Source organism: Arthrobacter sp. JUb119 (genome assembly GCF_024807995.1).
In the GTDB taxonomy this organism is placed as follows: Bacteria; Actinomycetota; Actinomycetes; order Actinomycetales; family Micrococcaceae; genus Glutamicibacter.
In genome coordinates this window covers 114,235-227,128 of the sequence record NZ_JANUFE010000003.1, presented here as the reverse complement: position 1 = coordinate 227,128, position 112,894 = coordinate 114,235, and the positions used below count along the sequence as shown (strand labels likewise).

The window sequence follows — 112,894 nt, the reverse complement described above, 5'->3', positions numbered from 1 at the left end:
GATATGGGCCGGCGCATTCGCGCGAAGAGCTGCGCAAAAAGGTCGCCGAAACCCGCCAGCTGGGCTATTCGGTCAACCCCGGCTTGATCGTCGAGGGCAGCTGGGGCATGGGTGCTGCGGTTTTCGACAACTCGGGACAGCCTGCCTGGGCACTGAGCCTGACCGGGATCCACACGCGTTTTGAAGCGGACCGCCGCGAAGAGCTGGGCAATCTGCTGCTGCACCACGCGCATGAGTTGTCCACCAAGCTGTCGGCCCGGTCAAGCACGCTGCCACGCTAGTTTTTTCCTTCCCCTGTACAAAGCTTCCTGCGGTAATCTTTCAGATCGGCGGGAATGCCTATTTCCAGGATTCCCCGTGACGCAGCCAAGTGCAGAAGGACGGAAAATTTGGGCACTATCCCGGCCGGAATCAACACCCCGCAGGTCATCGTTGACGTAGCGAAGCTCCAGCAGAACATTGACCGGGTGGCCCACCGGGTGGCGAGCCAGGGCCTGAAACTGCGCCCGCATGCCAAGACGCACAAGATGCATGAAATCGCCGAACGCCAGATGGACGCCGGTGCCGCCGGACTCACCGTGGCAACTGTCGGCGAAGCCCTCGCGTTTGCGCTGCACGGGGTCGCGAAGATCTTCATCGCCTACCCTTTGTGGGTCAATGAATCCCAGGCGGCACGCATCCTGGAGCTGATGCGCCGTGCCAAGCTGAGCATCGGCACGGACTCTGTCCAGGCCGTGCAGCAGATGGCCAGGATGCTGGGGGAGAAGGCCTCCAAGATCAAGCTCGTCATCGAGATCGACAGCGGCCATCATCGGAGCGGCACCAGCCCGCAAGGCGCGGTGGAAATAGCCGATGCCGCCCGTGCGGCAGGCATGCGCGTGCATGGGATCTTCACCTTCCCCGGCCACAGCTACTCGCCGGACGGCATCGACGCGGCACTCAACGATGAGCACAAGGCCCTGGCCGAAGCGGCGTGCCTGCTGCGCGAGGCCGGGCATGCCATCAAGCGCATCAGCGGGGGCTCCACCCCGACCGCCGAACTGAGCGACAACTCGGTGCTGACCGAGGTGCGTCCAGGGGTATACGTCTTCGGCGATGCGCAGCAGTTCGAGCTGGGGCGCGTGCGCTGGGAGGATATTTCCCTGACCGTCGCCTCCACCGTGATCAGCCGCCATGAAGGCGATGGGCAGATTCCCCGGCGCATCGTGCTGGACGCCGGCAGCAAGGTGCTCGGAAGCGACCGCCCGGCCTGGGCCACCGGATACGGGCGCATCGCCCAGTGCCCTGAAGCCCGCATCAGCGCACTATCGGAGCATCACGCCACCGTGCTGTGGCCCGAGCACTTGGACCTGCCGGCCCACGGCGAGCAGCTCCACGTCATCCCGAACCATGTCTGCGTCGCGGTGAACCTGGTCGACAACGTGCTGGCAGTGCATGAGGACGGCACCAGCGAGGTATGGGATGTAGCGGCCCGCGGACTGAACTTCTAGATTCTGAACCTAGCTGGCCCTTTCAAGGAACCGCAGCAGGCAGCGCGAAGCCGGATCCAAATGGTTCTTGGTCCCCAGCTGCCGTTTGGAACGGCGCAGCGCCGCCAATTTTTCCGGATCGTCCGCCAGCTCCAGCACACGGGGATCGATATAGGAGCCGGCCGCGATTTCGGGAGTATTGCCCAGTTTTCCGGCGGCCTGCTCGATGGCCAGCTTGCGCAGATTCCTGGCATCATCGGCAGCCATAGCCGAGGCGGGAGCCTCGATCAGTGCCCTGAAAGCCGCTAAGCTGCCGCCCCAGGTCCTGAAGTCCTTGGCGGTGAATCCGCTACCCAGATGCTCCTCGAGGTACCGGTTGATTTGCGCAGGCTGGAGCAGGTGCGAGTGCCCATCGTCATCCAGGTAGCGGAAAAGCTCGTAGCCCGGCTGATCGCGCAATTGGACCAGTACTCGTGCCAGTCGCCGGCTCCTGATTTTCACATGCTGCTGCTGGCCGCTCTTGCCGGGAAACTCGAGGGTGGCGCAATGCCCTTGGACCTCCAGATGCTTGGCTCGCAGCGAAGCGGCCCCGAACGATTGGTTGGAACGCGAGTAGGCGTGCGTGCCGATGCGCAGCAGATGCAGATCCAGCAGCAGGACCACGGCCGCAGTGACCCTGTCCTTGTCGTTTCTTCCCCGGCGCAGATCCCGCAGCAGCTGGCGGCGGAGATTGGGCAGTGCGCGGCCGAACGCCGGCAACCGGTCGAATTTGGCGGCATCCTGCCGCTCGCGGAAATCGGGGTGGTAGATCATCTGGGTGCGTCCTGCCGCATCGATTCCGCGAGCTTGGACCTTGGCCCGCGCACTGGCAGCGATCTGGACCTGTTTCCATGCCGGCGGGATCGACAATTGCCTGATCCGATCCAGCAGGTGCTGGTCCTTCACCGTGCGTGCCCCTTCCAGGTAGAAGAAGCCGGTTCCCGCGCGCCGGCGCGTGATGGGAAGCCGTTTGCTTCGGCGTGCTGGCATGGATGCCTCCCGGTAGTTGCGTAGCCGTGCAATCACGCACACGCTATCGCCGATCGCTGCCCTGCTCCGGGTGTTCGCAGGAAAATCCCAGCTGTGCGGTGCCGGGGCATTGACGCCAGCGGGCGGATCCGCCACCTGCAGCGCGTCGTTTGCACCCGGGAAGACCTGGAATCGCGCCATGTCCCGTAACAGGGCATGATTGGAGGTATGGAAAATAGTGCTGCGCCCGCATGGGTGGCAAATTACCAGCCGGGAGTCCCGGCCGAAATCGAGCTGCCCACCGAACCGCTCAGCCGCATGTTCGAGCGCTCCGTGCGTGAAGCCGGCGATAGCCCGGCGACCGAATTCTTCGGCCGCCGCACCAGCTACGCCGATCTGGGCGCGCAGGTAGCCAAGGCCGCCGAGGGCCTGCGCAAGCTCGGCGTGCGCGCCGGCGACCGCGTTGCGCTGATCCTGCCCAACTGCCCGCAGCACGTGATCGCCTTCTACGCGATCCTGCGCCTTGGCGCCGTCGTGGTGGAGCACAACCCGCTGTACACCTCGCGGGAACTGCGCCACCAGTTCGAGGACCACCAGGCGCGCATCGCGATTGCCTGGGACAAGGTCGTGGCCAACGTCCAGGAATTCCCCAAGGACGTGCAGCTGGACTCGATCGTCTCGGTCAACCTGCTCGAAGCCTTCCCCGCGGTCAAGCGCCTGGCGCTGAACCTGCCGGTCAAGAAGCTGCGCGAGACCAAGGCGTCGCTCACGGCCCGCACCTCGGGCACCGTGGCATGGAAGGACCTGCTCTCCGGTGCGCAATTGGATGCCAACCACCCGCATCCGGATGTCGATGACCTGGCGGTCATCCAGTACACCTCGGGGACCACCGGCCACCCCAAGGGCGCCATGCTCACCCACTTCAACCTCTATTCCAACGCCTTGCAGGGCGAGGCCTGGATGCTCGGGGCGCAGGAGCGCGAGGAAATCCTCTACGCGATCCTGCCGATGTTCCATGCCTTCGGCATGACCCTGTACCTGACCTTCGGCGTGAAGAAGCAGAGCCTGCTGGTGCTCTTCCCGAAGTTCGATCCGCAGATGATCCTGGATGCCTGGAAGAAGTCCCCGGCCACCGTGTACTGCGCGGTGCCGCCGATCTACGAGCGCACCGCCCTGGCGGCCAAGGAGCGCGGTGTCTCGCTGAAGAGCGCCAAGTACTGCATCTCCGGGGCGATGAACCTGCCCGACCATGTGGTGGAGCTGTGGGAATCGATGTCCGGCGGCCTGCTGGTAGAAGGCTACGGCATGACCGAGTCCTCGCCGGTGGCCTTGGGCAACCCGTTCCACCCCAGCCGCCGCACCGGCACCATCGGCGTGCCCTTCCCCTCGACACTGATGACGGTCGTGGACGTGGAGGACCCGAGCCGGGAAGTGGCCCAGGGAGAACCGGGCGAATTGCTGATCAAGGGCCCGCAGGTGTTCCAGGGCTACTGGAACAACCCGGAGGAAACGGCCAAGGCCAAGACCGAGGACGGCTGGCTGCGTTCGGGCGATGTGGTCACCGTTGACGAGGACGGCTTCGCCCAGGTGGTGGACCGCGCCAAGGAGCTGATCATCACCGGCGGCTTCAACGTTTCACCGACCGAGGTCGAGATCGCCCTGCGCCAGCACGCTGACGTGGCCGATGCCGCGGTCTTCGGAAAGCCGTTGGCCCGCGGCGGCGAAATGGTAGTTGCCGCGGTGCAGCTCGAAGAGGGCTGCGGGCTGAACGAGGACGCGCTGCGCGCCCACTGCCGCGAGCTGCTGGCCGCCTACAAGGTGCCTAAGCGCATCGTGCAGATCGATGAGATGCCGCGCTCGCTGCTGGGCAAGATCCTGCGCAAGCAGGTCAAGGACCAGATGGTCGATCTGGTCTAGCGCAACCGCGGCATCGCCGAGAGCAGCAGTTTCGTGTAATCGTGCTGCGGGGCGCCGAAGACTTGGTCAGTAGAGCCCTGCTCGATGATTTTGCCTTCATGCATCACCGCAACGGAGTCGCTCATGTGCTCGATCACCGACAGGTCATGGCTGATGAACAGGTAGCTGGTTCCGGTGTCCAGCTGGATCCGATCCAGCAGGTCCAGCACCGTGGCTTGGATTGATACATCCAAGGCCGAGACCGGCTCGTCAAGGACCAGCACCTGCGGCTTGGGCGCTAGCGCACGGGCAATCGCCAAGCGCTGGCGCTGCCCGCCGGAAAGCTCGCGCGGGTTGCGGCCCAGCAATTCGGTGGACAGCTCCACTTGTTCGAGCAGTTCAGCCACCGGCTTGCGGTACTCGGCTGCGCGCTTGGACTTGCCGCGGCTCAGCGCATCGGCCAGCAGCTGCCCCACCGAATAGCGCGGATCGAAAGACCCCAACGGGTTCTGGTAGATCGCGCCCATTTGTTCGCGCAGCTTTCGGCGCTGGGATTCGAGGGCCGGGGCAAAGTGCTCGCCGAGCAGCTTGATGTTGCCTGCATCAGGCTTCTGCAAGCCCAGCACCATGCGCGCGGTGGTGGTCTTCCCGGACCCGGATTCGCCGACAACGCCCAGGGTCTTGCCCCGGGGCAGTTCGAAACTGATCGCATCCACGGCCTGGTGCTTGCCGAACGTTTTGGACAGCTGCGTGACTGATAACGCGGGGACAGTAGTGGCGGGTGCTTCTGGCGGTGGTGCCGTCAACGGCTTGCTGGCTGCCGACAACGGGGCGAAGCGCGGTATCCCCGAAGGCACGGCCCGCAGCAATTGGCGGGTGTACTCGTGCTGCGGGTCGCCCAGGATCTGCCCGGTGCTGCCGGCCTCAACGATTGCACCGTTGCGCATCACCGCGATGTCGTCGGCCAAATGCGCTACCTGGGCCAGATCGTGGCTGATCATCAGCACGCCGCGGCCCTGCTCCTTGAGCTCGCGCAGCTGCGAAAGGACCAGTGCTGTCAGCGCAGAGTCCAAGGCGGTGGTTGCCTCATCGGCGATGACCACCTGCGGGTTGCCGGCCAGGGCCTGGGCAATCAGGGCACGCTGGCGCATGCCGCCAGAGAGCTCGGTGGAACGCTGCTTGGCACGGCGCCCGGGCTCGGGCATGCGCACGGATTCCAGCACCTGGAGCACTCGCTGCTGGCGCTCGGATTTGGACATCTTGCCGTGCGCCTTGAGCGCATCACCGATTTCCCGGCCCACCGGGCGCAGCGGATCGAGCGCCATCAGCGCATCCTGCAAGATCATGGACACCGAATTCCCGCGGATCTGCTGCCAGCCGCGGTCGGAAAGCTCCAAGGCGTCCTGCCCGCAGACAGTCAGCTCGTCGGCTTTCGCGATGCCTCCGGACAGTCCCAGCAGGCTGCGGGCGGTGACGGATTTGCCCGACCCGGATTCGCCGACCAATGCGAGGCAACGTCCGGCCTGGACGGTGAAGGAAATGTTCTTCACCGCCACGGCGGAACCGAAACGGACCGAAAGGTCCTTGACCGTAATCAGTGCTTGCTCGTTCATGCTGTCCTTGCCCTTCCGCCCAGCGCGCGGCCAATCAGCGTGGCGCCTGCGGCCACGACAACTATCGCCAAGCCGGGGAACAAGCTCATCCACCACGCGAAGTGCAGGTAGGTGCGCCCGGCCGAAAGCATGGCACCCCATTCGGGAGCTGGCGGGGGAGTGCCCAAGCCCAGGAAGGACAGGGCAGCAGCCCAGATCACGGCTTGGCCGATCCCCAAGGTCACCAGAGCCAGCAGGGGCTTGAGGGCGTTGGGAACCAAATGGTTGCGGACCAGCAGCCACGAGCCGCGGCCCAGCACGGTGGCTGCCTCCAGCATTTCCGAACTCTTCAGCGTGCGGATCTGGCTGCGCACCAGCCGGGCATATCCCGGTGCGGTGGACAGGCCCACCGCGACGATGGCCGGACCGACACCGGGGCCGGTGAAGGCAATGATCAGCAGTGCCATCAGCAAGGACGGAATCGCGTAGAGCGCTTCGAGCACGCGCAGGATGATCTCGTCGAGCCAGCGCGGGGACAATGCCGCAGCTGTGCCCAAGACGATGGCCAATCCCATGCCCAATCCCGTGGCCGCCAGGCCGATAGCCAACGAGTCGCGGGCACCATGGATGACACGGGTATAGATGTCGCGGCCCGATTCGTCGGTGCCGAAGAAATGCGCGGCGCCGGGTTTGCTGAATGCCTCGGCCGGGTTGATAGCCAATGGATCGCCCGGGGCCAGCACCGAAGGAACCAGCGCGATGAGCACCCACAAGGCGATGAATGCGGCGGCGAAGATTCTTGCGGTGCGGCTCATGAGCTCGCCCCTGCCGGATTGATGGCTCGCTCGATGCCTTCGGTGATCGCCATGACCACGATGTAGACCAGCGCGGAGAAGAGCGCGATGCCGGTGACCATCGGGATGTCGCGGGCCAGCACCGCAGAAAGCAGCGAGCGCCCCAGGCCCGGACGGGCGAAGATCGCCTCGACCACCACCGCGCCGGAAAGCAGCGAGGAGAAAGCCCAGCCGGTCAGGCCCAGGGCAGGCAAGGCGGCGTGGCGCAAGCCATGGCGCCAGAAGACCGCCAGCCGGCTTTCGCCACGGGCACGCGCGGCCAGCGCGAACTGGCTGCCCAGGGCTGCGCTCAGCGAATCGCGCATCAGCTGGGTGAGGAACCCGGCCAGCGGCAATGCCAAGGTCAGCACGGGAAGTACCAAACCCTGGGCGGTGCCGTTATCCACGGCCGGCAGCCAGCCGAGCATCGAGGAGAAGAGCATGATCAGCACCGCGCCGAGCCAGAAGTGCGGCACGGCGGCGGCAATGATCTCCACGATATTTCCCAGCCATGCGCCAAAGCGGTTGGCCCGCATGGCCGATGCCGCGAAGCCCAGGGCCAGCACCCAGGCGGCCGCCAGGGCCAGCAGCGCAAGCCAGAGGGTATTGGGCAGGAGATCGCCCATGATGCCGGCGACCGGCTGCTTGAGCGAATAGGAGGTGCCGAAGTCCAAGGTGGCCAGCTTGCCCAGGTACATCAGGTACTGGGAGATGAGCGGCAGGTCCAGTCCGTACTCGGCGCGGGCCGCGGCCAGCGCTTCGGCCGAGGCCTGGGAACCGGGGCCGCCCATGATTGCTTCGGCCGGGTCGCCGGGGATCAGCCGGATGGCGATGAAGATGGCGGTGGCCACCAGCCACAGCACCACCAGCGCGCCGCCGATCTTGCGCCCGGCCCAAGCAATCGTGCCCATGGGGTGCTACTTGGTGATGAAGGTGTCGTAGTAGACCGGCGAAGACACCGCGGTGGTGGCGCCGATGCCGTGCACGTTCTTGCCGTAGAGGAAGTGGTTCTGCTGGTCGTAGAGCGGCAGCACGTAGTAGCCCTCCAGGACCAGCTTCTGGGCCTGCTCGTACAGCGCAGCGCGCTGGGCTTCATCATTGGCCTCTTCGGCCTGGGCCAGGATCCCATCGAGCTTCTCGTTCTTCACCTGCGCATTGTTGGCGAAGTAGCCCGATGGCGCAGGGACGGTCGAGTCGGAGTGGTACAAGATGCGCAGCACCGACGGGCCGACCTTGGTGTAGGGAGCCGAGACCAAGTTGTAATCGTGCTTGGCCAGGGCGCCGTACCAGCTGGACAGGTCCAGCAGCTGGATCTTCACCTCGAAGCCCACGGCCTTGGCCTGGGCCTGGAACTGCTCGAACAGGGACTGCTCGGCAGGAACCGACTGGTTGGTGGAGACCGGGAAGTCCAGCGATAGGCGCTTGCCGTCCTTCACGCGGTAGCCCTCGGCGTCGCGTTCGCTCCAGCCTGCTTCATCGAGCAGCGCGTTGGCCTTGGCAACGTCGGTGGTGAACAGCGATTCATCGGAGTAGCCCAGCGGTTCGGCTGAAGACAGCAGCGAGTAGCTGCGCTCGGTGGTGCCGAAATAGAGGGCCTTGACGCCGGCGTTGGCATCCACGGAGCGGATGAACGCCTCGCGAACGCGCTGGTCATCGAATGGCGCCTTGGAGCTGTTCAGCTCCAGGCGGTTGGAAGCACCCGGGCGCGGGGCGTCCAGATGGCCCAGCGAGCCGTCCTGCTTTGCCGTGGCGATGGTGTCCGGCTGCGTGTTGTCGATGACATCGACTTCGCCCGAGACCAGGGCTGCATAGCGGGTGGCGGCCTCAGGGATGAAGCGCCAGGTGATGGCCTCCAGATAGGCCTTGGAATCGGAGCGCTCCGCGTTCTTGACCGGCGGCACGTAGTCTTCGTTGCGGACCAGGTTCACGGCCTTCTGGTGCTCCCAGGATTCGACCTTGAACGGGCCGGTGCCTACCGGTGAGGCGCAGTTGGTAGCCTGGTCGCGTTCCAGCGCCTTGGGGGATTCGATGGCGGTCCATGGCATGGACAGCGATTCCAGCAGCGCGTTATCCGGGGCGGAGAGCGTCAGCTTGGCGGTGAGCTCATCGGCGATCTCGATATCCACGACCTTGCCCACGGCCAGGTAGCCGGTGGAGGACGCGGTATTCGGATCCTTCAGGTGCTCGATGTTGGCTTCGATGGCTTTGGCGGTGAGCTTCGTGCCGTCGGTGAAGGAAATCCCATCGCGCAGGGTGATGGTGCGAGTCAGGCCGTCCTCGGAAACTTCGGTGCTTTCGGCCAGCCACGGGATGATCTTCCCGTCCGCATCCTTGGTGAACAGGGATTCGAGGTACTGGCTTGCGACCAGGGCTTGCGGGTAGTTGCCGCCCACATGCGGATCCAGGCAGGCCGGCTCGGCGTCGCCCGAAGCATAGACCAGGGTGCCGCCGGCAACCGGCTTCGCCTCCTCTGCGGGGGCATCGGGTCCTGCACCTGCCGAGCAGCTGGCTAGAAGGGATCCAAGGAGCGGGAGCGCGATAGCGCAGCCAAGGATCTTGGACGCGCGCGAGTTTCGTTGCATGGGGAAGGGCTTACCTCGATGAACTAGTGGTGATGACCAAACCAACTCTAGCCATCTGGAACGCATTCGTCAGATCGGAGCGAATCGCTCCGATCCGACGAAACCTGGCTAGCGGAGATCCTCGAGGGGATCTACTTTTCGCTGGCCACGGTCATGCGGCGGTTCTGGTGGACCGGGCTTTCGATTTCATCGAGGATGGCCACGGCGAAGTCCTGGGAGGAAACGAAGTCGCCTGCTGGCGAATCGGTGCCCAGGATGTAGCTGCCGGTGCGGCGTGCAGGCATGATCACCGGGGCTGGAGCCGCGACGGTCCAGGTGATGCCGGAAACCGAGGTGAACATGTCGTAGACCTCGGCGCAGGTGGTGGCTTCGGCCTTGTATTCCTCCGGGAAGCCCGGGGTGTCGACCAGGCGGACGCCGTCTACCTCGGTAGCGCCGGCGCCGCCGACAACCAGCAGGCGGGCTGGGACCAGGGTTTCGGTGATCTGCTCGAAGGCATCCAGGTATTCCTGGTGGTCGCCACCGGTGCGCGATGGCGGTACGGCAATGACGAGCACGTCGTTGTTCTTTCCCAGGTCGCGGTAGGTTGCCCCGTCGCCCAGCTCGGCGGCCACGGTGGTGGTTCCGTCGATTCCCTTGCCCGAACGGGAGACCGAGGTGACCTCATGGCCGCGTGAAATGGCTTCGGCAACGACTTCCGAGCCGACCATGCCGGTAGCTCCGTAAACTGCAATCTTCATGGTGTTCTCTTTCCTTGGGAAATTGGGTCCGGCACAATGGTATCTTTTAGATACCGCTCACTACAACGAAACTAGGTTTCCTCATGGATAGCCATGGCTCTTTTGACGTGTTCGTGCAGCAATGCCCTTCACGTGAAATCATGCAGCGCCTAGGCGATAAATGGACTCCGCTGGTCCTCTTGTCCCTGGCTGGCGGCCCGCAACGTTTCTCCGCATTACGCCAGCGCATCGGCGCGGTCACCCCGAAAGTGCTCACCAATACCCTGCGCAACCTGGAGCGCGACGGGCTGGTGCAGCGCACCGTATATGCCCAGGTGCCGGTGCGGGTCGACTACGAGCTGACTGATTTGGGACGCGGGATCCTGGAACCCATGGAAATCCTGCGCCTGTGGTCCGAGGAGCATGTGCCCAAAGTGCTCGCTGCCCGTGAGCGGTTCGACGCGCGCGGCTAATGGCCAGGTGGAGCAGCAGGACGCAGCGGCAGGAACATGAAGTGCTGGCCCACCAGCCCCTTGGTCGGATGGTTGAAGGCGCCCGGAATGGTGCCCAGGATCTTGAAGCCCAGCGATTGCCATAGACGCACTGCAGCCTCATTGGTCTCGACGACCGCATTGAACTGGATGCCGTGATAATTTTCCTGCCGGGCCCAGTCGATCACGTATTCGCCCAGTGCTCGTCCCACGCCGCGATTGCGGCATTCCGGATCGACCAGGAAGGACGCGGTGGCGATGTGGGCTCCCCGTCCGGGCTTGTTTGGCCCCATCTTGGCCGAGCCGATGATCCTGCCATCTGCCACGGCAACGACCGTTTGCCCTGGTAGCGTCTCCATCCACCAGGGGCGGGCTTCTTCAAGGGTTTGGCCTTGGGGGAAGGCGTAGGTCTGTCCCTCATCCATGATTTTGCGGTAGAAGCCGAAGATCCCAGGCCAATCCCCGGCGGTGCTTGTCCGGATTTGCATGCGGTTAGCCCAACTCTTTCGAAATGAATGCTTCGGAACTCATCCTATTGGCTCTCATTGTATCTTGCGTCACATAGACTGAGGTCAAAGACGCAAGGTGCAGGCAAAGGAGCCGGTGTTGTTTGAAGTAAGCGAAGACCAGAAGTCGTTGATCGAGATGGTCCATGATTTCGCCGAGACCAGGATTGCTCCCAATGCCCTGAAGTGGGACCAGGAACAGCACTTCCCGGTGGATGTGCTGGCCGAAGCCGGACAGCTGGGCATGGGCGGAATCTATGTTTCTGAAGATCATGGCGGATCCGGTCTGAGCCGCAGCGATGCGGTGCTGGTCTTCGAGGAACTCGCCAAGGCCGACCCGACCTTGGCCGCCTACATTTCCATCCACAACATGGTCGTGTGGATGGTCGACACCTTCGGCAACGACGCGCAGCGCGCCAAATGGCTGCCATCGATGACCGCCATGGACGACCTGGGCTCCTACTGCCTGACCGAGCCCGGAGTCGGCTCCGATGCGGCGGCCCTGTCAACCCGTGCCCGCAAGGACGGTGACGAGTATGTGCTCAGCGGCGTCAAGCAATTCATCTCGGGAGCTGGAAGCTCGGCGCTCTACATCGTCATGGCCCGTACCGCTGATACCGGTTCGCGCGGCATCAGCGCCTTCCTTGTTCCCGGGGATGCCGAGGGCCTGAGCTTCGGGCCGAACGAAAAGAAGATGGGCTGGAAGGCGCAGCCCACTCGCCAGGTGATCATGGAAGGCGTGCGCATTCCCGCCGCCAACCTGCTGGGCGAGGAAGGCCAGGGATTCTCCATGGCCATGCAGGCACTCAATGGCGGCCGCCTGAACATCGGGGCCTGCTCGCTGGGTGGCGGGCAGAGCGCGCTGGAGAAGTCGGCGCTGTATTTGAAGGAGCGCCAGGCCTTCGGCGGACCGCTGACCAGACAGGAAGCGCTGGTCTTCAAGCTGGCCGAAATGGACATGGAGCTGGAAGCCGCCCGCTCCTTGCTGCGCCGTGCCGCCGCCGCACTGGACGCGAAGAGCCCGGACCGCGTCCGCCTCTGCGCGATGGCCAAGAAGATGGCCACGGACGCCGGGTTCAACGCCGCCAACAGCGCTATCCAGCTGCACGGCGGCTACGGCTACCTCGCGGACTACGGGATGGAGAAGATCACGCGGGATCTGCGCGTGCACCAGATCCTGGAAGGCACCAACGAGATCATGTCGCTCATCGTTGGACGCACGCTGCTGGAATCCTGACCGGCGGCAATCAGGCGTTGAACTGCTTTTCCGAATTCCGCACAGCGTTTCCCGAGAGGGAATCGCGGGGATCCGGATGAACCGATGAGATGGCCGGCTCGCTGGAAATGATCTGCTCGATGCCGCCCTGCTCCATCGCATCCCGCAAGGTGCGCTGGGTGGGGCGCATCATTTTAATCTCGCCGCGTTCCAGGGAAGCGAAGAGCTCCTGGGGGCTGATCCATGTGGAGATCACCGCTTCGGTGGTCTGGTGGACTGGTTCCTGGCCGGGGCGCAAGGCCGCGACAAAGAAGTACGTATCGAACCGCCGCGGGAAACCGGCTGGGGTGACCCAATTGGCCCAGGGGCGCAGTTGGCCAGGATCCAGCAGCAGCCCTGTCTCCTCGAAGACTTCACGACGTGCTGCGGCCAGGATCTCCCCGGCCAGATGCTCCGCGCGATCTGGTCCTTCCCCAAGGATCGAGGTGCGCGCCCATTGCCGGGCGTGCTCGCTGAGCAAGGCGGGATCCAGCTCTCCTGCCGCCACCGCTTGGCCGTCTTGGGCATCAACGCGGCCGCCGGGATAAACCACCATGCCGGCTGCGAAGTCCATGGTGTTCACGCGATGCTGGACGAAAACCTCAAACCCGCCAGCTGCCTCGCGCAGCAGCAAAACACTGGCCGCTTTGCGGATCGGGACCTCGGCGGGAGTCGCAGGTATCGGGGAAGTCGTCATTGCCTACCATGTCCTTGGCTCTTGGAAGTGAAAATAGCCTTCGAGAGCCAGCTTAGCTTCCAGCGCACAGCAAACGGGCAACCGGCAGAAGCCGCTGTGCATGCTTGCACATTGACCTGCGGAATCTGCACAGCAAATGCCGTTGACCGGATTCCTGACGGAGCCTAGTTTGAATCACAGAGACCTGCGCGAAGCTGCGGGCATCGCAACTGGAAGCCGCAGGGGAGCCGAGCAGAGGATGAGCGCAATGGCGGAACAAATTGGCCCATGGCCCCAGGGGTTAAAGGGGCGCCGCGCCTTGGTTACCGGTGGCGCCTCCGGCATAGGCCTGGCCAGTGCCCGGGCATTGGCCGACGCCGGTGCCACCGTGACGATTGCCGACCTCAATGAACAGGCCGCTGAAGAAGCGGCCCGCGAGCTCGGCGGAAAAGCATGGGCTGTGGATCTTTCGGATACCGCGTCGCTGGAAGATCTCAGCGTGGATACCGACATCCTGATTAACAACGCCGGCGTGCAAAGGGTGGCTCCAATCCATGAGTACGACCCCGAAGCCTGGAGGCTGATCCATCGGCTCATGCTGGAGTCGCCGTTCCTGCTGATCCGGGCAGCACTGCCCGGCATGCGCGAGCGCGGCTTCGGCCGCATCATCAATATTTCTTCGATCCACGGACTCCGGGCCAGCGCATTCAAGAGCGCCTACGTTGCGGCCAAGCACGGGTTGGAGGGACTGTCGAAGGTCACTGCATTGGAAGGTGCCGACTATGGGATCACCAGCAACTGCATCAACCCGGGCTATGTGCGTACCCCATTGGTGGAGCGGCAGATTGCCGATCAAGCGAATTCGCATGGCATTGACGAGTCGGATGTCATCCAGAAGATCATGCTTGCCGAATCGGCCATCAAGCGCCTGGTTGAACCAGAGGAAGTCGCTTCGCTGGCGGCCTGGCTCAGTGCGGATGCCGCGGGCATGGTGACCGGAGCGTCCTACACCATGGATGGCGGCTGGAGCGCGAAATAGGTGCGGCGGGCCCGCATGGCTGCCATGCCTAGGCCGGCGGGAACAGCAGGGTTCCGCCGATCGACACGGCGATGATCACCAAGGTGGACAGCAACCCCAGCAGCAATGAACGTCCGCCGGTTTTTACGATGCTGCGCAGGTGGACCCCGAGCCCCAAGGCGAACATGGCCGCGGCAAGCAGGAGCGTCTGCGCGCTGGCCGCAGCTGCAAGCCACGCCTCGGGAACCAGCCCGGTGGTGCGCAGCAGCATTGCCACCAGGAACCCGAGCACGAACAGCGGCACCAGTGGCGGGTTCTTGCCGCCTTGCACCGATTGGCGCCGCCGCATGAAGACGCCGACGCCGGCAATGATTGGAGCCAGCAGGACCACCCGGGCCAGCTTGACGGTCACCGCCACGGCCAAGGCGCCGGCACCTACCGAACCGCCGGCGGCGACGACTTGTGCGACCTCATGGGTGGACGCGCCGATGAGCATGCCGATGCTGCGTTCATCCAGCCCGAGCAGCAAGCCCACCGCGGGCATGAGCGGAATCATCAATGTCCCGAAGAGCACTACCAGCCCGATCGCGGTGGCGACCTGATCCTGCTTGGCCTTGACGACATTCTCGGCACCTGCGACCGCGGCGGCACCGCAGATGGAGAAGCCGGTGGCGATGAGCAGGCGCTGCGGCAGATCCATGCCGAGCTTCTTGCCGATCCACAAGGTGGCCAAGAACGTGATGCCAACCGAGAGAGCCACCACCAGCAGTACCCCGGGGCCCAGGCCGAGGATGGTGCCCAGCGAGAGCTGCAAGCCCAGCAGCACAATGCCCAGGCGCAGCAGCTTCTTGCCGGCAATTGCCGTGCCGGGGGCAAAAGCCTGCGGGACCGGGGCAAGATTGCGCCACAGCGCACCGAGCAGGATAGCTAGCAGCAGGGCGCTCAGGCCATGGATGTAGCGGCTGGCGAACATGCACAAGATGCCGGCGGCAAGGCAGAGGAGCAGTCCCGGAAGAGCCGGAGCGAAACGCGAAGCAGGTTTTCGATGTCCGGACTGGTCACGTTTGGAGGTGGCAGATTCTTTGACGGGACTTGTGGAGTCGTGCATGGAAATAATTGTTCTCCGGTTTGGAGAATTGCGGTATGCCACTTCTTGCTATCGCGGACATATGATCATGATATGGAAAGCAGCTCGTCATCTCTCGAAGACATTGCCCGCTGGATTCAACCCTCCTCATTGGAGTTGCTGGTCGGCATCGCCGATCACGGGAGCCTGAGCGCCGGTGCCCGTGCGGCCGGGATGGCGCAGCCAAATGCCACCCGCGCATTGAAAACGTTGGAGCGCCGGCTGGGATACCAGCTTGTGGCACGCAAGACCACCGGATCGCGCTTGACCGCAGAGGGAGTGCTGACCGTCCAATGGGCTCGTGAAGTCCTGGACAGCCTGGAAACCTTCGCCGCTGGCGCGCGCTCGCTGGCTGAAACCGGAGAGGGAGAGCTGGAATTCGGAGCCAGCATGACGGTGGCTGAATTCTTGGCGCCAAATTGGATCGGACTACTGCATCGTGCCCTGCCACGAGTCATCCCTCGAATGAAGATCATGAATTCCCAAGATGTTATTCGTGCAGTGCAGCAGGAGGAATTGGGACTAGGATTCGTGGAAACCCCGCACATTCCTCTGGGCCTGAAAAGCCGGCAGGTACTTCACGATGAAATGCTCGTGGTCACGTCGCCTTCACATGCTTGGGCACAACGGAAGGAACCGCTGAGCCTGCACGAATTGCAAAGCACGGCGCTGATAGAACGCGAGGAAGGCTCCGGCACCCGGGCATTCTTGGATTACATTGCCCATGCCGAACGCCCGAATCCGGTCGCTGTCTTCAACTCGAACGCAACGATTTGCCAGTGCGTGGCGCGCGGAATGGGGCCCGCTGTGCTCAGCCATTTGGCGGTAGAGAGCCAGTTGGAGCAGGGGCTGCTCGTCGAGATCCCGTTTGATGGGCCGGCGCTGTTGCGCGAGCTGCGGGCGATATGGCCTGCGCACCGTGTCTTGAAAGCGACCGAGCAGAAGCTGCTTGAGATTTCCGTGGAATCACGGATTGCGCAGGGCTAGCCGGAGATCCAGGCCCCGGCTTGGAACTGTGCGGACTTGGCCAGGAGGCGGACAGCAAGCTTCCCATCAAGGATGCAAGGGCGGCCATTTGTACCGGGCCGTGAGCTCCCGGTACAAGCCTCCGGACTTAGAGTTTGAAGATCTCGTTGCTGAGCAGGCCCGACAGTCGCTGGACGCCTTCGTCGATGGTCTTCTCGTCAACGGAGCAGAAAGCCAATCGCAGCTTGTTGTCGGCTTGGCCGCTCGGGCTGAATGCCGCGCCTGGGATGAAGATGACCCCGGCCTTCACGCCCTGCTGCAGCAACGCGTAGGTGTCAATGCCTTCAGGCAAGGTCAACCAAACGAAGAAGCCGCCTTCGGGACGAGTATGGGTGACGCCTGCCGGCAGGTACTTGGCCAATGCTTCGAGCATCGCGTCGCGGCGGGAACGGTACAGGTCGTTGTACTTGGTGATCTGCCCCTTCCAATCATGCTCGTTGAGGTAGGCGCTGATGATCATCTGGTTCAAGGTCGGTGGGCACAGGGCTACCGCCTCGCCGGCCAGGTAGAAGCGGCGGAAAAGGTGGGTCGGGACCGCTGCCCAGCCGATGCGCAGGCCGGGCGCGAAGATCTTGGAGAAGGAACCCATGTAGATGACGTTTTCCGGGTCCAGGCTCCGCAGGGTAGGCGCAGGGGTTCCCTCGTAGCGCAGCATTCCGTACGGGTTGTCTTCCAGGATCAGGATGCCGGCTTCGCGGCAGATGTCCACGATTTCCTGGCGGCGTTCGGCCGCCAGAGTGATCCCTGATGGGTTGTTGAAGTTCGGGATGGTGTAGAGGAATTTGATGCGCTCGCCGGCGGCGCGCAATTCGGCGATGCGCGCACGCAAGGCGTCAGGAATCAAGCCATTTGCATCGGTGCCCACGGGGCGGGCGGACACCTGGTAGGCCTCGAAGGTATTCAGGGCCCCGACATAGGTCGGATCTTCGCAGAGCACAGTGTCTCCGGGATTGCAGAAGACCTTGCAGGCCATGTCCTGTGCTGACTGGGAGCCGTTGGTGACCACGACATCTTCGACCCCCACGTTCGTGATGCCTTCAGCTGCCATGACATCGATAATTTGTGCACGCAGTTCAGGAGTGCCAAGTCCGGAGCCGTATTGCAATGCTTCGGGACCCTGCTCGACGATGATGCGCCGGGCCATTTCACCGACCTTTTCCAGCGGGAGCAGCTGCAGGTAGGGGTTGCCTCCGGCCAGGGATACCAGGGAAGGGTCCAAGGAGAGCTCGAATACGTCGCGCACCGCGGACTGCTTGATTCCGGCCGCGCGCTCGGATAGCAAGGATTCGTGCGAAGTGGTCAGCGATTCTGATGCGGTGGTCATGGTTCTCCTCGGCAAGGCTCCCGGGGCGGGGGAGCGGGGTTCCTGCGCTGGGTGCGGCACAAGAATTGTTTTCAAATAGAATACTTTGGTATTCCAGCAGGAAATTCAAGGCTTGGCAAGACCTGCGCTTTCAGCAACGTGATTCTCTGCTCCAGCGCGAGGCGTTGCGTTCCTCGATACTCAGCTGGCCCAGTGCCGCATTGACGCGGCTATGAAGTGTCTCGGCTAGAATTCGGGGCTTGCTGCCGGGCAGCCAGCACTGCCCGGCCAGGAGGACCAGCAAATCGACGCAGTCCGCCGAGGCCCGGAATTTTCCGGACCGGAACTGGGCAATGGCAGCATCGATGATCATCAGGGACGAATCCAGCGCACTGTCGGCAGCTTGCGTGCTGCGTTGCCCGCTGGAAACCTGGCGCTCCCGCACCACCAGGTTGCGAACCTCGGCGATCTTCCTGGGAATAGAAACCACTGCTCGGTACGCCCGGTTCTGGACGCCCATGAGTTGCAACGGACGCAGGGCAACCACAAGCAAGCCGATAACGACGAACGTCGACAGGCCGGCAAGGCCAAGCTTCGCCAGCAAGATTCCCGCAGTGATGGCTATCCCGGCGATCCCGAGGATCATTGCGAAAAGTGCAAGGCCGCCGAAACGTGGCTTCTTCGGTTCCGGGCCATGAGCCCGGATGCTGATAATCCGGTCGAGCTTCGCGCGGATTTCGGCCACGTTGGGAACACCCAAACTGCCTTGGGAGATCCGCTGGGCGTTTCGCCATAACTGGATGCGCCGGCGGCTGCGCAGGACCTGGAAGATCTGCCAACCGGCCAGCAAGGGAAGGGCGAGGGCGAAAAAGAGCAGCGCTGCGGTACCCAAGGTAATGTCCCCGGCTTGGTACATGCCGTAAGCGCCCAGCCATGCGAACAGGGAATAGCCCGGGACCCGGATGAGCAGGCGATCCCACCAAACGACCTCCTGCGGGGCGCTGGCGGATTCGCTGACTGGTTGGCTCATTTCTCGGTTTCGGTGCGGGAATCCAGCCACTGCTGGATGGCGCTTGGGCGAATGCGGCGATGGGTGCCGCGGTATTCCACTGGAATGATCCCGGCGTCGGCCAGCTTGCGCAGGTAGCTGTTGGAGATTCCGGCCATTTGGGCTGCTTGGGAAGTATTAAGGAGCAGCTCGGGTGTGCCGATGCTGACGGACTCGCCATCTGCAAACCGTGAAAGCACCTCGATCAGCGCCTGGTGCGCTTCTTTGGGCAACTTCAACGCGGTGCCGTTGACGAACACGGTCGTGTCATCCGACTCGTCCAGCGCGCGGCGTAGCCGCGCGGTGGTCTTCTCATCTAACGCCTCGAAGGTGCGGACCCTGCCCAGTGCTGAAGTCGGTGATGCCATGGCCCTTATTTTGCCTGAGATGTCCTTCGGGTGCACCTCATGACGCTGCAAATGGACTGCCTGTCGCAACTCCTTTATGACACAGATGCGACGAATGGGGGTTGTACAGCGCCAAGCGGTTCCCGTATGGTGGAAAACGTAGGTCTAAAGAAAGTACTGACCAGCCATCTTCCGGCACACCATGACGGATCCTTCAGCCTCACCCGGCGGAGCCCCTCTGGGAATTGTGTACATGGAAGCCTGACGCCCTCCTTAATTGCCTGTGGGTCACGCTCCATTGCGGTCGGATGAATGGTCATGCGCGTTCCTACGCTCTGCCACCAATTTCGTGGGTACTGCGTTTTCGTCAATCAGAACTTTCTTGAAAGAAGAGCTATTCAATGTCTGTTGAATCCACTAAAGACCTGTCCGCCATCACCGACGAAGAGATTTTCGACGCCCATCTTGGCGGCAAGCTTTCCGTCTCATCGCAAATGCCGCTGAACACCAAGCGCGACCTGTCCATCGCCTACACTCCGGGTGTCGCCAAGGTATCCCAGGCCATCGCAGATGATCCAGCCAAGCACGCCACCCACACCTGGGCCTCCCGTCTGGTCGCTGTCGTTTCGGACGGCACCGCTGTGCTGGGCCTGGGCAACATCGGTGCGGCTGCCTCGCTTCCGGTCATGGAAGGCAAAAGCGCCCTGTTCAAGGAATTCGGCGGTCTGGATTCGATCCCGTTGGTATTGGACACCACCGACGTCGATGAAATCGTCGAAACCGTCATTCGCCTGCGTCCGAGCTTCGGCGCCGTGAACCTGGAAGACATCTCCGCCCCGCGCTGCTTCGAAATCGAAAAGCGCCTGATCGAGGCGCTGGATATCCCTGTTATGCACGATGACCAGCACGGCACCGCGGTGGTGGTGCTGGCAGCTCTGATCGGCGCGGCCCGCCAGACCAAGCGCGACATCAGCTCGTTGAAGGTCGTCATCTCCGGTGCCGGTTCGGCTGGCGTCGCCGTCACCAACCTGCTGCTTTCGGCCGGCGTGGATGACGTCATCGTGCTCGACTCGCGTGGCACCATCCACCGCGATCGAGACGACCTTAATCCGGTCAAGGCCGACCTGGCCAGCCGCACCAACCGTGAAGATGTCATGGGTGGCCTGGCCGAGGCACTGGACGGCGCGGATGTCGTAGTAGGACTTTCCTCGTCGACCTTCGAAGAAGCTGCCGTGGCGAAGATGAACAAGGACGCCATCATCTTCGCGCTGTCCAACCCGACCCCGGAAATCATGCCGGATGCTGCCGCGAAGTATGCGGCCGTGGTGGCCACTGGCCGCAGCGACTTCCCGAACCAGATCAATAACGTGCTGGCCTTCCCGGGCATCTTCCGCGGCGCCCTGGACTCGGGCGCCAAGAAGATCACCGAGGGCATGAAAGTCGCCGCGGCCCATGCCATTGCCAACCTGGTTGGCGATGATCTGGCAGCAGATTACATCATTCCTTCGGCAACTGATGACCGCGTGATGCCTGCTGTTGCCGCGGCTGTGGCTGCGGAAGCAGAAAAAGCCAAGTAGAAGAAGCTGGCGAAAAAGCACTGCCTGCAACGACTCGTTGCGGGCAGTGCTTTTTTCATGCGCCGGCCTATTCTGAGGCCGTTGTCTCGGGATATCCACAATCGTAGAAAGTTCCTGCCGGGGCGATGAATTCGCGCCACACTTGCTGGCATCAGATCAACCAAGGAGGAATGCGATGAGTAATCCTGAAGGCGTCCATCTCAGTGTCCGCAGCTCGTTGCCCGAAATGCAGCTACTTGGCGTTGTTGCGCTGCGCGAAATATCAGAGAAGGGGTATGCCGTAGTGCTCAGCACTATGGCAAGGCAGCAACAGGTCCTGGGGTACACACTGGGATTGGCGAAACGAGGGCATCCTGAAATCGTCAGTATCGGTGGAGACGAAGATGATGTTTTTGGGCTTCTCACGCATCTGGCATCACAAGTCGTCGAGCATGGACAAGTCTTTTCCGAAGGTACCCACAACACATCGCTATTTAGCGAGCTCATTTTCTCGGAGCCAGAGGCGGAACTGAACACTCTTCCCCTCACCAGTCTGATCCTTGGCGACATCCCGATAAGAACTCTGCATTGCACGGAACCCAGGGACTTCGCCGTGATCCAGCAACAGTCGGCTCACTAGGAACTGCGCCGCATCGTCAAAAGATGAGCAGGCAGAGGAAAGGAACTTGACCATGTGCGATATGTGCAATGGCATGACACGCAAGCAACTGGAAGCCCTGATCGACCAGCGGATCCGCGACTACGGACATGAAGTGATTTTTGTTGAGTCGGACCGGATCAGCCCATCGCTTGCCTACACCGTTGGCCTGAGTCGCATCGGGCACCCAGAATTCCTTGTTCGAGGGCTGGACATGGATGACAGCATTCAGATGCTCAACGGATTTTCTGCGTCCGTGCTGGAATGGAATGAGGTTTTCGCCCACGGGCACACCGGCCGCTGGAAGGACGGAACACTGTTGTACTTCTCCAAGATCAGTACCGGAATCCGCAAGCAGGTGCCATTGGCTTATCAGAGGTACGGAGAAAGCCTGGGGTTGCTAGAAGTCTTACTCGTCGGCCGGGATATCCCTTACGAATATGTAGTTGCCCGGCACAATTAGGCCTTGGCATCCTTTGCAAAGGGCCTAGCTTCGCCGATGGATTGCAGCGGCCTCGTTCTCCGCGCGGACTTTTGCCCGATGTGCTGCGCGCAGGGCCTGATGGCCATCGGATTTGCGCACCTTCAGGTAGAACATTCCAACTACAAGGAACCACAGGGGCGTAGCCAGCAACGCAGCACGCGTATCGGCCTGCGTGGTCAATGCCCACAGGACGAATACGAAGAAGGCTAGGACCATGTAGGGGGCTCCCATGCCGCCGGGGACCTTGAACTTGGAGGCATCATGCAGCTGCGGGCGGCGCTTGCGGAAGGCCAAATAGCTGATAAGGATCATTGACCAGACGAACATGAAGCACAGGGCAGACACCGTGGTCACCAACGTGAAGGCCTGGGCTACGGAGTCACCCGCGTACAACAGCACGACGGCAGCAAGAAGGAAGATGCAGGAGAATAGCAACGCATTGCGTGGCACCTGCGTGGCAGAAAGCTTGCTGAACTTCTGCGGAGCATCTCCATCCTGCGACAGGGCGTACAGCATGCGCGATGTCGAATAGATTCCGGAATTTGCACTTGAAGCGGCGGCCGTCAGCACGACGAAGTTGACCAGACCTGCAGCTGCGGCCAAGCCAGCCATCGAGAACATGCCAACGAATGGCGATGCATCAGCGGAGAACTTGTACCAGGGGGTGACGGCCATCAGGACGGTCAAGGCACCGACGTAGAACAGGATCACGCGCAGCGGAATGGAATTGATGGCCTTCGGGAGATTCTTTTCAGGATCCTTGGTTTCAGCCGCAGTCGTACCTACCAATTCAATGCCGACGAAGGCGAAAACGGCGATCTGGAAGCCTGCGACGAAGCCCATGAAACCAGTGGGGAACATGCCACCGTGCGCCCACAAGTGGGCGAAAGAGGCGGTGTCTCCCTCGGGAGAACTGAATCCGGTGGCAATCATTGCCAAGCCGCAAACGATCAATGCCAGGATTGCAACGATTTTCACCAATGAGAACCAGAACTCGGTTTCACCAAAAGCCTTGACGGTGGGCAGGTTCAGCCCGACCAATAGCAGGATGCAGCATAGCGCCGGGAGCCATAGCGGGATCTCGGACCACCAGTAGGCGACATACTGGGCGATCGCGACTACGTCCGCAATGCCGGTGACGACCCAGCAGAACCAATAGGTCCAGCCGGTGAAGAAGGCAGCCCAAGGTCCCAAGAGATCGCCGGCAAAATCTGCGAAGGTCTTGTAGTTCAAGTTGCTGAGCAGGATCTCGCCCATGGCACGCATGACGAAAAAGAGCATGAAGCCGATGATCATGTATACGAAGATGACCGACGGGCCAGCAGCGGAAATGGTCTTGCCGGAGCCCATGAACAATCCGGTGCCGACCGCTCCGGAGATCGCCATGAGCTGGATGTGCCTGCTGGACAGTCCGCGCTCAAGATTCGTTCCATCGGAAACGGTTTTCAGTTGCGCGGAATCGTTCGCCACGGCTGCACCTTTCATGAGCAGATCCCTTCGGTTTTTCGAAGGAGACGGCCTGCTTCGAAGGAGAACGAGACCGCTGAAAGAGGTTATCGCAGATATATTGACCAGCTATATTTGTTCGTCACCCTGGACTGCGAGCAAGCTTAACAGTTGTGAAGTTGGTTATACGCCACTGGATTCGGGTAGGTAGTCCGCTGCTTCGCGCAGTGGCCAGATGGGCAGAACCTGCACTTGAATGGGACATTTGGTTGCTGCTGGACCTCCGGGTGGCAGCCTGTGTCCGAGAATGAAGCCGCGGGAAACTATGCGAAGGAAATCCTCCGGTTCCGGCGAATGGAGTTAGCGGGAGGCAGTTGATCTGCAGAATCAGAACCACCGATGATCAATTCCCGCGTTTCCAGCCTGCGGTAGGACTTCGGAAATGGCAGAACGCGGGAGCCCGTGGAGCGCCGCAGGCAACACTGCATCCATGCTCAGCTCCACTGCGCAGAAGGCTACCCGGTTCAGGTTGGTGCCGTGCATCCGGACTGCTCCAGTGCTGCATTCCGCGCCTTTCGGTTCACTTGAAGCAAATACTGTACATGGCCAGTGGAAGCTTGGAGGGCCGAGTGAGTAGTGTAGGACGTATGGCATTCCGAAATCGTCGAGCTGCGGCTCTTCCTGCAAAATTGTCCCGTTCCTGGCTCTTGGTCAATGCGGCCAAGGAGGAAACTTTCGCTCCTTCACTGGCTTGTGAAGCGGACTCGGTGATTTTTGACATGGAAGCTGCCGTTCCTGACGACCAGAAGATCCAGGCTCGCGACAACGTAGTGCGAGCACTCTCCAATGGCATGACTGCGTGGGTGCGCGTCAACGGCATTGACACTGATTTCTGGGCCGATGACCTTGCCGCGCTGTCGGGAACTCCCGGCCTGCGTGGAATCATGCTGGCCATGACCGAGCAGCCTGAACAGGTTACCTACAGCGCGATGAGGCTGCGCGCGGGCACTCCGGTCCTGGCCTTGATCGAAACCGCTTTGGGTATCGAGAACGCCACGCAGATCGCTTCGGCCCCGGGTACCTTCCGCCTGGCGTTCGGCATCAACGACTTCCGCAAGGACACGGGCGTCTCCGACGACCCGATGGCACTGGCCTACGCACGCGGCCGGCTCGTGATCGCTTCGCGTGTAGGCAAGCTGCCTGGCGCTATCGACGGACCTCCACCAGCAGGCGCCGATGCCGCCAAGGTGACCGAAGAAACCCGCATCACCGCCTCCATGGGCATGACCGGCAAGCTGTCGTTGTCCACCGATCATGTAGATGGCATTAACGCCGCGTTGGCACCCAGCGAAGACGAGCTGTCTTGGGCCATGGAACTGCTCGAAGCGCACGCCGCCGGCGCTTCGGTGGGCGATGGCTCATACCTGCCGCGTCTGGCCCGTGCCCAGAAGATCGCCGACCTGGCCGACTCCTACGGCCTGTGGAACGCCTAAGCCTTTAGCTGTCTTCCAACAGCAAAGAACCCGTTCAGCATCTGGAATCAATCAGATGCTGAACGGGTTCTTTTAGCTTGCGGTGCCTATGCCTCGTGGGCACCGCGGTTGCGAGAGGAACCGACGACGTCGCCAGCCTTCCATTCAGCCCAACCCGGACGATCATTCATGAAGTCCTCGATCTGCGCCTTGTTGGCTTCCAGCTTCGGGTCATGCTTGAGGTACCAGTGGGTTTCGCGAGCCACCATGCCCGAGAGGATCAGTAGGCCGATCAGGTTCGGCAGCGCCATCAGGCCGTTCATCATGTCCGAGAAGTTCCAAACGGCGGTCAGCTCGGTGGTGCAGCCTACGTAGACGACCAGCGAGAAGACGATGCGGAATGGCATCACGAGCTTGCGGCCGAAGAGGCGCTCGATGTTGCGCTCGCCGTAGTAGCTCCAGCCCAAGATAGTGGAGAAGGCGAACATGACCAGTCCGATGGTCACGATCCAGTGGCCCCATTCACCAGGCAGGCCGTGGGTGAATGCCTGGCCGGTCATCAGCGCAGCGGAGATCTGCTCGCCGGTGGATTCATCGATCACCTTCCAGGTGCCGGTGGTGATGATGACCAGGCCGGTGCAGGTAACAACGATGATGGTGTCGATGAAGGTCTGGGTCATGGAGACCAGGCCCTGGCGAACCGGGTGGGTGGTCTGTGCCGACGCGGCAGCGATAGCAGCCGAACCCATGCCGGATTCGTTGGAGAAGATGCCGCGGGCAACACCGTACTGGACAGCGATGATGATGGCCGAGCCGACGAAGCCGCCAACAGCGGAAGTGCCGGTGAAGGCGTCGGTGAAGATCTCGCCGAAAGCTGCAGGAATGCCGCCGACGTTAGCGATCAGGATGTAGATCGATGCGGCCACGTAGAAGACGATCATGACCGGAACGAATCCAGCGGTGACACGGCCGATGGACTTGATGCCGCCGACCAGGACAGCGATCGACAGCACGGTCAGCACGACACCGGTAACCCATGGGGTGACGTGGAACGAATTCTCCAAGTTCAGGGCGATGGAGTTGCCCTGGGTCATGTTGCCGATGCCGAAGCAGGCCAGGGTGGCGGCGATGGCGAAGAACAGGGCCAGGAACTTGCCCAGCGGACCCTTAATGCCGCGTTCCAGGTAGTACTGCGGACCGCCGGACTTTTCGCCTGCGGCGTCGGTGCCGCGGTAACGCACGCCGAGATAGGCCTCGGTGTACTTCGATGCCATGCCCAGCAGGCCGGTGACCCACATCCAGAACAGGGCACCTGGGCCGCCGATGCCGATGGCGGTTGCGACACCGACGATGTTACCGGTTCCGACAGTGGCCGCCAGCGCTGTGGTCAGTGCCTGGAATTGCGAGATGTCGCCTTCTGCCTCGGCATCCTTGCGCTTGAGCAGGCCCAGGCGCAATGCGGCAGCGAGCTTGAAGAATTGCAGGCCACCCAAGCGGATGGTCAGGTACAGGCCAGTACCCAAAAGTAGCGGGATGAGGACAAACGGTCCCCAAATGACGGAGGAGATGTCCCCGAAGAGATCGCCCAAAGCGTCCATGGACTCAATATCCTTATGTGCGAGTGACTGATGATGAAGAGTTTCAGGCGAGAAGCCGATCCCCTTATGTGAGTGCCATCATATGGCAAGGGGAGAACTGTGTCACAAAGCGCGCTGGCGGATGCCATGTCCGGTTTGTTAACTTTATTTCACGATCAGGCCCGGGGCTCGGGCTGGCTGCCGCATTGCCGGCATCCACCGAAGTGGACGCCGGCAATTTCCGGGCTTCAGCCTTGCCGCGCTTTCATGCGCGGATTTTGCTTGTTGATCACGAAGACGCGACCTCGTCGTCTGACCACCTGGGAGCCGGGCGCCTTCTTCAATGCGCGGATGGAATTCCTAACTTTCATGCCATTCACCTCCTTCATGATGTGCGGAGCTGAACAGGTCCTTGAGTTCTTCTTCGGTGACCTGGCATTGCTCGAAGACCGTCTCGATCTGCGAAGCTTCGTGTTCGGATCCGTAGAGCAGCAATTCCGAGACGGCGATATTCGAATTCCACGCTCCGGTGTTTTCCATCCAGATGCGCGGACCGGCTCCGCCGATGGCGACGCGCTCGCTGAGGGCACTAGCCACCCAGAGGATTCCGCGGATGCAGGTGCAGGATTCAGCCAGGGACGGCAGGGCTTTGCGGAAGCGCTCGGGATGAAGCGGACGTTCGGCATGCAGGTGGATCGGCGCAGTGCGGGCATTGGTTGCTGTTCGCGGCAGGTGCCCGGCGCTGGTGCGTTGGCGCGCTGCTCCGGGGTGGAAGGAGCCGAGTCCTTCTTCGTGCACGCAGATATGCGCATGCGGTGCCATCTGCCGAGCTAATTCTAGGCCGGCTTCATAGTCGGCGCCGCCAGCGCGTCGTGGACCGGTGGCGCTTTCGAGCAGCTGGGTTTCCAGGCCTTCGACCGGAATGAGGGTATCTGCCTGCATCAATTCGGTGAAGAAGAACTCTCCCGACGTCCTCGCATCGCGTTCCATGGCGTTGAATCCCGATTCCCAGAGGGTGTGCCGGTCCCACATCTGGTTTTCCAATTCGGCGGGATCCAGGGACAAGACGATGCTGCTGATCCGGATTTCCAGTGGTTCGAGCTTTGTCCCGAGCATGTCCAGCACTGTTCCGCTATGCCATGTGGCGGGCAACGCCAGGATCATTGTGGCCTCGGAATCTTCGGGGGCCAGGCGTTGGATCGTCGGCAGGATCTCGAACTTCGTGGCACAGCCGATGCAGGGGTGCCCAAGAACGGTTTCGGCATGTTCTGCGGCTGCAGATCCGGAGACGTGGCGCACCAGCCGATTGCCGTCGACGAAGTCATAGCGCAAGATGACGGCGTCAGGATGGTGGTGTCCCAGGTGGCTGAGGCCGGAGTCGCGGCTGGAAGTATCAAGTGCGGAGAGAACGATGAGATTCACGCGTTCAAGCTTATATGAGAATGAGTCTCAATAGCAAAATTGGGAACGGGGCTTAACGCCTCGGGGGCCCGCCCGCCAATGCGGACAGGCCCCCGGAAGCGACAAGGAATATCAGTTCTGCGGCGCGTTGAAAACTACCGCAGAGGTACCCAGGCCTTCGATCGAAGTTTCAAGTGAATCGCCGTGCTTGAGCCACGGGTGACGCCCATTCTCGTCGCGGCGGCCTAACGCAACACCAGAGGGCGTACCCGTCAGGATGACGTCGCCTGGCTGCAATTCATTGAATGTCGAGAGGTAGGAAACCAAGGCGTCAGCCGAGAAAATCAGATCATCGATCTGTTCGTCCTGCACCACGGTGCCATTGACCGTGCTGGTAATGCGGGCGGCGGGATCCAGCTCATCCGGGGTCACGAGCCACGGGCCCAGGGGAGTGGAACGATCCCAGATCTTGCCCTGCAGCCACTCTTGGGTGCGGCCCTGGTAGCCGCGCATCGACACATCGCTGGCCACGGCGTAGCCGGCAATATGCGCGGCAGCATCCTCCTGGCTGATGCGGCGACCCGGCTTGCCGATAATGATAGCCAGCTCTGCTTCGTAGTCCACCCGGTGGTCTTCCACTGGAATTTCGATGGTGTCCTTGGCGCCGCATAGGGTGGAAGCGAACTTCGCGAACACCGTCGGATACTTCGGCAGGTCTTCGCCGACCTCGGCCGCATGCGTCTTGTAGTTCAAACCGATGCAGTAGATTTTCTCCGGCTTGGGGATCAGCGGAGCGTAGTCGGCTTCGCCCTCGGCGATGGAATCACCCACCAAAGCGCGAGCAACTACTTCTTGCTGAGTTGCGTCATCAAGACGCAGGAAACGCTGCACTGAATCGAGGTTGTCCAAGTAGTAGGCGCGGCCATCTTCAATGACAGCAGCGGTGGTATGGCCTGGTTCGCTGGCGAGGCGGAGCGTTGCAAGTTTCATGAATCTATCTCACTACACTTTTCGCTGAAAGTGCACCATATTTCGTGATCGGCAATTGATAGCAATTGGCCTTAAATACGGCCGAGCCAGAGCTTTGATCTGGAAAACGTGGCTTGGCCATGCTCCGCTGACCCGGCTAAACTCATGGCAAGCTACGGTCCCAGAGACCAGTCTTGAAATAACGATCTAGATACGAAACTAAAGTGAAGCAGGTTTTAATGTGGGTGACTTTTTTGGCGAGCGATCTCGCCATATCCTCTTCGCCTCGTGGCAGCACTTCTCGCTAGTCGCGCAGTGCTTGATCCTGGCGACAATTATTGCTGTGCTGATTGCCGTATTGGTATACCGCAACAAGCCCCTATCAGGCTTGGCTAACGGCATTAGCGCCATCGGCCTGACTATTCCGTCCTTTGCCCTGATCGGTTTGCTTATTGTCCCCGTGGGCTTCGGGGTTACTCCGGCAGTCATCGTGGTGACGTTCTTCGCCGCCCTGCCAATTCTGCGCAACGCGATCGTTGGGCTGAACAACATCGAACCAACCATTATCGAGTCAGCGCGCGGCATCGGCATGAGCCGGCTGAAGACTCTGATATCAGTAGAAATTCCCATAGCTTGGCCGGTGATCCTGACTGGCGTACGAATTTCAGCCCAGATGGTGATGGGCGTCGCCGCAGTGGTCTCCTACGCCCTGGGTCCTGGCCTCGGCGGGTTCATCTTCCAAGGACTCTCGCGTCTGGGCGGCGCGAACTCCCTGGAATCCGTGATCACCGGCGTAGTTGGCGTCGTGATCCTGGCGCTCATCCTTGATTTGATTTTGCTCGGCATTGGCCGACTGACTACCCCGCGAGGTATCCGTGTCTGAACATAAGATCCCTGAAAATGCCGTGGCCCAGAATGTCACTGGCGCTTCGATCATGCTTGAAGAAGTAACCAAGACCTACCCGGGACAAAAGAAATCGGCCGTAGGCGGCCTGACCCTGGAGATCCCTGCCGGGTCCATCGTGATGTTCGTGGGGCCATCCGGCTGCGGCAAGACGACCACCCTGAAGATGATTAATCGCCTGATCGAGCCGACCAGCGGCAAGATCGTCATTGACGGCGAAGATGTCACCGGCATGAACGGTGATGAACTGCGCCGCCGCATTGGCTATGTGATCCAGGCTGGCGGCCTGTTCCCGCATATGACCGTGGCGACCAATATCGCCATGGTTCCAAAGATGCTGGGTTGGCCCAAGGAGAAGATCGCTGCCCGCGTCGACGAGCTGCTGGAACTCGTCTCGCTGGATCCGGAACTTTACCGGGACCGTTTCCCCAAGGAGCTCTCCGGCGGCCAGCAGCAGCGTGTGGGCGTCGCCCGTGCATTGGCAGCGGATCCACCGGTCTTGCTGATGGATGAGCCATTCGGTGCAGTTGACCCAATTACCCGCCAGCGTCTGCAGGATGAGCTGCTGAACATCCAGTCTGAAGTCCAGAAGACGATCGTGTGCGTGACCCACGACTTCGACGAAGCGGTGAAGCTCGGCGACTGGATTGCGATCTTCAACGAAGGCGCGCAGCTGGAGCAGTACGACTCCCCAGAAAGGATCCTGGCCAATCCGGCCAGCGAGTTCGTGGAGAACTTCATCGGTTCGGGTGCCGGCTTGAAGCAGCTGACCCTGACGCGGGTGAACGAAGTGGAACTGGGAGAAGCCATCACCACCACACCGGGCAAGAATGCTTCGGAGGTGCTCTCGCAGCTGCAGGGCGCCGGACGCAAATACGCGGTAGTGCTTGATTCGCGGGGACGTCCGCTGCGCCGCATGGACCGCCGGCAACTGTCGCGTGCCCAGATCATCGAGGGTACCTACGATGAATCCATGCCGGTCGTCGGTGAGCAGGCCACCTTGAACGACGCATTGGACACCATGCTGGTGGCCAGTTCCGAGTCGGCCCTGGTAACGGGACGCCGTGATGTGCTCACGGGTGTCATCACGGTGCAGACCGTCATGGAGGCGATCGCGGCCGCGAACAACACCACGGATGCTAATCACGAGGCGCCGGTTGGCCTGAACTCGGGTGCCATCAACGTCGTGAATATCGATAGTGCGGCCACCGGGCAGGATGGTGAATCGGCATGAGATCCGAAACCCGCAGCTTGATTTGGCAGATCGCCGGAATCGCAGCTGCTTTCGCCATCTTGGTGGGTTGGCTGGTAACAGCCGACCTGACCGAGACCGAACAGCAAACGCTGGATCCGGCAACGATTTGGGGCTACACCCTCGACCACCTGAACATCACGGTCATCTCGGCGCTCATCGTGCTGCTGATCGCGATTCCGCTCGGCGTGCTGCTCACTCGCCCCGGACTGCGCAAGGCAGCCCCGGCGGTGCGCGCCATTGCCAACTTCGGCCAAGCCGCACCCGCCATTGGCGTCATCGTGCTCTTGGCCTTCTGGTTGGGGTTCGGCCCGAAAACTGCCATTGTCTCACTGGTGATCTATGCGATTCTTCCGGTGCTCTCCAACACCATTGTTGGCCTGCAGCAGGTTGATGAACGCCTGGTGGAGGCCGGGCGGGGAATCGGCATGAGCCAGATGTCCGTGCTGTTGAAGGTCGAGCTGCCGTTGGCCGTCCCGGTGATGCTATCGGGCATCCGCACAGCCCTGGTGCTGCTGGTAGGCACCGCCACGTTGGCGACCTTTATCAACGGCGGCGGGCTGGGCATCTTGATCACTACGGGTGTGAACTTGAACCTGAATGTGGTGCTGATTGCCGGCTCGTTGCTAGTGGCCTTGCTGGCTTTGACGATTGACTGGCTTGGCCGTGTCGTCGAACAGGTGGCACGACCGAGAGGACTTTCGTGAACCGCAAACTGAATTTAGCTGTCTTGTCCATGGCCGCCCTGATCGGAATGACCGGGTGCGGACTAAGCCCATCGACCGGGACGGTGCCCAATGCCGGCCCCGCCGAGATCAAGCCGCTGGTCGAAAACGCTGAAGACACCACCGTGACCGTCACGTCCAAGTCCTTTACCGAGCAGCTGCTGCTGGGGAAGATCACCGTGATCGCGCTCAAGGCCGCCGGCTACGACGTCACCGACCTGACCAATGTTCCTGGCTCCCAGCCGGCACGTCAGTTGCTGCTTTCCGGCGACGCGAGCGTGCTCTGGGAGTACACCGGTACCGCGTGGCTGACCTACTTGGGCCACGAATCACCTGTTGTGGGTGAAGAAGAGCAGTGGCAGTCGGTGCACGATGAGGATGTTGCCAATGGAATTATCTGGGGAAATCCGGCACCGTTGAACAACACCTACGCATTGGCGATGAACGAAGAAACGACCAAGCGGCTGGGTATCGCCAAGCTTTCCGAACTGCAGACGCTGGACCCCGAAGATCTGACGTTCTGCGTCGACCCGGAATTCAATTCCCGTCGAGACGGTCTGACTCCAATGCTGGAACACTACGATATCGACCGTGGTTCAGAAGTGGCTGAGGACAATATCGGTCTGTACGACGTGGGTGCCATTTACCAGGCAACCGCTAATGGCGCGTGCAACTTCGGTGAAGTCTTCACCACTGACGGGCGCATCAAGGCGCTTAACTTGACCGTGCTGGAAGATGACCGGAAGTATTTCCCAAGCTACAACGCCGCCCCGGCTTTCAACGGAGAATTCCTTGAAAAGCACCCGGAAATCCAGCAGATCATGGACAAGATCGCTCCGTTGCTGACTGATCAGGTCTTGATGGACCTGAATTACCAGGTGGACGTGGTTGGCCGTGAACCGGCGGATGTTGCCTTCGAATGGATGGTTGGCCAAGGCTTGGTCTCCAATCCCTAACCGAGGCAACGAAAACTGCATGGATTAAGCAATGGATCCCCGGCATCGCGATGCCGGGGATCCATTTCAATGTCGCCGAGGATTCACTGGGGATTGGTTTCTCTCGGATGGATTTGCTTGCAGGATAGAAATAGGTGGAGGCCATCTACCTATTGCTGGTTCCGGGTGCCTAGCTCGCCGTCGACTTCATCGGCGATTTCGGTCGTGGCAGCGGTAGTGATGGATTCTTCCTGCCAAATTTCCTCTAGCTCTGCGGATAACTCGGCTTCTTCTTGGGCATGATCGGGAACTGGGTCATTTGCGTTCATGGCCTCAGTCTAGCCATGTACGCGTCTGAGTAAAGGGGTGCATGAAAAATGACTTCAGTAGAAACTTTCCTAGTCAGTATCAAAATACGGATCTCTTGAATAGCCAGATGAAACTTTTTTAGGGAAAGTGGTTGACGCTTCAACTTCATTAGTGTCATACTGGTATCAGCAAAACAAATTGAGGCGTCAACTACTTGATGGCCCGACGAAAGGACTTAGACATGACTGCATCTGCACTGACCACCGGAACCTGGAACCTCGACGCATCGCACTCCGAGATCGGCTTCTCGGTTCGCCACGCAGGCATCTCCAAGGTTCGCGGCAGCTTCACTGAATTCGACGCAACCCTGACCACCGGCGCAACCTTGGCGGACTCCTCGGTCGAGGCAACCGTCCAGATCGCATCGGTCAACACCAAGGACGCTAACCGCGACGGCCACCTGAAGGGCGAGGACTTCTTCAACGCCGAGCAGTTCCCAACCATGACCTTCAAGTCCACTGCGGTCAAGGGCGAGGCTGGCGAGTTCATTCTCGTTGGCGATCTGACCATCCGCGGCGTGAGCAAGGAAGTTGAATTCGAAGCAGAGCTCGGCGGCGAAGCTGTAGACGCTTTCGGTGCAACCCGCGTTGGCTTCTTCGCATCCACGACCATCTCCCGCAAGGAATTCGGCATCACCTGGAACGCAGCACTGGAAGCCGGTGGCGTTCTGGTCAGCGACAAGGTCAAGATCGAAATCGACGCTTCGTTCGTACTGCCAACCGCAGAGTAAAAGTTTCCCGAAGGCCGTCATGGGGATGACGGGACAAGGGCCGATACCGGCAAAGCCTCCGGCTCACGAAAGTGAGCCGGAGGCTTTGTCGTTAAAGTGGAGGGAAGAAGTGCCTAGGACCCGCTGAATGACGGGTCCACGGAAAATGCGATAGCACCGATGACAAGGAATGCGACATACACGATCCAGAGCACGCCCAAAATGGTGCCGATCCAACCGGTCACTTTGCCGACCGTGGATACCGTATTGAATTCCCTTTCGGCTTTATTGGCCTTGAAAATAGCAATCGGGCCAAGGATCACGCCTGCAACGAAGATGGACACAATGCCAAGAATCATCGAGGTCTGTGCCAGCTGGGTGCCTTGAAATTGGGATGCTGTCGGATAGCCGAAGTTGCCCTGGGGGTACTGGCCCGGTTGGCCATGTGCCTGTTGATTGTAGTAAGGCTGTTGCGGGACGCCGTTGAGATCGTAGGAACCAGGCTGCTGGTACTGCCGGTTCTGACCCTGGTGCCCTGAAGAATAGGGGTTTCGTGGTTCTTCGCCTGGACTGGTCATGGCAACCTGCTTTCCGCTTGTGAGGCTCGTTCGCTTAATTCAAGATTCTCACATGCAACCGGCAATAACATCTAATCTCTAGAAGAACTCTCTGCAATGCCAGAATGCCCCCTACCTGCCAGTGAAGTCAGCTGGCTGGATGCATTCTGCGCCACAGCGCATGAGTGCCAGTCGCCACCGCCACAAGTAATAGGCTCAGTGCCAAGCCGATTCCGAAGATCTGGCCGTAGTGGCCATTCTGCGCTAGATCTGCAGTTAGGTAGGTCGCCGCAGATGCCCCCGCGAACAGGGCAAAAACGAACAGTGAAACGGTGGTGGCCCGCGCGTCAGGCGAGATATCGGTCGCCCACCCCTGCATTGATGAGTGCATGATCGCGTTCGTGGCACCCAGGAAGAACGCGGTGAAGGTGTAGGAGGCAGGGGAGGGAGCGAACGCCGAGGGGAGGAAAGCTGCGCAAAGCACCAGGCCGCCACCCCCAATAAGCCACGTTCGGCCAATGCGTGCCACCAATCGGCGCATCAAGCGTGCACCCAGAATGACTCCCAGGGCAAAAGCGCAACCTAGCGCTCCTGCCAAGCCAATAGCGACACCGGATTCTTGCAAGGCGGGAACGATATAGGTCAGCAATCCCATGAGCAGCCCGCCTTCGAGGAAGACGATGGCATAAAGGGCCAAATTCATGGGACGCAAAGCTGCACGGAATTTGAATCCGGAACGCGAATGCTCGGGCTCTGCCGCCTTCCGCAAGCTATACAGGGCCGCTACGCAACCCAGTGCAGGCAACAGGAACACCAGCCGCCAGTTCGCGTATGTTGCCAATGCTCCTGAAGCTAATGTCGCCAGGGTGGTGCCCAGCGAGGAATAGATCTGCAAATCAGATAAGCCGCGAGCGCGTTCCACCCCGGTACGGGTATCGCCCAGGAGCGTCATCAGGGTTGGATACAGTGCGCCGAACATGAACCCGGTGACGGAGCGGGCAATGAGTAGCGGCAAATAGTCGGTGAACATGATGCTGGCGACCGCGCCGAGGCAAGCGCCGATGAGCGCCGCGCGCAATACCGCAAGACGCCCGAAACGATCGCTAAGCACGCCCCAGATCGGCTGGCCTATGGCATAGAACAAGGCATAGGAAGCTACCAGTTGGACGGCTTGGGCGAAACTGAGCGATGTACCCAGCGAAAGTGCGACCAGCATGGGAGGGGTGCCATAGCGGTCGAAGAAGGAGAGGAAGCCGACGAAGCGCAAAGCCGAATCGGGAATGGTGCGTACCGAAATCCGAAGGTCCTGTTGTTTCTCCATCCCGGCCCTTCAAGTGAGAATCTTCCGCCTGCCTATCCATGTAATCAGAATCTGCCCGCTGATGCTGTTTTGGATGACAGCTGCCACGGGCAGATGACGCATCGGCAGCTAGGCAGTTACTGGTGATTCAGTCATGAATTGAGCGAAGAATTCGCCCAACTCACCGGTCGCGTCCAGCGGCAGCGCCATGGACACGTCCAAGCCTGGACAGGATTGGCGGGCTGGGTGCGCCAGATATCTCCGGTGATGAAAATCCGAGGCAAGGGAAGTATAACGGATTGCCGTCACGATGGAGCCAGGGAAGTCATCGCGGGCTTGAGCGTTTCCATGCCACCGGTGCGCTTCCGCGAAATGTTCGAAGCTGGACTGCCGGCTTCGCTTTTTTGCCGCGCGCGATCGAATAGAGGCGGACCTGAAGGGTTTTATTGCCGGCGGCTAGGGCAAGAAGCCGACAGCACACTTAAATGCACTCGCGGCCGGTTCCCCTGGAGGTTTAGGAGGGGGGAACCGGCCGCGAAAGCTTATTGCGCCAGCCTTACAGGCCGCGAACCATCAGGACGTCCAAGGTACGCGGGCCGTGCACGCCTTCAACGCGCTCCAGCTCGATATCACTGGTGGCCGACGGGCCGGAGATCCAGGTCTGCGGACGGGTGATGGCCAGTCGCGGCATGGCTTCTGGCAGCAGGCGCACGATCGAGGAGATCGGCACGATGCACACATGGTGGTCGGGTACCAGCGAAATCGCGCGGCGGCCCTGGTTTGGCTCGCCATCAAGGATGATGGTGCCGGACTCGGCGACCGAAACGGCCGACGAGGTGACCACGGCGCTGGTTTCATCCAGTTCGGCGATGCTCAGCCGTGCGCCCGGGGCATCGATGCGCTGCTCGACCTTCTCGCCCAGCCCTGAGAGCCAGTCGGTGTCCAAGCCATGCGGGTAGACAACGCTGGAGGCTCCCGCCAGCTTGGCCGCTACGTATTCCGGGATCTGCGCGGCGTCAATGACGTCCACCCCGGCCTTGTAATCCACCAAGCGGTCCACCAGCAGGTCGATGAGCTCAGCTTCACCCATATCCGAGGTCTTGCGGTATTCGCGGGGTACCTCTTGGGCGACGGGAGCATCGGCTAGTGCCGAGCGGATCCGTCCCAGGATTTCGTCTTTTGCGCTCACTTGGACTCCTTCTCGTCGCTCCACCAGTCGCGGAAGGACTTGTTTGGCGGGGCGGGAATGTCACGGCTGGCGGTCCACCCTGCGGCGATGCCCGGAAGCTTCTTGATCTTCTTTTCCTTGCCGGACATCAGCCGGCCCAGCGGCAAGGCCTTTTCGAGCAGGCCGAGGTTCTTGCCCTTGCCCAACGCCCAGGAGCCGCCCTTCATCAGCAGATCCATCTGGGTCGGGAGCTTGTGCTTGTCGCGGTTGGCATCCACATCCTCGCCGCGCAGGTGCACGAGGATTTCCGGGATGTTGATCTTCACCGGGCAAGCGTCGTAGCAGGCGCCGCACAGCGAGGAAGCATATGGCAGGGAGCCGTTTTCCTCGACCTCGATGCCGGTCAGCAGCGGGGAGAGGATTGCGCCGATCGGGCCCGGGTAGGTCGAACCGTAGGCGTGGCCGCCGGTGCGCTCGTACACTGGGCACACGTTCATGCAGGCCGAGCAGCGGATGCAGTTCAGCGCGGTGCGGCCGAAGCGGTCGGCCAGGGCGCGGGTGCGGCCGTTATCCAGCAGCACGATGTGCACGTTCTGCGGGCCATCGTCTTCGCTCACGCCGGTCCACAGCGAGGTGTAGGGATTCATGCGCTCGCCGGTGGAAGACCGCGGCAGCAGCTGCATGAAGACTTCGAGGTCCTCCCAGTGGGGGAGGACCTTCTCGATGCCCATGACGGTGATCAGGGTTTCGGGCAGGGTCAGGCACATGCGGCCGTTGCCCTCGGATTCCACTACACCCAGGGTGCCGGTATCGGCCAGCGCGAAGTTCGCGCCCGAGATCGCGACCTTGGCGGAAAGGAACTTCTTGCGCAGGTGCTTGCGGGCAGCTTCGGCCAGCTTGGCTGGCTCATCGGTCAGGTTCGGATCCACTACCGGCATTTCCTTGAGGAAGATGTCGCGCACCTCGGTGCGGTTCTTGTGGATCGCCGGAACCAGGATGTGGCTTGGCTTGTCGTTGCCCAGCTGGACGATCAGCTCGGCAAGGTCGGTTTCGAAGGCTTCGATGCCCTCGGTCTCCAGGTGCTCGTTCAGGCCGATTTCCTGGGTGGCCATGGACTTGACCTTGACGACCTCTTTCGAGCCGGTCGCCTTGACCAGCTCGGTAACGATCTTGTTGGCTTCGTCCGCGTCACGGGCCCAGTGGACAATGCCGCCCCGGGCGGTGAAGTTCTTCTCGAACTCTTCCAAACGCTCTTCGAGGTTGGCCATCGTCAGGTTCTTGATGGCGCTGCCGGCGTCGCGCAGCTCTTCCCAGTCCGGAAGCTCGCCGACGACGTTCAGCCGCTTGTCGCGAATGGTGTGGGTGGCGTGGCGCAGGTTCTTGCGCATCTGGGTGTTGCCCAGTTCGCGGTGCGCGGCCTTGGGGAATGGCTCGGTCTCGAACAGGTTGCCCTGCCCGCCGGCAGGCATGCCGAGGAATACCTGAGTCACAGTGACACCGTCTCTTCCATGGTGCTGGCCAGGATATCTGCCAGGTGCAGGGTCTTTGGCTTGGCTCCGGTGCGCGAAAGTCCGCCGCCGATGTGCATCAGGCAGGAGGCGTCGCCGCCCGCGCAGGCCGAGGCGCCGGTGGAGCAGATGTTCTTCATCTTGTCTTCGAGCATTGCCGTGGAGACATCGGAGTTCTTGATCGAGAAGGTACCGCCGAAGCCGCAGCACTGGTCAGCTTCCGGAAGCTCGTTGACGGTGATGCCGCCGACGGTCTTGAGCAGATCAAGTTGCCGATCGCCGAGTTTCAGCGAACGCATGCCGTGGCAGGAAGGGTGGTAGGTGATGGTCTGCGGGAAGTAGCTGCCCAGCTGCTCGGCGGCGTTGGTGATCCCCAGGACATCCACCAGCAGTTGGCTCAGTTCATAGGTGCGCTTGCCCACGGCAACTGCGCGTTCCTTGAGCTCCGGCTTGCCCAGGCGCTCTGCCAGGAAAGGGTGCTGGTGCTTGACCGAAGCAACGCAGGAGCCCGAGGGGGCCACCGCGACGTCATAGTCTTCGGTGTCGAAGGCATTGATGTGGTTTTCGACCACGGGCAGGGCTTCAGGCATATAACCGGAATTCATGTGCATTTGCCCACAGCAGGCTTGCGCCTTGGGGAAAATGACTTCATGGCCCAAGCGTTCCAGGATTTTCACTGTCGACTTGGCGGTTTCCGGATACATAGCATCCACAATGCACGTGGCAAAGAGAGCAATTCGCATAATAAATGACTCTTTCAGGGTGTGGTCAGACCATACTATGCCACGTACTTCGTAATAGTCAAGACTTGTTGTGATAGCTCTCACCTTGTACTCTAGGTGGTCGGACCACATATGGTCAGACCATCTCGAGTAAGGACGCCCACACCGTGTTTACACCCTCCACGGATCCGATCGCGGGGAGCATAGCTGTTTCAGCGCTCATCGCACTGATCCCGCTTGTAGCCTTCTTCGTACTTCTGGCGGTAGTCAAGGTCAAGGCCCACTGGGCCGGCCTCGGCTCGCTCGCTGTTGCCATCCTCGTGGCGATCTTCGGCTGGAACATGCCGGTTGGATTGGCATTGAACTCCGGACTGATGGGCATGGTCTTCGGTGCCTTCCCTATTGTCTGGATCGTTGTCATGGCGATCTTCCTCTACCAGGTCACCGTCAAGTCGGGCCGCTTCGAAGACCTGCGCCGCGTCTTCGACGTCATCGGCGGCGGCGACGTGCGCATTCAGGCCGTGCTGATTGCTTTCTGCTTCGGCGGCCTGCTTGAAGCGCTGGCAGGCTTCGGCGCACCGGTAGCGATTACCGCCACCATGCTGCTGGCATTGGGCCTGTCGCCGCTGCGCGCAGCCTGCGCCGTGCTGATCGCCAACACCGCCCCGGTGGCCTTCGGCGCCGTGGCGATCCCGATCACCACCGCCGGTGCCCTGACCGGCATCCCGGCTGCCGACATCGGCGCCATCGTTGGCCATCAGTCCCCGCTGCTGGCGCTGTTCGTCCCATCGATCCTGGTCCTGATCCTCGACGGCTGGCGCGGCATGCGCCAGACCCTGCCGGCAACGCTGACCATCGGCATTTCCTTCGGTGTCGCCCAGTGGCTGTGCTCGACCTACTTCTCCTATGAGCTGACCGATATCGTTGCTGCGCTGGTTGGTCTGGCCGCCGCAGTGATCCTGCTGCGCTTCTGGACTCCAAAGGGTGCCGACGAGGCACGCCAGCGCGTGCTGACTGCTGAAGCCGCCGCAATTCCATACGAGGCCAATGCCAAGCTGCACCCGGTCAACACCTGGATGGCTTTGTTCCCGTACCTGCTGGTTATCGTCATCTTCGGCGTGGCCAAGCTGTGGAAGCTGGGCGTGGACATTCCTGCATGGCTGGCAACCACGGACATCAAGTTCGGCTGGCCAGGACTGGACGGCAAGATCCTGAATGCTGATGGCGAAGCGGTATCTTCGACCATCTACAACTTCCAGTGGCTATCCTCCCCGGGCACCTTGCTGCTGATCACCGGCCTGATCGTGGCCCTGGTCTACGCGAAGAACGACGGCAACGGCAAGTACAAGATGACCTTCGCCGAGGGTGCTGCCGAAATCGGCAAGACCGTCTACAACATGCGCTACGCCGCGCTGACCATCCTGTCGGTCCTCGGCCTGGCTTACGTAATGAACCTTTCGGGCCAGACCATCACCATTGGCACCTGGCTGGCAGGCACCGGCGCATTCTTCGCCTTCCTGTCGCCAATCCTGGGCTGGATCGGCACCGCGGTGACCGGCTCGGACACCTCGGCCAACGCGCTGTTCGCCAAGCTGCAGCAGACCGCTGGCATCAATGCCGGCATCGATCCGAACCTGCTGGTTGCCGCCAACACCTCCGGCGGCGTGGTCGGCAAGCTGATCTCCCCGCAGAACCTGGCCATCGCCGCTACCTCGGTGAAGATGGAAGGCCAGGAGTCGGTGATCCTCAAGAAGGTTGCCGGTTGGTCCGTAGGCATGCTGCTGGTGCTGTGCTGCTTGGTTTACCTGCAGTCCACCCCGGTTCTGTCCTGGATGCTGCCTTAGCCGTGAACGGCTAAAATAGATCCGATGCCAGTAAACCCAGCTCCGCGTGCGTACCAGGTTGTTCTCCAAGCAATTGAAGAGGATCTGCGCAAGGAGAAGCTCTCCGTTGGAGACCAGCTTCCCGGCGAGCGTGCGCTCGCGGAGCAGCATGGGATCTCGCGGGCCTCGGTCCGCGATGCCATCCGCATCCTTGATGTGATGGGCATTATCAAGACTTCAACCGGCTCCGGGCCCAACTCCGGAGCGGTGATCATCTCCAACCCCTCGGCTGGCATTTCGCAGGCATTGCGCCTGCATCTGGCGGCCAAGGGGATCAACGTCCGCGAGATCGTCGAATCTCGCATCTTGCTGGAAACCTGGGCAGCGCAAATGACGCCGCGCGATCCAATCCATGCCCAGCAGGTCATTGACCGCACCGCGGTGCTGATCATGCGCATGGACGACGCGCAGCTCTCGCGCGAGGCCTTCCACCGTATTGATGCCGAGTTCCATGTGCTCCTGGCCTCCATGGCCGGCAACGCGGTAGTGGAATCGATGATGGAATCGCTGCGCAACTCGATCAGCGACTATGTTTCCGAATCGGTGCCCAGCGATGAGGCCTGGCAGCCGGTGGTGCGCATCCTGCGCCGCCAGCACAAGGCCATCCACCACGCGTTCGCGACGAACCAGCGCGAACGGGCGGCCCAGCTGCTCGAAGAGCACATCAACTGGTTCTACTCGCAGACCCGCTAGATCCGGCAGGATAGTTTTCAAATAAATAAGTCGGACTTTATGGCCCCTCGCACCTCTTATATCTGATATGTTTTTTGGGGAAGCGACGGGGCTACTTTTTCGGATACAGCAGCCGGTACATACCGCTGGTGAGTTCCCGTCGATGAACCATCGACACTTCATGCGAGGGAACTCATGAGCCAACTTTTTGACCTGACCGGACGACTGGCCCTGGTGACCGGGTCCTCCCGCGGTATTGGCCGCGAACTTGCCCGTGCCCTGGCCGATGCCGGAGCCACCATCATCCTGCACGGCCGCGATGCGCAACGCTTGGCCGAAACTGTCGCCGAATTCGGCACCCGCTATGGCGCCGAAAGAATCCATAGCGTCTGCTTCGATGTCACCGATGATGCCGCCGTGCGCGAGAACATTGCCGCCATTGAAAAGACCATCGGCCCCATCCGCATATTGGTGAACAACGCCGGTATCCAACACCGCGTTCCGATGCTGGAATTGGAAGTATCCGACTGGCAGCGTGTGATTGACACGAACCTCACCAGCGCATTCCTGGTAGGCCGAGAGGTCGCACGCTCCATGGTGCAGCGTGGCGAAGGCAAGATCATCAACATCTGCTCGGTGCAAACCGACTTGGCCCGCCCCACCATCTCCGCCTATAGTGCGGCCAAGGGAGGCCTGCGCAATCTCACCCGCGCCATGACCGCCGAATGGGCTGGTTCGGGACTGCAAATCAACGGCATCGCACCGGGCTACATCCACACCGAGATGACGCAGAATCTGGTGGATGACGAGAAATTCAATTCCTGGATTCTGGGCCGCACCCCGGCTGCCCGTTGGGGAACTGTCGAGGATCTGGCCGGACCAGCAGTCTGGTTGGCCTCGGATGGATCGAACTACGTGAACGGGCAGACCATTTTCATCGACGGAGGCATGAGCGTTGTCGTCTAATTCCCTCGCCACCAGCACGTTGGCCGTCGTGGCCCATGCAGCCGATGATTTGCGTATTGAACAAATCGAGCTGGCAGCGCCGCGAGCAGATGAAGCACGCGTTGCCATCGCTTACGGCGGTATCTGCGGATCAGACTTGCATTACTGGAGCCACGGCGCCGCCGGGGAATCGATCCTCAAGGCTCCAATGGTTCTCGGGCATGAAATCGTCGGGACCGTCATGCAGGCCGCCGCTGACGGCAGCGGGCCGGCAGCCGGAACCAAAGTCGCCGTGCACCCGGCAACACCAGGCGAGACCGGGGAACCCTACCCGGCCGACCGCCCGAATCTTTCCCCGGGGTGCACCTATCTGGGCTCGGCCGCCCGCTACCCGCACACCGAGGGCGCATTCGCCCGCGAAGTGAACCTGCCATCACGCATGCTGCGTGAGCTGCCTGCTGGCTTAGCACTGCGTGATGCGGCACTGGCAGAACCGGCTGCGGTTGCTTGGCATGCGGTGTCGCGCGCCGGTGAAGTCGCCGGCAAGAAGGCGCTGGTTATTGGTGCTGGGCCGATCGGAGCTCTCGCTGTAGCAGTGCTCAAGCGTGCCGGAGCCAAAGAAATCATCGCAGTGGACATGCACGAGAAGCCGTTGGAAATCGCCGGGAAACTCGGTGCCACTTCAACTTTGCGCGCCGATGACCAGGAAGCTCTTGCCCAGGTGGGCGCGGACGTGGTGATCGAGGCCAGCGGCAACTTCCGCGGGTTGGCCTCCGCCGTGCGCGGTGCCGTGCGCGGCGGTCGAGTGGTCATGGTCGGGTTGCTGCCCTCAGGAGAACAACCCGCACTCATTTCGCTGGCTATTACCCGCGAGCTGGAACTGGTTGGTTCCTTCCGCTTCAACGACGAAATCGACCATGTGCTTGCTGCCCTGGCCGACGGTTCACTGCAGGTTTCCGAGGCGGTAACCCACGAGTTCCCGGTCGCCGATGCGCTTGAAGCCTTCGAAACGGCCAAGGATTCGGCTCGCTCCGGCAAAGTCCTGCTGAACTTCCTGGGGCAATAGTTGGCTTCAGCTAGAAGTGCACCGCGGCGGCCCCTGAAGTCGGGGGCCGCCGCGGTGCTTTTTAGTTCAGCGAACTCTAGTTGGTCTCTGCGATGCTTACCGCGGTTGTCACGGGCACCGGATTGGCGAAGAGGTCCAGCACCGGGCAGTGTGCATCCACTGCGCGGCGCAGTTCTTCATAGCGTTCAGCTGATTCCGGTCCGGCAATCCGGATGTCCAGATCCACCGACGAGAAGCCGGGGCGGATGGTCTGGTCGATGCCGAAGAGTCCGCGGACATCGAGGTGGCCATTGGCCTGGATCTTCACGTCGTCCACCTGGATGCCGAGGTTCTGCGCGTACAAGCGGTAGACCACAACCTGGCAGGAGATGAGCGCTCCGAGCGCGTATTCCACGGGGCTTGCGGCCAGGTCGCTGCCGCCCAGGGCAGCTGGCTCGTCGACCTGGAAGGTGTGCTTGCCGGAGACAATGTTGCTGGCTACCGAATCGAAGCCTTCGCCCTCGACGGTGAAAGTCAATTGGGCACTTTGCGGGGCAGCCGAAATTCGTTCGCCCCAGCCCTTGCCTGCTTCCTGCAGGCGCTGTGCGCGGTCTTCGGATACGGTTGGGGCAGATGCTGCATTAGTCATGGGGAATTGATCCCCTTTCTGGCGCAAGGGGCGCCATCGCTTACGCATCTTGGCGTTCAAGATGCGTCGAATCTTCACCTGGGGCACCCCGCACAATGACGCAGGAGGGTTGCCGTCCACTCAGCCAGGGCTCAAAGAGTGGAACTCGTGATTCAGTGATTAATTTCTATCGGTTGCAGGGCCCGCGGGTAAAGGGCAGAAGTAACTTTTCGTCACCGGGCATCTTGCTTTCCGGCTCGCTAAGATGGAATCTAGCTCTCGGGCGCCCACTGCACGAACAATGAACGGCGAGTATGGAATTCCAGCTGACACTTTCTGCGGCCCAGACCTTGGTGACCGAATCCGAATACAACCTGGGCCAATTCCTGTGTGATTCCGGAAAAGTGCAGATCGCCAACCGGGTAATGCAACCGGGATCTACCCGCATCTCCGGTGTGGTGCTGCGTGAATCGGTGATGGCCCAATTGGAAATCACCGAGGGCAATATCAGCTTCACCAGCTTCTGCGGCAAGCATCCGGGGGTTCAGTCCTGTGAAGATGTCGCCGCCTTGCTCATTGAGGTCACCACCGAAGAAGACCAGGGCTTTTTCGTCTCCGACTCCGGGGTGGATCCCCACGCTTGGAAACGCAATAGCAAGCCGCAGTGGGAACGTACCCTTGACCGTCTGCTTCCAGTCATTTCCGATGAGCCGCTGGTTGCCGAAGAACCGCTGGGATTGATCCTGAAAGTGGTAAGCGAACCGCGTTATGGCGGCGAGGACGCGCTGACCTTGCAGGCACGCCCGGCCCGCCAGGGCACCAAGAGCCCCTGGATCCAAACCGGGATCAGCTGGCGCAATGTTGCTTTTGATACGCGGTTCTCCAAGAAGCAGCGTCGTGCGGTCGTTGAACTGGACCGGTTGCGTGAACACGTTGAACAAGATACTTATCGCCATTCGTGGGATCCCAAGGAGTGGATCTCCTTGATGGATCTTCCAGGCCAGGACCTGCTGGATGCGTTCGAAGCCCTGCGTGAAGCTGGAGTGCAGATCGTCAACGGCGGTTCTACGGCCAAGGCCCCGGTGGAGTTCAGCGAGCAACCAGCCATGGCACACGTGGATGTGCGTCGCGGTGAACATGGCCTGAGCATGGAAGGGAAGCTGCGCGGGCCGAGCGAAGAGCACGTCTACCTCTTGCCCATAGGCACGCCGCCGACCTTGTTGGCTTACGCGTCCAGCCCCTTGCCGAAGGCCAGGGAAATCGGTTTGGCCCGGTTCGCTGAACCGGTCACGAAGGAACTGGCCACATTTATTGAATCCGGTGCGCAATCCATCCCGCAGGAAGGCGTTGAGCTTTTCGAGCGCCAGCACCTGGACCGATTGCGCCTGATGGCACCGTTGAAGAGCGAGGATGACAGCTACAGCATCCCTGTTCCAGCACGCCCCAGCCTCAAGCTGTCCCTGGAGAGCATCCGAACTCCGCTGACCGTGAGCTATTCCTGGGAGTACGCCTCCGCGGGCCCCCGCCAGTATGCCGTGGAAAAGGAAATTGCTGCTTCGGTGCAGGACAAGCTCGGCGCGCAGGCTTCCTTGGGGCAACTGACCTCTTCAGGAATCTTCCCGCCGAAGGAATTCAGCACCTCCGAATCCATCGATTTCTTGGTCTACGCATTGCCGCTATTGGCAGAGCATCCCGATGTGGTCGTTGAAGAGCAGAACAGGCTGCCGAAGTACCGGATCAGCCACGCCCCGGCCGCTGTCAGTGTCGAAGCCGGCGAAAGCACGGGGGACTGGTTCGACTTGTCTGTGGAAGTGCTCCTGGACGAGACCAAGGTCCCGTTCCCACTGCTGCTGGAGGCCTTGACCAAGCAAGATGAGTATCTCGTCCTCGATGACCTTACGGTGATCCCGATTGATGGTGCAGATTTCACGCAGCTGCGCCAGCTGATATCAGAGGCCGGGGAGCTGGGCACGGTGCAGGGCGATACGATCCGCATCCATAAGTTGAGCATCGACTGGTGGCAAGAACTGGTGGATCTGGGCATTATCGAAGCCCAGCACAACCAGTGGCTGCAGACCATGAAGGCGCTGCAAAGCGGTGAAGAAATGCAGCCGGTCCAGCTAGCGGAAACGTTCAACGCTGAACTGCGCCCGTATCAGGGCCACGGCCTATCCTGGCTCAACTTCTTGCGTACCCATGATCTCGGTGGCGTCCTTGCCGACGATATGGGTCTGGGCAAGACCGTCCAGTTGCTGGCTTGCCTTGAACAAGCGCGCGTCGAGGATCCTGCCCAGAAATTCCTGGTGCTGGCTCCTACCTCGGTGGTGGGCAACTGGATCAATGAGGCGCAGCGATTTGCGCCGCAGATGAGAGTCACCGGCATCACTTCAACAGCTAGAAAGAGCGGCCAAAGCATGGCGTCGCAGATCGGTGACGCCCAATTGGTAGTTACCAGCTACACGATCTTCCGCCTGGCCTATGAGGATTTTGAAGCCGCCGGATTCAACGTCATGATCATGGACGAGGCCCAGCAACTGAAGAACCATGCCTCCAAAGGCTACAAGCAGGCCCGGCAGCTGCCAGTGCCGTGCAAATTCGTGGTCACTGGCACTCCCATGGAAAACAACCTGCTGGAACTGTGGGCGTTGGTCTCACTGGCTGCACCAGGCCTGCTGGGCGGTGCGAAGTCCTTTAAGGACAACTACCAGAAGCCCATTGCCGACGGAGACCAGGAGCGCCTGGAGCGCCTGAAGAGCCGACTGCGTCCGTTCGTGCTGCGCCGTACCAAGGAACAGGTCGTTCCAGAGTTGCCGGCGAAGACCGAGCAGGTGCTGGAAGTCGAACTGGAGCCGGGGCACCGCAAAGCTTATGACCGCCGCTTCCAGCGTGTGCGGCAAGAAGTTCTGGGGCTGGTTGACGACGTTGATTCGAATCGCTTCCAGATTCTCCAATCGCTGACCTTGCTGCGCCAGCTGGCCTTGGATCCGTCCTTGGTAGGCGAGGGCGATGCTCCGAGCGCGAAGCTGGAAATGCTGCGCGAACTCATGGGGGACGCGGTTTCTGAAGGGCATAAGATTCTGGTCTTCAGCCAATTCACCAGTTTCTTGGCCAAGGCACGCGACGTCGCTGAAGAGCTGGGCATTGAGCACGGATACCTTGATGGGTCCACCACTGGCCCAAAGCGCAAGGAACTGATTGACGGTTTCAGCGAGGGAGATTTCCCGGTCTTCTTCATCTCGCTGAAGTCCGGCGGCTTCGGCATTAATCTCACTTCCGCCGACTACTGCATCTTGCTGGACCCATGGTGGAACCCGCAGGCCGAAGCCCAGGCTATTGACCGGGCCCACCGCATTGGGCAAACTCGTCCGGTCTATGTGTATCGCTTGGTGGCAAAGGACACCATCGAATCCAAGGTGCTCGCGCTGCAGGCCAAGAAGACGCAGCTGTTCAATGATGTCCTGGGAGAGACTGCCCAAGCCGCGCAGAGTGCTGCGTTAAGCGCCGATGATTTCCTGGCGCTGATGGAGTGAGCCTAAAAAGCTGAAGCCTTGGAAACCAGAAGGTCTCCAAGGCTTCAGCTGATGATCGGGGACTAGAGAATCTGTTCAAAACTGTCGTTGAGGCGGTGCAGGAGATCTCCAAAATTCTTCAGTTCGGAGGCTTCCCATTCCTTGAGCTGGCGGCGCAGTTCCTCACGCAGCGTGTTACCGCTGGAGCGCCATTTTTCCTTGGCGTTTTCTGTTGCCGAGACCAGCTGGGCTCGGCCATCGGAAGGATCCTGGGTGCGGGTGACAAGTTCCAGAGACTCGAGGTGCTGCACGAGGCGGGAAATAGTCGCCTTGTCCAGACGCAGTTTTTCTGCGAGTGCTCCCTGTTGCTGGGCTTCATCACGGATGACCACTGCAAGCAAGCGGTACCCCGGATCCTGCAGGTCCGGGTGGATGATCTTGGCGCGACGGATCAGCATCTGGCGGGCGCGCAATAAGATGGCGGTGAATTCTTCTTCGACCGTCTGCATCAGTTCTTCTTCTTGCATACAAACCATTCTAAAGATTAATGGTCAATAAGTCTGATATTGGAGACCGCAGCCGTTCGAAGCCGAAGTGTTGAACGTACTGCGAATCCCCAGCTGAGCGTAATTAATGGCTTGGAAAAGACTGGCCAGGCAACGCCTGATGCCTGCAAAGCCGTACAGTTCCACTGCTCCGGCGCAGCTTAGGACCGACTTGCCAATTGCATTCGTGATTAGAGAAGCAATAGATTCCCGCCGCCGCTCAGAAGCAGAGCAAGAAAGCCATGGCCTCCGTTGCCGCTGGCGTTGGACCCAACGTGGTGCGGCGAAGCTGTCCGCACTGTCCACGGCCCTCTTGGAGAGCATTGAGGGTCTTGCATGAATTGGATATCGGGATTCATGAAAATAAAGCTTGACGCTTCAACTAATGGTTGGTAGTTTTTAATCATGAATCAGCTATCCGATACCCCTCCCGTCTTGTTCCTTAGCCATGGTGCACCGCCACTGGCCGACGACCAGCGCTGGACCCAGGAGCTGGCTAGCTGGTCCGGCACTTTCGAGAAGCCGAAAGATATTCTGATGATCTCCGCGCACTGGGAAAATGCGCCGGTGACGCTGAGTGCTACCCAGCAGAAGAACGAATTGGTCTACGACTTCTGGGGCTTCGACCAGAAGTACTACGACGTTCGCTACGATGCGCCAATGGCGCCCGAGCTGGCCAATGAAGTCGAACGGCTGACCTCGGCTTATGGCCATCACGTGGAGCGCGACGAGACGCGTGGGCTGGACCATGGCGCCTACGTGCCGCTGAAGGAAATGTTCCCGGATGCGGATGTACCTGTGGTGCAGATGTCCATGCCAACACTGGATCCTGCAGGACTCTTTGATCTGGGCAAGAGCTTGGCGCCCTTGCGCGAGCGGGGAACCTTGATCGTTGGTTCCGGATTCACCACCCACAACTTGCGCTGGTTCAACCCAGCCGGCGGGCCGGATTCGGCGCCGCCATCGGCCTCCAGCGAGTTCGACCATTGGGCCGAGGAGGCAATGGCCCGCGGGGATGTGGACTCCATCCTCGACTTCCTGCACAAGGCCCCGGCGGCCCGCGAAGCGCACCCGCGCTCGGAGCATTGGGCTCCGCTGTACGTTGCGCTGGGTGCGGCATACGCCTCGGGTGGAATTGATGCCAAGACGGCAATTGACGGTTTCTGGTACGGCCTGTCCAAGCGCTCCTGGACCTTGAGCTAGGCGATATCCCTATCTTTCCCGCAGCAAGCGCGGCACCGATTGGTGCCGCGCTTGCGCAGGTAATAGTGGACTTTTCTGGTCGATCCTCTAGCTGGCGGCTACCGATGCATCATCAATGCGGAACAAGGTAGCCTGCGAGCTGTCTTCCACGCCCTTGAAACGCAAAGTAACGGTCTTACCGCGGAAGTTGTTCAGGTCAACAGCCTGCAGTTCGTACGACGAGCCGGCATCCAAGTTCGACCAGGTGCCCATGTTGTAGGTTCCGTAGCCGTCCAGAACCTGTACGGTCAGCTTGTCGTACTGGCTATAGGCAGTAGTTTCATTGGTCAGCACATGCAGGTAGAACTCCAGCTGCGCATTGGTGGCATCTGCCGGGATGGCGACCTTCTGGTCCAGGGTGTAGGTGTTGGAATTGCCCCAACCATTCAGCCCAGCTAATCCGCTGCCGGAGCGGGCTGCCGAGCCGGACTCGAAGGTGTCGGCGCGGTTGGCGGTCCAGTAATCCGCCCCGTTCTCGAAGCCAGCATTCTTCAGCAGGTTGCCGCTTGGCTCCGGATCCGGAGTTGGCTCCGGGGTTGGTGTTGGGTTGCTGCCGTCCAGGGCATTCATGATCTTGGCGGCATCCACCAGTCCGGCGCCGCAACCGATGCTGCAACCGCCTGGCATCGCGCGGGTGCCCTGCTTCAACGCAGTTTCCACGGAGGCGGGGGACATCCCAGGGTCTGCCGACTTCATCAGTGCGACCATGCCCGCTACGTGCGGGGTGGCCATGGAAGTGCCCTGGTAGAAGGCATAGCCCTGGCTGGATGGAGTAGTGGTGCCGGTATTGATGGTGGACAGCACGCCTTGGCCGGCGTAGCGGGTGTCGCCACCAGGTGCGGTGACGTCAACGGCCGAGCCGTAGTTCGTGTAGTACGACGGAGCGCCCGAAGGGTTGCTTGCCGCTACGGTAATGACGTTTTCGCAGTTGGCCGGGCGGGAATTCGAAGCGTTCTGGCTTTCGTTGCCGGCGGCAACTACCACCGAGGTGCCGCGCAGAACCGCGGCGTTGATGGCCGCCTGGTAGGTAGTTCCGCAAGCGCCGCCACCGCCCAGGGACATGTTGATGGTGTCTGCCGGGGTTGGGTTATTGGCAATTCCCGGGACCGAACCGCCCGAAGCCCAAATGATGGCATCGGCGATATCGGACAGGCTGCCGCCGCACTTGGCCAGGACGCGGACCGGCTGGATCTTGGCATCCGGGGCAACTCCGGCCACGCCGCTGGAGTTGTTGGTGACTGCGGCTACGGTGCCGGCCACGTGGGTGCCGTGCCAAGAGGAATTGCCCGAGTAGCTGCCGCCGCATTCGCCGGCGGCGTACCAGTCGCCCTCATCCTGGGGGTTCGCGTCGCGGCCGTTGCCGTCGCGGGCCGAGGTAGAGCTGGAGACGAAGTCGTAGCCGGAAACGATGTTGGCGTTCAGGTCCGAGTGCGAGGTGATGCCGGTATCCAGGACAGCGACGATGCTGCCCTCGCCGGTGGCGATGTCCCAGGCCGAAGGCAAGCGCATCCCGTTGGTGCCGCTGTAGTGCCACTGCTCGCCGTACCGGGTGTCGTTAGGCGTCATGGAAATCTTCATAATGGCATCGGGTTCCACCGATTCCACGAGACCAGACTGCGCAATATCGGCCATGAACTCCTTGGCGCCTTTGCCCTTGAGTTTCTTGTCGGCCTTCACCACGAAGCTGCCGGTGGCCATGGCTCGCATTTCCTTGACGGTAACGCCTGCTGCCTTGGCTGCTTTGCCCCAGGCCTTGGCGCGGGAGGACTTGCCCGTCTGCGTGGCTGAAGCCTTGTAGGTGACGATGAACTGGTCGTAGGCCTCGCCTGATTGAACCGAACCGATCTTGACCTTGTCTTCGCCATTTGCCTTGGGGAGGGACTTTTCAGCGGGAGCCGATACGGGGGAGGCGGTAGCTGGCAAGGCGCCAGCGCCGAAGCCGCTCATGCCGATCACTACGGCCGCGGAGACGGCCAGGGTTCTCCGAAGAGGGGTAGAAAAACGTGCCATTGATGTTCTCCTTGTAGGGTTTTTGGGCGCACAAAGGTCGGTGATCAATCGATGTGGTGTGTGCCGGTAGGAGCGTAACTGCTCGGCAACTCCTAAAGGAAGTACTTCTCAAATAAATCTTTTATATTCGCTCATGTACTAAAAAGGTGTTTCACATATTTCTGTGGAACTATCCCGGCGGACTCGCAGATTCGAAAAATGAATGATGGTTATCTGCATGTTTGGGGAGTTCGAAATTTTCAGATCCGCACTGACCATGGAAAACACATAATTATTTGCATAGCGAACGCTATCTTTCCAAAGTTGTTTCACGCTAGAAGTACATTCCGGGATCCAGCTCTCCTGGCGTCGAAGCCTTGGTCCAAGCGTGCTAGGTATCTTGGCTAATTCATTGAATAAATGGCGTCCCTCCGGATTCGGCACCGTGCGATGGCTGATAGCGCCTTGGTTGCCAGCTCATCGGCTGGACGCTTGGCCAGCCCATCAGTTCCGCCGAGTTACCGTTCGGGAGACAGCTGGCAACGGATTGCTTCGGCAGGCCCAAGATGCCCACCGGCGCGAATACCGGTGCTGCACGTATCTAGCCCAGCAAGAAGGCAATGACCAGCACACTGGGAAAGGTCAGCAGGGTGCTTGCCAGCACCACTTCGCGCGGCACGGCGACGGGCAACTTGAATTGCTGGGCAAACAGCAAGACGTTTTGCGCGGTTGGAAGCGCCGCCATGATCACTACTCCGAGAAGTTCGATTCCGGATAGGCCGAAAACGAAGCGGGCAACGAGCCAGGCGAGCAAAGGCATGAAGAACACCTTGAACGCGGTCGCCAGATAGATTTCGCCGCGCAGGTTCTTATCTGACAATGGACGCTGGCCGTATAGCGCCATTCCAAAGGACATCAGCAACAGGGGGATGGATGCGTCGCCAATCATTTGCACTGGCGCATGAATGACTTCGGGCAGTGCCAGGCCAAAGAAGGAGAACACCGCACCGAGGAAGGTCGCAATAGTGACAGGGTTGGCGATGGGCTTGAGGATCATTTTCGCACCGGGCAGGCTATCCGCGCCACCGGACTTGGCGCGGGAGAGCACCGCGAACATGCACAGGTAGACGGGAGCGATGATCAGCAACTGCGCGATGAGCACCGACACTACGGGACTGGTGCTGCCCACCGCATAAAGGGCCAGCGGCACACCGATATTTCCAGCATTCACATAACTCGTGGACATGGCCGCAACGGGCAGCCGATGAGCTGGAGTCTTGAAGGTCAGCCGCGCGACCAAGGCATAAGCGGAGCCGGTCAGCACGGCAACCATCAAGGCTATCGGGGTGAATACACCAACCACCGCATGCAGATCGGTGCTGGCAAGCAGAGTGAACATCAGGGCGGGGTTGGTGATGTAGAAGATGAGCGGGGTCAGCCCCTGGGCAATGGCCGCGCGTTGTCGCGGCAGCGCGACCGACGTCAGCAGGCCGATGCCGATGAGGATCAAGACAACGGAGAATCCCTGTAGAACTCCTTGCATATTGCCTTTCCCGCCCGGTACTGGTGTTCCCAGCTCCGGGGCTTCTCGAAGCCGTGGACGGCGAGGGTGCGAATGCTCCCTCTACCGTCCACGGTGCATTATTCAGATTCCCTGGCAGCCCATCAGCGAACCAGCGCGGGACTCTTCGAATCGAAGGTCCAGCCGGGAATCAGGTATTGCATGGACACCGAGTCGTCACGCGAGCCCAACCCATGTTCCAGGTACAGTTCGTGGGCTTGGGCGACCCGATCCATGTCCAGGCTGACACCCAAGCCGGACCGCTGCGGAACCTTGATCTCTCCGTCCCGAATCACCAATGGTTCCTCGGTCAGGCCCTGTCCATCCTGCCAGATCCAGTGGGTATCGAGTGCCGTGATCTCGCCCGGAGCAGCGGCGCCGACCTGGGTGAACATCGCCAGCGAAATGTCGAAGTGGTTGTTCGAGTGCGACCCCCAAGTCAGTCCGAACTCGTTGCACAGCTGGGCAACGCGCACTGAACCGGACATGGTCCAGAAATGCGGATCTGCCAGGGGGATGTCTACCGCATTGGTGCGCACCGCGTGCGCCATTTCTCGCCAGTCAGTCGCAATCATGTTCGTGGCGGTCTGCAGACCGGTCGCCCTGCGGAATTCGCTTATGACCTCGCGGCCCGAGAAGCGGCCCTCAGGGCCGCACGGATCCTCGGCATAGGCCACCACTCCACGCATGCGCTTGCCAAGCCGGATAGCATCTTCGAGCAGCCAGCCGCCATTGGGGTCAAGCGTGATCCGGGCTTCGGGGAAGCGTTCCTTCAAAGCGATGACAGCATCGACCTCGGAGTCCCCGTCCTGGACGCCGCCCTTCAGCTTGAAATCCTTGAACCCGTAACGTGCCTGCGCCGCCTCGGCCAGGCGCACCACGGCTTCTGGCGTCATGGCTTCCTCGCGGCGCAAGCGCTCCCAATCGTCGTTGCCCTGCGGTTCGCGCAGATACGGCAGATCCGTCGTATCCGGGTTGCCCACGTAGAACAGGTAACCGAGCATCGGAACCGCGTCGCGCTGCTGCCCATCGCCGAGCAGTTCGGCCGCCGGCACTCCGAGGAACTGGCCGTGCAAATCCAGCAGTGCAGACTCAAGTGCGGTGACTGCGTGCACGGTGGTGCGCAAATCGAAGGTCTGTGCACCGCGTCCGCCGGAATCGAGGTCTGCGAAGCGGGCTGCCACCTGGCGCAGCAGCGAACGGTAAGTCGCCACAGGGGCGCCGGTAATCAGTGTGCCGGCCTCCTCTATGGTCGAACGGATCGCTTCGCCGCCAGGTACCTCGCCGAGGCCAGTGCGGCCTTCGGAGTCAGTGATGATAGCGATATTGCGCGTGAAGAACGGCCCGTGCGCCCCGGAGAGGTTCAGCAGCATGGAGTCATGCCCGGCGACCGGGATGACCTTCACCGAGGCAATGGTGGGCTGGGAAGTCATGGATTATTCGCCTTTCGCCTGCAGGACGCCGTCAATCCGGCGGGTCAACTTCCACGGATTGTCTTCCGCGATGGGCTTGGGCAAAAGCGCGTCCGGGAAGTTCTGGTAGGCGACCGGGCGCAGGAAGCGCTCGATGGCCAGGGTGCCCACCGAGGTGGTCCGCGGGTCGGACGTTGCCGGGAACGGACCTCCGTGCACCATCGCGTGGCCCACTTCCACACCGGTTGGCCATCCGTTGACCAGGATGCGCCCGACCTTGGTTTCCAGCGTCCCGATGATCTGCCCTGCGGCTTCGTGATCCGAATCGTCCAGCTGCAAGGTGGCGGTGAGCTGGCCTTCCAGCCGGCCCAGCGCGGTTTGCAGCTGTGCGGCATCGGCGTAGCGAATCACCAGCGAGGCGGCTCCGAAGATTTCGTCTTGCAGCACCGGGTTGGCCAGCAGCTGCTCCACTCCAGCGGTGTAGATGGCCGGTGCCGGAGCGTTCTCGGTTGCCCCTTCGGTGCCACGGCCCAGCAGTTCGACACCGTCCTGGCTGCCGAGCGCTTGGACACCAGCGGTCCAGGAATTGTAGATTCCCTCGGTGAGCATCGTCTGCCCGGAAGTTTCCGGTGCCTGGCCGCTGACGGCGCGGGCGAATGCGTCGCCGGCAGCTCCAGTGGGAACAAAGACGAGACCCGGTGCGGTGCACAGCTGCCCGGAAGAACCGACAACAGAAGCCAAGTAGGCCTTGGCCTGCGCAACGGGATCCTGCGCCAAAGCTCCTTCGAAGAAAATCACCGGGTTGATGGAGCTCATCTCGGCATACACCGGGACAGGTTCCGGTCGCGCGGCCGCGGCGGCCATCAGGGCGGTGCCGCCGGCCCGCGAACCGGTGAAGCCCACGGCCTTGATGGCCGGATCCTTCACCAGCGCCTGGCCGATCGACGCGCCGGGGCCATAAACCAGGGAGAAGACTCCCGGGTGCAGCCCGAAGTCGGCGACGGCCTTGCTGATGGCATGGCCAACAATCTCGCTGGTTCCGGGGTGCGCATTGTGGGCCTTGAAGACCACCGGGCAGCCGGCAGCCAGCGCGCTGGCGGTGTCGCCGCCGGCGGTGGAGAACGCCAGCGGGAAGTTCGACGCGCCGAACACCGCGACCGGGCCCACCGGGATCTTGCGCTGCCGGATGTCCACGCGCGGGGCCGGGGTGCGCTCTGGCAGGGCCGGGTCCACGCGCACGCCGTGCTGGTCGCCCTGGCGTACCACCTGCGCGAACAGCCGCAGCTGTCCGGTGGTGCGCCCGCGCTCGCCGGTCAGGCGCGCCTCGGGCAAGCCGGTTTCGGCCATGGCGCGAGCGACCAGTTCGGCGCCCACTGCCTCGATGTTCTCCGCGATGGCTTCCAGGAACTCTGCGTGCTTCGACGGTTCCAAGGACCGGAAGGACTCGAAGGCCTCGGCCGCCGCAGCGGTGGCCAGCTTCAGCTGCTGCTCATCGATGAGGCTGTAGGCAGGTTCCAGGCGCTCGTTGGTCGCCGGGTTATAGCCGTTGACCTTGCGCCCGTTGCCTTCGGTGCTGGCGCCGGCGAGGATGGACTGGCCGGTGAGGTTCTGCGTGGTTGTGCTCATGAATTGCTCCTGAGTCGACTGATTGGTGTGTCGTAAAGTGCCAGTGCTGGTCAGAGGCTCGCGCCGGCGGGAACGATCCCTGCCTGCTGGATCAGCGCGGACAGGTCCGCCAGGTCCTGCTCGGTCAGATCCTGCAGCGGCGGGCGCACCGAGCCGGAGTCGCGGCCGATGGCCTTCAGCCCGCCCTTGACGATGGATACGCCGTAACCCTTGACGCGGTCGCGGATTTCCAGGTACGGCAGCACGAAGCGGTTCAGCTTCTCGTTGACCGCCTTCAGGTCCTGGGCGCGCACATCCTTGTAGAAGTCCAGCGCGAATTCCGGAACGAAGTTGTACATGGCCGAGGAGTAGGTGCTCATGCCCAGCTGCAGCAGCGGCAGCGCGAAGGTCTCCGCGGTAGGCAGCCCGCCCAGGTAGAACAGGCGGTCGCCGTTCTTGGCGTACACCTTGGTCAGGTGCTCGATGTCGCCCAGCGCGTCCTTGAAGCCGATGAAGTTCTCGTGGTTATCGGCCAGCCGGGCCACGGTGTCCGCCGAATAGATCGCGTTGGCGCGGTTGTAGACGATTACGCCGGTCGTCGTCGATGCGCAGATGGCCGACGCGTGCTGGTAGAGCCCTTCCTGGTCGCATTCGGTCAGGTACGGCGGCAGCAGCAGCAGGCCTTCGGCCCCTGCGGCCTCGGCGTCTTGCGCGTTCTGGATGGCCTGCTTGGTCGAACCGCCGGCCGAGGCCAGCACCGGAACCTTGGAGCCGGCTTCTTCCACTGCCATGCGGACCACACGCGAGGCCTCTGCCGGGGTCAGCGTGAAGCCTTCGCCGGTGCCTCCGGCGGCGAACAGTCCCGCGACGTCGAAGCTGGACTGCCAGGCCAGGTGGTTGCGGTAAGCGGCCTCGTCGATTTCCAGGTTCGCGTCGAATGCGGTGACCGGGAAGGAGAGCAACCCGTCCTTGAGCTTGGAGGCAAGTTCGGCGGGGGTGTACTGGGCCATGGTTTGTTCCTTTGACTGGTTCCCACCTCAGGCGAGGCGGGAAAGCTGGGGGGCGGTGCATTGGTATTACCCTCAGCCTAGGAACCCTCTATGATGCCTGTCCAAGCCCATATTTGTATTGTTTGATACCTACTGTGCATCATTCAGCGTGCAGTGCGTGGCGCACGATCGAGACCACCCGTTCCAGCGCCGGATTGCGCGAGGACTTGCTCCAGATGGCGTGCAGCTGCACCGGATCGTCGGTAACCTCGCCCAGCCGCAGGTAGCTGACCCCGCCCACGCCCAGCAGCTTGGCACTCTCTGGGACGAAAGCAATACCGCGCCCGGCGGAGACCAGCGCGAGCATGGTCAGCACCTGGCTGACGGTATGGCGCACGTTCTTGTGCTCGATGTCGACGCGGCGCACCACCAGGTCGTAGAAGTAGCGGGCCTTGGTGGGGGAGTGCATGATCAGCGGTTCGTTGCGCAGGTCATCGAACAATACCTCCCGCTGCAGCCGGGCCAGCCGGTGGCCGGAGGGCACTGCCACGTAGAGCCCCTCGGTTAATAGCAGTGCGGATTCGAAGAGCTTCTCGTCGAAGGGCGGGCGGGCTAAGCCCAGGTCGATGTCGCCGTCCAGCAGGGCGTCGACCTGCTCGCCGGTCACCATTTCCGACAGCTCCAGATGCACCTGCGGCATCTGCGCCGAGATTTCTCCCAGCAGCGGGCCGAGCAGGCTGAAGCCCGAGGCCGCGGTGAAGCCGATGCGCAGCTCGCCCAGCTGGCCGGCGGCGATGCGGCGGGCATTGTCCGGGGCACGCTCGGCGGCCACGACCAGCCGGCGGGCATCCTGGAGGAAAGCATGGCCCGCCGCGGTGAGGGCCACGCGGCGGTTGTCGCGCTCGAGCAGTTCCACGCCGACCGTGCGCTCGAGTTTCTGGATCTGCCGGCTCAGCGGCGGCTGAGTCATGTTCAGCCGCTCGGCGGCACGGCCGAAGTGCAATTCCTCGGCAACGGCAACGAAACTGCGTGCTTGGTCCAGAGTAAACATTTGATACCTTTCTGGAATCATTCTATGCACATTCAACCTTGGACATGCATCACTTCAAGTTTCTACGCTTGACTCCAAGACCAGCAAGGTGAGCTGTCTCACTCGAGGCCTCGGCCGGGGTCCCACACTCGACACCACAGGAGAACTTCCCATGAAAAATCGCTTGACTCGCCGCTCGCTGCTCGCCCTCTCGGCCACTGGCGCGGTACTAGCGCTTTCCGCCTGCGGCGGCAACGTCGGCGGGGGCTCGGCCTCCGCCGAATTCCCCAGCGGCCCCATCACCCTGACCGTCGGCCAGGCGCCTGGCGGCTCCACCGACCTGATCGCGCGCGCCGCGGCGGACGGCATGGCGGATTCCCTGGGCGTGGCCCTGCCCGTGGTGAACAAGCCGGGCGCCAACGGCGCGCTGGCCACCGAAGAAGTGGCGGCCATGGCCCCGGACGGGCAGAACCTCGTGCTGCTCAACGCCTCGTTGATCACCATTACCCCGCTGGCGGTATCCGCGGACGAGGCGGTTTCGCTCGATGACCTCGATGTCCTCATGGGACTGAGCCAGGATGACTACGTCATGGTAGCCAGCACCAAGTCGGGTATGGAGAACTTCGATGACATCAAGAACAGCGGCAAGAAGCTGTCCTTCGGCACTACCGGCGTGGGCACCGGCTCGCAGCTGGCCCAGGAACTGATCCTGGCCCAGGCGGGCATCGAAGGCACCACAGTACCATTCGACTCGGGTTCCCCGGCACTGACCGCCGTCATGGGCGACCAGGTACAGGTCTCCACAGTGCAGCTGGGCGAAGCCAAGCCGCAGATCGACGCCGGCACCGTCACCCCGATCGTGGTCTTCTCCTCCGAGCGCAATGAGTTCCTTCCCGATGTGCCCACCGCCATCGAGGCAGGCTATGAAGTCCCGGTCTCCCAGTACCGCGCCATCGCAGCCCCGAAGGGCCTGAGCGATGACGCCAAGCAGAAGCTGGTGGCCTCCATCAAGGACGCGGTAGCCACGGACACCTACACCTCGTTCAACGAGAAGAACATGCTGACTCCGAACGAGATTTCCGGCGAGGAAGTCACCGCCGAATGGAATGAGCTGGCCGCGAAGTACAAGGAACTGACCGATGAGTACGACATCTCGCTGGCCGGCAAGTAGCCTCCCGGCAGCCAGCTGATCCGGAACACTTCAAGCACAGGAGGACATCATGCAAGCCAAACACGTTGAACGCCCGCCGGTGCCCGCCGCGCCCCGCGCGGAATCCGGCCCGGTGCAGCCCGAGGACGATTCGTCGCCCGAGGCGCTGACCCCGGAGGAACTCGCCGCCCAGTGGGAAGCCGAGGCCCCGGAACCGGCCGGACCGGTGGCGAACCTTGCCTCCAGCCTGGTGGTGCTCGCGCTGGGCTGCGCCGGCATGGCGCTGTCCGTTGGCCTGGGGCTGGGCACCCCCGCGGCTCCCAGCGCCGGGATGTGGCCCTTCATCGTCACGCTGATTGCCGCCGTCATGGCCGTGGTGCAGCTCATCGTGGGCAGGCGCGGCGGGCAGGACGGGGAGAAGTTCAGTGCCATGAGCTGGTACACCGTCATTGGTTTCGCCACCCTGATCCTGATGGTGGTGCTCATGCCACTGATCGGCTTCGAGATTCCCGCGCTGCTGCTGTGCTTCGTGTGGATGCGCTGGCTGGGCGGTGAGCGCTGGCGCTCTGCCGCCTTGTATTCGGTGCTGGTGGTCGTGGCCTTCTACGCCATCTTCATTGCCGCGCTCGGCACCACGATTCCCCGACTGTTCTAAGTCGCAATTAAAGGTTGACTCCCATGGACTTCTTCGGACCAGTCCTGGACGGCTTCGGCACCGTCCTGGACCCCACAAACCTCTTGTATTGCCTGCTCGGCGTTGTCATTGGCATGCTGATCGGCGTGCTGCCGGGCCTGGGCCCGGCGGCCACGATCGCGATCCTGCTGCCGTTGACCTACGGTGTCGAGCCGGTGACCGCCATCATCATGCTGGCCGGCATCTTCTACGGTGCCCAGTACGGCGGCACGATCACCTCGGTGCTGCTGCGCCTTCCCGGCGAGGCCAGCTCGGTGGTGACGGTCTTCGACGGCTATGTCATGGCCAAGCAGGGCCGGGCCGGCACCGCACTGGGCATTGCCGCCATCGGCTCGTTTATTGGCGGCACGATCGCCATTGTGGGCCTGACCTTCCTGGCTCCGCTGGTGGCCAGTTTCGCGCTGGACTTCGGCCCGCCGGAGTACACGGCGCTGGCGCTGCTGGGCATCTTGCTGGTGGCCACCATCTCCGGAGGCTCCAAGATCAAGGCGATCATCGCCGCGGCGTTGGGCCTGTTCCTGGCCACGGTGGGTCGCGATGGCTTCACCGGGGCCGAGCGCTTCACCTTCGGCAACCTGTCGCTGGCCGACGGGATCGACTTCGTGCCGATCGCCATGGGCCTGTTCGGCGTGGGCGAGATCCTCTACAACCTGGAGGAGCGGCACCGGGCCGTGTCCGCCCCGCTGAAGGTGGCCAACGTGTGGCCGCGGCGCCAGGACCTGAAGCAGGCCTCCGGGGCGATCGGCCGCGGGTCGGTGCTCGGCTTCTTCCTGGGCATCTTGCCTGGCGGCGGCGCGACGATCTCCTCGCTGGCCTCCTACGCGCTGGAGAAGAAGACCGCCAAGGACCCTACGCGCTTCGGCAAGGGGGCGATCGAGGGTGTCGCCGGACCGGAAACCGCGAACAATGCGGCGGCGACCAGCTCGTTCATCCCATTGCTGACTCTGGGCATTCCTGCGAATGCGACAATGGCGATCATCTTCGGGGCGCTGCTGATCCAGGGGGTCACCCCCGGCCCGCAGCTGATCTCCAATGACCCGGAATTGTTCTGGGGCGTGGTGAACTCGATGTATATCGGCAACATCCTGCTGCTGATCATGTCGATCCCGCTGATCGGGGTATTCGTGCGGATCCTGCGCATCCGCGCCGCGATCCTGGCGCCGATCACCGCGTTGATTACCCTGCTGGGTGCGTACACCATCCGCAACTCCATGTTCGACGTGATGCTGGTGGTCATGTTCGGCGCCGTGGGCTACCTGATGAAGAAATTCAGTTTCGAGCCCGGCCCGCTGGTGCTGGCGTTCGTGCTGGGCAGCCTGCTGGAATCCAACCTGCGCCGATCCCTGCTGGTGCTGGAAGGCGACCCCTCGGGCTTCCTGTCCCGACCCATCTCCGCAACGCTGCTGGTGGTGTTCGTGTTCGTGGCCGTGTGGCCGATGATCAAGTCCGCCATCGATCAGCGCAAGAACCGCTTGGTGGCCGTGCAGGCCGTAAAGGAAAAGGAAAACGCATGAGCATCATCGTGGGATACGTCCCCACCCCAGTAGGGCAGGCCGCCGTCGACGCGGCCATCATCGAGGCGAAGCTGCGCGCCGAACCGTTGCTGATCGTGAACTCCTCGCGCGAGGGGTCGCTGGTGGACAAGCACACCGCTTCGCCCGAGGACCTGGAACGCGTACTGCTAGCTGCCGCCGCGGCGGGAGTCGAGGCTCGCATCGTGGAGTCCAGCTACCGTGATGACCTGACCGAGGAGTTCCTCGGGCTGGCCGAGAAGCACGAGGTGTCCTTGATTGTCATCGGGCTGCGCCAGCGCAGCCAGGTGGGCAAGTTCATCATGGGCTCGCACGCCCAGCGAATCCTGCTGCAGGCGCAGCATCCGGTGCTGGCCGTCAAGGCCGGCTGACCCGCTACCGCACCGCTGCCAAGGGCCGCGGAAGGCTTCAACGGAAGCCTTCCGCGGCCTTTGCGCGTCCACGGTCCGGTGGCTCCTCAATGGTTGCAGCGCGTCAACTACTGTGAGGCTCGTCACTCAATGCACGGTTCCCGGGGAGTGCCGAAACGCCGAGCCGAATGCGCTACCGGGCGCGGAGTGCCGGAATGTCGCGGGATCGCGGGGATGGCCGCCACCCGGGCACGCAACGCGATGCCGGCTGGGTATCAAAACATGCGGATCGAGTCTTGGACGGGAGCGATCCCGGCTTACTAACGTGACTACAGGCACATGGCGATATGCGGCAGCTCACGTAAACCCAAGCCCCCGCCGCCACCCGCGATGCCGAGATTCCACCCTTTCCAAAGTATTCCCCAGATCGGAGCCCCTTTATGCCCCTGCTTGTCGTAGCGCTGGCGGTAGTCGTGCTGCTGATCCTCATGATGAGGTTCAAGCTCAACGGATTCATCGCCCTGATCCTCGTCGCCACCCTCGTGGCCTTCTGGGCCGTCGCCACCGGATCGCTGAGCGTGGACGGCGAGCCCGCGGGCGTCGCTGACATCCCGGAGATCATCACCGAGGGCCTGGGCGGGCAGCTGGGAAGCACCGCCGTCGTCATCGGCCTAGGCGCCATGATTGGCCGCGTCATGGGCGACGCCGGGGCGGCGCAGCGCATTGCCCGCAAGATCCTCTCGGTCTTCGGCGAGCGTGGCGTGCAGTGGGCCATGATCATTTCCGCGATGCTGATCGGCGTGACCATGTTCTACGAGGTCGCGTTCGTGATCCTGGTGCCGGTCGCCTTCACCCTGGTGCGCGCCACCAAGGTCAACCTGCTGTGGGTGGGCCTGCCCATGTCCATCTCGCTGTCCACCATGCATTCCTTCCTGCCCCCGCACCCGGGTCCGACCGCAGTGGCCGGGCTGTACAACGCATCGGTCGGATTGACGCTGGCCTACGGCCTGCTCATTGCCATTCCGGCCGGTGTGGCCATTGCGATGGCCTGGCCGCGGCTGTCCTTCGTGCGGCAGATGAACCCGCAGATGCCCTCGGGGCTGCTCGCGGAAAAGGACTTCGCCGACGACGAGCTGCCCTCGGGCGCCTTGTCCTTCCTGGTGGCGCTGCTGCCCATCGTGCTGATTGCCGGTTCGGAAATCCTGCGCATGACCGTGACGCTGAGCAAAGAGGCCGACGATGTGCTCGCGCTGCTGGGCTCTGCGGAAATTGCGTTGCTGATCGCCCTGCTGGTGGCGATTGCCGCCTTCGGCCCGCTGAACAACCGTTCCATGGCGCAGGTCGCCAAGTCGATGAGCGAGGCCGCACGGGCCATGGCCATGATCCTGCTGGTCATCGGCGCCGGCGGCGCCTTCAAGCAGGTGCTGGTTTCCGCCGGCATTGCCGACTACATTGCGGACACCACTGCGGGGTGGAATCTCAGCCCGCTGTTCCTCGCCTGGATCATTGCGGTGATCCTGCGCATCGCGCTGGGATCAGCTACGGTGGCGGTATCGACCGCCGCCGGCATCGCTGCACCGCTGGTCGCGGCCACCGGAGCGTCGCCTGAGCTGATGGTGCTGGCCACCGCCTGCGGCTCGATCGCCTTCAGCCACGTGAACGACCCGGGCTTCTGGATGTTCAAGGAGTATTTCAACCTCAATGTCGGGCAGGCGCTCGCGGTGCGCACCACCTACACCACGACGTTGGCGGTACTCGGGTTGCTCGGGGTCTTCGCACTGGACCTGGTGATCACCTAGGCCCGGTACGGAACTTTGAAGGAAAGACCTCTCGGCGACATGGAGCTGATGGCAGCTGCCACGGCCAGCCGGAGGTCTTTTCCGCGTCCCGGCCCTAAAGCGCGGGGCCGAGCCCCGCTTCGGATTGCAGCCGCAGCATGGAGTTGCCCAAATGCATGCGCATGGCCGCGGCCGCCATGTGCGGGTCGCCGGAGGCAATGGCATCACGCACGGTGCGGTGCTCTGCGGCCACCGAACCCAGCCGGTCGGCGGTGATCGTGTCGGCCGAATCCAGCCGGCCGCGCGGCATCGCGATCATGGAGGGACCGAAATTCTCCACAGCCTGGCCGAAGTAGGGATTGCCGGTAGCCCTGGCCACGGCCAGGTGGAACTCGAAATCGCAGCTCATGCTCACCGCCGCATTGCCCGCTGCGGCCTCGAAGCCCCGCAGGGCCTGGTCCATTGCGGACAAATCCTGCGCGGTGCGGGAGCGGGCCGCGACGGCGGCGGCCTCGGTCTCGAAACCCACCCGGTACTCGATCAACTGGCGGCGTTCCTCGACGGTCCGCGGAACCAGTGCTTGAGCGGCAGGCTCGGCGGGCGGTGGAGGAGTCAAAGCGAAGCTGCCCGCGCCGCGCCGCGTGTAGACCAGCCCTTCGGCCTGCAGCCGGGTGATGGCCTCGCGGACCACGGTGCGCGATACCCCGTGCTCGGCGATCAGCTCGTTCTCGCTGGGCAGCTTCTGTCCCGGAGGAATGGCCCCGCCGCTGATCTGCGCGCGCAGGTGCCCGACCAAGGCCGATGCCAGATTGGGTTTGGCGTTGTGCATGCTTAAAGGATAAGCGCCGGAACCGCCTGGCAGGCGGTTCCGGCGCGAAGGTCCAGTCATGGGGACTCAGGCGGTGCCGAATTGCGCGGTTTCGGTGGTCCACGCGCGGGCCTGGTCGCTCAGGGTGAAGCCGAGCCCTGGCCTGTTCGGAACGATCATCCGGCCGTCCTTGGTTTCCAAGTGCTCATTGAACAGCGGGTCGAGCCAGTCGAAGTGCTCCACCCAAGGCTCGCGTGGGTACGCTGCTGCCAGATGCAAGTGGATTTCCATTGCGAAGTGCGGTGCCAGATCCAGCCCAGCCTGGTCAGCGAAAGTTGCCAGTCTCTGGAACTGGGTGATGCCACCGACCCGGGGAGCGTCAGGCTGGATGATGTCGCAGGCGCGTGCGGCAATCAGGCGTTCGTGCTCGGATACCGAAGCAAGCATCTCTCCTGTGGCTATTGGCGTATCCAGGGCAGCGGTCAGGGCCGCATGGCCTTCAGCATCGTAGGCATCCAGCGGTTCTTCGATCCAGACGAGGTTGAACTCCTCGAGCCTGCGCCCCATGCGCAATGCGGTAGCGCGGTCCCATTGCTGGTTGGCGTCGACCATGAGCGGGAAATCCGGGCCAATATGCTCGCGCACTGCGGCAACGCGGCGCAGGTCTTCGGCGCTGTCCGGCAGGCCGACCTTGATCTTGATGCCGCCGATCCCTTCCTCGATGGACTGGGTAGCCCGATCCTTGACCTCCTCGATGCTGGCGTTCAAGAAGCCGCCGGAAGTATTGTAGGTGCGCACCGAATCGCGGTGGGAGCCGAGGAACTTGGCTAGCGGAAGCCCCGCGCGCTTGGCTTTCATGTCGTAGAGCGCGATATCAAGTGCGGCCAACGCCTGGGTCGCCACACCAGAGCGGCCCACCGAAGCGCCGGCCCAGAGGAGCTTGGTGTACAACTTGGCGATGTCACTTGGATCTTCGCCAATCATCGCTTGTGCGACTTCCTTGGCATGGGCGTACTGTGCAGGACCGCCAGCCCGCTTGGAGTAGGAGAACCCGAAACCCTCATGGCCCTGTTCCGTGGTGATCTCCGCGAAGAGGAAGACCACCTCGGTCATTGGCTTCTGACGACCGGTGAAAACTTTCGCATCGGAGATCGGTGTGGCCAGCGGCAACCGGGCCGTTGAAAGCTTGACGTGGCGGATGGCGTCGGGGGTATAGGTCATGGCGGGAATCTCCTGTTGGGATCACTGTGGGGGTAAGCTCATTTAATTACTTATCCTATAAGTAAGAAACTTATTACACAAGTGATTTTTCGAGTGTTTTCTTCGGTGGCCTGCTGCCCCTTTCTTCTCTGTGGTCGAATGCGCCCGGAGCTGCCTCTCGGGTGCTTGAAACCACGGCAGGTTCCCGTCTGGACGGCGGGGCTCCAGGCAATCGCGGGCTGTCCGCAATGCTTGAAGCGGCTATTGCCTTGCCGGATCATTTACCCTTCGCAAGGCGCAGTGGTCAAGACCAGATGCTTGAGGGCATGGTTTTCAAGAACGACTGGATCCGGAGTGAAACCGAGCCCGGCTTCCGTTGGCAGACGGATCGTACCCTCGTTAGTGAGCTTCCCCTGATGCGGCGCATGCCAAGGGTGGAGCTGGGTTTCCCAACCGAGGAAGGGGATTTCCAATTCCGGACGGAGTGACCCGTTGGCAAGCTGGACTTCCTGGTCTGCGGCGATCAGCTGCGCGGTGGCCAGGAGGGCCGGACCGTAGTAGAAGCAGTGTGGCACCACATGGACATTAAGCCGTTGACCCGCCTCGCGAATTTTGAGCATGGCGCTGAGTCCGCCAATCTTTCCGACGCTAGGCTGGGCAAACTGCAGGGCGCCGAGTTCCATATCCGAGGTCAGCCCCTGGACCCCTGAATGGTTTTCTCCACCGGAGACGTTGCCGAAACGAGCATTGAGGGCGGCTAGTGATTGCGAATCATCTGGCGGGAAGATCGGTTCTTCGATCCACAGCAGCTCCAGGTCCGCCATGGCAGCAATCGACGACCCGGCTTCGGCTGGATGATGCCACTTGCAATTGACATCGACCATCAGCGGGTGGGAGCCCACGGCCTGCCGTGCGGCCTTGATGGCTGGAATCGAGGACTCATGGATTTTGAATGCCTTGAATCCGTGTTCCAAAGCCCTGGAAAGATGAAAAGCAACCTCCTGCGGATCCTCGGCATAGTGGACCAAAGACGCGTAGGCATTGATTTCATGGCGGGCATCGATATTGATGAATTCCCGCAGCGTCTGTCCTGCACGACGTGCCGCTATATCCCAAAGAGCGATGTCCACTGCGGATAGTGCGAAGTGAATGGGTCCGGTGCGCCCGAAGGCGTGGAATGCATATTCGGCCGAGGCAATGCTCCCGTCGAGGGCCGATGAACGCCCCAAGAAAAAGGGGGCCACGATCTGTTCAAGGGCAGCCCATGTCGCGGGATTGGATTTGTGGCCGAAGGCTTCGCCCCAGCCGGTGAACCCATCCGCGGTTTGCACCTTCACCATTAATGATTCCATCTGGGTCAACGTGCGTGATGATGCATTGAAAGCATCGATTGATTCCGCATTGGAATCTTCCTGGCTTCGCCGCGCGGCATCAAAAGGCAGTGATATCCAATAGAGCTCTATTGACACGATAGTGTCACTTAAACCGTCTTTGGCCTGCGACATTTTACTGATCTCCTATTTTCATATGGACGCATCCAGCGACTGTTCGCACCGTGTGATGGCGTCCAGCGGTGGCTCCGAGGCGATTCCTCAAACCTATCTCGCCAGTGTGGTTGACCTCACGTTGGTGTTTAGTTTAGCGTTGAGGAATAGAGATTGGAAAGCGCATTCCTGAAGTCGATTTCGAATCATCTTCACCAAGCGCTTCTAGCAAGGAGTCACTCATGTCGGTCCCGATTCGTAAGGGCTGCCTTCGCGTTTCGTCGAAAGGAGGTAGTGGTCAATGAGCGCCATTGCCGAACTGCAGAACCTCAGCAAGAACAATGGCCGCAAAGTCCCTCCCAAGGACAACAAGGCAGCGCATATCTTCCTCATTCCGTGGACGATCGGGTTATTCCTTATCACCCTGGGGCCCATGGCCATGTCGCTGTATCTTGCGTTTACGGACTACAACCTTTTGCAGGCTCCGTCCTTTTCAGGGTTTGAGAACATTGAACGGATGCTCGACGACCAGCGGCTGCATAATTCATTGCGGGTCACGTTCACCTACGTTTTGATCGGTGTTCCGTTGCAGCTGGCAGTGGCCCTCGCCGTAGCAATCTTGCTTGACCGGGGAATGCGCGGGCTCTCTTTTTACCGCTCAATTTTCTACCTGCCTTCCATGCTGGGTTCCTCAGTTGCAATCGCAGTGCTGTGGAAGCAGATTTTCGGTACCACCGGCCTGGTGAATCAGCTCTTGGAATTGGTCGGTATCCAAGGCATTGGATGGATCTCCGATCCAAACACGTCACTTGGAAGCCTGATCTTGCTCAACGTGTGGACCTTCGGCTCACCGATGGTGATCTTCCTTGCAGGTCTGCGTCAAGTTCCCATGATGTATTACGAAGCAGCCTCCATTGATGGGGCGAGCAAATGGCGGCAGTTCCTGAGTATCACGTTGCCGATGATTAGCCCCATTATTTTCTTCAACCTGGTCCTGCAGATCATTGGGGCCTTCCAGAACTTCACTCAAGCTTTCATCGTGTCCAATGGATCGGGCGGTCCTGCCGATTCCACCATGTTCTTCACGCTCTACCTGTACCAGCAAGGATTCAAACAGTTCGATATGGGTTATGCCTCAGCCATGGCATGGCTCCTGGTGCTCATAGTTGGTGCATTTACCGCTGTGAACTTCTTCGTTTCTAAGTATTGGGTGTTTTACGATGACTAATCAAACTTCACTTCCAGATTCGCAAGTACGCGGTGGGTCACCGCAAGAACTCGTGCTTGATGAGGAAGAACTTCTCGGAAAAAAGCCGCCGGTTGGCGGTACTGATGAACGAGGCAAGACCGTAAAGGGTAAGAGCCCGAAGTTCAAGGTTTCAATGCGCTCATTGCTAAAGCATGCGCTGCTGATCCTGGGTGCCGGAGTCATGATCTATCCATTGCTGTGGATGGTAGCTAGCTCCTTCCGCCCGAACGACCTGATCTTCCGCGAGGCCGGTTTGGTTATTTCCCAGGTGGACTGGAATAACTACCCCAGCGGTTGGAACGCGCTGTCTGAACCTTTCAGCAAGTACTTGATGAACTCTGCGATTTTGGTTTTGGGATGCATCCTTGGCAACTTGGTGTCCTGCTCCATGGCGGCATACGCATTTGCCAGGCTTGACTTCAAGTTCAAGAAGATTATGTTCGCGCTGATGCTGATGACCATCATGCTGCCGATCCACGTGATTATCGTTCCGCAGTACATCATGTTTTCTCAGATCGGCTGGGTCAATACCTTCTGGCCAATCATCGTTCCGAAACTGCTTGCCACGGACGGGTTCTTCATCTTCCTGATGATCCAATTCATCCGAGGAATCCCTAAGGATATGGATGAAGCAGCCCGAATCGATGGCGCCGGCCATCCACGGATCTTCCTGCAGATCATCCTGCCGCTTATGGTTCCAGCCTTGGCAACTACGGCAATCTTCACGTTCATCTGGACCTGGAGCGACTTCTTTACCTCACTGATCTACCTCACCAACCCGAGTAATTACACCGTGCAAGTTGCGCTCAACGCATTCATAGACTCCACCGGAGAATCCAACTGGGGCGCACTGTTCGCAATGTCGATCGTCACGTTGGTCCCTGTATTCCTTGCCTTCCTCTTCGGGCAGAAATACCTGGTCAAGGGCATCGCAACTACTGGTATCAAATAGCAGGAATATGCCACTGGCCTAGGACAACAGCGCTAGGCCAGTGGCCTCGACCGATACCAGACACAAGCGCCAGAAACTTATCGTAGGAGAAACCGCATGGGAAGCTCATCACGCACCAGCTACGTACTGATCGGCACAGGGAACCGATGCGAAATGTACCTGACTGCTATCTTCGGTGAACATAGCGACGTCGCTGAACTTGTCGCATTGGCAGATACCAACCAGGGGCGAATCGAGTACTACCAAGACGTAGTTGAACAGACCTTCGGCGAGAAGGTTGGGTCCTTTGACCCGCAAGACTTGGCCAAAGTCATTCGAGAACGCCACATTGACCGGGTAATCATCACGAGCCCGGACTACACGCATGCTGAGCTGATCTGCACCGCTCTGTATGCCGGCGCCGATGTGATAGTTGAGAAACCACTAACAATTGATGCGCCGAGCACCGCTCGTATAGCTCGGGCGGTGGAAGAAAGCGGCCATGAAATCGTGGTCACGTTTAACTACCGTTATTCTCCTCGGAATACAGCCCTGAAGAAGGCCATCGACGATGGGAAAATCGGCCAAGTCACATCCGTGGACTTCAACTGGATGCTGGATACCGTTCACGGAGCAGACTACTTTCGCCGATGGCATCGACTCAAGGAAAACTCTGGCGGCTTGCTAATCCATAAGTCCAGCCATCATTTCGATCTGGTCAATTGGTGGCTCGACGATTCACCGCAGAAGGTCTTTGCAACAGGAGGGCTGAAGTTCTACGGGCCCGACAACGCAGAGTTCAGGGGCCGCCAAGCCAACGAACGCGGTACCCACGGGCTAAGCGATAAGGATCCGTTTGATTTGGATCTTCGCAGCGATGAGCGGTTGGAAAAGCTCTATCTAGAGAACGAACACTTTGATGGGTACCGCCGAGACCAGGGAGTCTTCAATGGCGAGATCACCATCGAAGACAATTTGAGCCTGACTGCTGAGTATCAAAACGGACCGGTGCTTTCATATTCCCTGAACGCGCACAGCCCATGGGAAGGATACCGGGTTGCGGTGAACGGGACGGAAGGACGCCTGGAACTGGACGTTGTCGAACGGGCAGCAGTACTGCCCGCGGCCGGCGGGCATCCGGTGGATCCTTCATATAGCAATGATGGCCAGAGCGGCAATGCCAGGTCGAAAGGCGAGAGATTGCTTTTGCAGCGGCATTGGGAAGAAGCAGTGGAGATTCAGATCGAAAACTCGAATGGATCGCATGGTGGCGGCGACAAGCTCCTGCTCGAAGAGCTCTTCCGCGGAGCCAACGAGGATGGATATGCGCGGCAAGCCGGATTCATCGACGGTGTGCGCGCCATTGCTGTCGGGATTTGCGGAAATCAATCGCTGGAAACCAGGCAGCTCGTGGACGTCGGGAGTGCTGGCCTGGGCGTGGACATTTCGTTTCAACCGAAGGTCAAGGTGTAAACGGAGCCATGGGTGAAAAAGTCGTCATCACCGGGGGAGCAGGGCGTTTAGGCCGTGCCGTGCTCGCGGGGTTTTCCCACGCAGGGCATGAAGTGATCTCTCTTGACAGGCAGATTCCGGAAGAACCTCTCGATGGCGTGGAATATCACTGCATCGATCTGATGGATGCGAAGGCTACGCATGCGCTATTCGAGCAGCTTGCTCCGCAAGCGGTGGTGTCCCTCGCGGCAATGGCTGTTCCTTTCATGGCCCCGGAAGAGGTGCTTCTGCACACGAACGCGACCATTGCCCATAACGTCACCTCGGCGGCAGTGGAGGCCGGTGCTACCAGGGTCGTGCTGGCCTCCAGCCCATCAATAATGGGCTATGGTTCTCCGGGCGGATGGGTGCCGGAGAAGCTGCCTCTTGATGAAAACGAAGTTCCCAAGCCATGGCATGCTTATGGGCTTTCCAAATTCGTAGCCGAGCAGATTGCCGCCATGTTCGCAGCGAAAATGGGACCGGCAAGTTCGGTGAAGTTCGCTTCCTTCAGGCCCTGCTATGTGATCGCAGAGGAAGAGTGGGCCGGCGCTCCAACGCAGCAGGGACACACTGTTGCTGAGCGCCTACAAGATCCTCGCTTGTCAGCGCCTGCGCTATTCAATTACGTTGATGCGCGGGACGTGGCAGATTTCCTGCTGGTACTGCTTGAACGGTTTGACCGCGTAGAGAATGGCTCGGTGTTCTTCGTTGGTGCAAAGGATGCCATGGCAACGCGTCCGCTCGCAGAGCTGATCCCAGAGATTTATCCGGAGCTCGAGGACGTCGCAGCGGGACTCACCACGGATAGCCCTGCCTTCAGTATCCAGAAAGCGCGAGATGTCCTTGGCTGGGAACCGAAACGCAGCTGGCGCTCGGAATTGAAGGCCACCGTATAAAAGGCATCGGTACATAAAATTATTGGCTGGGAAACCTCAAAAGGATTTCCCAGCCAATAATTGTTTAGGGGTGCGCTTAGCGTTGAAGTACTGCCGGCCGTGGCAAACCGTTAACCAGGTTTGAGGGCCAGAGCGGATCGAAGGTGAGAACCTCAAAATCCCCGGACTCGGTCAGCAGCATGGTGTCCTCAACTTTGAACGCCAGACCATCGCGTGCTGCACTGGGATTGAACGCAAAAGCCTGGTTCAACTGGAAGAGATCAGTTGCTCCTGGGGTGAGCCGGGGATCTCGTCCGTTGTAGCCGGCAATGCCGCCTTGATGATGCAACGACCATTCCCCGGCATCGAAACCATGCTCCGGGTAGGATTCCTGGATGACGGGCAATAATTCACCGAGAACGCCGCCAGGGCGAATTGCCGCAAGGATATCTGCCTCGACAGCCAGGATGTCGTCTTCTCCAGAGAGTTCCTGAGGCGTCGGCGCACCGAATCGCACCCACCTGGTGATGTTGGCAATGAGCCCATGACGTCTTACGCACAGCACTGCCATGGCTTTGCCTCCGAGCGGGGCCGCGGTGGGCAGGGGGTGCCGGGCTGCGGCACGTGAATCGCCGCTGACCAAGGCAACGAGCACTTCGCCTCCTTGGACGACGGCTCCAGCTGTCAGCTTGGCTGCCACGTCGAACTCGGAATCATCGCTACGGGCGGCCGACAGCACTTGGGTCATGAGCGCAGCCGTGTCGCGGCAAAGAGCGCGATACCTATTAATCTCAGTTTCATTGAGTGCTGAGCGAAGGGCTCGCAAATCGGACTCGATTTCCCGCTCGCTGAGGATCTTTTGTCCGCTCGCCGCTGGAAACCATTCTCGGACATTGTCGAGATCCTGGTACCAGGCGGTGACATGCACCGAAACTTGTTCCACGTTGCCGAGCTCTTCTCGCTGGATCCGTGCAGCTTCGCTCACGGACGTGGCAAGCTCGCACCCCTGGGCATGAACCAGAACCCTGGCAATGGGTGGTGCCGCAAGAGATACGTGCGTGCGGGCACCGCCCAAGAGCCAGGCAAGCGAAGCGGGGGTTGAGAGAAGCAGATACTGCCCATCGCGGCTTCTGATGAGCTCGACCAGTTGGGCATGCTTCTTTGCGTATTCATGAGTGGCGGTGGTGGGCACAATCAGCCTTCCTTGGAACCTGAACCGTATTTTCGGGCTAGCAGGGCCACGGTCTGCACCGGGACCCTCCCATCAACCACGAGTACTCGAACTTGGCGGGTTATCGCTTCCTGAGGGTCCAGCACAACCGGTGTAGACCAGGCCAGCGAACTGCCGACACCCGGATATCCAGAACTGCGAACAAACCATGGGTCATCTTGCTCACTGCAGAAAATAATGGTGGCATCCCCGTGGCCTTCAGCAAGATCAGCCAAACCCACCGAGTCCGAAGAGAATGTAGCACTGAAGGCGAGCCATGGACTGTGCACACCGTGGACTTGCGATTCCCCGGAAGCCGATGGGGTAAAAATCTGTGGATCAGCGATTGGAGGCAGACGCCAGAAGAAACCTCCGTAGCCGCCGTTGTGACGGCCGTTGGTACCCGGAGAGCCAAGCGACACCTGGCGTTCGCGCGCCGAGAGCCTGAAACTGAAATCCAGGCTCCAGCCGGTGATGGCGCTTTCGTGGTCCTCAAATGCATTGAGCTCAATCGAACGGTGCTCATCCAGCAGGATTTCCTGTTCGTGGCTGACCCATTCAAGCTGCGAATCCAAAGCGCTGCCATTGCGGGCGAACGCATTGGACGCTGTGCGGATATGTCCATGGTCCGCACGCCATATGTAGCGTGAGGCGTCGCGGGTGTAGGTGCGCCCTCCCCAGAAATTGGTCCCGTTCACATCTTGCAATGCAACCCCGACACCTAGATGCCAGGTGTGGTCAAGCGGTTGCTGCTCACTGACCACAACTCCGTTGAAGGTCTTCAGGTTATCCAAGAAGGGACGCGGTGAATTGGTGCGGGAAATATCTTCTCCCGTCCGCAACTCCGCAAGGGTGCGCTGCTTCCCCGTTGCGGGATGGATCAGCGACAACGAGCCACTGGTTTTCGCTGGCAAGGCCCAAGGCGCTCCGAGTGAAGAGAAACTGGACTGCGCCGCCACCGCTCGGTCGATGAATCGTTCGATGTTCGGTATCACTGGGTGGAAATCTGCTCCATCCCCGGCAGGGATAACCTGCACTTCTGCGATCTGAGTTGGAGTATCCGAGGTCCGTATCTGCTCGAGAACGCGCATGAAAGCACCGGCCGACGCCAAAGAGCTCAAGAGTTCGGTTTCGCTGCCGTTGCGCACCTCGACGAGGTTCTCGAGAAGGTTGACTCGTCCGAAAACTTCAGAAGATTCTGGAAGCCCCAAGTCCGGGTTGGGTCGAACCAGCAGCTCATCACGGGTGTAGTACAAGGTTGCGGTGCCTTCGGTGCCATAGATGGTGATCCATGGATCCTGCTGTTCACTGGCGCAAACGGTCAGCGCGGCAATGACGGGGATTCCGGTGCTCGTTTGCACGCGCACCACGGAGGTATCGTCTGCTTCGATGCTGTGGGCGTGATACAGCTCGGTGGCCAGATGGGCGACATCCTGGGCTTTGCGCGCTCCGGCGATGTGCAAGGCGCTGGCGACCGCGTGGGCCAGGGGATTGGTCACTACACCGTCGGCAATCTCGACGCCGTCGAGTTTCCGATGTCCTGCCCAAGGCGAACGTTCATAGTAGCCCGTGGTGCGGAGCCAATTTCCACTGGCACCCACCGCACGAAGGGCCCCGATGGGAGAGTTCTTCGCGTTATCGGCGAAGAACCCATCTATGGTTTTCAAGGCTGTCGAGCCAAGGGCCTGGAACCCTACCTGCACGTGGGCGCCAGCATCGGCCGCGGCTTGCAGCAGGCGTGAATACTGATCCAGGGTCGCTGTCGGCGGTTTTTCGAGGTAGAGATCTGCACCTGTACGCAAGGCCCTCATCGCCAGGTCGGCATGCGTACTGATCGGCGTTGAAATAATGATGATGTCCGGGGTTAATCCGGAGCTGAGGAAAGCATCAAAGTCGGCGAACACGTGCGTGTCCTTGCCGCGAATCTCTTTCCCGGGATCGACCGGATCGATGCCGGCAAGGAACGTGATTTTCTCCTCGGCTGCGAGTCGATGGATATTTGCCAAATGCTGGCGTCCGAATCCGTTCAGACCAATCAGCACCACCGCAGGAGCAGTTGGCGCTGCCAGGGCACTAGTCGTTGCAGATCCCGCTGCGGTGGCTTGCTGATTCATCGTGTTCCTTCAGAGATATTCGAATTCAGATCAGTTTAATGCGCTGGCCGGCTGAACGCCCGCAGCTTGCTCAAGGTGGGGCAGTACTAGAGTTTCGTAGCGCTGGGACATGGTTGCCAAGGTCAGCGCGGAATCCTGCTGGTTGATCTCCTCATTGAAGATCTCGACTTCAACTGGACCTCGGTATCCGGCCTGTGACACCCATCGGGAAATCGCCGAGAAATCGATATGGCCGTCGCCCATCATGCCTCTGGATTGCAGTGCATTGCTGGCAATCGGCAGATTGAAATCACAGATCTGGTAGCTGGCCAGGCGATGCTCAAGGCCTGCCCGCTGGATCTGCTGCTGCAACTGCGGATCCCAGAACACATGGAAGGTGTCAACAACAACGCCCACGGCCTTGGTTGGATAAGGACTGGCCAAGTCCAGGGCCTGTCCGAGTGTGGAAAGCACCGCTCGGTCGGCGGCATACATTGGATGCAACGGTTCTAGCACCAGCCGAACGCCGTGTTCCAGGGCGATGGGAACCAGCTCTTCCAAGCCGCGCGCGACGCGATCACGCGCCGCGACAATGTTCTTGTCTGCTGGATCCCCGGTGCCGCCCAGAATATGCGCGGCCGACGGCAAGCCGCCCACGACCATGATCAATTCATTGGCGCCGATGAAGGCAGCTTCCTCGATGGCCTGCCGGTTCGATGCCAGCGCGGCAGCTTGGGCTTCGGCAGAAGGTGCAGTGAGAAAGCCGCCACGGCACAAGGTGCTGGCTTTGAGCCCTGCCCCAGCGATGATCTGGGCTGCTGGCCCAGCGCCACCGGCCTCGGCAAGCAAATGCCGCCACGGACCAATATGGCTCAGGCCCGCCTGCGCTGCAGCTTCAGCGGCTTCGTGGAGGCTGAGATTCGGGGTAGTGCCGGTATTAAGCGATAGTTCGAATGTCATGACACACCTGTCAGGGACGAAGTTGTAGTTTTGATTCCAGAAATTGCCAGGAGCTGTTCCATTCGCCCAGCAGCCAGATCAGGGTTTTGCAACAGGCCAGCGCCATCAGCGAGAACGAATGTGCGCACCAAGTGCGGCAGTGAACGTCCGGCGTGCAGCCCGCCGATCATCTGGAAACCGCTTTGGTGCCCATTGAGCCACGAAAGAAAGGCAATCCCGGTCTTGTAGTAGAAAGTTGGGGCGCTGAAAATATGCAATCCCAGCTCTCTGGTGGAGTCCAGGATCTTCCGGCCGCGTTCTGCGTCGCCTGCATCGAAAGCCTGCAGGGCCGTTGACGCAGCGGGATAGATGGCGGCGAAAATTCCCAGCAACGCATCGGAATGCAGTTGCCCGTCACCGTGAATCAGCTCGGGATAGTTGAAATCGTCTCCAGTGTAGAGGCGCACTCCAGCTGGCAATGCGGCACGAAGCTGCTTCTCATGCTCGGCATTGAGCAAAGAGACTTTGACGCCGTCGATTTTCGACGCGTGCTGCTCCAGAATGGACTGGAAAACCCCGGTGGCTTCTGCCAAATCCTGTGTTCCCCAGTAGCCGCTCAACTGTGGATCGAACATGTCTCCAAGCCAATGCAGGATCACTGGCTGCTTGGCAGCGTCGAGCAAAGTCGCATACACGTCCAGATAATCCTGCGAGGTGCGCGCTGCCTTGACCAGGGCCCGGGAGCACATCAAGATCGCCTTCGAACCTGAATCTTCAACAAGGCGCAGCATCTCCAAATAAGCGTTGGTGACTTCAGCCAGCTGGCCCGGCTGGACAGTGTCTGCCGACAGCTGGTCCGTGCCGACACCGCAGGCGAGGATATCCCTGACGGTGAGCCCGGCCAAGGCCGGGTAGCTGTTCTTCTGGAGAACCACGGCCGCTTCGATCGCCGATCGCCTGATCAACTCGCAGGTAGCCGCGTAGTCCAGCCCCATGCCTCGCTGCGCCGTATCCATCGCATCGGCGACACCCAGCCCGTAGGACCATAGCTCGTGCCGGTAGGCCAGCGTCGCATCCCAATCGATGCTTGCCGGTGCGCCAGGCGTATTGTCTGCTCCCATGAGGGGGATGACATGGGCTGCGGCATAGGCCTTGCGCGAGGAAAGCGGGGCAGACGGCCGCTGGAATTCGCCGGGGCCTTTCAACCGATAGGAAAAGTTCTGCCCGTTTTCGTCAATGAGTGTCAATTCGGGCAAGGATGCGTAGCTCATAGCGTGATCTCCGGGATATCGAGGGTGCGTCGTTCGGCGGCTGACTGCAATCCCAAAGCCGCCAGCTGGACACCGCGAGCGGCCGAAAGCAGGCCATACTGGTGTTTGCGTCCCGCTGCGATGTCGGCCAAGAAATCTTCCCACTGCAGCTTGAAGCCGTTATCCAGGTCGGCATTGGCGGGAACTTCCATCCACTGGTCGCGGAACGACTCAGTGACTGGCAAATCGGGGTTCCAAACAGGCTTCGGAGTGTGGGCGCGTTGCTGGGCAACGCACTTGTTCAATCCCGCGACGGCGGAACCGTGGGTGCCGTCGATCTGGAATTCCACCAGTTCATCGCGGTAGACGCGCACTGCCCACGAGGAGTTGATCTGCGCAATTACTGCATCGCCGGAAGGAGTTTCGAGTTCGAAGATGCCGTAGGCCGCATCATCTGCGGTGGCTTCGTAGGCTTCGCCTCGTTCGTCCCAGCGGGTAGGGATGTGGGTTGCCGTGGTCGAGGTGACGGACTTGACCTTGCCGATGATTCCTTCAAGGACGTAGTTCCAGTGGCAGTACATGTCGGTGGTCATCGATCCGCCATCCGCAAGACGGTAGTTCCAGGAAGGCCGCTGCGCTTCCTGGATGTCTCCCTCGAATACCCAGTAGCCGAACTCGCCGCGCATTGAGAGAATGCGTCCGAAGAAGCCTTCGTCGACCAAACGGCGTAACTTCACCAGGCCCGGCAAGTAGAGCTTGTCGTGCACGACGCCGGCGGTAATTCCCTTGGCCTGTGCCTGGCGGGCGAGATCCACGGCCTCTTCGAGGGTTTCAGCGGTCGGTTTCTCGGTGAAGATATGCTTGCCTGCCCCGATGGCTTTCGACAGCGTTTCGTAACGCAAGGAAGTCATGGACGCGTCGAAAATGATGTCGACACTCGGGTCATCAATCAGGGAGTCAAGATCGGTGCTGTAGTGCTCAACCTGGTGCTTCTGCGCAAGTTCGCGCAGCTTCGCTTCGTTACGTCCAACGAGGATCGGTTCAACGGTCAGCTTCGAACCGTCCCCGAGAGTGATTCCTCCCTGGTCTCGGATAGGAAGGATTGAACGCAGCAAGTGCTGGCGGTATCCCATGCGGCCGGTGATGCCGTTCATGGCGATGCGTAGAACTTTTGTTTCTGTCACTGGGGTCTCCTCGAAACGGGGAATGCGTAAGGGAATAGAATGGGAATGCGCTTTCCACGATAGTGAGGTGTAATTGGAGTGTCAACCATCACGTTCGCGAAAGATAAGCTTGTGCCAGGTTGCAGAGAATGATAAGGATTTCAGATGGCTGTTCGACTAACTGATGTGGCTAATGAAGCCGGGGTTTCCCTGGCGACCGCTTCGCGAGTGCTCAATGGGTCAGCACGCAAGCCGGCTGTGGAAATCTCGGATAAAGTGCGTGCTGCGGCTGAAAAGCTCGGTTACTTCCCCAATGCCCAAGCGCAAGCGCTTGCCAGATCCACCACGAAGCTGATCGGCTTGGTGGTCAGGGACATAGCCGACCCCTACTTCTCTACCATCGCCCGGGGAGTGCAGCGCTCTCTTGGTGATAGCGGTGTCCAGCTGCTTTTGGCCAGCACGGAGTACGATCCCGAGCGGGAAATCGAAGCCGTTCAGGCATTCATGTCGCAACGGACGGACGCTATCATCCTGTCGGGATCGCGCAGTTTGGGCGAGAACGGGCAGTTGCTGAAACTGATCGAGAATTATCAGGAAAATGGTGGCCAAGTCATGATTATCGGCCAGCCCATGACCGATATGGGCGGCATACAAATCGACAACGAGGCAACTGCCGAGCACCTGGCGGCCGAGTTGATCAGTGCCGGCCACCGCAGGTTTGTCGTATTGGCCGGGGAAGCGAATCTGCTGACATCAAGGGACCGTTCCAACGGGTTCCTGGAGAAGCTGAAGCGCAGTGGCCTGGATGCAGAGGAAGTTATCAGCGGCCCCTTCTCGCGCGAGGGGGCCTATGTTGCAATGAGCGATTACCTCAAGCGGCAGAAGTCGGCAGGCGGTGTCCATCGGGTGTGCGTGTTCTGCGTTTCGGATGTCATGGCCCTGGGTGCCATTCGGGCGATTCGCGAGAACCGCTTGCGTATTCCCGAAGATATCGCTGTGGTGGGATTCGACGACATCCCGACCCTTATCGACATTACGCCCACGGTCAGCACTGCTCGACTTCCTCTGGAAGAAATCGGAAAATGGGCTGGTGAGATGGCGCTGAACCACGGCGAACTGCGGAAGATTGTGGTTTCCGGTGTGCCGGTCCTGCGCGAGTCCACGCAGCTGGCTGACGGCCAGTAGTGATGTTCATTGGGAATCGTGCCATGCGAAAACTAACTGACTTGATTCCCGAAACCCCTTGACCAGTGACCGCAATCACACCTAGATTGTTTGGCAAGCGCTTTCCACAATGAAAAACCAGGTGTTGCTTGCAGGATGGCCTCGCATCACCACCCCACCCAAGGAAGATTTTCATGACTCAGCAGGTATGCACGAGAAAAACTGGACGGAAATTCGGTCTGCGGCTAAGCAAATCAGTTGCAGTTGTGGCGGTAGCCGCTCTGGCCCTCACTGGCTGTGGCGGTAGCAGCGCTGCCGACGGTGAGGACGGGAAGATCCAGCTTCGTTTCTCATGGTGGGGCTCGGATTCGCGGGCCCAGGCAACCAATGAAATTATTGAGGCTTTCGAAGCGGCCAACCCGGACATCGATGTCCAAGGCGAGTACTCCGACTGGAGCGGCTACTGGGACAAGCTCGCAACACAGGTTGCCTCCAACGATGCTCCGGACATTATCCAGATGGACGACAAGTACCTTCGCGAATACGCGGACCGCGGCGCATTGCTGGACCTCGAAGGCGTAGATGTTTCCAAGTTCGAAGACGTTGCCGTTCAAAACGGTACGACCGATGCCGGCCTTGTCGGCATTACCACCGGAATCAATTCCTTCACATTGACCGCAAATCCAAAAGTCTTAGCCGAAGCTGGCCTGGAAGTTCCAGATGACAAGACCTGGACGTGGGATGACTACCGGACGATCACCGAGACGGTGAGCCAGAAGCTCGACGGCAAATATGGAGCCGAAGCCCCGAACGAACCGGCCGGGTTGCAGACCTGGTTGCGTCAAGACAAGAAGAATCTGACGAGCTCGGATGGATCACTCGGATTCTCGCCTGACGATCTGGCCAAGTACTTCCAGCACCACAAGGACTTGATGGATAACGGTTCTTATCCAAAGGCCTCGGTCCTGGCGGAAAACCAGAATGCAGGTCCAGACCGTTCTATGACAGGCACGGGAGTGGCAGCCTTCGGCATGTGGTGGAGCAACCAGTTGGGAGGCCTTTCCACAGCGGTTGGTTCGGACTTGGTTCCGCTGCGACTGCCAAGCCACACCGGCAAGGCTGAGGACAATGGTCTTTGGCACAAGTCGTCAATGATGATGTCGGGGTATGCTCGCACCGAACACCCGGAAGAGGTCAAGAGATTTGTTGACTTCATGGTGAATTCGCAAGAAGCTGGCGCGCTGAACCAGATGGACCGCGGGTTACCTTCGAACACCGAAGTGCGGGAACAAGTCGTCTCCAAATTGGATTCAATTGAAGCTTCTTCTGCAGAATTCGTGACGAGCTTGAAACCCGAACTTCAGAGCACGGAACCAATCCCGCCAATGGGGTTCAGTGCGGTTCAGGATGTCCTCTACCGTTATGAAATGGAAGTGTTCTTCGAGCGCCAGAGCGTAAGCGACGCGGCGCAGAATGCCTTCAAGGAAATCGAAACTGCGGTAGCCCAATAGCTGAACGAGAATCAACCATCGTTCTTGCGGTCGTTGCAATCCCTGGATCCCGGGGATTGCAACGGCCTTTGCGCGTTCGAGGGAAAGTTCATTCTGCTCCTCCTTCAACTCTCTGCGCGATGCAATCCTTGAATTCGTCACGGCTCGTGCCGTACAGGGCTGCGGTTTGGGCCAAGCTTCCAGATGCCTCATAACCTTGTTCGGTCGCGATCTGCGCCCAAGCAAGCCTCTCCAGCCAATTGCGTGCGACGAGTCGCGAGTGCACCAGCAACCGGGATGCGAGTCTCCAACGGCCGTTGAACTTTCCAGGACATGGCCTATCGGAAGGGTGCTGCCAATCAGCTGGAATCCCGCAGAGGTGGATTGCCATTGGGTTCCTGCGTTCTTCCATTCATTGCCAGAGGCAACCACACCGCGGGGCCCGCAGTTCTGGGCCGCGAAGCTGCTGACTCGACCGTGCCGGTGATCAGTTCGCGGCACCTGCGGATTGCAGGGCGAACCCCGCCAGCTCTGCGGCCAATGCGGGGAGCGCAAAGTATCCTGGAAACAAAGTGCAAGAGGAATGGAAAAATGGCATCTGGACTTTTGGCAGTAGACGGTGGGCAGACCGGAATCAAGCTGAGATTCGAGCAGGATGGCAAAACTGCAGAATTAGCGCTTCCCGGTGTGCAAACCCATGAACCAGTCCTGCCCCAACTGGCACGCGCCATTAACCAAGCTGCCGCTGCCGCCGGATGGGAGTGCAGCACCGTGAGCGTAGGCACCACAGGCCTGGTGAAAGCCGAACATGATGCACGGCAGCTCTACGACCTCATCGGATCCAGCGCTATTTCCCATATTGCGCTGGCCCACGACTCGGTGACCAGCTATCTCGGAGCGCTGGGAGAACGCCACGGCGCTGTCGTTGCAGCCGGTACCGGTGTCGTCACCTTGGCGGTAGGCCCCCGCTCGGTGGCCCGAGTTGATGGATGGGGCCACATCATGGGTGATGCCGGCAGCGGCTATTGGATTGGCCAGAAGGCAATGAACGCGGCCATGCGCGGCTTTGACGGCCGCGGGCCAGCCACCGCGCTGACCGGGGAACTCGCGAAGCGCTGGCCCGATCTCTCCGAAGCGTATATTGACCTGCAAGCGATACCGGACAGGGTGGCCATCGTCGCCTCCTTTGCGCAGACGGTTGCCCAGTTGGCCGCGACCGATGAAATGGCGGCGCGGATCTGCGCGCTCGCCGGTGCAGAACTGGCCAGCTCCGCAGCAACGGCATTGCGCCGCGCGAGGCTGGAACAGCAGGCCGGAGCGATTCCGGTCGCAGCCATCGGGGGAGTGCTCGCCGGCGAATTCGCCAGAAGCAGCTTCGTGCGGGAGCTGCACCTGCTGGTCCCTGCCGCGCAAGTCCAGGATTCGCCGGGAAATGGGCTGGACGGAGCCCGTGCATTGGCCCTCCTGCCAGCGGACCACGCCTTGCAAGGCCTCGTATCGCGCTTGCACGCCCAGCCATAAGACGTGGGCAGCGGTGATAACTGGCCATCAAATAGGCGCAGGCAATCAATAGGTGACAAGATTAGTGGAGAACGTCGTGATTATTAAGGAGTCATCGTGAGTTTCCGAGTCGGTCCCGTAGATCTTGTCCCCGAAGGCGAATCGCTGCTGGTTGAAGCCAAAGACAGCGGCGCAAGCGAAGACATCGCGATCTTCCACGCCGAAGACGGCAACTTCTATGCGCTGCAGGATGAATGCACCCACGAGGTCGCTTCGCTTTCCGACGGCTGGCTCGAAGACTGCAGCATCGAATGCCCCATCCACTCCTCGACCTTCGACCTGAAAACCGGCAAGGTGCAGTGCATGCCCGCCACCGTGGACGCCCGGACCTACAAGGTGGACGTCGTGGACGGCTTCTTGGAGCTTGAAATCTAAATGCCTTCCGTGCACATCATCGGAGGCGGGGTCGCGGGGTACGCGCTGGCCCGGCACCTGGTGCAACAGCAATACGCCGGATCCATCAAGATCAGCGATGCCCAGGGCCTGCCCTATGATCGTCCGCCGCTGAGCAAGTCCCTGCAGGTTGAACCGTTCGCACCGGTGTCCTGGTACCAGCACCATGGCGTCGGCCTGATCCAGGAAGATGTCCAAAGCCTGCAACTGCCGCAATCCGCTGACGACTGGGTTGTGCTGGCTACCGGCACCACGCCCAAGGCATTGGATGTTCCCGGTGGGCACCATGCGCTCAGCCTGCACAGCGCTGCTGACGCCGCCCGGATATCCGACGTCCTGGAATCGGGGATGTTCGGCCAGCGGGTGCTTGTCATCGGAGCGGGACTGGTCGGGGCCGAATTCGCGTCCACCGCCAAGATGTCCGGGGCACAAGTCACCTTGATTTCCAGCTCCGACGCACCTCTTGCCCACGTGCTGGGCCAAGAACTTGCCGAACAGCTGCACGCAGATCATGCCAACCACGGCATTGCCACCTTGACTGGTGCGGTGACCGAGCTCGGCCCCAACTATGCACTGGCCAATGGCCAGCGCCATGATGCGGAGCTGATCGTGGCAGCCATCGGCGTCGAACCTGAAACCGCGCTCGCCGGGCATCTGGGCCTGGAAGTAGACGACGGGATCGTTGTCGATTCCCAGCAGCGTTCCCTCAGCAACCCGCAGGTGCTGGCTATCGGCGACGTCGCCCGGGAGGAAAACCAGCCCCGTGCGGTGCACTGGGAAGCTGCCATGGAAGATGGCGCCCAAGCGGCGGCAACAATCATGGGCACAGCCGCACCGAAGCGTTCGGTGCCATGGTTCTGGAGCGACCGCCACGAAATGCACGTGGAAACCGTGGGCGACTTCAGCCAGGCCGCCAGCACCGTGACGCGCCTGAACCGGCGAGGCAAGATCCAGACGGTCTTCGGGCTCGACGCCAAGGGCTCATTGGTGTCCGCTTCGATGATCGATGGCGGCCTGATGGCCAAGGCCGTGAGACGGCTCATTGCGAAATCAGCCACCCCAAGCATTGAACAATTGAAGGACCCCCTGACGGGTCCGCGCGAGTTAGGCCGGTAAGAAACTTATGAATGCAGCCGAACCACTGAAGGTTCCCGCGGCCCTGCAGACGCCCACCAAACGGGTTGGCCCTGGCTGGATCGCTGCGGTTGTCATTGTCCATATCGGTATCAATGTCGGCTTCTTCGCACCGATCCAGGTGCTGCTCGGATTGCACGCCGAACAACTGGATGCCAGCCAGAAGAACGCGATTCTCTCGCTGGTCACCGGCGTCGGCGCGGCCGTCTCGCTGGTAGCCAACCCGCTGTTCGGCGCGCTCAGCGACCGCAGCACATCGAAATTCGGGCGCCGCATCCCGTGGGTGTTCTTTGGAACTATCTGCGCTGCGCTGGCCCTGCTGCTGATGTCGACCTCGCAAACCGTGAGCACGCTGGTCATCGGCTGGGCGCTGATGCAAGCTGCCGGCAACGCCGCGCTGGCTGCGATCTTCGCGGCCATCCCGGACAAGGTGCCGGTAGAGCAGCGCGGCATGGTTGGCGGGCTGGTGGCCTTGGGCCAAACCTGCGGTTCGCTGATCGGTGCCGTGATCGGCATGGTCGCTGCGAGCAACCTGGTCTTCGGCTACGCCATCGTCGCTACCGCCGTGGCCATTTGCTCCATTCCGTTCGTGCTGATGCGCCAGGATGTTCCGCTGCCCAAGGGAGCACTGGAGCCTGTCAAGCCGCTGGAATTCTTGCGCAGCTTCTGGATCAACCCGGTCAAGCATGCCGACTTCGGATGGGCCTGGCTGACCCGCTTCTTGCTGTATCTCGGTTGCCAGCTGTGCCTGGTCTACTTGCTGTTCTTCCTGCAGGATGCCATCAAGCATCCAGAACCGGCCCAGGGCGTGCTGGTGCTGACCGCGATCTACGCCTTCTGCGTGATCTTCTCTTCGGTGATCTCCGGCAAGCTCTCGGACAAGGACGGCAAGCGCAAGAAGTACGTCATCATCTCTTCGGTCATCGTGGCCGCCGCGGCCGGCGTGCTGGCGACGGCAACCTCCTTCGCCACCGCCATTGTCGCCGCAGTGCTCCTGGGCATCGGCTTCGGCGCCTACCTGGCGGTGGACTTTGCGCTGCTGACCCAGGTATTGCCGAACGCCGATTCGCGCGGCAAGGACCTGGGTATGATCAACATTGCCAACTCGCTGCCGCAGGTGGTCGCCCCGCTGATCGCCTGGCTGGCGGTGAGCTGGTTCGGCGGCTACCCAACCCTGTTCCTGTGCTCTGTGGTGATCAGCCTCCTCGGCGCCGTGCTGGTACGCCAGATCAAGAGCGTTCCGTAGGTCCTGGACGAAGCATTCCCCAGCGTCGCGCACCGAGCGGAACGGAAACGGTGCGGCACCGGGAACTGGTGGCGGAAAAACGCCAAGGGGACGCCAACCGGGCCGTATGATGAATCCAGCGAACCGCGATAATGAGGAGCAGGTGCGGCTGAATGTCGATGAACGAATCCGGGCGGGAGAGCCGTGCAACGCAGCTTGATGGCATAGACCGCAAACTGCTGGCGTTGCTGACGAAGAACTCCCGGCGGACCAACAACTCCCTCGCCGAGGAGCTGGGCATAGCACCGTCCACCTGCCTGGCGCGGTTGAATGCCTTGCGCGATTCGGGAGTGATTTCGCGCTTCACCATCGAAGTGGATCCGCAGGTTCTGGGCCGGGAGCTCGAAGCGCTGATCTTCGTGAAAATCCGTCCCGGAGCCCGTCACCTGATGTCGAACTTCGCTACTGACATGCGCAGCAAACCGGGGGTGCGACAGCTGTTCTTCCTGGGCGGCGCTGACGACTTCGTCCTGCACGTAGCGGTGCGCAATTCTTCGGATGTGCGCCAGTTCGTGCTCGATAACCTCTCGGCCAATCCGGCCGTGGCCACCACCCAAACCTCCCTGGTATTCGAACACGGCCACGGCAGCGGAGAGTACTAGGCCCCATTCTTGACCGATTTCCATCTCGCCGATGTTCGCAGGAACAACCCGCAGCCCTGCGTTGGTCGAAGAAACATGCTAAACTTGATGTTCTTCTCTTAGCATGGCTGCGGCCCGTTGGCAGCTGGGGATCGGTTCTCCAGACAAGCAACGGACCCCACCGCAGCTGCGACTGAAAGAATGGGGAGGTCGAGAAGATAATGCATTTTGACGCAACTGTTGTCACCGCACTGGTGACCTTGATTGTTCTGGCCATCGCAACCGTTGTGCTGGTGATCCGGTACAAGCGCACCCACCAGGCAGAAATCCGCCAGGCCCTGGTTGCCAAGGCCCGGAAGCGCGGCGTTGCCTCGCCGGAAGACCTGTCGAACCACGATCTGGTACTGCAGATCCGCGCGGCAAAGCGCCAGCGCAAGCAGGATGGGCAGGACCTGAAGACCGCATAGGGTTTGCACCCATGCGCTGACGATGCTGGGCCCCAGTCCATTTCCGGACTGGGGCTCAGCCGCGTCAAGGGCCTTGGGCAGCCGCTGGCCCCGTCTTTACCCAATGCCAATGAACCGGGAAATGGTGTCGGGAATAAACGGCAGGTGCCAGCGGAATGCAGGCAGGTAATTAACCTCGCGCAATTCCGGGAAACTATGTCCCCGGTCACCAGAAAGGCCGATTTAACCCCTGAATCATGCGGATTGCATCACAGGGGCATGTGGGGTTCTGAACAAACCACTTCTCAATAGATAAATGGTCGGAAATGATGGATATGACTGGAAATGCAGCAGCGTTAATTCTTTAGGAGCAACAACAATGGCCTCGATCCCACTCGGTGAAGACATCCTCTTGGCACGCCACGGCGCCAACATCGTCAAGCTCCGCCAGGATCGGAAGAACCGCACCACTGTTGCCCATCTGCGCGGTGGAGCCACCGATACGGCCTCGAACCTGCTCACCGCACCAGTTCCCGCATTGACCCCGGCAGCCAGCTTCACCCAGGGCGCGGCTCGCTACCTCAACGATGAAGCCGAGGTTAGCCGCGGCGAAGTTCGTTCGCTGGTCAAGATCTCGCTCGGCTTTTCTGCCATCATGGGCATCGTCTTCGGCGGCCTGGTCTTGGCTTTGTACAAGGTCGGCGGCAATGAAGCTCTCCAGTCGCTGAGCTACATGGGCGCAAGCCAGTAGCTCTCGCAAGCATTTCCAGGAAAACGGGATTCCGAGGCAACTCGGGATCCCGTTTTCCTGTTTCCGGACCAGGTGCTTACTCCGAGGCCGGGCTTGCGGCAAGTCTCGTATTTCTTGCCCGGCAGGCATAGGATGGCGGCAACGGGAAGGACGGGAGCAGGCCATGCGTTTTGTTTTGGAAGTTAACTTCGATACCGAGAACATGCAGCTCAAGCCATTGGAGGAGCTGCAGAAGATTCTGCGCGACTGGTCGACGAACATCACGATGTATCCGATCGTTGCCGGCGCCCAGGAAGATGTCTACGACTCGGATAACGAGCAGGTGGGGGAGTGGGCAATCCTCGACGACTAGCCTCGCCGTCTGGAGAACCACCCGATGGCATACCCTGCGGCCAGGGTAATGAGCAGGACAAGCCACAGCGGAGCCGTGGAATGGATCAAGAAGAATTCAACGCGGACGAAGGCCAGGTTCTGCAGCATGAAGACCACCGCGAGGATCACCAGTGCAATAGCTGCCCATTGCTTGGCGCTAAGCCCCTTCTTCGGCGGCCGCTGTTCCGGATAGCCCATGCTCAGCTTCCGTTTGCCAGCAAGCCGGCAACGAGGGCCGACAACCCGCGCTGGAACGAATCGTCGCTGGTATCAAGCTCTGATCGGCGTTGCGCCGCCACAGCCTGGGTGAAATGCGGAGTGAGATCCTGGTGATTGCTGGTGTCGAAAATGTCATGCGGGGCGGCCGTATCCATGGCCGAACCGAAGATGAATGACTCCAGTGCAACAATCGTCGGCACAATCTCGTTCTCTGCCATGCCGAAGTCTGCCAGCGCTTCGGCAACGCGCTCGTACATTCCCAAGGTGCGCGGCGAATCGGAGACGGGCAGTACCGCGATGACCGGAATCAGGGGAATGTGCCGCGCGAAGACGTTCCGGTAGCTCGTAGCCCATTGAAGCAAAGCCTGCTTGGTATCGGCTTGGTCGAATACCGAGGTGTCTATATCGGCCATGACCAGTTCCTGGATCCACTGCAGGAGGTCGTGCTTGGAATCGACGTGATTGTAGAGGGCCGATGGAGAGACGCCCAGGGATTTTGCCAGCCGCTGCATGGTCAGGGACTCGTAGCCGTCCCCGGAAACAAGTTCCAGCGCGTGCTCGGTAATGCGCTCCCGATTCAGCACCGCCTTGCGCGGGCGCCCGGCTCGCCTGGCTTCCGTTTCACTCATGCGGACCTCTTCCTGACGTGGGGTGCTTCACAACTGGATCTTCGTACCCTATGCTATATGACAGGTAAATGAACCTTATTCATTTAAATGTGCAAGGGAGTCGATCATGCAACATCTGGAACGCGACGTCGTCGTCATCGGTGCAGGGCCATCGGGACTGACAGCAGCCTATGAGCTGAGCAAGGCCGGCAAGTCCGTCGCGGTGCTCGAAGCCCGCGACCGCGTCGGCGGGCGCACCTGGACCGACGTCATGGACGGCGCGACCATCGAGATCGGCGGCCAGTGGATCAGCCCCGACCAGACCGGCCTCTACTCGCTGATCAATGAACTTGGCATCGAGACCTTCGAACGCTACAAGGCGGGCAAGAGCGTCTACCTCACCGGGGAAGGCGAGCGGATCGCCTATGAGGGCGAGGACTTCCCGGTGGCCGCCAGCACCGTGGCCGAAATGGACAAGCTGGTAGAGCTCATGAACCAGCTGGCCGCCGGAATGGACCCGGACAAGCCGTGGGAGCACCCTCAGGCCCAGGAGCTGGACCAGATCTCCTTCCACCACTTCCTGCGCCAGCACTGTGCCGACGAGCTGGCCTGCAACAACGTGGGCCTGTTCATCGCCGGGGGCATGCTGACCAAGCCGGCGCACACCTTCTCCGCGCTGCAGGCGGTGCTCATGGCGTCCTCGGCCGGCTCCTTCGACAACCTGGTGGACGAGGACTTCATCCTGGACCGGCGCATCGTGGGCACCATGCAGGGCGTATCCAAGACCCTGGCCGAGAAGCTGGGCCAGCAGACCGTCTTCCTGGACAACCCCGTGCTCAAGCTCGAATGGTTCGATGGCGGGGTGGTGGCCCACGGGAGCACCGTGACCGTCTCGGCGAAGAAGGCCGTGCTGGCGGTACCGCCGAACCTGTACTCGCGCATTTCCTACGTCCCGGCGCTGCCGCGCAAGCAGCAGATCACCCACCAGCACCAGTCCATGGGCCTGGTCATCAAGGTCCACGCCGTCTACGACACCCCGTTCTGGCGCGAAGAGGGCCTGTCGGGCACCTGCTTCGGCCCGAGCAGCCTGGTCCAGGAGCTCTACGACAACACCTATGCCGGGGAGGAAACCGGCACACTGGTCGGCTTCATCTCGGATCTGAAGGCCGACGCCATGTGGGAACTGGACGAGGAACAGCGCCGCGCGGTGATCCTCAAGGCCATGGCCGGCTACCTGGGCGAGAAGGCACTGGATCCCAAGGTCTTCTACCTCTCGGACTTCGCCGCCGAGGAATGGACCCGCGGCGCCTACGCCACCAGCTACGACCTGGGCGGGCTGCACCGCTTCGGCCCGGCGCAGAACGAGAATGTCGGACCGATCTACTTCTCCTCCTCGGATCTGGCCGGCGAAGGCTTCCAGCACGTGGACGGCGCGGTGCGCATGGGCCGCCGCTCGGCCGCGCGCATCATCGCCGCACTGGATGGCACCGCCTACGACCAGAGCTACGATGGCGTTGCCACGCTGACCCCGTCCAAGGAAAAGGCCAGTGCCTAGACCATGAAATTGCTCGTAGGTTACACCGCGGACCAGCGCGGTGCCGAAGCCATCGAACTGGCCAGCGCCCTGGTGGCCGGTACCCGCGACGCGTCCTTGCGGATCGCCATCGTGCTGCCTGCCGCCACCCCGTTCAACGCGGTCTACCCCGGCGGGGACCATGGGTTCTCCTCCATCCTCTCCGACCAGGTGGACCGCTGGGCGGCGCAGGCCCTGGCCCTGGTGCCGGAAGGAATCGCCACCTCGGTGGTAGCCCGTTCCGTGCCCTCGGTGGCCGAGGGGCTCATCGGCCTGGGCGAGGAATTCGGGGCCCACGGGATCGTGCTGGGCGGCCGCAAGCGCCACCGAGCCGGATTCTTCAGCCCCGGGGCGATCGCCAATGCGCTGCTGCATTCCTCGCCGATGGCCGTGTTCATGTCCTCGCCGGCCTCCCTGGCCACGTTGCGCGCAGCCGGCGGGAAGATCACCAGGCTGACCGCATTCGTGGGGGACCGCCCGGGGGCACGGGAAGTCATCGGCCTCTCGGCGCGGATCGCCGCCGCCTGCGGACTGCCGCTGCGCGTGGCCACGCTGGTCTCCCATATGGATCTGGCCGACCCCCGGCTGGAGCTGGATGACCATCTGGCCCAAACCCGCAGCTACCTGCAGGAACTGACCGGTTCCCTGGGCCTGGAGGCGGTAGTCGAGGTGGTCTCCGGGCGCGGCCTGGACGAAGCGGCCGCCCAGCTGTCCTGGCAGGACGGGGACCTGGCACTGCTGGGATCGGCCCGGCTGGCCGCCCCGCGCCGATTGTTCATCGGCCCCAAGGCCCAGCGGATCCTGGGCCAGCTCAACGTCCCGATGGGCGTCGTCCCGACCCTCGAGGCTGCCAGCTAGAAGGCAGCGCATCATTCCTGCACGATCCTTGTTCCCCGGGCACTTGCCGTCGCGAAGCACGCGGACGGTGCCCATCTGACCCCTGACGGAAGGTGGCTCGGTACTTCTGGCCGACGCACTCACACCTCGCTAATTGTTTAAGGTAACCACCATGTCGCACGACTTGAGGCAGGCATCGCCGCCTGCACGCTCCGAGAGCGGACTGCACGAAAAAGGACTGTCCAAGGGCACCGTTGGCGTTCTGGGGCTTGTCGTTATCGGCATCTCCTGCATCGCCCCGGCCTACACCCTCACCGCAGGCCTCGGCGCCACGGTGGCCGAAGTCGGCACCAGCCTGCCTGCGATCCTGCTGGCCGGATTCCTGCCGATGCTGCTGGTGGCCTTGGGCTACCGCGAGCTGAACAGCGCCATGCCCGATTCGGGCACCTCCTTCACCTGGGCGACGCGTGCCTTCGGCCCGATGATCGGCTGGATGGGAGGCTGGGGCCTGATCGCTGCGACGGTGATTGTGCTCTCCAACCTGGCGGCAGTGGCCGTGGACTTCTTCTATATCCTGATTGCCCAGCTCACCGGCCAGCCGTGGATTGCGGAGCTGACCGGCAACCTGTGGGTCAACATCCCCACCACGCTGGTGTTCATTGCGGTGGCCGCCTGGATCTCCTACCGGGGCATGAACGCCACGAAGGTCTTCCAGTACGTGCTGGTCGGGTTCCAGGTGGCGGTGCTGCTGCTCTTCGCGGTCATGGCCCTGACCTCCAGCCAGCCCAATGATCCGACACCCATCACCTGGCAGATGTTCAATCCGGCCGGCATCGATAACTTCTCGGCCTTCGCCGCGGGCATCTCGCTGTCCATCTTCGTTTTCTGGGGCTGGGATGTCACCCTGACCATGAACGAGGAAACCACCGATCCGAAGAAGGTCCCCGGACGCGGCGCCACCTGGACGGTGCTGGTGATCATCGCGTTGTACCTGGCCGTATCCCTCGGGGTGATCTACTGGGCCGGGGTGGGCACCACGGGCCTGGGCGCAGGCAACCCGGAGAACCAGGAATCAATTTTCGCGGTGCTTTCCGGTCCGGTCATGGGCCCGCTGGCGATGCTGATGTCCTTGGCCATCTTGTCCTCCTCCGCGGCCTCGCTGCAATCCACCATGGTTTCGCCGGCACGCACCTTGCTGGCCATGGGCTACTACAAGGCGCTGCCCTCCAGCTTCGCGAAGATCTCCGCGCGCTTCATGTCCCCGTCGGTGGCGACTTTCGCCTCCGCTGCTGCCGCTGCCGTGTTCTACGTGGTCACCAGGCTGCTCTCGGAGAACGCATTGTGGGACACGATCACGGCGCTGGGCCTGATGATCTGCTTCTACTACGGGCTGACCGCCTTGGCCTGCGTCTGGTACTTCCGCGGGGAACTGTTCGCCAATGCCAGGAACTTCTTCTGCAAGTTCTTGGCGCCGTTGGCAGGTGGCGTCGTCTTGCTGGTGATGTTCTTTGCCACCGCCATCGAATCCATGAATCCGGACTACGGTTCGGGCTCCAATATCGGGGGAGTGGGCATGGTGTTCATCCTCGGGGTCGGCGTGCTGCTGCTGGGCGTTGGCATCATGCTGTGGATGCGGGTGCGCCACCCGGCGTTCTTCAAGGGAGAAACCATCAAGACCTACAAGCTGCTGAAGTAGGACCGGCGCAACGAACCAGAAGGACCACTCGCGAACGAATCGCGGGTGGTCCTTCGTGTTCGGTGCCGCCGCCGCAGGAGCTATCTTGCCGCTAATCGGCGGCGTCGGCCCGGGTCATGTGCTTGGCCACGCCGATGGCGGCCAGCACGGCGCCGAAGGGGATGAGCGCGCTCTGGATCAATGAATTAAGGAAAGCCAGCGGCGCGCTGCCCAAAGGGCTGCTTCCAAAACCGGATTCGAAGCTCCACATCGCCAGGACTGGCAAGATGCTGCTGATGAGAACGCCTGCCAACACGATGACGACGCCGGATACAATCATCTTCTTATGTAGAGCAAGCAACGTTTTCTCCTATTGCCTTGGGCTGAGTATTTCCAACCGTAGCCAAATCCGCCACTTTTAGCTATAGCGGGAGTGCTGTTTGCTTTCGCCAAGGGCAGGTCTTTTCCTGCTTCGCAACCTTCTCGTCCAAAGGCCCCTAACCGGCGCGCAAATGGTTCAATAGGTTCATGGCTAACTCGGTACTTTTCATCTGCTCCCGCAATGCAGGCAAATCGCAAATGGCGGCCGCATTGATGGACTACATTTCTGAAGGGAAAGTTACCAGCTACTCGGCTGGAACCAACCCAGGTTCAGGCATCAACCACGAAGCGGTTGAATCGCTCTCGCAGGCCGGCGCGGACATGTCGCAGGGCACGCCCAAGGCCATCGACCCTCGCGTCGTCGAGCAAGTTGACCGCGTGGTAATCCTTGGCTCCGATGCGAATCCGCAATTCGATCCGTCCATCAAGACCGAACGCTGGGTCACCTACGAACCCAGTGAAGACGGCATCACCGGTGCCGAACGAATGAACATGATCCGCGATGAAATTGCTGATCGCGTCCGTGAACTGTTCCACGAGTTGGAGCGGTAGAAATCACTGTTCGCATGACCACCCGAAAGGCAACTCCGTGGTGGCTTCCGGGCGTATGCCTTGTGCTCACTGGTTGGTGTGCCAACCAATACGTATCGCTGATCAATTGGTACCAGCAATTCCGCGAGCTCAGTGAGTTCGAGGCCATGCTGGTCATGGGCAGCTACCTGGCGGGCATGATCCCGGCGTTGGCTTTCGGCGGACCGCTGGCGGACAAGTTCGGGCGCAAGCCATTTTCGCTGCTTGCCCTTGCCTGCTCCATTCTGGGATCCCTCGGGCTCATCTTCGGATCGGTTCACGAGTCCGGTCTCTATGCGGGACGCATCCTGACCGGCTTGGGCATGGGCCTGGCCATGGTTGCCATCACCAGCTGGGTGAAGCTGCTTAGCCCGGGAGCTGCCGGCGCGACTCGTGCCGCGCTGTGCACGTCCTTGGGTTTCGCGCTGGGACCGGTCATTTCAGGGGCAATTGTCGGGACCAGCGGCAGCCCGGAACTGGCATACATCGTCCATGCCGCCGCGGCGCTTTCCTGGTTGCTGTTGATGTTCTTCACCCGAGAAGACCGAGTCACTGACCGGGCAGGGCATCATCTGGAGGCCGACGTGACGACTCCGGCAAACCTCCAGCGGTTCTACCGCATCGTCTTGCCCGCAGCCCCATGGGTCTTTGGCATGGCGGCAACAGGGTTTGCCGTGGTTCCGGCGCTGAGCAACGGCGCCGGTGAATCCAGCCTGTTCTACACCACCTTGGCAGTCGCGGTCACCATGGGCATGGGTACCTTGATCCAGCCATTCGTCAAGAGATTCAATGACTTGGGCAAGATCAAGCTGCTCATGGCTGGACTGGCTACCTCGCTGGCTGCACTGCTCATGATGATCGCAGTGTCGCTGAGCGGCTCAGAATTCTTGGGAATTATCGCATTCGCCATAGCCGGTTCGGCCAATGGCATTTTGCTGGTTGCCGGGCTAAGCCAGGTATTGGATCTTGCCGGCGGCGCCGACGTCGGCAAATTGACCGGCCGGTTCTACATGTGCTGTTTCATCGGGTTCAGCTTCCCGACATTCTTTGCACTGTGGCGCACGGTCGCTCATCCTGCTCTATTCATTGGCCTGCTTGCCGTGCTCTGCCTGCTATCCATGATGCAGGTGTACCGCTCGGCCAAGTATCTGCCCGCTGCCATTCTCGAAGAAGTTCCAAACAGGCCATAATGCCAAACGCCGCTGCCGGCCACCTTGCGGTGCCGGCAACGGCGTTTACGCATTGGACTCCAACATACTGGGAGCTAGTCCTGGCTCAGCTTCTTGAGCAGCTCGGTAGTGCGGAATGGGATGACATCGCGCAGGATCATCGAGGTGGAAGTGCGGGTTATGCCCGGGCAGAGGCGGATCTCTTCACTGACCCGGTACAGGTCATCCGGGTCAGTCGCGGCCACACGAATCAACAGGTCCGTGTCTCCCGCCGGCGCGACGCATTCCAGAATCTCGGGAATCTGGCGCAGTGCGGCGATGGCCTCATTCAAGCTGGCCTGGTTCAATTCAGCGCTAACGAAAGCGCTGACGCCACGGCCCATGGACGCAGGGAGGATTCGCGCGGTGTTCGGGCGCAACGCACCTGAATGGGCCAAGCGTTCCAAACGAGTCTGCACGGTGCCGCGGGCCAGGCCCAGCTGCTGCGCCAGCATCATGATCGGCACACGCGGATCCGCATCGAGTGCCAGAAGGATACGCCGGTCGGTTTCATCGAGCTGATACGTATCCGAATTCATGTGGTGGTCTCCTGAGACAGGTTGTGTTGCGCGTGCATAAGTACCAACCTAGATTTTAGTCAATATGACCAGTGAATCCCAAATGTGTTGCGCGGATTGGCCGATATTATTGCGTGCAAGTCGGCTACTGGGGTCAACAGGGCGAATGCTCGGGCGAAAAGCCATCTTTTATCCACAAAATAACCAGGCTGAGATCAAATGGGCGCTAATCACAGTAACCTGTTGATATGAGGTTTTTGCGGTTGGAAGACGTGGCAGAGGAACTGAATGTGAAGCTGCCCCAGGTCCGCGCTTTGGTGAAAAGCGGCGAGCTGCCGGCCATCCAAATTGGCGGGCGGGGCATGTGGCGCGTGGAACGCGTTGCACTGGAGAACTATATCCAAGAACGCTATGCGCAGGCCCGCGACGATATCGCGAACGAATCCCAGAGCTGAATGCGGTGCCCTTGGCTGTTCCCGAGTCCATAGGGAACAGCCACAGCCTAGTCCAGCTCGATAGCCCGTTCTGCAAAGATCCGCAATGCGTCGCGAACCAGCTCCGCGTATCCGCCGTAGTTCTTTGCAAACCGCGGATCAGCGACATACATCTCGCCGAGATTGCAGATATATGCCTTGTGCTGTGCCGGATCGCCGGAATCCAGCGGGGTGCCCTTGGCGCTCTGGAGCCAGCGCACATGTCGAGCCGCTAATTCCTGGGCTTCGAAGCTGTCCGCTGGGACGGAATTCTTCCCCGCCACGATCCAATCCTGATTGAGCATCTTTACCTCTTCCATGAATGCGTTTTGCTGGTCCCCGGTTTTGGAACGCCACCAGCGATTCGATGCTTCATACGCGTCGGCGCCCCAGCGTTCGGCAACCTCTTGCTTGTACTGCTCGTTGAAGCCGTCAAAGCTCTTTTCCGGTTCCATGTTTCCTCCTGTCGTTAGTGTTGAAATGCTGTGCTCCAAGGCAGCGATCTGCCGGTCCAGCGCCGCACGCTGCCTATGGAGCTGTTCCTTGTGGGTGCTCAGCGCGACCAGTTCATCGCGTTGCTCGTCCAGGATTTCAGCGATGGTCTCCAGCTTGATGCCCAGCTGCTTGAGCAGGAGAATCTGCTGGAGCCGGACCAGCTGCCCGTCGGTGTAGAACCGGTAGCCGTTGGCGGACAGGTAGTCAGGTTTCAGCAAGCCGATCTGGTCGTAGTGCCGCAAGGTACGGCTGCTGATGCCAGCGGATTTTGAGACATGCGCAATCGAGTGGTGAACTGCCGGCTCGTGGCTAGTTGAATCCTTCATGGCTACCACGCTAATGGTTGACGCAACGTCAAGGTCAATAGTCCCAGCCGCATTTCCTGATCAAAAATTTGTGATTCAGATCTCACGACAAAATGGTGAATAATAACGAGATATTCCTTGTCCGATTGATCATATTGACTAGTTGTTAGCACGCCTGTTGCACAGTGTGATCTATGTGTAGTTCACTGTTGGTAGATGAAGTTGAACAGGTTACCGCCGAAATCAACGAGGACCGCCTGATGACGTAAACCATCTGCATTTACGGGATCAAGGAGCCCTGGCCACCCACGCCGAGGCAAGGTAGAAGACATAGTCCAGATGGCTCGCGGGCATTCCAGTTGGGTGGAATGCCCGTGGGCCATCTGGCATTTCTGCCAAAATCACTCACATTCGAATCACAAGCTCCGAGCGAGTTGGAGGAAACGCCTGCCGGCATTCGCGATGCTTCGCTCTGGCTCTGGAACAATGAGCGCGTAGGGACACCGAGGAGTAAGAGTGGGTTCAATGAGGCGCGTCTGGCAAAACTGGTGGATGCAATTGGTCGCCGGATTGCTGATCACTGCGATCGCGGTGTTGCCGTGGTTATGGATCGGTCAGGAAGACCGCTCAATTCTCCCGCATGCCAGCGACGACGCCCAAGGGCTGCTGGTGGTTTTCTCCGTGATCACCCTCTGGGGCTGCTGGTTTGCCCGACGCATTGGATATAGTCGCACCGGCTTTGCCATCGTGACTGCCGTGGGCATGGTCCTGGGACTCTTGGGCCTGGGGTTCCAAGGACTCCAAGCATTCGAACCGGGGCTCTTGGACGGGGAACTCTCCCCAGCTTCGATTCGCCATCTTTGGGTTTTCGGTGGCCTGCTGCTGGTCAGCCAAGCCTGGTATTTCCTGGCCACTAAATTGCGGCTGCCCATAGCGGTGCTCTTCTATGCAACGCTCACTGTAGGCGTGAGCTATTGGCTGCAGATCATCGCATCGCTCGTTGCGGGCGCCCAGTCGTACTACGTTTACCTTTGGTATTCCGGGCCGCTGATCCTCGGCCTCATCTTGGGATTCGTCGGGTTCTCGAGGGTCATGAACCTGCTGATGTGGGTTTTCGCATTGGCTATCCAATGGATGATGCCGGCAGTCGTGGAAAGCGCGGCCAGAGTTATTGGATCGAAGACCACTGGCTGGAAGACCGTCGGCTCCTTCTGGGAACAATTCACCGGAAGTGTCCTGGAAATTCCGTGGCAGACTCCGCTGCTGGTCAGCTTGGCGACGGCCATGCTTACCAGTGTCATCTTGCTGATTGTTCGCAAGGTGCGGCGGCGCTAGGCAAGAGTCCAAGCCGCTAGTTAGCCGGTGCTGGCCAAATATCCGCAACGACGCGAACTGCACCCTGGAAGTTCATTGCTGCCAAGACAGCATCAAAGGCTTGCGGGCCATCCGTAATGGATTTCTAGGACAACGGCACCAGGCGCGCCCAGCTCCTCGTAGTTGGCAAGAGTGCGCGCCGGCAGGATCTCCGCTGGATCGTTGCCCGGAACAGCAGGGTCCACCACGATTTGCCGACAGCCTCATCGAGCAGCACGGTGCCCAGCCCATCGGTACGTACCGTGGGCTCGATGAACTGCACGCCCACTGGCGAAACGGTGGTGTTCGCGGAGGTGATTGGAATCAGCTTGCTGGTCAGCTTGCCGTTCCCCGAAGCACCAGTGCTCGGGCCCATAGGCCAGCAGTAAGCCAAGCATTGGAACATGGCGCAATGCCGCGCTGTGCACGCGGTGGAAGCCGGGGAGCAATCGGCTTCGCCAGTCGGGGCACTGCTAGTCCGCTCCGAGTATTTCAGGGCCACCACTCGCCATAGAATAAGACTATGACTGAACTGCGCGATCGCGACCCCGGGGAACTGGTCCAGCCCATCATCCTGCGAATCGACAAGGAGGATCCGTCGAGCGAGGACGAGGGCCTGTCAGCGGTGGCACGAGCAGCCGTGATTGCCTATCTGCAAGATCCGCAGAACCCGGATTGGCAGCAGTGGGCTTCACAGGCCTACGCCAAATCGGTACGCCGGGCTAATCCCAAGATGTTCGCCAAGGTGCTGGAGATGTTCCCTGAGCAAATGGTCAGTGAAGTGGGCAAGGCCCGAGCCGTTGGCTTGCCTCCATTGCCGGCCGCTGACTTGCCGAAGCTGATTGCCAAGTTGCAGGTCTCCGGCACGCAGCTTCCAAAAGCGGAGGAAGTCCTGGATGCGCAGATCAGCATCGTACTGAACAAATCCTTGGACATGTCCACAGGCAAGGCCGCGGCGCAGGCAGCACACGCGCTGTTCGCCTGGCTGACAGAATCCCCAGCGGAAGAGGTCGAAGCGTGGCTCCACGCCCATGCTCCGGTGGGCATCAAGCACCTGCCGCGCAGGGAATTCGACCGCTTGTCGCGGCAGGCCGCTGGACCTGTCATCCAGGATGCCGGGCGAACTGAAATCGAACCCGGATCCGTCACCGCTTTCGTCATTTCCGAGGCACGCTAGAACCTTAGAATCCAAGCGCGGTGAAACCGCCATACCTGTGTCATGATTTCCTTGGCGGTAACAGCAATTGTCACCACAGCGGATCGCTGTGCACTTCCGTGGGCCGCAGGAAACGGCAATATGCCCTTGCTCGAAAGCACTGACATTGAAATTCTCTAAACGTGTACTGGGCCTGCTGCTGGTCCTGATGCTGTCCTTCGGGACCGCAGCTGGCGCCAGCGCCTCAACGCAGGCTCCAGCCGGCCTGGCGCAACTCGCTGCCGCTCCTCCGGCAATTGCCAAGCAGACCACCACCAACCTGAATTTGCGCAAGTCGCCATCGGCCCGATCCGCGTCGCTGCTAGTCATTCCCAAAGGTGCCAAGCTCCTCGCGTCCAAGGGTTCATCGGGCTGGGTGCAAGCGAGCTACATGAAGAAGACCGGCTGGGTCTCGGCCAAGTACCTGGCAACGCCGAAAGCGCTGGCGCCGGCAAAGCCCAAGACCTCAGCCGTGCGCTATCTGATTTCCTTCCAGCCGGTGCGCAAGAAGGCATCGGCGGCATCCGCGGCCTTGACCGGGGCCATGCGCAAAGCCGAGGTCCAGCGCCTGGGCGCAACCGGTTCCTGGAGCCGGATCAGAATCGGCAAGATCACCGGTTTCGTGCCCACCAGCCAGCTGTCTACCGCAATGCCCGCGCCGGTGTACCGGTATGCGAAAACCGCGCAAGTGCTGCGCAAGTCCGCCTCTGCCAAAGCGGCACGCGTTGCGGGTGTTCCAGCTGGAGCCAAAGTCGAGTGGCTGCGCACGTCAGGCTCGTGGACCTATGCCATTTCTGCCGGAAAACGCGGCTGGCTGCCGGCCAAGCAGCTGTCGTCGCAACCGGCAGCAACCCGGAAAACGATCGGGAACCGTTGGCTGATCAGCAGCAGCGTCCTGCGCCAGTCCAATCGCAGCTCATCTCCATCCCTTGGAAGCCTTGCGCCGGGTGAAAAAGTCGGCTTGTACGCAACCCGAGGTTCCTGGTCCCAGATCAAGTCCCAGCGCGGCACCGGCTGGGTGCCTAGCACTAGCCTGTCCAGCACCGCCTACAAGCCCGCCAACCCATCGGCTCGCTGGATCCTGGCTAATACCGCCCTGCGCGTCGGCGCTTCGGGCTCTGCCAAGTCCCTGGGGACCGTGCCAGCGGGGTCCAAGCTCACCCTGCACGGCACGTCGAATGGCTGGGCGCGAGTGAAGACTTCCAAGACGATGGGATGGGTTCCATCAAGCGTACTGGTGGCCAAGGCCTACACGCCGCTGAAGCAGGCCAAGCGCTGGACGACGGCTAATGTGCACCTGCGCTCCGGGTACTCCACCGGCCATAAATCACTGGCGGTCATCTCCAAGGGCCAGCAGGTCAGCGTCCTGGGAACGGCCAATGGCTGGACGCGAGTTGCCTCAACGCAGGGCACCGGATGGATCAGCAATGGCTATCTTGCTACTAGCAAACCGCAGGCGCCGCGACCGGCACCGGCACCGAAAGCCGAATACCGCTGGACCACAACCAACGTGAACCTCCGCGCCGGCGCGGGAATCAGCCACCAGAGCAAAGCCGTGCTGCCAGCGGGGCAGAAAGTCGCCTACCTGCGCAGCGATTCCGGATGGGCGCAAGTCGCCGCTCCCCAGGCCACCGGCTGGGTCAAGGAAAACTACCTTTCCAAAAATGAGCCGGGAACGTTGCAACCCGATGCGCAGCGCGTCATCGCTGCGTTGCAGGGGAAGACCGGCGATACTATCAGCGCCATTCATACCATTCGAAGCGGCTCTGCCGGGCACAGCTCCGGGAAGGCCGTGGACCTGATGATTCGCGACTACAAGAACAGGCAGCGGGTTGCCCAGGGCAAGAAGCTGGCCCAGTTCCTGCTGGATAACCGCAGTCAGCTGGGTATCTATTACCTGATCTGGCAAGACCGGATTTGGCTTCCCACGACAGGCTGGACGCCGTATTCCGGATCAGGAAAGTACGGAAACCAGTTCACCGGCAATTGGAATGACACCACGATGCATATGGATCACATCCATGTGGAGGTCTACGGCAACTCGGCCACGGGAGGTCCGCTGGACTACGGGGCGCTGCGAACCCGCTAATCTGCTGCTGTCTGGTGTTTCAGACGAAGATGCGCAGGGGGCATAGCGTACTCGCGGTGTCTCTGGTCAGCTGGAACCATGGAGAATTTTAAGCCGGAATTGGCTGTTGACCGGGCAGCGGCTACGTGGAGCGGGCGCAATGACGGTGCCGGCGAGCAGCACCTGAGATGGCATCAGCAAATCAACCGCAAGGCTGACGACCAGTCCAGCGGGCGGGGACCGGCAGCGCTGCTCGGTTTCGCTTCGGATGCCGGCGTGCTGCGCAACGAGGGCCGGGCCGGGGCGGCGCAAGGACCACAGGCGCTGCGTGCCGCCCTGGGTTCCCTTGCTATCCACGAGCCACGGCTCCTGATTGATGCTGGTGATGTCGCAGTATCTGGCGATGAGCTTGAATCAGGGCAGGAGCGGCTGGCGCAGTCGGTGAGCGCTTTGCTCGGAGGAGGGATGCTTCCAGTCGTGCTCGGCGGCGGCCATGAAACGGCTTACGGTTCGTTCAACGGCCTTTTCCGGCATTGCAGCCAAGAGCCTGGAACTCGGCTGGGCATCTTGAATCTGGATGCGCATTTCGATCTGCGCAGTGCTCCGCGGCGGAGCAGCGGCACTCCTTTCCTGGATATTGCCAAGGACCTGCAGGCGGCGGGACAAGATTTCAACTATGCCGTGGTGGGCATCAGCAAACCGAACAATACCCGGGTCCTCTTCGAGCAGGCCCGCGCCCTGGAAGTGCGCTACCTGCTTGACGAGCAGTGCACTGCCGGGCAGCTGCCTTCCGTCCTGGCCTTCATTGCCGACTTCATGGAGAGCGTAGACAAGCTGTACCTGACCATTGACCTGGATGTGCTTCCTGCCTCGGTCGCCCCCGGGGTTAGCGCCCCTGCCGGATTCGGGGTGCCGCTGGAAGTAATCCACGGGGTCTGCGCGATGCTGGCGCGCAGTGACAAGCTGGCGCTGGTCGATGTTGTCGAATTGAATCCATCATTGGATATTGACGGAAGAACGGCCCGCACCGCAGCCAGGCTGGTTAATACCCTGCTGGGGGTCTGATGCAGTAGGGCGCACCGAAATCTGCCGACGCGAACTTGCAATGTTCGACCCCTCAAACATTATGATTGAGGGGGACGAACTAATCGTCATGGCGAGATTTGGAATGGTGTGCAATGGTGCGAACCCTCAAGCCCCGATCACGTGCGGGGCAACGCGCAGGCTGGCTGGCTGCTGGCTTGGCATGCCTGTTCGCGCTCGCTGGATGCGGCGGTAGCCAAAGTGCCGTGCCCGCCGACAGCCAAGACCACCGGCCGGTGGTGCTGACAACCTTCACGGTCCTGCAGGACATCGCCCAGAATGTCGCAGGCGATCACCTGCGCGTTGAATCAATTACCCGTCTTGGTGCGGAGATCCACGGTTACGAACCTACCCCTGATGATCTGCGCCGGGCATCGCATGCGGACCTGATTCTCGATAACGGGCTGAACCTCGAAGCCTGGTTCCAGCAATTCGTCGAAGGCAATGACGCTCCGCATGCCACCGTCAGCCAAGGGATCAAGGCCATCGATATCGTCCAGGAAGAAGGTGCGGGAAAGCCCAATCCGCATGCGTGGATGAGCCCATTGAACGTGAAAATCTACGTGGACCGCATGGCAGATGCATTTACCGAACTGGACCCGGCCAATGCGCGCGACTACCGGGACAACGCCAAGGCCTACCAAGCCGAACTGCAAAAGGTCCACGACGAGCTCGAAGCGGCACTGGCAGAAATCCCCGAACGCCAGCGGGTACTGGTGACCTGCGAAGGGGCCTTCAGCTATCTGGCCCGGGATACCGCCATGGCCGAAAAGTATCTCTGGGCCGTCAACGCGGAATCGCAGGCTACGCCGCGCAAGGTCGCCGCGGCGATTGACTTTGTCAGGGAAAACGATGTTCCTGCGGTCTTCTGCGAATCCACGGTCTCCGATGCGGCCATGCAACGAGTCGTCGAATCCACCGATGCCTCCTATGGCGGAACGCTCTATGTGGACTCGCTATCCGAGCCTGGTGGTCCAGTACCCAGCTACCTGGACCTGATCTCGCATGACACCAGAACCATCGCCCGTGCCTTGAAAGGCGGAACACCATGAACGCGAAGCCCAGCGATGCCCTCGCAATTGATGTGTCGGCCGCGACCGTCCACTACGGCCCCGTGCTGGCCCTGGACCATGCCTCCTTGCAGTTGGGCCGCGGTCGGGTCTGCGGCCTGGTCGGGATGAACGGCTCGGGCAAATCCACGCTGTTCAAAACCATCATGGGGCAGATCAAGCCCGACACCGGCAGCGTGCGCATCAACGGCACCGACCCGCTGCAAGCTCGGAAAAGCGGGCAGCTTGCCTACGTGCCGCAAAGCGAAGCCGTGGATTGGAACTTCCCGATCTCGGTGCGTGAAGTGGTGATGACCGGGCGCTACGGGCAAATGGGATGGACCAGGAGAGCCAGGAAGAGGGACCACGCCGCCGTGGATGAAGCCCTCGAACGGGTGGAGCTGGCCAGTTTTGCCAACCGGCAAATCGGCCAGCTCTCCGGAGGCCAGAAAAAGCGTGCCTTCGTCGCCCGATGCATTGCCCAGGGCGCCAATATCATGCTGCTCGATGAGCCTTTCGCAGGCGTGGATAAACGCAGCGAAGCAACGATCACCAAGCTGTTGCGCGAAGTTGCTGATGAAGGCGGCAGCGTGCTGATTTCCACCCACGACCTGCACGCGCTTCCGGAACTTGCCGATGAAGCGGTGCTCCTGATGCGCAAGGTGCTGATGCATGGCCATCCGGATCTCGTGCTGCAGGCAGAAAACCTGGCCCTGGCCTTCGGGCTGGATCCCATGAAGCGAGGCGGGGAATGAACCTCATTGAATTGCTAGCTGAGCCGCTGGGCTACACCTTCATGGTGCGCGCCCTGCTGGTTACGATCATCGCCGCCGTACTGTGCGCGGTCCTGTCCTGCTGGCTGGTCCTCATTGGCTGGTCGCTGATGGGCGATGCAGTCTCGCATGCGGTCTTGCCCGGAGTCGTGCTGGCCTACATCGTGGGTGCTCCCTTTGCCCTGGGTGCCCTGGTCTTCGGATTCCTCGCGGTGGCCCTGATCGGGGGAGTCCGCGACACCACCAAGCTCAAGGAAGATGCTGCCATTGGCATCGTCTTCACCACGCTCTTCTCCATCGGGCTGGTGCTGGTCTCGGTCACGCCGAGCCATGTGGATCTAAACCACATCATCTTCGGCAATTTGCTGGGCGTCTCGGCCAATGACCTGTGGCAGGTCCTGGTGCTTGGCGCGATCACCTTCGCCATCCTGATTCTCAAGCGCAAGGACTTCACCCTCTATGCCTTTGACCAAACGCACGCACATGCCTTGGGGATGAGCCCGCGGATCATCGGTGCGGTGCTCCTGGGGCTATTGGCCATGACCTCTGTTGTGGCTTTGCAGGCGGTGGGCGTCATCCTGGTAGTTGCCATGCTGATCATCCCCGGCGCCACGGCCTACCTGTTGACCGATCGATTCGGGAAGATGCTTCTGATCGCACCGATCCTCGCAGCCTGTGCAGGAATCCTGGGGGTCTACATGAGCTATTACCTCGATGCATCAACCGGCGGAATGGTGGTTCTGGCCCAGGCGGCGATTTTTGGAATTGCCTATCTGTTCAGTCCGAAGCAAGGACTCATTGCCACCCGGCTGGCCAGCAAGGGGCGGCGCAAGGCGCTTGCGGCGAACGCGTAGAAGGCGGTGGCAAGTTTCCCGCAGCTGAAAGGAAAATGGCGTGTGAGACGTGCGTTCGCCGGCGACAGCTGATGGGCAATGGATGCACGCATCAGCGAATCAGCGTACTTCCCATGGCCGGCAACGCTGCGGCAGGTCCTCTCGATTCATGGCTGGATCCGGATCCGGGCGATCCGGCGCATGGCTTGAACCTCCACCCGACCACCCTGCTAACTGGAAGGGCGCTGCCCTGCGCTGCGCCCGGATGGGCAGCTGAACCAGTTGGCTCGATCGGGACCTGCAAGCGGCATTAGGCGCGCCAGCGCAGTTTGCCCTTGGCGTCGGTCTTGCAGGTGTAGAGTTTGCCGGCCTTGGACTTGCCGCGCTTTCCCTTGTCTGCCTGCTTGCAGTAAGCGCCCGGATGCACGGTGCCCTTGACCGCGGAAGGAGCCTTGTGCACGTCCTTCTTCGGGGATGCCTTGGGCTTGGAACCGGCAGGCTTGATCGTGGTGACTTTCGCGGCCTTCTGGTTGCGGCAGCTCTTGAGCACTTTGGCCATCGCCTGCTTTTCGGCTTTGGTGACCGACAGCGCGTACTTCTTCTTGACGCTGATCTGGGTGGCTACGTACTGGCATCGGAAGGACTTGTTCTTGGGGAGCCATTCAGCTGTGTTCTTATCGCCCTTTTGGCGATTGGCAGAGGCATCAGCGGCCATCAAATTCAGCGGGTCGTTAGCCAGAGCCTGGCGCTGGGCCTGGGAAAGCTTCTGGCCGCCGGAGATCCACGCGTTCTTCAGGGAAACCACGTGGTCAATGTCGACGCTGCCTGACTTGACCTTCCAGTTGATCCTCTTGCCGGTGTAGCTGTCATGCAACGTGCCCGAAGCTAGGGTGCACTTCTTGCGGTCCTTGAACTTCACCTTGGACATGTCCCGGGACAAGGTGTCCTGGCGTTCATCGCATTTGTCCTTGTCGAAGTCCTTCCACCCATTGCCGAACTTCTTGTTCCGGTTGTACCCAGTGGCGGCCGCCTTGCCCTTTACCGGCAGGGTCTTGAGCATTGCGGTGGCCTTGGGGCCCTTGAGCTTCGCCCCGGGAAGGACCTTCTTGCTGCTGGTGGCAGCCCGTTCAACCAGCAATGGTCGATCTGTTGCCAGCAGGTCTTCAACCGGTGCGGGATCCATCCCGGTAAGTGCCGAAGGTTCTGCCGGTGCGCTGCATCCAGCGAGCACCAAAACTGCAGCGCAGAGCGCAGCAATGAGTTTTCTTGGCAAGGTGATGTCTTTCAAGAGAGTGTGAGCGCAGGAGTTCGCCAAGAATGCTGCAATGTACCCCCATGTAAAACTTGTACATTGCAGTATCCCTGGTTGATCATCACTTTAGACTATTGGCCGGACAATCAGCACCCTGGGTGCAGGGACGCGTCGATGCCACGGGCCTTCCGCTTGCCGTTGACCAGGACCTGGAAAGGCTATTCAGGGGAGAAGGGAGACCCATGCGGCCGCGGCTGCACGCGAACCCAAGCGCAGGGTTTCGCCAGTTGAGCAGACCTGGACATTCACTGTCTCGGAGAATTGCTCGCCAGCGGTAATGCGCAGTTGCGCGCCGACAACGATCCGATGATCGGAGAAATACTGCAGCAGCTGCGAATCGTCATCGGCGATGCGTTCGACAACCACCTGGGCGTCATCGCTGGCTTCGCTCAGGTTGAACGCCTGCGGGATGGAAATGCGGCCTTCGGCCGTCGGGATGGGGTCGCCATGCGGGTCGCGGGTGGGGTGCTCCAGCAAGCTGTCGATGCGCTCGATCATGAAATCGGATACCGCATGCTCCAGGCTCTCGGCCTCGTCATGCACTTGGTCCCAGCGGTAGCCCAGCATCTGCACCAGGAAAGTTTCGATCAGGCGATGGCGGCGCACCATGGTCACCGCATACTCGCGTCCCAGTTCGGTCAGCGTTACGGCGCCATAGGGCGCATGGTCGAGCAGGCCCTGCTGGCGCAATTTGCCCAGGGCGCCGGAAACCGTGGAGAGCTTCATGCCTGATTTGCTGGCGATGATGCTGGCGGTTACCGGATCGCTCGACCACTCGTTGAGACCGAAGATGATCTTGAGATAGTTCTGGGCGCTATCTGAAAGCTGGTTGACCGACACAAGCACCATCTTAGCGACCATCGGGCCAGCTGGCCGCGAGGTGACTTTGATTATTGGGCAATTCGGGCTGGAGACCGCTGACAACTGAAAGCGGCTAGTCACGAGCCTAAAAATTCTGCTCCATGGATAAGGATTATCCGAGGCCCAGGGGCAGCGTATTGACTTAAATTTCTTTGTGCGGAAAACTGTGTAATCGATTCCATGGAATCGATTACACGTAAGCAAAGGGGCTTATCGACATGAACGCTGTCACCATCAAGGATGTGGCACTTGCAGCCGGAGTATCTTCCGCGACTGCCTCGCGCGTTCTATCCGGCCACCCCGCCACTTCGGCCGCTTCCCGCGAAAAAGTGGAAGCTGTCGCCAAGGATTTGGGTTTCGTGCCCAATGCCCAGGCCCGCTCCCTGCGCTCCACCAAAACCGACACCATCGCGCTGCTGATATCCGATGTGCGCAACCCCTACTTCTCCGATCTCGCGCATGCCGTCGAGCAGCAGGCCCACGCCGCGGGAATGATGACCTTCATTGGCAATGCCAACGAGGACACCGAACAGCAGGACCAGTTCCTCGCCGCGATGCTTTCGCGTCGCGTTGACGGATTGATTCTCGTTCCCCAGGGCCTTGATGAAGACGCCGACCGGCCAAGCCAGATGATGCAGCGCATCATTGCCTCGGGCACTCCGCTGGTTTTCGTCGACCGCACCCTGCCCGAGCTTCGCATCCCATCCATCACCGCCTCCAGCACCGGCGCCCTGGAAGAAGCCATCGCGCGGCTGAAAGCCCTGGGCCACGCCAAAATCGCTTTCTTGGGCGGCCCGGACCACGCATCCACCGCCCGCGAACGCCACAGTGCCTTCGACTCGGCGATGGCCGCCAACGGCCTGGATACCGATCCTGCCCTGCACTTTGCCGGCGACTTCCGCGCTGCCTCGGGTGCCGAAGGCGCCCGCTGGCTGCTGGGCCATGAACTGCAGCCGACCGCGGTGGTCATCGCCGATGCGCCGATGGCCATCGGCGCACTGACCGTGTGGCGCGAAGCCGGCATCCGGATCGGGAAGCAGCTCTCGGTGATCACCTTCGACGAGGTGGATGCAATGCTCATGCACGATCCGCCGATCGCCACGATCAGCCACGACCTGACCAGCATGGGCCGCGCCGCGGTCACCGCGCTCCAGGACGTCATGGCGGGCAAGAGCCCCGAGCCCCAAGAATTCATCAGCCGATTCACCGCGCGTGAGTCGCTGGCCCCAACGCAACCCGCCACCGGCGCATAGGCGAGGATGGAAGGAACGAAAATGAGTAATGACGCTCTGCTGGTCCTGGACAAGGTCTGCAAGTCCTTCGGCCCGGTACAGGTGATCGACGAGGTCACCGTCGAGGTGCATGCCGGCAAGGTCTCGGTGCTGCTCGGCGAGAACGGCGCAGGCAAGTCGACGCTGATCAAGATGATCGCCGGCGTGCACGAGCCGGACGCCGGCCGGATCCTGGTGGACGGCAAGGCCGTGAAGATTCCCAACACCAAGGCCTCCGAGGCATTGGGCATCGCCACCATCCACCAGGAACTGAACCTGGTCCCGTCGATGACCATCGCCGAGAACATCACCCTGGGCCGCGTGCCGCGCAAATTCGGCATCATCAACCGCCGCGCCATGCGCCAGATCGCCCGCGAAGCGATGGACAAGCTCGGGCTGGCGCTGGATGTCGATACGCCGGTGGGCCAGCTGGGCCTGGCCCAGCAGCAACTCGTGGAGATCGCCAAGGCGCTGAGTCTGGACGCCCGCGTGCTGATCCTCGATGAGCCCACCGCGGCATTGACCAAGGCCGAAATCGCGCACCTGTTCTCGGTGGTCGCCACCTTGAAGCAACAAGGGGTGGGCATGGTGTTCATCAGCCACCACCTCGATGAGATTGCCGAAATCGGCGACTTCGTGAACGTGCTGCGCGATGGCAAATTCATTGCCACCGTGCCGGCGGACACCGAGGAGAACGAGCTGGTCCGGCTCATGGTCGGCCGCGACATCGACGCCCAGTTCCCGCGCGTAGCCACCGAGCCAGGCCAGAAGCCGCTGCTGAGCGTGCAGAACCTGTGCGAGGGCATGCTCAAGGACATCTCGCTGGAAGTCCGCCCCGGCGAAGTGGTTGCCCTGGCCGGCCTGATGGGTGCCGGGCGCACCGAGCTGATCCGCGCCATCGCCGGAGCCGACAAGTACGCCAGCGGCGTCGTGGCGGTCAACGGCAAGAAGCTGGCCAGCTTCGACGTCGCTGCAGCTACCCGCGCTGGGATCGGGCACGTTCCCGAGGACCGCAAGACCCAGGGCCTGGTGCTGGATGCCTCGGTGGCCGAGAACATCGGCTACGCCACCATGGCCGCCACCGCCAAGAACGGACTGGTGGACCGCAAGGGCCAGAAGGCCCGCGCGCAGCAGGTCGCCGAACGCCTGCGCATCCGCATGGGCAGCATCGATGCGCCCATCCGCTCGCTCTCGGGCGGAAACCAGCAGAAGGCCGTGTTCGGCCGCTGGTTCACCGCCGGGGCCAAGGTGCTGCTGCTCGACGAGCCGACCCGCGGCGTGGACGTGGGAGCGAAGGTCGAAATCTACGAACTGATCAATGAGATCACCGCCTCCGGAGGCTGCGTGTTGATGGCCTCCAGCGAACTGCCCGAAGTGCTGGGCATGTCCGACCGCGTCCTGGTCATGAGCCAGGGACGCATCGCCGGGGAACTGGCCACCGAAGAAGCCACCCAGGACGCCATCATGTCCCTGGCCGTCAGCAATGTGCACCGCGAAGAAGAAATGGGAACCAAGTAATGAGCAGCGTAGCTACTGCCCCGAAGAAGGGCTTTGATTTCAAGGCATTCCTTGCCAACAACGGAGCCCTGGTTGGCCTGGTCATTCTTTGCCTGGCCCTGTTCATCGCCACCCCGCGCTTCCTGACCGGACCGAACCTGATGAACATCGGCATCCAGGTCTCCACCATCGCGGTGATGGCCTTCGGCATGACCTTCGTGATCGTCGCCGCCGGCATCGACCTCTCGGTCGGCTCGGTCGCGGCGCTCTCGGCCATGGGCTCCTCCTATGCCATCACCACCGCCGGCCTGCCCGATGGCCTGTCCATCCCGATCGGCCTGGCCGTCGGTGCACTGTGCGGCTGGGTGACTGGTGCGATGAGCGCCTACGGCAAGCTGCCCACCTTCATCGCCTCGCTGGCGATGCTCACCGTGGTGCGCGGGCTGACCCTGGTGATCTCCGATGGCCGGCCGATCTCCACCAGCTCCTCGGTGTCCTGGCTGGGCGATGACCTGGGCCCGATCCCGGTGCCGATTCTGATCCTGGTCGTCTCCGGCCTGCTTGCCGCCTTCGTGCTCAACCGCACCGTCATCGGCAAGAACGCCTTCGCCGTGGGCGGCAACACCGAAGCCGCGCGCCTGTCGGGCATCCCGGTCAAGCGCGTGCTGGTCACCGTCTTCGTCATCTCCGGCGTCTTCGCGGCCTTGTCCGGCATGATCCTGGCCGGGCGCCTGGATTCTGCCCAGCCGACCCTGGCTTCGGGCTACGAGCTGGATGCCATCGCGGCCGTGGTCATCGGCGGCGCATCGCTCTCCGGCGGCGTGGGACGCATCTCCGGCACCCTGATCGGCGCCCTGGTGCTGGCCGTGATCCGCAACGGGCTGAACCTGCTTTCGGTTTCCGCCTTCTGGCAGCAGGTAGTCATCGGCGCCGTGATTGCGATCGCCGTGGGCTTCGACGTGCTGCGCCGCAAGAACGTCAAGCACTAGATTTTCCCTCCGTACCCAGCAATTCAAGAAAAGTTCAAAGGAGAACCCCATGAAGAACATCATCCGCAAGACCGCAGCCGTCAGCGTCGGACTGGCCCTGGTGGCCGGCCTGGCCGCCTGCAACCGCGGCACCGAAGCAGAGGCCGGCTCGGCCACCTTGGCAGTGTCCACCCTGAACAACCCGTTCTTCGTCGACCTGCGTGACGGCGCCCAGGCCGAGGCCGAAGCGCAGGGCATCGACCTGTCCGTCGTCGACGCGCAGAACGACTCCGCAACCCAGGCCAACCAGCTGGCAACCGCGGCAACCAACGGCTCGGCCGGCCTGATCATCAACGCCGTGGATACCGAAACCGCTGAAGCCGGCCTGAACCCGGTGGCCGAGGCCGGCCTGCCGATCGTTGCGGTTGACCGCGCGGTGGGCGAGACCAAGATCGCTTCCTTCGTGGCTTCGGATAACGTTGCCGGCGGCGAGCAGGCTGCCAAGGCGCTGGGCGAGGCGCTGGGCGGCAAGGGCAAGATCATCGTGCTGGAAGGTGTTCCAGGCGCCTCGGCAACCAACGAGCGCGGCGAAGGCTTCGACAAGGGCCTGGCCGAGTTCAAGGACATCGAGGTCGTCTCCTCGCAGACCGCCAACTTCGACCGAGCCGAAGCACTGGACGTGGTCACCAACCTGATGCAGGCCAACCCGGATGCCGCTGGCGTGCTGGCGATGAACGACGAAATGGCCCTGGGCGCCATCCAGGCGCTGGGCGACAAGGCCGGCAAGGACGTGTTGGTAGTCGGCTTCGACGGCACCGACGACGGCTTCAAGGCAGTCCAGGATGGCACCCTGGTTGCCACCATCGCCCAGAACCCGGCCGAGCTGGGCAAGCAGTCGGTGCAGATCCTGGCCAAGGCCATCAAGGGCGAAGAAGTCGAAGCCAACGTGCAGGTCGCCGTTGACACGGTAGACGAGAAGAACGTCGCCGACTACGCAGGCGAGTAATCTGCCCTTAGCGGCAATCAAGCAGTGCACCGGCGCCCATCGGCCGCCGGGTGGAGAGAACCAGAGGAAATAGCATGCAGCAGGACATCCAGGTCACCATTGTGGGCTCTAGCAACGTGGACATCACCGCGCTGATGGCCCGCCTTCCCGGCCCGGGCGAAACCGTGCTGGCAGATTCCTACCAGCTCTCGCCCGGCGGCAAGGGCGCCAACCAGGCGCTGGCCGCCGCGCTGGCCGGTGCCGCCACGGAATTCATCGGCGCCGTCGGCAACGACTCGCACGCCGAAATCGCGCTGGGCCAGCTCGAGGAAGCCGGCGTGAAACTCGATCGCGTGGCCCGCGCCAGCGAGCCGACCGGCGTAGCCATCATCCAGGTGGACCGTGGCGCGGAGAACTCCATTGCCGTGGTCTCCGGGGCCAACTCGACCGTCTCCGGCGAGGCTGTGCAGGCCGCCGGGGGCATCGAGGGCATCCTGGTGCTGCAGGGCGAGATTCCTGCCTCGGGCATCAAGGCCGCCATGGATGCTGCCACACAGCGCATCGTGCTCAACCTGGCGCCGGTGATCGAACTGGACCGCGAGTACCTGCTCAAGGCCAACCCGCTGGTGGTCAACGAGCATGAGGCCGAAGCCGTGCTCCAGCAGCTGAACCCGCACCCGGCTCGCCAGTTCGACGGCAAGTACGAGCGCCTGGCCGGGATGCTGGCCGACCAGGGCATCGCCAGCGTGGTCATCACCCTCGGCGCCAATGGCTGCCTGGTTGCCGACCGTTTCCCAGGGGAGAACGGCGGGGTCCAGGTTCGCGCGCTGCCCGCCGTGAAGGTCAAGGCCGTGGACACCACCGGTGCCGGCGACGCATTCACCGGTGCGGTGGCTGCCCGCCTGGCCAAGGGCGATGACCTGGCGCAGGCCGCAGAATTCGCCGGCAAGTTCGCCGCGCTGACGGTGCAGGCGCACGGCGCCCAGGCTTCCTACCCGCGTTCCCTGCAGAACCTCTGAGACCCCTTTTCGAGCAAGACCTGAGGAAGCCGCTGTGCTGAAATCCGAAATTCTCAACGCCCCGCTGCTGGCCGCCCTGGCCAAGTGCGGGCATACCGACACCGTGGTGATAGCGGACTGCGGCCTGCCGCTGCCCGAAGGCCCACTGGTCATCGATCTGGCCTTGGTGCAGGGGCTGCCCAGCTTCGATCAGGTGCTCGAGGTCCTGGCCCGGAACCTGGTGATCGAGAACAGCACCCTGGCGGCCGAAGCCGAGAACGGCCCGGTCCAGGAACTGTGCCTGGCCAAGGGCCTGGACCCGGACTTCATCTCCCACGAAGAGCTGAAAGCCCAACTGCCCCAGGCCAAGGTCATCGTGCGCACGGGGGAAGCTACCCCCTACGCCAACGCGATCCTGCACTGCGGGGTAGCATTCTAGGGAACGGATGCCGCAGCTGTTTCGCGGCAGCGCGCTACCCGAGGAGAGACGCAAGGAGACCGGCAATGAAGAAGATGTTCTATGCAGCTTTTGCCCTCATGGTGCTGGGGGCGGCCGTCCTGATTCTCACCGTGCCGGCGTTGTCCAGCGACCCGGGCCAAGCGCCCCAGAGCATTGCGGTGATCGCGGGAACCGTGTTCATGGCCGCAGCTTCCGTCGTTGTCCTGCTGAAGAAGGCTGCGACGCAAGAATCCTGAGAAACTTCCTGCAGCCATCGGCGCCAATGACCTTGGGCTAGCCGACTGCCTA

At 61.2% G+C, this 112,894-nt stretch carries 108 protein-coding genes and 1 riboswitch (1 of these 109 cut by a window edge); of the genes, 61 read left to right on the top strand and 47 right to left on the bottom strand.

What is annotated here, in order from left to right:
• Both M2368_RS10060 and M2368_RS10055 read left to right on the top strand, forming a co-directional pair.
• On the top strand, positions 1–281 hold the final stretch of the coding sequence (locus M2368_RS10060) for an IclR family transcriptional regulator (RefSeq protein WP_105656236.1). The gene continues 508 nt to the left of window position 1, outside the view; 281 of the gene's 789 nt are visible here — the last part of the coding sequence; its start codon lies beyond the left edge, outside the window; its stop codon occupies positions 279–281.
• Between the two features lie 108 nt (positions 282–389).
• Positions 390–1,490 (top strand): alanine racemase, encoded by a 1,101-nt coding sequence (locus M2368_RS10055; RefSeq protein WP_105656383.1) that lies wholly within the window; start codon positions 390–392, stop codon positions 1,488–1,490.
• A 9-nt stretch (positions 1,491–1,499) separates the two neighbouring features.
• On the opposite strand, the gene M2368_RS10050 is transcribed toward M2368_RS10055, so the two are convergent.
• The gene (locus M2368_RS10050; protein ID WP_105656237.1) at positions 1,500–2,678 is read right to left on the bottom strand and encodes a DNA topoisomerase IB; all 1,179 of its coding nucleotides are present in this window, start codon (positions 2,676–2,678) and stop codon (positions 1,500–1,502) included.
• A gap of 27 nt (positions 2,679–2,705) precedes the next feature.
• On the opposite strand from M2368_RS10050, the gene M2368_RS10045 reads away from it, so the two are divergent.
• Complete coding sequence (locus tag M2368_RS10045) at positions 2,706–4,394, top strand: long-chain-fatty-acid--CoA ligase (protein WP_498724407.1); 1,689 nt, start codon at positions 2,706–2,708, stop codon at positions 4,392–4,394.
• On the opposite strand, the gene M2368_RS10040 is transcribed toward M2368_RS10045, so the two are convergent.
• From M2368_RS10040 to M2368_RS10020, 5 genes are all read right to left on the bottom strand, one after another.
• Positions 4,391–5,986 (bottom strand): dipeptide ABC transporter ATP-binding protein, encoded by a 1,596-nt coding sequence (locus tag M2368_RS10040; RefSeq protein ID WP_498724406.1) that lies wholly within the window; start codon positions 5,984–5,986, stop codon positions 4,391–4,393. The genes M2368_RS10045 and M2368_RS10040 overlap by 4 nt on opposite strands.
• Positions 5,983–6,780: an ABC transporter permease gene (locus M2368_RS10035; RefSeq protein ID WP_105656240.1), complete on the bottom strand. Its 798-nt coding sequence runs from the start codon at positions 6,778–6,780 to the stop codon at positions 5,983–5,985. The genes M2368_RS10040 and M2368_RS10035 overlap by 4 nt, the downstream gene beginning before the upstream one ends.
• Positions 6,777–7,709 carry an ABC transporter permease gene (locus M2368_RS10030; protein ID WP_105656241.1) on the bottom strand — a complete coding sequence of 311 codons (933 nt, stop codon included), beginning with the start codon at positions 7,707–7,709 and terminating at the stop codon, positions 6,777–6,779. The genes M2368_RS10035 and M2368_RS10030 overlap by 4 nt, the downstream gene beginning before the upstream one ends.
• Before the next feature lie 6 nt (positions 7,710–7,715).
• Entirely contained in the window at positions 7,716–9,380 is a 1,665-nt protein-coding gene (locus M2368_RS10025; RefSeq protein WP_105656242.1) for an ABC transporter substrate-binding protein, read from the bottom strand.
• A gap of 131 nt (positions 9,381–9,511) precedes the next feature.
• Positions 9,512–10,120: an NAD(P)-dependent oxidoreductase gene (locus M2368_RS10020; protein ID WP_133834063.1), complete on the bottom strand. Its 609-nt coding sequence runs from the start codon at positions 10,118–10,120 to the stop codon at positions 9,512–9,514.
• 83 nt (positions 10,121–10,203) lie between these two features.
• Between M2368_RS10020 and M2368_RS10015 the strand changes: the two genes are divergently transcribed.
• Positions 10,204–10,572, top strand: a complete 369-nt coding sequence (locus M2368_RS10015; RefSeq protein ID WP_105656244.1) for a winged helix-turn-helix transcriptional regulator — start codon at positions 10,204–10,206, stop codon at positions 10,570–10,572.
• On the opposite strand, the gene M2368_RS10010 is transcribed toward M2368_RS10015, so the two are convergent.
• On the bottom strand, positions 10,569–11,078 hold the full coding sequence (locus M2368_RS10010) for a GNAT family N-acetyltransferase (protein ID WP_332504326.1): 510 nt from the start codon (positions 11,076–11,078) through the stop codon (positions 10,569–10,571). The genes M2368_RS10015 and M2368_RS10010 overlap by 4 nt on opposite strands.
• Before the next feature lie 118 nt (positions 11,079–11,196).
• Between M2368_RS10010 and M2368_RS10005 the strand changes: the two genes are divergently transcribed.
• Entirely contained in the window at positions 11,197–12,333 is a 1,137-nt protein-coding gene (locus M2368_RS10005; RefSeq protein ID WP_332488881.1) for an acyl-CoA dehydrogenase family protein, read from the top strand.
• Positions 12,334–12,343: 10 nt separating this feature from the next.
• Here M2368_RS10005 and M2368_RS10000 read toward each other — a convergent pair whose 3' ends face one another.
• A complete protein-coding gene (locus M2368_RS10000; RefSeq protein WP_332730912.1) occupies positions 12,344–13,048 on the bottom strand; it encodes an NUDIX hydrolase in 705 nt (234 codons plus the stop codon).
• A 247-nt stretch (positions 13,049–13,295) separates the two neighbouring features.
• Here M2368_RS10000 and M2368_RS09995 point away from each other — a divergent pair, with 247 nt between their 5' ends.
• Positions 13,296–14,066 (top strand): 3-hydroxybutyrate dehydrogenase, encoded by a 771-nt coding sequence (locus M2368_RS09995; RefSeq protein ID WP_332498844.1) that lies wholly within the window; start codon positions 13,296–13,298, stop codon positions 14,064–14,066.
• Between the two features lie 28 nt (positions 14,067–14,094).
• Here the strand turns inward: M2368_RS09995 and M2368_RS09990 are convergent, their stop codons facing one another.
• On the bottom strand, positions 14,095–15,153 hold the full coding sequence (locus tag M2368_RS09990) for a YeiH family protein (protein WP_332727528.1): 1,059 nt from the start codon (positions 15,151–15,153) through the stop codon (positions 14,095–14,097).
• Between the two features lie 72 nt (positions 15,154–15,225).
• On the opposite strand from M2368_RS09990, the gene M2368_RS09985 reads away from it, so the two are divergent.
• The gene (locus tag M2368_RS09985) at positions 15,226–16,158 is read left to right on the top strand and encodes a LysR substrate-binding domain-containing protein (RefSeq protein ID WP_332594975.1); all 933 of its coding nucleotides are present in this window, start codon (positions 15,226–15,228) and stop codon (positions 16,156–16,158) included.
• A gap of 127 nt (positions 16,159–16,285) precedes the next feature.
• Here the strand turns inward: M2368_RS09985 and M2368_RS09980 are convergent, their stop codons facing one another.
• The 3 genes from M2368_RS09980 to M2368_RS09970 form a co-directional block, all read right to left on the bottom strand.
• Positions 16,286–17,521, bottom strand: coding sequence for an aminotransferase-like domain-containing protein (locus tag M2368_RS09980; protein ID WP_402741612.1), 1,236 nt, complete (start codon positions 17,519–17,521; stop codon positions 16,286–16,288).
• A 130-nt stretch (positions 17,522–17,651) separates the two neighbouring features.
• Positions 17,652–18,530, bottom strand: a complete 879-nt coding sequence (locus M2368_RS09975) for a hypothetical protein (protein ID WP_402741613.1) — start codon at positions 18,528–18,530, stop codon at positions 17,652–17,654.
• Complete coding sequence (locus M2368_RS09970; protein ID WP_105656252.1) at positions 18,527–18,916, bottom strand: helix-turn-helix domain-containing protein; 390 nt, start codon at positions 18,914–18,916, stop codon at positions 18,527–18,529. Before M2368_RS09970 ends, M2368_RS09975 begins: the two co-directional genes overlap by 4 nt.
• Before the next feature lie 380 nt (positions 18,917–19,296).
• On the opposite strand from M2368_RS09970, the gene M2368_RS09965 reads away from it, so the two are divergent.
• From M2368_RS09965 to M2368_RS09955, 3 genes are all read left to right on the top strand, one after another.
• Positions 19,297–20,472, top strand: coding sequence for an NAD(P)-dependent malic enzyme (locus tag M2368_RS09965; protein WP_105656253.1), 1,176 nt, complete (start codon positions 19,297–19,299; stop codon positions 20,470–20,472).
• Positions 20,473–20,647: 175 nt separating this feature from the next.
• Entirely contained in the window at positions 20,648–21,091 is a 444-nt protein-coding gene (locus M2368_RS09960; RefSeq protein ID WP_105656254.1) for a DUF4262 domain-containing protein, read from the top strand.
• A 73-nt stretch (positions 21,092–21,164) separates the two neighbouring features.
• Positions 21,165–21,572 carry a DUF4262 domain-containing protein gene (locus tag M2368_RS09955; protein WP_181148764.1) on the top strand — a complete coding sequence of 136 codons (408 nt, stop codon included), beginning with the start codon at positions 21,165–21,167 and terminating at the stop codon, positions 21,570–21,572.
• Positions 21,573–21,596: 24 nt separating this feature from the next.
• On the opposite strand, the gene cycA is transcribed toward M2368_RS09955, so the two are convergent.
• Positions 21,597–23,078: a D-serine/D-alanine/glycine transporter gene (cycA, locus tag M2368_RS09950; RefSeq protein WP_498724405.1), complete on the bottom strand. Its 1,482-nt coding sequence runs from the start codon at positions 23,076–23,078 to the stop codon at positions 21,597–21,599.
• A gap of 608 nt (positions 23,079–23,686) precedes the next feature.
• Between cycA and M2368_RS09945 the strand changes: the two genes are divergently transcribed.
• Positions 23,687–24,532: an HpcH/HpaI aldolase/citrate lyase family protein gene (locus M2368_RS09945; protein WP_105656257.1), complete on the top strand. Its 846-nt coding sequence runs from the start codon at positions 23,687–23,689 to the stop codon at positions 24,530–24,532.
• An 86-nt stretch (positions 24,533–24,618) separates the two neighbouring features.
• Here the strand turns inward: M2368_RS09945 and M2368_RS09940 are convergent, their stop codons facing one another.
• The 4 genes from M2368_RS09940 to M2368_RS09925 form a co-directional block, all read right to left on the bottom strand.
• Complete coding sequence (locus M2368_RS09940) at positions 24,619–26,109, bottom strand: alanine/glycine:cation symporter family protein (protein WP_105656258.1); 1,491 nt, start codon at positions 26,107–26,109, stop codon at positions 24,619–24,621.
• Between the two features lie 227 nt (positions 26,110–26,336).
• A complete protein-coding gene (ykgO, locus tag M2368_RS09935) occupies positions 26,337–26,459 on the bottom strand; it encodes a type B 50S ribosomal protein L36 (RefSeq protein WP_081461171.1) in 123 nt (40 codons plus the stop codon).
• A complete protein-coding gene (locus M2368_RS09930) occupies positions 26,449–27,510 on the bottom strand; it encodes a GTP-binding protein (RefSeq protein WP_105656259.1) in 1,062 nt (353 codons plus the stop codon). The genes ykgO and M2368_RS09930 overlap by 11 nt, the downstream gene beginning before the upstream one ends.
• 111 nt (positions 27,511–27,621) lie before the next feature.
• Positions 27,622–28,479, bottom strand: coding sequence for a fumarylacetoacetate hydrolase family protein (locus tag M2368_RS09925; RefSeq protein WP_105656260.1), 858 nt, complete (start codon positions 28,477–28,479; stop codon positions 27,622–27,624).
• 220 nt (positions 28,480–28,699) lie between these two features.
• On the opposite strand from M2368_RS09925, the gene M2368_RS09920 reads away from it, so the two are divergent.
• Genes M2368_RS09920 through M2368_RS09905 form a run of 4 tightly spaced genes read left to right on the top strand, consistent with a single transcriptional unit; the run spans position 28,700 to position 32,295 of the window.
• Positions 28,700–29,341, top strand: coding sequence for an ABC transporter permease (locus M2368_RS09920; protein WP_105656261.1), 642 nt, complete (start codon positions 28,700–28,702; stop codon positions 29,339–29,341).
• Positions 29,334–30,596, top strand: a complete 1,263-nt coding sequence (locus tag M2368_RS09915) for a betaine/proline/choline family ABC transporter ATP-binding protein (RefSeq protein WP_105656262.1) — start codon at positions 29,334–29,336, stop codon at positions 30,594–30,596. Before M2368_RS09920 ends, M2368_RS09915 begins: the two co-directional genes overlap by 8 nt.
• Positions 30,593–31,321: an ABC transporter permease gene (locus M2368_RS09910; RefSeq protein ID WP_105656263.1), complete on the top strand. Its 729-nt coding sequence runs from the start codon at positions 30,593–30,595 to the stop codon at positions 31,319–31,321. The genes M2368_RS09915 and M2368_RS09910 overlap by 4 nt, the downstream gene beginning before the upstream one ends.
• On the top strand, positions 31,318–32,295 hold the full coding sequence (locus tag M2368_RS09905; RefSeq protein WP_498724404.1) for a glycine betaine ABC transporter substrate-binding protein: 978 nt from the start codon (positions 31,318–31,320) through the stop codon (positions 32,293–32,295). The genes M2368_RS09910 and M2368_RS09905 overlap by 4 nt, the downstream gene beginning before the upstream one ends.
• A 149-nt stretch (positions 32,296–32,444) precedes the next feature.
• Here the strand turns inward: M2368_RS09905 and M2368_RS09900 are convergent, their stop codons facing one another.
• Positions 32,445–32,603, bottom strand: coding sequence for a hypothetical protein (locus M2368_RS09900; RefSeq protein WP_166650780.1), 159 nt, complete (start codon positions 32,601–32,603; stop codon positions 32,445–32,447).
• Between the two features lie 221 nt (positions 32,604–32,824).
• Between M2368_RS09900 and M2368_RS09895 the strand changes: the two genes are divergently transcribed.
• Positions 32,825–33,373 (top strand): YceI family protein, encoded by a 549-nt coding sequence (locus M2368_RS09895; RefSeq protein ID WP_105656264.1) that lies wholly within the window; start codon positions 32,825–32,827, stop codon positions 33,371–33,373.
• 113 nt (positions 33,374–33,486) lie between these two features.
• Here M2368_RS09895 and M2368_RS09890 read toward each other — a convergent pair whose 3' ends face one another.
• The 5 genes from M2368_RS09890 to M2368_RS09870 all read right to left on the bottom strand — a co-directional run bounded on the left by M2368_RS09890 (position 33,487) and on the right by M2368_RS09870 (position 38,628).
• Positions 33,487–33,930: a DUF4190 domain-containing protein gene (locus tag M2368_RS09890; protein ID WP_105656265.1), complete on the bottom strand. Its 444-nt coding sequence runs from the start codon at positions 33,928–33,930 to the stop codon at positions 33,487–33,489.
• Between the two features lie 127 nt (positions 33,931–34,057).
• On the bottom strand, positions 34,058–35,230 hold the full coding sequence (locus tag M2368_RS09885) for an MFS transporter (protein ID WP_426733508.1): 1,173 nt from the start codon (positions 35,228–35,230) through the stop codon (positions 34,058–34,060).
• A 535-nt stretch (positions 35,231–35,765) separates the two neighbouring features.
• A complete protein-coding gene (locus tag M2368_RS09880) occupies positions 35,766–36,398 on the bottom strand; it encodes a LutC/YkgG family protein (protein WP_332594596.1) in 633 nt (210 codons plus the stop codon).
• On the bottom strand, positions 36,395–37,846 hold the full coding sequence (locus M2368_RS09875; RefSeq protein WP_498724521.1) for a LutB/LldF family L-lactate oxidation iron-sulfur protein: 1,452 nt from the start codon (positions 37,844–37,846) through the stop codon (positions 36,395–36,397). Before M2368_RS09875 ends, M2368_RS09880 begins: the two co-directional genes overlap by 4 nt.
• 17 nt (positions 37,847–37,863) lie before the next feature.
• Positions 37,864–38,628 carry a (Fe-S)-binding protein gene (locus tag M2368_RS09870; RefSeq protein WP_105656268.1) on the bottom strand — a complete coding sequence of 255 codons (765 nt, stop codon included), beginning with the start codon at positions 38,626–38,628 and terminating at the stop codon, positions 37,864–37,866.
• A gap of 146 nt (positions 38,629–38,774) precedes the next feature.
• Between M2368_RS09870 and M2368_RS09865 the strand changes: the two genes are divergently transcribed.
• The 4 genes from M2368_RS09865 to M2368_RS09850 all read left to right on the top strand — a co-directional run bounded on the left by M2368_RS09865 (position 38,775) and on the right by M2368_RS09850 (position 43,173).
• On the top strand, positions 38,775–40,451 hold the full coding sequence (locus M2368_RS09865) for an L-lactate permease (RefSeq protein WP_105656269.1): 1,677 nt from the start codon (positions 38,775–38,777) through the stop codon (positions 40,449–40,451).
• A 24-nt stretch (positions 40,452–40,475) separates the two neighbouring features.
• Complete coding sequence (locus M2368_RS09860) at positions 40,476–41,183, top strand: FadR/GntR family transcriptional regulator (RefSeq protein WP_426733511.1); 708 nt, start codon at positions 40,476–40,478, stop codon at positions 41,181–41,183.
• A 174-nt stretch (positions 41,184–41,357) separates the two neighbouring features.
• Entirely contained in the window at positions 41,358–42,128 is a 771-nt protein-coding gene (locus M2368_RS09855; RefSeq protein ID WP_105656271.1) for an SDR family oxidoreductase, read from the top strand.
• The gene (locus M2368_RS09850) at positions 42,118–43,173 is read left to right on the top strand and encodes an L-idonate 5-dehydrogenase (protein WP_105656272.1); all 1,056 of its coding nucleotides are present in this window, start codon (positions 42,118–42,120) and stop codon (positions 43,171–43,173) included. The genes M2368_RS09855 and M2368_RS09850 overlap by 11 nt, the downstream gene beginning before the upstream one ends.
• Positions 43,174–43,249: 76 nt before the next feature.
• Here the strand turns inward: M2368_RS09850 and M2368_RS09845 are convergent, their stop codons facing one another.
• Positions 43,250–43,801, bottom strand: a complete 552-nt coding sequence (locus M2368_RS09845) for an OsmC family protein (protein ID WP_133834033.1) — start codon at positions 43,799–43,801, stop codon at positions 43,250–43,252.
• 31 nt (positions 43,802–43,832) lie between these two features.
• A riboswitch (SAM riboswitch) is annotated at positions 43,833–43,954 on the bottom strand.
• A gap of 140 nt (positions 43,955–44,094) precedes the next feature.
• On the opposite strand from M2368_RS09845, the gene M2368_RS09840 reads away from it, so the two are divergent.
• Positions 44,095–47,310, top strand: coding sequence for a DEAD/DEAH box helicase (locus tag M2368_RS09840; protein ID WP_105656274.1), 3,216 nt, complete (start codon positions 44,095–44,097; stop codon positions 47,308–47,310).
• Between the two features lie 62 nt (positions 47,311–47,372).
• On the opposite strand, the gene M2368_RS09835 is transcribed toward M2368_RS09840, so the two are convergent.
• The gene (locus M2368_RS09835) at positions 47,373–47,816 is read right to left on the bottom strand and encodes a MarR family winged helix-turn-helix transcriptional regulator (RefSeq protein ID WP_181148765.1); all 444 of its coding nucleotides are present in this window, start codon (positions 47,814–47,816) and stop codon (positions 47,373–47,375) included.
• A gap of 423 nt (positions 47,817–48,239) precedes the next feature.
• On the opposite strand from M2368_RS09835, the gene M2368_RS09830 reads away from it, so the two are divergent.
• Positions 48,240–49,037 (top strand): dioxygenase family protein, encoded by a 798-nt coding sequence (locus M2368_RS09830; RefSeq protein WP_105656276.1) that lies wholly within the window; start codon positions 48,240–48,242, stop codon positions 49,035–49,037.
• A gap of 87 nt (positions 49,038–49,124) precedes the next feature.
• On the opposite strand, the gene M2368_RS09825 is transcribed toward M2368_RS09830, so the two are convergent.
• The 6 genes from M2368_RS09825 to M2368_RS09800 all read right to left on the bottom strand — a co-directional run bounded on the left by M2368_RS09825 (position 49,125) and on the right by M2368_RS09800 (position 57,683).
• Positions 49,125–51,086, bottom strand: coding sequence for a S8 family peptidase (locus M2368_RS09825; protein ID WP_426733516.1), 1,962 nt, complete (start codon positions 51,084–51,086; stop codon positions 49,125–49,127).
• 580 nt (positions 51,087–51,666) lie between these two features.
• Positions 51,667–52,608 carry an AEC family transporter gene (locus M2368_RS09820; protein ID WP_402696924.1) on the bottom strand — a complete coding sequence of 314 codons (942 nt, stop codon included), beginning with the start codon at positions 52,606–52,608 and terminating at the stop codon, positions 51,667–51,669.
• A gap of 122 nt (positions 52,609–52,730) precedes the next feature.
• Entirely contained in the window at positions 52,731–54,059 is a 1,329-nt protein-coding gene (locus M2368_RS09815; protein ID WP_402696925.1) for an enolase C-terminal domain-like protein, read from the bottom strand.
• Positions 54,060–54,062: 3 nt separating this feature from the next.
• Positions 54,063–55,664 (bottom strand): aldehyde dehydrogenase (NADP(+)), encoded by a 1,602-nt coding sequence (locus M2368_RS09810; protein WP_402696927.1) that lies wholly within the window; start codon positions 55,662–55,664, stop codon positions 54,063–54,065.
• Between the two features lie 50 nt (positions 55,665–55,714).
• On the bottom strand, positions 55,715–56,653 hold the full coding sequence (gene kdgD / locus M2368_RS09805; protein ID WP_105656281.1) for a 5-dehydro-4-deoxyglucarate dehydratase: 939 nt from the start codon (positions 56,651–56,653) through the stop codon (positions 55,715–55,717).
• Between the two features lie 139 nt (positions 56,654–56,792).
• Complete coding sequence (locus tag M2368_RS09800; RefSeq protein ID WP_105656282.1) at positions 56,793–57,683, bottom strand: LysR family transcriptional regulator; 891 nt, start codon at positions 57,681–57,683, stop codon at positions 56,793–56,795.
• A 151-nt stretch (positions 57,684–57,834) separates the two neighbouring features.
• Between M2368_RS09800 and M2368_RS09795 the strand changes: the two genes are divergently transcribed.
• The 5 genes from M2368_RS09795 to M2368_RS09775 all read left to right on the top strand — a co-directional run bounded on the left by M2368_RS09795 (position 57,835) and on the right by M2368_RS09775 (position 63,187).
• Positions 57,835–58,833 carry a Bug family tripartite tricarboxylate transporter substrate binding protein gene (locus M2368_RS09795; protein WP_105661987.1) on the top strand — a complete coding sequence of 333 codons (999 nt, stop codon included), beginning with the start codon at positions 57,835–57,837 and terminating at the stop codon, positions 58,831–58,833.
• Between the two features lie 49 nt (positions 58,834–58,882).
• A complete protein-coding gene (locus M2368_RS09790; protein ID WP_105656284.1) occupies positions 58,883–59,467 on the top strand; it encodes a tripartite tricarboxylate transporter TctB family protein in 585 nt (194 codons plus the stop codon).
• 23 nt (positions 59,468–59,490) lie between these two features.
• Positions 59,491–61,020, top strand: a complete 1,530-nt coding sequence (locus tag M2368_RS09785; protein ID WP_498724403.1) for a tripartite tricarboxylate transporter permease — start codon at positions 59,491–59,493, stop codon at positions 61,018–61,020.
• On the top strand, positions 61,017–61,409 hold the full coding sequence (locus M2368_RS09780; protein WP_105656286.1) for a universal stress protein: 393 nt from the start codon (positions 61,017–61,019) through the stop codon (positions 61,407–61,409). The genes M2368_RS09785 and M2368_RS09780 overlap by 4 nt, the downstream gene beginning before the upstream one ends.
• A gap of 419 nt (positions 61,410–61,828) precedes the next feature.
• Positions 61,829–63,187, top strand: coding sequence for a GntT/GntP/DsdX family permease (locus M2368_RS09775; RefSeq protein WP_332730670.1), 1,359 nt, complete (start codon positions 61,829–61,831; stop codon positions 63,185–63,187).
• 94 nt (positions 63,188–63,281) lie between these two features.
• Here the strand turns inward: M2368_RS09775 and M2368_RS09770 are convergent, their stop codons facing one another.
• The 3 genes from M2368_RS09770 to M2368_RS09760 all read right to left on the bottom strand — a co-directional run bounded on the left by M2368_RS09770 (position 63,282) and on the right by M2368_RS09760 (position 66,679).
• Entirely contained in the window at positions 63,282–63,995 is a 714-nt protein-coding gene (locus tag M2368_RS09770) for a FadR/GntR family transcriptional regulator (protein WP_133834028.1), read from the bottom strand.
• Between the two features lie 66 nt (positions 63,996–64,061).
• Positions 64,062–65,195, bottom strand: a complete 1,134-nt coding sequence (locus tag M2368_RS09765; RefSeq protein WP_105656289.1) for an L-talarate/galactarate dehydratase — start codon at positions 65,193–65,195, stop codon at positions 64,062–64,064.
• 260 nt (positions 65,196–65,455) lie between these two features.
• Positions 65,456–66,679 carry a mandelate racemase/muconate lactonizing enzyme family protein gene (locus M2368_RS09760; RefSeq protein ID WP_105656290.1) on the bottom strand — a complete coding sequence of 408 codons (1,224 nt, stop codon included), beginning with the start codon at positions 66,677–66,679 and terminating at the stop codon, positions 65,456–65,458.
• A 280-nt stretch (positions 66,680–66,959) separates the two neighbouring features.
• Here M2368_RS09760 and M2368_RS09755 point away from each other — a divergent pair, with 280 nt between their 5' ends.
• The 4 genes from M2368_RS09755 (at position 66,960) to M2368_RS09740 (ending at position 71,228) form a co-directional block, all read left to right on the top strand.
• The gene (locus M2368_RS09755) at positions 66,960–67,886 is read left to right on the top strand and encodes a carbohydrate ABC transporter permease (RefSeq protein ID WP_105656291.1); all 927 of its coding nucleotides are present in this window, start codon (positions 66,960–66,962) and stop codon (positions 67,884–67,886) included.
• A 52-nt stretch (positions 67,887–67,938) separates the two neighbouring features.
• Entirely contained in the window at positions 67,939–68,859 is a 921-nt protein-coding gene (locus tag M2368_RS09750; protein ID WP_402741618.1) for a carbohydrate ABC transporter permease, read from the top strand.
• 96 nt (positions 68,860–68,955) lie between these two features.
• Positions 68,956–70,311 (top strand): Gfo/Idh/MocA family protein, encoded by a 1,356-nt coding sequence (locus M2368_RS09745; RefSeq protein ID WP_105656292.1) that lies wholly within the window; start codon positions 68,956–68,958, stop codon positions 70,309–70,311.
• 8 nt (positions 70,312–70,319) lie between these two features.
• Complete coding sequence (locus M2368_RS09740) at positions 70,320–71,228, top strand: NAD-dependent epimerase/dehydratase family protein (protein ID WP_105656293.1); 909 nt, start codon at positions 70,320–70,322, stop codon at positions 71,226–71,228.
• A gap of 76 nt (positions 71,229–71,304) precedes the next feature.
• On the opposite strand, the gene M2368_RS09735 is transcribed toward M2368_RS09740, so the two are convergent.
• From M2368_RS09735 to M2368_RS09715, 5 genes are read right to left on the bottom strand one after another with little or no spacing between them, the layout of a single operon-like run.
• On the bottom strand, positions 71,305–72,399 hold the full coding sequence (locus tag M2368_RS09735; protein ID WP_105656294.1) for a M24 family metallopeptidase: 1,095 nt from the start codon (positions 72,397–72,399) through the stop codon (positions 71,305–71,307).
• 2 nt (positions 72,400–72,401) lie between these two features.
• Positions 72,402–74,531, bottom strand: a complete 2,130-nt coding sequence (locus tag M2368_RS09730; RefSeq protein ID WP_105656295.1) for a DUF6807 family protein — start codon at positions 74,529–74,531, stop codon at positions 72,402–72,404.
• 30 nt (positions 74,532–74,561) lie between these two features.
• Positions 74,562–75,470, bottom strand: coding sequence for a sugar phosphate isomerase/epimerase family protein (locus M2368_RS09725; protein WP_498724402.1), 909 nt, complete (start codon positions 75,468–75,470; stop codon positions 74,562–74,564).
• Positions 75,467–76,705 carry a dihydrodipicolinate synthase family protein gene (locus M2368_RS09720; RefSeq protein ID WP_402696964.1) on the bottom strand — a complete coding sequence of 413 codons (1,239 nt, stop codon included), beginning with the start codon at positions 76,703–76,705 and terminating at the stop codon, positions 75,467–75,469. Before M2368_RS09720 ends, M2368_RS09725 begins: the two co-directional genes overlap by 4 nt.
• An 11-nt stretch (positions 76,706–76,716) precedes the next feature.
• Entirely contained in the window at positions 76,717–77,853 is a 1,137-nt protein-coding gene (locus M2368_RS09715) for a Gfo/Idh/MocA family protein (protein ID WP_133834173.1), read from the bottom strand.
• 174 nt (positions 77,854–78,027) lie between these two features.
• On the opposite strand from M2368_RS09715, the gene M2368_RS09710 reads away from it, so the two are divergent.
• The 10 genes from M2368_RS09710 to M2368_RS09665 all read left to right on the top strand — a co-directional run bounded on the left by M2368_RS09710 (position 78,028) and on the right by M2368_RS09665 (position 87,018).
• Complete coding sequence (locus tag M2368_RS09710; protein ID WP_105656299.1) at positions 78,028–79,047, top strand: LacI family DNA-binding transcriptional regulator; 1,020 nt, start codon at positions 78,028–78,030, stop codon at positions 79,045–79,047.
• 173 nt (positions 79,048–79,220) lie between these two features.
• Positions 79,221–80,537: an ABC transporter substrate-binding protein gene (locus M2368_RS09705; protein ID WP_105661977.1), complete on the top strand. Its 1,317-nt coding sequence runs from the start codon at positions 79,221–79,223 to the stop codon at positions 80,535–80,537.
• Between the two features lie 570 nt (positions 80,538–81,107).
• Complete coding sequence (locus M2368_RS09700) at positions 81,108–82,037, top strand: N-acetylglucosamine kinase (RefSeq protein ID WP_105656302.1); 930 nt, start codon at positions 81,108–81,110, stop codon at positions 82,035–82,037.
• 96 nt (positions 82,038–82,133) lie between these two features.
• Entirely contained in the window at positions 82,134–82,451 is a 318-nt protein-coding gene (locus M2368_RS09695) for a bifunctional 3-phenylpropionate/cinnamic acid dioxygenase ferredoxin subunit (RefSeq protein ID WP_105656303.1), read from the top strand.
• A complete protein-coding gene (locus M2368_RS09690; RefSeq protein ID WP_498724401.1) occupies positions 82,452–83,585 on the top strand; it encodes an NAD(P)/FAD-dependent oxidoreductase in 1,134 nt (377 codons plus the stop codon).
• A gap of 7 nt (positions 83,586–83,592) precedes the next feature.
• Positions 83,593–84,849, top strand: coding sequence for an MFS transporter (locus M2368_RS09685; RefSeq protein ID WP_105656305.1), 1,257 nt, complete (start codon positions 83,593–83,595; stop codon positions 84,847–84,849).
• 152 nt (positions 84,850–85,001) lie between these two features.
• Positions 85,002–85,490 (top strand): Lrp/AsnC family transcriptional regulator, encoded by a 489-nt coding sequence (locus M2368_RS09680; protein ID WP_105661972.1) that lies wholly within the window; start codon positions 85,002–85,004, stop codon positions 85,488–85,490.
• Positions 85,491–85,690: 200 nt separating this feature from the next.
• Positions 85,691–85,936: a hypothetical protein gene (locus M2368_RS09675; RefSeq protein ID WP_105656307.1), complete on the top strand. Its 246-nt coding sequence runs from the start codon at positions 85,691–85,693 to the stop codon at positions 85,934–85,936.
• 358 nt (positions 85,937–86,294) lie between these two features.
• Positions 86,295–86,666, top strand: a complete 372-nt coding sequence (locus M2368_RS09670) for a hypothetical protein (protein ID WP_105656308.1) — start codon at positions 86,295–86,297, stop codon at positions 86,664–86,666.
• A gap of 163 nt (positions 86,667–86,829) precedes the next feature.
• Positions 86,830–87,018 (top strand): hypothetical protein, encoded by a 189-nt coding sequence (locus tag M2368_RS09665; RefSeq protein WP_038993331.1) that lies wholly within the window; start codon positions 86,830–86,832, stop codon positions 87,016–87,018.
• On the opposite strand, the gene M2368_RS09660 is transcribed toward M2368_RS09665, so the two are convergent.
• Both M2368_RS09660 and M2368_RS09655 read right to left on the bottom strand, forming a co-directional pair.
• Positions 87,015–87,236: a LapA family protein gene (locus M2368_RS09660; protein WP_105656309.1), complete on the bottom strand. Its 222-nt coding sequence runs from the start codon at positions 87,234–87,236 to the stop codon at positions 87,015–87,017. The genes M2368_RS09665 and M2368_RS09660 overlap by 4 nt on opposite strands.
• Positions 87,237–87,238: 2 nt before the next feature.
• Positions 87,239–87,886 (bottom strand): TetR/AcrR family transcriptional regulator, encoded by a 648-nt coding sequence (locus tag M2368_RS09655; protein WP_105656310.1) that lies wholly within the window; start codon positions 87,884–87,886, stop codon positions 87,239–87,241.
• 106 nt (positions 87,887–87,992) lie between these two features.
• On the opposite strand from M2368_RS09655, the gene M2368_RS09650 reads away from it, so the two are divergent.
• The 3 genes from M2368_RS09650 to M2368_RS09640 all read left to right on the top strand — a co-directional run bounded on the left by M2368_RS09650 (position 87,993) and on the right by M2368_RS09640 (position 91,971).
• Positions 87,993–89,420 (top strand): flavin monoamine oxidase family protein, encoded by a 1,428-nt coding sequence (locus M2368_RS09650; RefSeq protein WP_105656311.1) that lies wholly within the window; start codon positions 87,993–87,995, stop codon positions 89,418–89,420.
• Between the two features lie 3 nt (positions 89,421–89,423).
• Positions 89,424–90,296 carry a universal stress protein gene (locus M2368_RS09645; protein WP_105661970.1) on the top strand — a complete coding sequence of 291 codons (873 nt, stop codon included), beginning with the start codon at positions 89,424–89,426 and terminating at the stop codon, positions 90,294–90,296.
• 151 nt (positions 90,297–90,447) lie between these two features.
• Positions 90,448–91,971, top strand: a complete 1,524-nt coding sequence (locus M2368_RS09640; protein ID WP_498724400.1) for an APC family permease — start codon at positions 90,448–90,450, stop codon at positions 91,969–91,971.
• A gap of 91 nt (positions 91,972–92,062) precedes the next feature.
• Here M2368_RS09640 and M2368_RS09635 read toward each other — a convergent pair whose 3' ends face one another.
• The gene (locus M2368_RS09635; RefSeq protein WP_146112217.1) at positions 92,063–92,311 is read right to left on the bottom strand and encodes a hypothetical protein; all 249 of its coding nucleotides are present in this window, start codon (positions 92,309–92,311) and stop codon (positions 92,063–92,065) included.
• Between the two features lie 167 nt (positions 92,312–92,478).
• Here M2368_RS09635 and M2368_RS09630 point away from each other — a divergent pair, with 167 nt between their 5' ends.
• Both M2368_RS09630 and M2368_RS09625 read left to right on the top strand, forming a co-directional pair.
• Positions 92,479–92,883, top strand: a complete 405-nt coding sequence (locus tag M2368_RS09630) for an arsenate-mycothiol transferase ArsC (RefSeq protein WP_105656315.1) — start codon at positions 92,479–92,481, stop codon at positions 92,881–92,883.
• Between the two features lie 14 nt (positions 92,884–92,897).
• Positions 92,898–94,091, top strand: a complete 1,194-nt coding sequence (locus M2368_RS09625) for an MFS transporter (protein ID WP_105656316.1) — start codon at positions 92,898–92,900, stop codon at positions 94,089–94,091.
• Positions 94,092–94,165: 74 nt separating this feature from the next.
• Here the strand turns inward: M2368_RS09625 and M2368_RS09620 are convergent, their stop codons facing one another.
• Entirely contained in the window at positions 94,166–94,648 is a 483-nt protein-coding gene (locus tag M2368_RS09620; protein WP_332487556.1) for an Lrp/AsnC family transcriptional regulator, read from the bottom strand.
• Positions 94,649–94,875: 227 nt separating this feature from the next.
• Here M2368_RS09620 and M2368_RS09615 point away from each other — a divergent pair, with 227 nt between their 5' ends.
• Positions 94,876–95,082, top strand: coding sequence for a helix-turn-helix domain-containing protein (locus tag M2368_RS09615; RefSeq protein ID WP_105656318.1), 207 nt, complete (start codon positions 94,876–94,878; stop codon positions 95,080–95,082).
• A 47-nt stretch (positions 95,083–95,129) separates the two neighbouring features.
• Here M2368_RS09615 and M2368_RS09610 read toward each other — a convergent pair whose 3' ends face one another.
• Positions 95,130–95,921, bottom strand: a complete 792-nt coding sequence (locus tag M2368_RS09610) for a MerR family transcriptional regulator (RefSeq protein ID WP_332487558.1) — start codon at positions 95,919–95,921, stop codon at positions 95,130–95,132.
• A gap of 504 nt (positions 95,922–96,425) precedes the next feature.
• Between M2368_RS09610 and M2368_RS09605 the strand changes: the two genes are divergently transcribed.
• Positions 96,426–97,235, top strand: a complete 810-nt coding sequence (locus tag M2368_RS09605; RefSeq protein WP_332487560.1) for a hypothetical protein — start codon at positions 96,426–96,428, stop codon at positions 97,233–97,235.
• A 124-nt stretch (positions 97,236–97,359) separates the two neighbouring features.
• Here the strand turns inward: M2368_RS09605 and M2368_RS09600 are convergent, their stop codons facing one another.
• Positions 97,360–97,629: a hypothetical protein gene (locus M2368_RS09600; RefSeq protein ID WP_105661964.1), complete on the bottom strand. Its 270-nt coding sequence runs from the start codon at positions 97,627–97,629 to the stop codon at positions 97,360–97,362.
• Between the two features lie 147 nt (positions 97,630–97,776).
• Here M2368_RS09600 and M2368_RS09595 point away from each other — a divergent pair, with 147 nt between their 5' ends.
• The 6 genes from M2368_RS09595 to M2368_RS09570 all read left to right on the top strand — a co-directional run bounded on the left by M2368_RS09595 (position 97,777) and on the right by M2368_RS09570 (position 104,275).
• The gene (locus M2368_RS09595; protein WP_105656322.1) at positions 97,777–98,430 is read left to right on the top strand and encodes a peptidyl-tRNA hydrolase; all 654 of its coding nucleotides are present in this window, start codon (positions 97,777–97,779) and stop codon (positions 98,428–98,430) included.
• Between the two features lie 145 nt (positions 98,431–98,575).
• Positions 98,576–100,537 carry an SH3 domain-containing protein gene (locus M2368_RS09590; protein ID WP_105661962.1) on the top strand — a complete coding sequence of 654 codons (1,962 nt, stop codon included), beginning with the start codon at positions 98,576–98,578 and terminating at the stop codon, positions 100,535–100,537.
• A 78-nt stretch (positions 100,538–100,615) separates the two neighbouring features.
• Positions 100,616–101,581, top strand: a complete 966-nt coding sequence (hutG, locus tag M2368_RS09585) for a formimidoylglutamase (protein ID WP_332487565.1) — start codon at positions 100,616–100,618, stop codon at positions 101,579–101,581.
• Between the two features lie 113 nt (positions 101,582–101,694).
• Entirely contained in the window at positions 101,695–102,651 is a 957-nt protein-coding gene (locus M2368_RS09580) for a metal ABC transporter substrate-binding protein (RefSeq protein ID WP_105656325.1), read from the top strand.
• Positions 102,648–103,403, top strand: a complete 756-nt coding sequence (locus M2368_RS09575) for a metal ABC transporter ATP-binding protein (RefSeq protein WP_105656326.1) — start codon at positions 102,648–102,650, stop codon at positions 103,401–103,403. The genes M2368_RS09580 and M2368_RS09575 overlap by 4 nt, the downstream gene beginning before the upstream one ends.
• Complete coding sequence (locus tag M2368_RS09570; protein WP_105656327.1) at positions 103,400–104,275, top strand: metal ABC transporter permease; 876 nt, start codon at positions 103,400–103,402, stop codon at positions 104,273–104,275. The genes M2368_RS09575 and M2368_RS09570 overlap by 4 nt, the downstream gene beginning before the upstream one ends.
• A 289-nt stretch (positions 104,276–104,564) precedes the next feature.
• Here M2368_RS09570 and M2368_RS09565 read toward each other — a convergent pair whose 3' ends face one another.
• Complete coding sequence (locus tag M2368_RS09565) at positions 104,565–105,437, bottom strand: HNH endonuclease family protein (protein WP_332487570.1); 873 nt, start codon at positions 105,435–105,437, stop codon at positions 104,565–104,567.
• 291 nt (positions 105,438–105,728) lie between these two features.
• Positions 105,729–106,406, bottom strand: coding sequence for a metal-dependent transcriptional regulator (locus tag M2368_RS09560; protein ID WP_105662148.1), 678 nt, complete (start codon positions 106,404–106,406; stop codon positions 105,729–105,731).
• Positions 106,407–106,645: 239 nt separating this feature from the next.
• Here M2368_RS09560 and M2368_RS09555 point away from each other — a divergent pair, with 239 nt between their 5' ends.
• The 7 genes from M2368_RS09555 (at position 106,646) to M2368_RS09525 (ending at position 112,842) form a co-directional block, all read left to right on the top strand.
• Positions 106,646–107,680 carry a LacI family DNA-binding transcriptional regulator gene (locus M2368_RS09555; RefSeq protein WP_105656329.1) on the top strand — a complete coding sequence of 345 codons (1,035 nt, stop codon included), beginning with the start codon at positions 106,646–106,648 and terminating at the stop codon, positions 107,678–107,680.
• Positions 107,681–107,701: 21 nt separating this feature from the next.
• The gene (locus M2368_RS09550; RefSeq protein ID WP_105661958.1) at positions 107,702–109,216 is read left to right on the top strand and encodes a sugar ABC transporter ATP-binding protein; all 1,515 of its coding nucleotides are present in this window, start codon (positions 107,702–107,704) and stop codon (positions 109,214–109,216) included.
• A complete protein-coding gene (locus M2368_RS09545; RefSeq protein WP_105661957.1) occupies positions 109,216–110,184 on the top strand; it encodes an ABC transporter permease in 969 nt (322 codons plus the stop codon). The genes M2368_RS09550 and M2368_RS09545 overlap by 1 nt, the downstream gene beginning before the upstream one ends.
• Positions 110,185–110,233: 49 nt before the next feature.
• Positions 110,234–111,169 (top strand): substrate-binding domain-containing protein, encoded by a 936-nt coding sequence (locus M2368_RS09540; protein WP_105656332.1) that lies wholly within the window; start codon positions 110,234–110,236, stop codon positions 111,167–111,169.
• Between the two features lie 74 nt (positions 111,170–111,243).
• The gene (locus M2368_RS09535; RefSeq protein ID WP_332487577.1) at positions 111,244–112,167 is read left to right on the top strand and encodes a ribokinase; all 924 of its coding nucleotides are present in this window, start codon (positions 111,244–111,246) and stop codon (positions 112,165–112,167) included.
• A gap of 34 nt (positions 112,168–112,201) precedes the next feature.
• Complete coding sequence (rbsD, locus tag M2368_RS09530) at positions 112,202–112,585, top strand: D-ribose pyranase (protein WP_332487579.1); 384 nt, start codon at positions 112,202–112,204, stop codon at positions 112,583–112,585.
• 65 nt (positions 112,586–112,650) lie between these two features.
• Positions 112,651–112,842 carry a TRADD-N-associated membrane domain-containing protein gene (locus M2368_RS09525; protein ID WP_332487581.1) on the top strand — a complete coding sequence of 64 codons (192 nt, stop codon included), beginning with the start codon at positions 112,651–112,653 and terminating at the stop codon, positions 112,840–112,842.
• The last annotated feature ends 52 nt before the right edge of the window (positions 112,843–112,894 follow it).

Coding starts and splice junctions, on each gene's coding strand:
- M2368_RS09770 (WP_133834028.1), bottom strand. CDS start 63,995: ATGCACAACGCCAAACCCAATCTGGCATCGGCCTTGGTCGGGCACCTG.
- M2368_RS09825 (WP_426733516.1), bottom strand. CDS start 51,086: ATGGCACGTTTTTCTACCCCTCTTCGGAGAACCCTGGCCGTCTCCGCG.
- M2368_RS10040 (WP_498724406.1), bottom strand. CDS start 5,986: ATGAACGAGCAAGCACTGATTACGGTCAAGGACCTTTCGGTCCGTTTC.
- M2368_RS09540 (WP_105656332.1), top strand. CDS start 110,234: ATGAAGAACATCATCCGCAAGACCGCAGCCGTCAGCGTCGGACTGGCC.
- M2368_RS09895 (WP_105656264.1), top strand. CDS start 32,825: ATGACTGCATCTGCACTGACCACCGGAACCTGGAACCTCGACGCATCG.
- M2368_RS09685 (WP_105656305.1), top strand. CDS start 83,593: ATGAATGCAGCCGAACCACTGAAGGTTCCCGCGGCCCTGCAGACGCCC.
- M2368_RS09535 (WP_332487577.1), top strand. CDS start 111,244: ATGCAGCAGGACATCCAGGTCACCATTGTGGGCTCTAGCAACGTGGAC.
- M2368_RS09525 (WP_332487581.1), top strand. CDS start 112,651: ATGAAGAAGATGTTCTATGCAGCTTTTGCCCTCATGGTGCTGGGGGCG.
- M2368_RS09840 (WP_105656274.1), top strand. CDS start 44,095: ATGGAATTCCAGCTGACACTTTCTGCGGCCCAGACCTTGGTGACCGAA.
- M2368_RS09675 (WP_105656307.1), top strand. CDS start 85,691: ATGCATTTTGACGCAACTGTTGTCACCGCACTGGTGACCTTGATTGTT.
- M2368_RS09955 (WP_181148764.1), top strand. CDS start 21,165: ATGACACGCAAGCAACTGGAAGCCCTGATCGACCAGCGGATCCGCGAC.
- M2368_RS09810 (WP_402696927.1), bottom strand. CDS start 55,664: ATGAGCACAACCACGCAGAACCTCACCGGCCAGTCCATCCTCGCCGGC.
- M2368_RS09550 (WP_105661958.1), top strand. CDS start 107,702: ATGAGTAATGACGCTCTGCTGGTCCTGGACAAGGTCTGCAAGTCCTTC.
- M2368_RS09565 (WP_332487570.1), bottom strand. CDS start 105,437: ATGGATCCCGCACCGGTTGAAGACCTGCTGGCAACAGATCGACCATTG.
- M2368_RS09715 (WP_133834173.1), bottom strand. CDS start 77,853: ATGAACGGCATCACCGGCCGCATGGGATACCGCCAGCACTTGCTGCGT.
- M2368_RS09580 (WP_105656325.1), top strand. CDS start 101,695: ATGGTGCGAACCCTCAAGCCCCGATCACGTGCGGGGCAACGCGCAGGC.
- M2368_RS09795 (WP_105661987.1), top strand. CDS start 57,835: ATGAAAAATCGCTTGACTCGCCGCTCGCTGCTCGCCCTCTCGGCCACT.
- M2368_RS09860 (WP_426733511.1), top strand. CDS start 40,476: ATGCCAGTAAACCCAGCTCCGCGTGCGTACCAGGTTGTTCTCCAAGCA.
- M2368_RS09925 (WP_105656260.1), bottom strand. CDS start 28,479: ATGAAACTTGCAACGCTCCGCCTCGCCAGCGAACCAGGCCATACCACC.
- M2368_RS09985 (WP_332594975.1), top strand. CDS start 15,226: ATGGAAAGCAGCTCGTCATCTCTCGAAGACATTGCCCGCTGGATTCAA.
- M2368_RS09830 (WP_105656276.1), top strand. CDS start 48,240: ATGAATCAGCTATCCGATACCCCTCCCGTCTTGTTCCTTAGCCATGGT.
- M2368_RS09945 (WP_105656257.1), top strand. CDS start 23,687: ATGGCATTCCGAAATCGTCGAGCTGCGGCTCTTCCTGCAAAATTGTCC.
- M2368_RS09630 (WP_105656315.1), top strand. CDS start 92,479: ATGGCTAACTCGGTACTTTTCATCTGCTCCCGCAATGCAGGCAAATCG.
- M2368_RS09890 (WP_105656265.1), bottom strand. CDS start 33,930: ATGACCAGTCCAGGCGAAGAACCACGAAACCCCTATTCTTCAGGGCAC.
- M2368_RS09555 (WP_105656329.1), top strand. CDS start 106,646: ATGAACGCTGTCACCATCAAGGATGTGGCACTTGCAGCCGGAGTATCT.
- M2368_RS09765 (WP_105656289.1), bottom strand. CDS start 65,195: ATGACCTATACCCCCGACGCCATCCGCCACGTCAAGCTTTCAACGGCC.
- M2368_RS09700 (WP_105656302.1), top strand. CDS start 81,108: ATGGCATCTGGACTTTTGGCAGTAGACGGTGGGCAGACCGGAATCAAG.
- M2368_RS09690 (WP_498724401.1), top strand. CDS start 82,452: ATGCCTTCCGTGCACATCATCGGAGGCGGGGTCGCGGGGTACGCGCTG.
- M2368_RS09790 (WP_105656284.1), top strand. CDS start 58,883: ATGCAAGCCAAACACGTTGAACGCCCGCCGGTGCCCGCCGCGCCCCGC.
- M2368_RS09705 (WP_105661977.1), top strand. CDS start 79,221: ATGACTCAGCAGGTATGCACGAGAAAAACTGGACGGAAATTCGGTCTG.
- M2368_RS09970 (WP_105656252.1), bottom strand. CDS start 18,916: ATGGCATCACCGACTTCAGCACTGGGCAGGGTCCGCACCTTCGAGGCG.
- M2368_RS09655 (WP_105656310.1), bottom strand. CDS start 87,886: ATGAGTGAAACGGAAGCCAGGCGAGCCGGGCGCCCGCGCAAGGCGGTG.
- M2368_RS10050 (WP_105656237.1), bottom strand. CDS start 2,678: ATGGCGCGATTCCAGGTCTTCCCGGGTGCAAACGACGCGCTGCAGGTG.
- M2368_RS09730 (WP_105656295.1), bottom strand. CDS start 74,531: ATGAATCAGCAAGCCACCGCAGCGGGATCTGCAACGACTAGTGCCCTG.
- M2368_RS09670 (WP_105656308.1), top strand. CDS start 86,295: ATGGCCTCGATCCCACTCGGTGAAGACATCCTCTTGGCACGCCACGGC.
- M2368_RS09640 (WP_498724400.1), top strand. CDS start 90,448: ATGTCGCACGACTTGAGGCAGGCATCGCCGCCTGCACGCTCCGAGAGC.
- kdgD (WP_105656281.1), bottom strand. CDS start 56,653: ATGGCCCAGTACACCCCCGCCGAACTTGCCTCCAAGCTCAAGGACGGG.
- M2368_RS09660 (WP_105656309.1), bottom strand. CDS start 87,236: ATGGGCTATCCGGAACAGCGGCCGCCGAAGAAGGGGCTTAGCGCCAAG.
- M2368_RS10045 (WP_498724407.1), top strand. CDS start 2,706: ATGGAAAATAGTGCTGCGCCCGCATGGGTGGCAAATTACCAGCCGGGA.
- M2368_RS10015 (WP_105656244.1), top strand. CDS start 10,204: ATGGATAGCCATGGCTCTTTTGACGTGTTCGTGCAGCAATGCCCTTCA.
- M2368_RS09820 (WP_402696924.1), bottom strand. CDS start 52,608: ATGCAAGGAGTTCTACAGGGATTCTCCGTTGTCTTGATCCTCATCGGC.
- M2368_RS09745 (WP_105656292.1), top strand. CDS start 68,956: ATGGGAAGCTCATCACGCACCAGCTACGTACTGATCGGCACAGGGAAC.
- M2368_RS09855 (WP_105656271.1), top strand. CDS start 41,358: ATGAGCCAACTTTTTGACCTGACCGGACGACTGGCCCTGGTGACCGGG.
- M2368_RS09965 (WP_105656253.1), top strand. CDS start 19,297: ATGTCTGTTGAATCCACTAAAGACCTGTCCGCCATCACCGACGAAGAG.
- M2368_RS09680 (WP_105661972.1), top strand. CDS start 85,002: ATGTCGATGAACGAATCCGGGCGGGAGAGCCGTGCAACGCAGCTTGAT.
- M2368_RS09575 (WP_105656326.1), top strand. CDS start 102,648: ATGAACGCGAAGCCCAGCGATGCCCTCGCAATTGATGTGTCGGCCGCG.
- M2368_RS09570 (WP_105656327.1), top strand. CDS start 103,400: ATGAACCTCATTGAATTGCTAGCTGAGCCGCTGGGCTACACCTTCATG.
- M2368_RS09990 (WP_332727528.1), bottom strand. CDS start 15,153: ATGCACGACTCCACAAGTCCCGTCAAAGAATCTGCCACCTCCAAACGT.
- M2368_RS09885 (WP_426733508.1), bottom strand. CDS start 35,230: ATGGAGAAACAACAGGACCTTCGGATTTCGGTACGCACCATTCCCGAT.
- M2368_RS09910 (WP_105656263.1), top strand. CDS start 30,593: ATGAGATCCGAAACCCGCAGCTTGATTTGGCAGATCGCCGGAATCGCA.
- M2368_RS09740 (WP_105656293.1), top strand. CDS start 70,320: ATGGGTGAAAAAGTCGTCATCACCGGGGGAGCAGGGCGTTTAGGCCGT.
- hutG (WP_332487565.1), top strand. CDS start 100,616: ATGGAGAATTTTAAGCCGGAATTGGCTGTTGACCGGGCAGCGGCTACG.
- M2368_RS09605 (WP_332487560.1), top strand. CDS start 96,426: ATGAGGCGCGTCTGGCAAAACTGGTGGATGCAATTGGTCGCCGGATTG.
- M2368_RS09960 (WP_105656254.1), top strand. CDS start 20,648: ATGAGTAATCCTGAAGGCGTCCATCTCAGTGTCCGCAGCTCGTTGCCC.
- M2368_RS09600 (WP_105661964.1), bottom strand. CDS start 97,629: ATGGGCCCGAGCACTGGTGCTTCGGGGAACGGCAAGCTGACCAGCAAG.
- M2368_RS09645 (WP_105661970.1), top strand. CDS start 89,424: ATGAAATTGCTCGTAGGTTACACCGCGGACCAGCGCGGTGCCGAAGCC.
- M2368_RS09775 (WP_332730670.1), top strand. CDS start 61,829: ATGCCCCTGCTTGTCGTAGCGCTGGCGGTAGTCGTGCTGCTGATCCTC.
- M2368_RS10020 (WP_133834063.1), bottom strand. CDS start 10,120: ATGAAGATTGCAGTTTACGGAGCTACCGGCATGGTCGGCTCGGAAGTC.
- M2368_RS10000 (WP_332730912.1), bottom strand. CDS start 13,048: ATGACGACTTCCCCGATACCTGCGACTCCCGCCGAGGTCCCGATCCGC.
- M2368_RS09780 (WP_105656286.1), top strand. CDS start 61,017: ATGAGCATCATCGTGGGATACGTCCCCACCCCAGTAGGGCAGGCCGCC.
- M2368_RS09665 (WP_038993331.1), top strand. CDS start 86,830: ATGCGTTTTGTTTTGGAAGTTAACTTCGATACCGAGAACATGCAGCTC.
- M2368_RS09845 (WP_133834033.1), bottom strand. CDS start 43,801: ATGACTAATGCAGCATCTGCCCCAACCGTATCCGAAGACCGCGCACAG.
- M2368_RS09940 (WP_105656258.1), bottom strand. CDS start 26,109: ATGGACGCTTTGGGCGATCTCTTCGGGGACATCTCCTCCGTCATTTGG.
- M2368_RS09980 (WP_402741612.1), bottom strand. CDS start 17,521: ATGACCACCGCATCAGAATCGCTGACCACTTCGCACGAATCCTTGCTA.
- M2368_RS09760 (WP_105656290.1), bottom strand. CDS start 66,679: ATGTCGCAGGCCAAAGACGGTTTAAGTGACACTATCGTGTCAATAGAG.
- M2368_RS10030 (WP_105656241.1), bottom strand. CDS start 7,709: ATGGGCACGATTGCTTGGGCCGGGCGCAAGATCGGCGGCGCGCTGGTG.
- M2368_RS09595 (WP_105656322.1), top strand. CDS start 97,777: ATGACTGAACTGCGCGATCGCGACCCCGGGGAACTGGTCCAGCCCATC.
- M2368_RS09900 (WP_166650780.1), bottom strand. CDS start 32,603: ATGAACGCAAATGACCCAGTTCCCGATCATGCCCAAGAAGAAGCCGAG.
- M2368_RS09785 (WP_498724403.1), top strand. CDS start 59,491: ATGGACTTCTTCGGACCAGTCCTGGACGGCTTCGGCACCGTCCTGGAC.
- M2368_RS09835 (WP_181148765.1), bottom strand. CDS start 47,816: ATGCAAGAAGAAGAACTGATGCAGACGGTCGAAGAAGAATTCACCGCC.
- M2368_RS09800 (WP_105656282.1), bottom strand. CDS start 57,683: ATGTTTACTCTGGACCAAGCACGCAGTTTCGTTGCCGTTGCCGAGGAA.
- M2368_RS09615 (WP_105656318.1), top strand. CDS start 94,876: ATGAGGTTTTTGCGGTTGGAAGACGTGGCAGAGGAACTGAATGTGAAG.
- M2368_RS09875 (WP_498724521.1), bottom strand. CDS start 37,846: ATGCCTGCCGGCGGGCAGGGCAACCTGTTCGAGACCGAGCCATTCCCC.
- M2368_RS09870 (WP_105656268.1), bottom strand. CDS start 38,628: ATGCGAATTGCTCTCTTTGCCACGTGCATTGTGGATGCTATGTATCCG.
- M2368_RS09975 (WP_402741613.1), bottom strand. CDS start 18,530: ATGAGCCAACCAGTCAGCGAATCCGCCAGCGCCCCGCAGGAGGTCGTT.
- M2368_RS09620 (WP_332487556.1), bottom strand. CDS start 94,648: ATGAATTCGGATACGTATCAGCTCGATGAAACCGACCGGCGTATCCTT.
- M2368_RS09755 (WP_105656291.1), top strand. CDS start 66,960: ATGAGCGCCATTGCCGAACTGCAGAACCTCAGCAAGAACAATGGCCGC.
- cycA (WP_498724405.1), bottom strand. CDS start 23,078: ATGAAAGGTGCAGCCGTGGCGAACGATTCCGCGCAACTGAAAACCGTT.
- M2368_RS09725 (WP_498724402.1), bottom strand. CDS start 75,470: ATGACATTCGAACTATCGCTTAATACCGGCACTACCCCGAATCTCAGC.
- M2368_RS09815 (WP_402696925.1), bottom strand. CDS start 54,059: ATGACTTCCCAGCCCACCATTGCCTCGGTGAAGGTCATCCCGGTCGCC.
- M2368_RS09625 (WP_105656316.1), top strand. CDS start 92,898: ATGACCACCCGAAAGGCAACTCCGTGGTGGCTTCCGGGCGTATGCCTT.
- M2368_RS10035 (WP_105656240.1), bottom strand. CDS start 6,780: ATGAGCCGCACCGCAAGAATCTTCGCCGCCGCATTCATCGCCTTGTGG.
- M2368_RS09650 (WP_105656311.1), top strand. CDS start 87,993: ATGCAACATCTGGAACGCGACGTCGTCGTCATCGGTGCAGGGCCATCG.
- M2368_RS10010 (WP_332504326.1), bottom strand. CDS start 11,078: ATGCAAATCCGGACAAGCACCGCCGGGGATTGGCCTGGGATCTTCGGC.
- M2368_RS09995 (WP_332498844.1), top strand. CDS start 13,296: ATGGCGGAACAAATTGGCCCATGGCCCCAGGGGTTAAAGGGGCGCCGC.
- M2368_RS09545 (WP_105661957.1), top strand. CDS start 109,216: ATGAGCAGCGTAGCTACTGCCCCGAAGAAGGGCTTTGATTTCAAGGCA.
- M2368_RS09710 (WP_105656299.1), top strand. CDS start 78,028: ATGGCTGTTCGACTAACTGATGTGGCTAATGAAGCCGGGGTTTCCCTG.
- ykgO (WP_081461171.1), bottom strand. CDS start 26,459: ATGAAAGTTAGGAATTCCATCCGCGCATTGAAGAAGGCGCCCGGCTCC.
- M2368_RS09610 (WP_332487558.1), bottom strand. CDS start 95,921: ATGAAGGATTCAACTAGCCACGAGCCGGCAGTTCACCACTCGATTGCG.
- M2368_RS10025 (WP_105656242.1), bottom strand. CDS start 9,380: ATGCAACGAAACTCGCGCGCGTCCAAGATCCTTGGCTGCGCTATCGCG.